This window comes from Peribacillus cavernae, from assembly GCF_003989135.1.
Taxonomy (GTDB): domain Bacteria; phylum Bacillota; class Bacilli; order Bacillales; family DSM-1321; genus Peribacillus; species Peribacillus cavernae.
In genome coordinates, this window is record NZ_RYZZ01000017.1 from 115,343 (window position 1) to 201,159 (window position 85,817).

87 protein-coding genes, 1 other RNA gene and 7 pseudogenes (1 of these 95 cut by a window edge) are annotated in these 85,817 nt (G+C 41.8%); 25 read left to right on the plus strand and 70 right to left on the minus strand.

Annotated features, from left to right (window positions below; all coding sequences use genetic code 11):
* A protein-coding gene (locus ELQ35_RS13345) for an IclR family transcriptional regulator (RefSeq protein WP_126865322.1) crosses the window boundary here: on the minus strand, window positions 1-541 show its 5' portion. 227 nt of this gene lie to the left of the window's left edge; 541 of the gene's 768 nt are visible here — the first part of the coding sequence; it begins with the start codon at window positions 539-541; its stop codon lies beyond the left edge, outside the window.
* 252 nt (window positions 542-793) lie between these two features.
* Between ELQ35_RS13345 and ELQ35_RS13350 the strand changes: the two genes are divergently transcribed.
* On the plus strand, window positions 794-2,815 hold the full coding sequence (locus tag ELQ35_RS13350; RefSeq protein WP_126865323.1) for a metallophosphoesterase family protein: 2,022 nt from the start codon (window positions 794-796) through the stop codon (window positions 2,813-2,815).
* A gap of 106 nt (window positions 2,816-2,921) precedes the next feature.
* Here the strand turns inward: ELQ35_RS13350 and ELQ35_RS13355 are convergent, their stop codons facing one another.
* The 18 genes and pseudogenes from ELQ35_RS13355 to ELQ35_RS13435 all read right to left on the minus strand — a co-directional run bounded on the left by ELQ35_RS13355 (window position 2,922) and on the right by ELQ35_RS13435 (window position 24,454).
* Entirely contained in the window at window positions 2,922-3,914 is a 993-nt protein-coding gene (locus ELQ35_RS13355) for a zinc-binding dehydrogenase (protein ID WP_126865324.1), read from the minus strand.
* Window positions 3,915-4,133: 219 nt separating this feature from the next.
* Window positions 4,134-6,521, minus strand: coding sequence for a M14 family zinc carboxypeptidase (locus ELQ35_RS13360; protein ID WP_126865325.1), 2,388 nt, complete (start codon window positions 6,519-6,521; stop codon window positions 4,134-4,136).
* Between the two features lie 578 nt (window positions 6,522-7,099).
* Window positions 7,100-9,274: a SpoIID/LytB domain-containing protein gene (locus tag ELQ35_RS13365; protein ID WP_126865326.1), complete on the minus strand. Its 2,175-nt coding sequence runs from the start codon at window positions 9,272-9,274 to the stop codon at window positions 7,100-7,102.
* 545 nt (window positions 9,275-9,819) lie between these two features.
* Window positions 9,820-11,208: an FAD-binding oxidoreductase gene (locus ELQ35_RS13370; RefSeq protein ID WP_126865327.1), complete on the minus strand. Its 1,389-nt coding sequence runs from the start codon at window positions 11,206-11,208 to the stop codon at window positions 9,820-9,822.
* Window positions 11,209-11,333: 125 nt separating this feature from the next.
* Window positions 11,334-11,606 (minus strand): annotated as a pseudogene (locus ELQ35_RS13375) (carboxyl transferase domain-containing protein); the annotation flags it as partial.
* A 25-nt stretch (window positions 11,607-11,631) separates the two neighbouring features.
* Window positions 11,632-11,925 (minus strand): hypothetical protein, encoded by a 294-nt coding sequence (locus tag ELQ35_RS13380; RefSeq protein ID WP_126865328.1) that lies wholly within the window; start codon window positions 11,923-11,925, stop codon window positions 11,632-11,634.
* Window positions 11,926-12,089: 164 nt separating this feature from the next.
* Window positions 12,090-12,482, minus strand: coding sequence for an AMP-binding protein (locus ELQ35_RS22855; RefSeq protein WP_246026070.1), 393 nt, complete (start codon window positions 12,480-12,482; stop codon window positions 12,090-12,092).
* A gap of 210 nt (window positions 12,483-12,692) precedes the next feature.
* The gene (locus ELQ35_RS13390; RefSeq protein ID WP_126865329.1) at window positions 12,693-13,691 is read right to left on the minus strand and encodes an NAD(P)H-dependent flavin oxidoreductase; all 999 of its coding nucleotides are present in this window, start codon (window positions 13,689-13,691) and stop codon (window positions 12,693-12,695) included.
* Between the two features lie 121 nt (window positions 13,692-13,812).
* A complete protein-coding gene (locus ELQ35_RS13395; RefSeq protein ID WP_126865330.1) occupies window positions 13,813-14,019 on the minus strand; it encodes a YqaE/Pmp3 family membrane protein in 207 nt (68 codons plus the stop codon).
* Between the two features lie 265 nt (window positions 14,020-14,284).
* Window positions 14,285-15,028: a Cof-type HAD-IIB family hydrolase gene (locus ELQ35_RS13400; protein ID WP_126865331.1), complete on the minus strand. Its 744-nt coding sequence runs from the start codon at window positions 15,026-15,028 to the stop codon at window positions 14,285-14,287.
* 81 nt (window positions 15,029-15,109) lie between these two features.
* Window positions 15,110-16,240: a glycerate kinase gene (locus tag ELQ35_RS13405; protein ID WP_126865332.1), complete on the minus strand. Its 1,131-nt coding sequence runs from the start codon at window positions 16,238-16,240 to the stop codon at window positions 15,110-15,112.
* A gap of 191 nt (window positions 16,241-16,431) precedes the next feature.
* Window positions 16,432-16,992: a helical membrane plugin domain-containing protein gene (locus tag ELQ35_RS13410; protein WP_126865333.1), complete on the minus strand. Its 561-nt coding sequence runs from the start codon at window positions 16,990-16,992 to the stop codon at window positions 16,432-16,434.
* Window positions 16,985-19,945 (minus strand): formate dehydrogenase subunit alpha, encoded by a 2,961-nt coding sequence (gene fdhF / locus ELQ35_RS13415; protein WP_281278125.1) that lies wholly within the window; start codon window positions 19,943-19,945, stop codon window positions 16,985-16,987. Before fdhF ends, ELQ35_RS13410 begins: the two co-directional genes overlap by 8 nt.
* A 105-nt stretch (window positions 19,946-20,050) precedes the next feature.
* Window positions 20,051-20,200: pseudogene (locus ELQ35_RS23755) on the minus strand (zinc ribbon domain-containing protein); the annotation flags it as partial.
* Window positions 20,201-20,203: 3 nt separating this feature from the next.
* On the minus strand, window positions 20,204-21,469 hold the full coding sequence (locus ELQ35_RS13420) for a LysM peptidoglycan-binding domain-containing protein (protein ID WP_126865335.1): 1,266 nt from the start codon (window positions 21,467-21,469) through the stop codon (window positions 20,204-20,206).
* Window positions 21,470-21,566: 97 nt separating this feature from the next.
* Window positions 21,567-22,316: a (S)-benzoin forming benzil reductase gene (locus ELQ35_RS13425; protein WP_126865336.1), complete on the minus strand. Its 750-nt coding sequence runs from the start codon at window positions 22,314-22,316 to the stop codon at window positions 21,567-21,569.
* A 77-nt stretch (window positions 22,317-22,393) separates the two neighbouring features.
* Window positions 22,394-23,878 (minus strand): D-alanyl-D-alanine carboxypeptidase/D-alanyl-D-alanine endopeptidase, encoded by a 1,485-nt coding sequence (dacB, locus tag ELQ35_RS13430; RefSeq protein ID WP_246026071.1) that lies wholly within the window; start codon window positions 23,876-23,878, stop codon window positions 22,394-22,396.
* A gap of 213 nt (window positions 23,879-24,091) precedes the next feature.
* Window positions 24,092-24,454, minus strand: a complete 363-nt coding sequence (locus ELQ35_RS13435) for a winged helix-turn-helix transcriptional regulator (RefSeq protein ID WP_126865337.1) — start codon at window positions 24,452-24,454, stop codon at window positions 24,092-24,094.
* Window positions 24,455-24,693: 239 nt separating this feature from the next.
* Between ELQ35_RS13435 and hxlA the strand changes: the two genes are divergently transcribed.
* Entirely contained in the window at window positions 24,694-25,326 is a 633-nt protein-coding gene (gene hxlA / locus ELQ35_RS13440; protein WP_126865338.1) for a 3-hexulose-6-phosphate synthase, read from the plus strand.
* 7 nt (window positions 25,327-25,333) lie between these two features.
* Window positions 25,334-25,891: a 6-phospho-3-hexuloisomerase gene (gene hxlB, locus ELQ35_RS13445; RefSeq protein ID WP_126865339.1), complete on the plus strand. Its 558-nt coding sequence runs from the start codon at window positions 25,334-25,336 to the stop codon at window positions 25,889-25,891.
* Between the two features lie 144 nt (window positions 25,892-26,035).
* Here the strand turns inward: hxlB and ELQ35_RS13450 are convergent, their stop codons facing one another.
* From ELQ35_RS13450 to ELQ35_RS23470, 9 genes are all read right to left on the minus strand, one after another.
* A complete protein-coding gene (locus ELQ35_RS13450) occupies window positions 26,036-26,896 on the minus strand; it encodes a DUF421 domain-containing protein (protein WP_126865340.1) in 861 nt (286 codons plus the stop codon).
* Window positions 26,897-26,927: 31 nt separating this feature from the next.
* Window positions 26,928-27,134, minus strand: a complete 207-nt coding sequence (locus tag ELQ35_RS13455; protein ID WP_126865341.1) for a DUF1657 domain-containing protein — start codon at window positions 27,132-27,134, stop codon at window positions 26,928-26,930.
* Window positions 27,135-27,154: 20 nt separating this feature from the next.
* A complete protein-coding gene (spoVAD, locus tag ELQ35_RS13460) occupies window positions 27,155-28,165 on the minus strand; it encodes a stage V sporulation protein AD (RefSeq protein ID WP_126865342.1) in 1,011 nt (336 codons plus the stop codon).
* Window positions 28,165-28,644, minus strand: coding sequence for a stage V sporulation protein AC (gene spoVAC / locus ELQ35_RS13465; RefSeq protein ID WP_126865343.1), 480 nt, complete (start codon window positions 28,642-28,644; stop codon window positions 28,165-28,167). Before spoVAC ends, spoVAD begins: the two co-directional genes overlap by 1 nt.
* 101 nt (window positions 28,645-28,745) lie before the next feature.
* On the minus strand, window positions 28,746-28,952 hold the full coding sequence (locus tag ELQ35_RS13470; RefSeq protein ID WP_126865344.1) for a DUF1657 domain-containing protein: 207 nt from the start codon (window positions 28,950-28,952) through the stop codon (window positions 28,746-28,748).
* A 169-nt stretch (window positions 28,953-29,121) separates the two neighbouring features.
* Complete coding sequence (locus tag ELQ35_RS13475; RefSeq protein ID WP_126865345.1) at window positions 29,122-29,274, minus strand: YpzG family protein; 153 nt, start codon at window positions 29,272-29,274, stop codon at window positions 29,122-29,124.
* Window positions 29,275-29,487: 213 nt separating this feature from the next.
* Window positions 29,488-30,099, minus strand: a complete 612-nt coding sequence (locus ELQ35_RS13480) for a flavin reductase family protein (protein WP_126865346.1) — start codon at window positions 30,097-30,099, stop codon at window positions 29,488-29,490.
* A gap of 16 nt (window positions 30,100-30,115) precedes the next feature.
* Entirely contained in the window at window positions 30,116-30,721 is a 606-nt protein-coding gene (locus ELQ35_RS13485; RefSeq protein WP_126865347.1) for an alpha/beta hydrolase, read from the minus strand.
* A 9-nt stretch (window positions 30,722-30,730) separates the two neighbouring features.
* Window positions 30,731-30,856 carry a hypothetical protein gene (locus ELQ35_RS23470; RefSeq protein WP_281278126.1) on the minus strand — a complete coding sequence of 42 codons (126 nt, stop codon included), beginning with the start codon at window positions 30,854-30,856 and terminating at the stop codon, window positions 30,731-30,733.
* A 78-nt stretch (window positions 30,857-30,934) separates the two neighbouring features.
* Here ELQ35_RS23470 and ELQ35_RS23140 point away from each other — a divergent pair.
* Window positions 30,935-31,129, plus strand: a pseudogene (locus tag ELQ35_RS23140) (nitroreductase family protein); the annotation flags it as partial.
* 140 nt (window positions 31,130-31,269) lie between these two features.
* On the opposite strand, the gene ELQ35_RS13495 reads toward ELQ35_RS23140, so the two are convergent.
* Window positions 31,270-31,587 (minus strand): antibiotic biosynthesis monooxygenase family protein, encoded by a 318-nt coding sequence (locus ELQ35_RS13495; protein ID WP_126865348.1) that lies wholly within the window; start codon window positions 31,585-31,587, stop codon window positions 31,270-31,272.
* A gap of 145 nt (window positions 31,588-31,732) precedes the next feature.
* On the opposite strand from ELQ35_RS13495, the gene ELQ35_RS13500 reads away from it, so the two are divergent.
* Window positions 31,733-32,185 (plus strand): OsmC family protein, encoded by a 453-nt coding sequence (locus ELQ35_RS13500; protein WP_126865349.1) that lies wholly within the window; start codon window positions 31,733-31,735, stop codon window positions 32,183-32,185.
* 141 nt (window positions 32,186-32,326) lie between these two features.
* On the opposite strand, the gene ELQ35_RS13505 is transcribed toward ELQ35_RS13500, so the two are convergent.
* The gene (locus tag ELQ35_RS13505; protein WP_126865350.1) at window positions 32,327-32,569 is read right to left on the minus strand and encodes a YkuS family protein; all 243 of its coding nucleotides are present in this window, start codon (window positions 32,567-32,569) and stop codon (window positions 32,327-32,329) included.
* Window positions 32,570-32,667: 98 nt separating this feature from the next.
* Here ELQ35_RS13505 and ELQ35_RS13510 point away from each other — a divergent pair, with 98 nt between their 5' ends.
* Entirely contained in the window at window positions 32,668-32,808 is a 141-nt protein-coding gene (locus ELQ35_RS13510) for a YuzL family protein (protein WP_126865351.1), read from the plus strand.
* A gap of 50 nt (window positions 32,809-32,858) precedes the next feature.
* On the opposite strand, the gene ELQ35_RS22635 is transcribed toward ELQ35_RS13510, so the two are convergent.
* On the minus strand, window positions 32,859-33,020 hold the full coding sequence (locus ELQ35_RS22635) for a hypothetical protein (RefSeq protein WP_185861768.1): 162 nt from the start codon (window positions 33,018-33,020) through the stop codon (window positions 32,859-32,861).
* A gap of 120 nt (window positions 33,021-33,140) precedes the next feature.
* Between ELQ35_RS22635 and ELQ35_RS13515 the strand changes: the two genes are divergently transcribed.
* On the plus strand, window positions 33,141-33,344 hold the full coding sequence (locus ELQ35_RS13515) for a hypothetical protein (RefSeq protein ID WP_126865352.1): 204 nt from the start codon (window positions 33,141-33,143) through the stop codon (window positions 33,342-33,344).
* Between the two features lie 350 nt (window positions 33,345-33,694).
* Here ELQ35_RS13515 and ELQ35_RS13520 read toward each other — a convergent pair whose 3' ends face one another.
* Together ELQ35_RS13520 and ELQ35_RS13525 are read right to left on the minus strand one after the other, a co-directional pair.
* On the minus strand, window positions 33,695-33,979 hold the full coding sequence (locus tag ELQ35_RS13520; RefSeq protein WP_126865353.1) for a hypothetical protein: 285 nt from the start codon (window positions 33,977-33,979) through the stop codon (window positions 33,695-33,697).
* A gap of 142 nt (window positions 33,980-34,121) precedes the next feature.
* Window positions 34,122-34,757 carry an FMN-dependent NADH-azoreductase gene (locus ELQ35_RS13525; RefSeq protein ID WP_126865354.1) on the minus strand — a complete coding sequence of 212 codons (636 nt, stop codon included), beginning with the start codon at window positions 34,755-34,757 and terminating at the stop codon, window positions 34,122-34,124.
* Window positions 34,758-35,101: 344 nt separating this feature from the next.
* On the opposite strand from ELQ35_RS13525, the gene ELQ35_RS13530 reads away from it, so the two are divergent.
* Window positions 35,102-35,413, plus strand: a complete 312-nt coding sequence (locus ELQ35_RS13530; protein WP_126865355.1) for a winged helix-turn-helix transcriptional regulator — start codon at window positions 35,102-35,104, stop codon at window positions 35,411-35,413.
* Between the two features lie 56 nt (window positions 35,414-35,469).
* Here ELQ35_RS13530 and ELQ35_RS13535 read toward each other — a convergent pair whose 3' ends face one another.
* Window positions 35,470-36,270, minus strand: a complete 801-nt coding sequence (locus ELQ35_RS13535; RefSeq protein ID WP_126865356.1) for a DUF2935 domain-containing protein — start codon at window positions 36,268-36,270, stop codon at window positions 35,470-35,472.
* Window positions 36,271-36,438: 168 nt separating this feature from the next.
* Here ELQ35_RS13535 and ELQ35_RS13540 point away from each other — a divergent pair, with 168 nt between their 5' ends.
* On the plus strand, window positions 36,439-37,359 hold the full coding sequence (locus tag ELQ35_RS13540; protein WP_126865357.1) for an NAD(P)/FAD-dependent oxidoreductase: 921 nt from the start codon (window positions 36,439-36,441) through the stop codon (window positions 37,357-37,359).
* A gap of 38 nt (window positions 37,360-37,397) precedes the next feature.
* Here ELQ35_RS13540 and ELQ35_RS13545 read toward each other — a convergent pair whose 3' ends face one another.
* Window positions 37,398-37,544 (minus strand): lmo0937 family membrane protein, encoded by a 147-nt coding sequence (locus ELQ35_RS13545; RefSeq protein WP_126865358.1) that lies wholly within the window; start codon window positions 37,542-37,544, stop codon window positions 37,398-37,400.
* 335 nt (window positions 37,545-37,879) lie between these two features.
* Window positions 37,880-38,611 carry a YqjF family protein gene (locus tag ELQ35_RS13550; protein WP_185861769.1) on the minus strand — a complete coding sequence of 244 codons (732 nt, stop codon included), beginning with the start codon at window positions 38,609-38,611 and terminating at the stop codon, window positions 37,880-37,882.
* A gap of 146 nt (window positions 38,612-38,757) precedes the next feature.
* On the opposite strand from ELQ35_RS13550, the gene ELQ35_RS13555 reads away from it, so the two are divergent.
* Window positions 38,758-39,102: a DUF2680 domain-containing protein gene (locus ELQ35_RS13555; protein ID WP_126865360.1), complete on the plus strand. Its 345-nt coding sequence runs from the start codon at window positions 38,758-38,760 to the stop codon at window positions 39,100-39,102.
* Window positions 39,103-39,510: 408 nt separating this feature from the next.
* On the opposite strand, the gene ELQ35_RS13560 is transcribed toward ELQ35_RS13555, so the two are convergent.
* The 12 genes from ELQ35_RS13560 to ELQ35_RS13615 form a co-directional block, all read right to left on the minus strand.
* On the minus strand, window positions 39,511-39,717 hold the full coding sequence (locus ELQ35_RS13560) for a YozQ family protein (protein WP_126865361.1): 207 nt from the start codon (window positions 39,715-39,717) through the stop codon (window positions 39,511-39,513).
* 8 nt (window positions 39,718-39,725) lie between these two features.
* Entirely contained in the window at window positions 39,726-40,571 is an 846-nt protein-coding gene (locus ELQ35_RS13565) for an MBL fold metallo-hydrolase (protein ID WP_126865362.1), read from the minus strand.
* A 164-nt stretch (window positions 40,572-40,735) separates the two neighbouring features.
* The gene (locus ELQ35_RS13570; RefSeq protein ID WP_126865363.1) at window positions 40,736-41,716 is read right to left on the minus strand and encodes an ABC transporter permease; all 981 of its coding nucleotides are present in this window, start codon (window positions 41,714-41,716) and stop codon (window positions 40,736-40,738) included.
* The gene (locus ELQ35_RS13575; RefSeq protein ID WP_126865364.1) at window positions 41,709-42,623 is read right to left on the minus strand and encodes an ABC transporter ATP-binding protein; all 915 of its coding nucleotides are present in this window, start codon (window positions 42,621-42,623) and stop codon (window positions 41,709-41,711) included. Before ELQ35_RS13575 ends, ELQ35_RS13570 begins: the two co-directional genes overlap by 8 nt.
* Complete coding sequence (locus ELQ35_RS13580; protein WP_126865365.1) at window positions 42,620-43,423, minus strand: SGNH/GDSL hydrolase family protein; 804 nt, start codon at window positions 43,421-43,423, stop codon at window positions 42,620-42,622. Before ELQ35_RS13580 ends, ELQ35_RS13575 begins: the two co-directional genes overlap by 4 nt.
* A gap of 144 nt (window positions 43,424-43,567) precedes the next feature.
* Window positions 43,568-43,760, minus strand: a non-coding RNA gene (ssrS, locus tag ELQ35_RS13585) — 6S RNA.
* A gap of 590 nt (window positions 43,761-44,350) precedes the next feature.
* The gene (locus tag ELQ35_RS13595) at window positions 44,351-45,520 is read right to left on the minus strand and encodes an MFS transporter (RefSeq protein ID WP_126865367.1); all 1,170 of its coding nucleotides are present in this window, start codon (window positions 45,518-45,520) and stop codon (window positions 44,351-44,353) included.
* Window positions 45,521-45,655: 135 nt separating this feature from the next.
* Window positions 45,656-45,850 carry a hypothetical protein gene (locus ELQ35_RS13600; protein ID WP_126865368.1) on the minus strand — a complete coding sequence of 65 codons (195 nt, stop codon included), beginning with the start codon at window positions 45,848-45,850 and terminating at the stop codon, window positions 45,656-45,658.
* A 161-nt stretch (window positions 45,851-46,011) separates the two neighbouring features.
* Window positions 46,012-47,595 carry an ATP-dependent DNA helicase gene (locus ELQ35_RS13605; protein ID WP_307364227.1) on the minus strand — a complete coding sequence of 528 codons (1,584 nt, stop codon included), beginning with the start codon at window positions 47,593-47,595 and terminating at the stop codon, window positions 46,012-46,014.
* Between the two features lie 38 nt (window positions 47,596-47,633).
* Window positions 47,634-48,293 carry a hypothetical protein gene (locus ELQ35_RS23555; protein ID WP_307364230.1) on the minus strand — a complete coding sequence of 220 codons (660 nt, stop codon included), beginning with the start codon at window positions 48,291-48,293 and terminating at the stop codon, window positions 47,634-47,636.
* A gap of 126 nt (window positions 48,294-48,419) precedes the next feature.
* Window positions 48,420-48,614: a cold-shock protein gene (locus tag ELQ35_RS13610; protein WP_126865369.1), complete on the minus strand. Its 195-nt coding sequence runs from the start codon at window positions 48,612-48,614 to the stop codon at window positions 48,420-48,422.
* 712 nt (window positions 48,615-49,326) lie between these two features.
* Window positions 49,327-49,533 carry a cold-inducible protein YdjO-related protein gene (locus tag ELQ35_RS13615; protein WP_126865370.1) on the minus strand — a complete coding sequence of 69 codons (207 nt, stop codon included), beginning with the start codon at window positions 49,531-49,533 and terminating at the stop codon, window positions 49,327-49,329.
* 353 nt (window positions 49,534-49,886) lie between these two features.
* Between ELQ35_RS13615 and ELQ35_RS13620 the strand changes: the two genes are divergently transcribed.
* Window positions 49,887-52,055 (plus strand): MMPL family transporter, encoded by a 2,169-nt coding sequence (locus ELQ35_RS13620; protein ID WP_126865371.1) that lies wholly within the window; start codon window positions 49,887-49,889, stop codon window positions 52,053-52,055.
* 27 nt (window positions 52,056-52,082) lie between these two features.
* Here the strand turns inward: ELQ35_RS13620 and ELQ35_RS13625 are convergent, their stop codons facing one another.
* The gene (locus tag ELQ35_RS13625) at window positions 52,083-52,931 is read right to left on the minus strand and encodes a LysM peptidoglycan-binding and 3D domain-containing protein (RefSeq protein ID WP_126865406.1); all 849 of its coding nucleotides are present in this window, start codon (window positions 52,929-52,931) and stop codon (window positions 52,083-52,085) included.
* Between the two features lie 356 nt (window positions 52,932-53,287).
* On the opposite strand from ELQ35_RS13625, the gene ELQ35_RS13630 reads away from it, so the two are divergent.
* Genes ELQ35_RS13630 through ELQ35_RS13640 form a run of 3 tightly spaced genes read left to right on the plus strand, consistent with a single transcriptional unit; the run spans window position 53,288 to window position 54,376 of the window.
* Window positions 53,288-53,524 (plus strand): spore coat associated protein CotJA, encoded by a 237-nt coding sequence (locus ELQ35_RS13630; protein ID WP_126865372.1) that lies wholly within the window; start codon window positions 53,288-53,290, stop codon window positions 53,522-53,524.
* A 1-nt stretch (window position 53,525) separates the two neighbouring features.
* Window positions 53,526-53,792 carry a spore coat protein CotJB gene (gene cotJB / locus ELQ35_RS13635; protein ID WP_126865373.1) on the plus strand — a complete coding sequence of 89 codons (267 nt, stop codon included), beginning with the start codon at window positions 53,526-53,528 and terminating at the stop codon, window positions 53,790-53,792.
* Window positions 53,793-53,806: 14 nt separating this feature from the next.
* Window positions 53,807-54,376 (plus strand): manganese catalase family protein, encoded by a 570-nt coding sequence (locus ELQ35_RS13640; protein ID WP_126865374.1) that lies wholly within the window; start codon window positions 53,807-53,809, stop codon window positions 54,374-54,376.
* Window positions 54,377-54,426: 50 nt separating this feature from the next.
* Here ELQ35_RS13640 and ELQ35_RS13645 read toward each other — a convergent pair whose 3' ends face one another.
* The 4 genes from ELQ35_RS13645 to ELQ35_RS13660 all read right to left on the minus strand — a co-directional run bounded on the left by ELQ35_RS13645 (window position 54,427) and on the right by ELQ35_RS13660 (window position 57,515).
* Window positions 54,427-55,293: a CvfB family protein gene (locus ELQ35_RS13645; protein WP_126865375.1), complete on the minus strand. Its 867-nt coding sequence runs from the start codon at window positions 55,291-55,293 to the stop codon at window positions 54,427-54,429.
* 175 nt (window positions 55,294-55,468) lie between these two features.
* Entirely contained in the window at window positions 55,469-56,539 is a 1,071-nt protein-coding gene (locus ELQ35_RS13650) for an NAD(P)H-dependent flavin oxidoreductase (protein ID WP_126865376.1), read from the minus strand.
* Between the two features lie 254 nt (window positions 56,540-56,793).
* Window positions 56,794-57,216: a hypothetical protein gene (locus ELQ35_RS13655; protein WP_126865377.1), complete on the minus strand. Its 423-nt coding sequence runs from the start codon at window positions 57,214-57,216 to the stop codon at window positions 56,794-56,796.
* Between the two features lie 104 nt (window positions 57,217-57,320).
* Entirely contained in the window at window positions 57,321-57,515 is a 195-nt protein-coding gene (locus tag ELQ35_RS13660; protein ID WP_126865378.1) for a hypothetical protein, read from the minus strand.
* Window positions 57,516-57,714: 199 nt separating this feature from the next.
* Between ELQ35_RS13660 and ELQ35_RS13665 the strand changes: the two genes are divergently transcribed.
* Window positions 57,715-58,227 (plus strand): GNAT family N-acetyltransferase, encoded by a 513-nt coding sequence (locus ELQ35_RS13665; protein WP_246026072.1) that lies wholly within the window; start codon window positions 57,715-57,717, stop codon window positions 58,225-58,227.
* An 87-nt stretch (window positions 58,228-58,314) separates the two neighbouring features.
* On the opposite strand, the gene helD is transcribed toward ELQ35_RS13665, so the two are convergent.
* The gene (gene helD / locus ELQ35_RS13670) at window positions 58,315-60,567 is read right to left on the minus strand and encodes an RNA polymerase recycling motor HelD (protein ID WP_126865379.1); all 2,253 of its coding nucleotides are present in this window, start codon (window positions 60,565-60,567) and stop codon (window positions 58,315-58,317) included.
* Window positions 60,568-60,974: 407 nt separating this feature from the next.
* Between helD and ELQ35_RS13675 the strand changes: the two genes are divergently transcribed.
* From ELQ35_RS13675 to ELQ35_RS13685, 3 genes and pseudogenes are all read left to right on the plus strand, one after another.
* Window positions 60,975-62,594, plus strand: a complete 1,620-nt coding sequence (locus tag ELQ35_RS13675) for an ABC-F family ATP-binding cassette domain-containing protein (RefSeq protein ID WP_126865380.1) — start codon at window positions 60,975-60,977, stop codon at window positions 62,592-62,594.
* A gap of 10 nt (window positions 62,595-62,604) precedes the next feature.
* A pseudogene (locus ELQ35_RS13680) lies at window positions 62,605-62,841 on the plus strand (AI-2E family transporter); the annotation flags it as partial.
* A gap of 179 nt (window positions 62,842-63,020) precedes the next feature.
* The gene (locus tag ELQ35_RS13685; RefSeq protein WP_126865381.1) at window positions 63,021-63,275 is read left to right on the plus strand and encodes a hypothetical protein; all 255 of its coding nucleotides are present in this window, start codon (window positions 63,021-63,023) and stop codon (window positions 63,273-63,275) included.
* Between the two features lie 112 nt (window positions 63,276-63,387).
* Here the strand turns inward: ELQ35_RS13685 and ELQ35_RS13690 are convergent, their stop codons facing one another.
* From ELQ35_RS13690 to ELQ35_RS13700, 3 genes are all read right to left on the minus strand, one after another.
* On the minus strand, window positions 63,388-63,684 hold the full coding sequence (locus tag ELQ35_RS13690) for a hypothetical protein (RefSeq protein WP_221884973.1): 297 nt from the start codon (window positions 63,682-63,684) through the stop codon (window positions 63,388-63,390).
* Between the two features lie 221 nt (window positions 63,685-63,905).
* On the minus strand, window positions 63,906-64,691 hold the full coding sequence (locus ELQ35_RS13695) for a glucose-1-dehydrogenase (protein ID WP_126865382.1): 786 nt from the start codon (window positions 64,689-64,691) through the stop codon (window positions 63,906-63,908).
* A 13-nt stretch (window positions 64,692-64,704) separates the two neighbouring features.
* The gene (locus ELQ35_RS13700) at window positions 64,705-65,559 is read right to left on the minus strand and encodes a GRP family sugar transporter (protein WP_126865409.1); all 855 of its coding nucleotides are present in this window, start codon (window positions 65,557-65,559) and stop codon (window positions 64,705-64,707) included.
* Between the two features lie 247 nt (window positions 65,560-65,806).
* Here ELQ35_RS13700 and ELQ35_RS13705 point away from each other — a divergent pair, with 247 nt between their 5' ends.
* Window positions 65,807-66,373 (plus strand): biotin transporter BioY, encoded by a 567-nt coding sequence (locus tag ELQ35_RS13705; RefSeq protein ID WP_126865383.1) that lies wholly within the window; start codon window positions 65,807-65,809, stop codon window positions 66,371-66,373.
* Window positions 66,374-66,682: 309 nt separating this feature from the next.
* Here the strand turns inward: ELQ35_RS13705 and trhA are convergent, their stop codons facing one another.
* From trhA to ELQ35_RS13735, 6 genes are all read right to left on the minus strand, one after another.
* Complete coding sequence (trhA, locus tag ELQ35_RS13710; protein ID WP_126865384.1) at window positions 66,683-67,330, minus strand: PAQR family membrane homeostasis protein TrhA; 648 nt, start codon at window positions 67,328-67,330, stop codon at window positions 66,683-66,685.
* 402 nt (window positions 67,331-67,732) lie between these two features.
* On the minus strand, window positions 67,733-68,335 hold the full coding sequence (locus tag ELQ35_RS13715) for a cell wall hydrolase (protein ID WP_126865385.1): 603 nt from the start codon (window positions 68,333-68,335) through the stop codon (window positions 67,733-67,735).
* Between the two features lie 142 nt (window positions 68,336-68,477).
* A complete protein-coding gene (locus tag ELQ35_RS13720; RefSeq protein WP_126865386.1) occupies window positions 68,478-69,710 on the minus strand; it encodes an MDR family MFS transporter in 1,233 nt (410 codons plus the stop codon).
* A 444-nt stretch (window positions 69,711-70,154) separates the two neighbouring features.
* Window positions 70,155-70,769: a GNAT family N-acetyltransferase gene (locus ELQ35_RS13725; protein ID WP_126865387.1), complete on the minus strand. Its 615-nt coding sequence runs from the start codon at window positions 70,767-70,769 to the stop codon at window positions 70,155-70,157.
* Between the two features lie 13 nt (window positions 70,770-70,782).
* On the minus strand, window positions 70,783-70,986 hold the full coding sequence (locus ELQ35_RS13730; RefSeq protein ID WP_126865388.1) for a DUF5316 family protein: 204 nt from the start codon (window positions 70,984-70,986) through the stop codon (window positions 70,783-70,785).
* Between the two features lie 141 nt (window positions 70,987-71,127).
* A complete protein-coding gene (locus tag ELQ35_RS13735) occupies window positions 71,128-71,529 on the minus strand; it encodes a secondary thiamine-phosphate synthase enzyme YjbQ (RefSeq protein ID WP_126865389.1) in 402 nt (133 codons plus the stop codon).
* Window positions 71,530-71,911: 382 nt separating this feature from the next.
* Between ELQ35_RS13735 and ELQ35_RS13740 the strand changes: the two genes are divergently transcribed.
* Complete coding sequence (locus ELQ35_RS13740; RefSeq protein ID WP_246026073.1) at window positions 71,912-72,340, plus strand: hypothetical protein; 429 nt, start codon at window positions 71,912-71,914, stop codon at window positions 72,338-72,340.
* A 427-nt stretch (window positions 72,341-72,767) separates the two neighbouring features.
* Here the strand turns inward: ELQ35_RS13740 and ELQ35_RS13745 are convergent, their stop codons facing one another.
* From ELQ35_RS13745 to ELQ35_RS22640, 5 genes and pseudogenes are all read right to left on the minus strand, one after another.
* Window positions 72,768-73,856: a class II aldolase/adducin family protein gene (locus ELQ35_RS13745; RefSeq protein ID WP_126865390.1), complete on the minus strand. Its 1,089-nt coding sequence runs from the start codon at window positions 73,854-73,856 to the stop codon at window positions 72,768-72,770.
* Window positions 73,857-74,239: 383 nt separating this feature from the next.
* Window positions 74,240-75,511 (minus strand): annotated as a pseudogene (locus ELQ35_RS13755) (IS110 family RNA-guided transposase).
* A 145-nt stretch (window positions 75,512-75,656) separates the two neighbouring features.
* Entirely contained in the window at window positions 75,657-76,880 is a 1,224-nt protein-coding gene (locus tag ELQ35_RS13760) for a zinc-dependent alcohol dehydrogenase (protein ID WP_126865392.1), read from the minus strand.
* A gap of 304 nt (window positions 76,881-77,184) precedes the next feature.
* Window positions 77,185-78,003 carry a prolipoprotein diacylglyceryl transferase gene (gene lgt, locus ELQ35_RS13765; RefSeq protein ID WP_126865393.1) on the minus strand — a complete coding sequence of 273 codons (819 nt, stop codon included), beginning with the start codon at window positions 78,001-78,003 and terminating at the stop codon, window positions 77,185-77,187.
* Window positions 78,004-78,064: 61 nt separating this feature from the next.
* Complete coding sequence (locus tag ELQ35_RS22640) at window positions 78,065-78,211, minus strand: hypothetical protein (RefSeq protein ID WP_185861772.1); 147 nt, start codon at window positions 78,209-78,211, stop codon at window positions 78,065-78,067.
* A 145-nt stretch (window positions 78,212-78,356) separates the two neighbouring features.
* Here ELQ35_RS22640 and ELQ35_RS13770 point away from each other — a divergent pair, with 145 nt between their 5' ends.
* The 4 genes and pseudogenes from ELQ35_RS13770 to ELQ35_RS23760 all read left to right on the plus strand — a co-directional run.
* A complete protein-coding gene (locus ELQ35_RS13770; protein WP_126865394.1) occupies window positions 78,357-79,256 on the plus strand; it encodes a YegS/Rv2252/BmrU family lipid kinase in 900 nt (299 codons plus the stop codon).
* A gap of 186 nt (window positions 79,257-79,442) precedes the next feature.
* Window positions 79,443-80,330, plus strand: coding sequence for a diacylglycerol/lipid kinase family protein (locus ELQ35_RS13775; RefSeq protein ID WP_126865395.1), 888 nt, complete (start codon window positions 79,443-79,445; stop codon window positions 80,328-80,330).
* A 198-nt stretch (window positions 80,331-80,528) separates the two neighbouring features.
* Entirely contained in the window at window positions 80,529-81,023 is a 495-nt protein-coding gene (locus ELQ35_RS13780; protein WP_126865396.1) for a DUF948 domain-containing protein, read from the plus strand.
* Window positions 81,024-81,199: 176 nt separating this feature from the next.
* Window positions 81,200-81,299, plus strand: a pseudogene (locus ELQ35_RS23760) (DUF6044 family protein); the annotation flags it as partial.
* Window positions 81,300-82,231: 932 nt separating this feature from the next.
* Here ELQ35_RS23760 and ELQ35_RS13785 read toward each other — a convergent pair.
* Together ELQ35_RS13785 and ELQ35_RS13795 are read right to left on the minus strand one after the other, a co-directional pair.
* Complete coding sequence (locus ELQ35_RS13785) at window positions 82,232-82,882, minus strand: DUF2238 domain-containing protein (RefSeq protein ID WP_126865397.1); 651 nt, start codon at window positions 82,880-82,882, stop codon at window positions 82,232-82,234.
* A gap of 452 nt (window positions 82,883-83,334) precedes the next feature.
* Window positions 83,335-84,518, minus strand: a pseudogene (locus ELQ35_RS13795) (BadF/BadG/BcrA/BcrD ATPase family protein); the annotation flags it as partial.
* 362 nt (window positions 84,519-84,880) lie between these two features.
* Between ELQ35_RS13795 and ELQ35_RS13800 the strand changes: the two are divergent.
* The gene (locus tag ELQ35_RS13800) at window positions 84,881-85,510 is read left to right on the plus strand and encodes a GDSL-type esterase/lipase family protein (RefSeq protein WP_126865398.1); all 630 of its coding nucleotides are present in this window, start codon (window positions 84,881-84,883) and stop codon (window positions 85,508-85,510) included.
* Window positions 85,511-85,817 lie beyond the last annotated feature (307 nt).

Sequence of the window (85,817 nt, forward strand, 5' to 3'; positions counted from 1 at the left end):
TATCCAAATGCGTTAACAACTTGTCCGGATCAGTAATTGTATTTTTTGTGAATTTTGGCATGCCTTTTCTCTGCAAAATCTGTTTGACTTTTGTCTCATCCATGCCGGCTAGTAAAACCTTTCCCACACCTGTACAATGCATCATAGCCCTGAATCCTATGGATGAAGATATTCTAATTCTCTGGTTACCTTCAAATTTATCAATATAAACCACTTCATCATTCTCCATAATACATAAATGGATCACTTCATTTGTTTCGTCACGCAACTGTTCCAAATAAGGGCGTGCAATGCTGCGTAAATCAATATTTTCCAGAATAGAAGAGGCCAAATTCACAATATACATCCCCAATTTATACCTGGTCGTCTCTTTATCTTGAATCACAAGATTATATTTTTGTAGAGTTGATAAAATACGGTGTACGGTCGTTTTGGGCAACTCTACTTTTTGATGTATTTCGGTTATGCCAAGCCCTTTCGGTTCTTTTGATAATATTTTTAAAATAGCAATCGTCCGCTCAACGGATTGAACAGTACTCACGTTAACCCCTCCATGCTTTCATGCCAAGATTTTAAATAAAACATTTACCAGTAAGAGACTATCTTAACTTAAAGTATAAACAACTTGAAGGAAATAAATCAATCTAGGTAAATAATGATTATTTGAGAGATTTGCAAAAAACCGAAAAGGGGGCTTCCCTATATGGGAAAGAATATGTCAATGGAAAAATAAGCACACTCTGTTGCCTGCCTGAATAAGATAACCATCATGTAAATTGGGCGGTGGTAGACCATGAAATTACCAGTCGTTTTGGCAGGACCCTTCCTGCGCCGGACAGAATTCGACCGTGTTTATGTTTGGATCGCATGCAGCGAGGAGTATGAAATCTCAGCTGAACTATACCAAATTAATAAGAATGCTGCCTTTGCCTATGATCCAGAACAGATAAAGACGTCTGTAAAAACGGTTCGGCTTGGGGAAAAGCTGTTTATCAGTATAGTAAAGCTAGAGCCTATCAGCGAATCGTTTCCAATTGATCAGCTGCTTGGTTATAATATTCGCTTCACGAGAAACCGGATTTCTTTTGACTTAGGGAGCCTCGGAGTGTTATCACCTGGGGTTCCAGATTCTATCGTATATGGGAATTTAAAATATCCAACGTTTTATATTTCAGAACGGCCTGAAAGCAAGCTTTTTTACGGCTCCTGCCGCAAGCTTCACGGCACGGGCGGGGATTCGCTTGCGGGGGCCGACATCCTGCTTGAAAAAAGTTTTCTCGACCTGGATGAAAGGCCGGAAGCCTTGTTCCTCATGGGTGATCAAATTTATGCCGATGATGCCGCCGGTCCGTTGATGCCGTTTCTGATGAAATTGGGGGAAACGGTGACAGGGCGGAAAGAGGATTTGGCAAAGGTGGAACCAGGGCTCTCCAAGGAACGTTACAAACCATCACTTGATAAGATATATGGCAGGAAAAAGGTGGCAGCTGAGCTTTGTAAATTTTCATCGCGGAAAGCAGCTAATCACCTATTAAGGTTTGGTGAGTATGCGGCCATGTATCTGCTGTCCTTCAACCCGGAGCTTTGGAAGCTTGCAGAGAACGAACATGGTATTAAATCTTTTGAGGAAGAGCATGAAGAGAATGCAATTTGCATAGCCGAGGAAGAGAAAATGGATGATGTGAGGCTTGCCTATCACAAACAGCTTAAGGACATAAAGCGGTTTGCCGCTTCTTTACCGCGCGTACGGCGGCTGCTTGCAAACATCCCCTCTTATATGATTTTCGATGACCATGACATTACTGATGATTGGAATTTCTCGTACGAATGGCGCGAGAATGTCTGGAATGCACCATTGGGGAGGCATGTAATTGCCAATGGACTTTCCGCTTATTGGGCCTTCCAGGGCTGGGGAAACAATCCTGATTCATTCGATGATGATTTCAGTGGCGCAATTGGAGCTCATTTGAACTCCCTATCCGGTAAAAAAAATATCTCCCGCAACTGGGAGAAGAAGATGTGGAACTTTAACAACTGGCATTTTACCGTGCCCACTTATCCGACAGCTGTGTTCCTCGATACGCGCACACAGCGTGCCTATCGATCAGGTGACGGAAAATTGGTCGATCAAGGACCTCAGCTAATCAATGAGCTAGGCTGGCTGCAGACCAGGTATTCATTAATCCAAAGCGGCTGGGAAGCAGGGGACCCTCTTATTGTAGTGTCTCCCGCACCGTTGTATGGAATCGGCAAGTTTGAATCGATGATTAGAAAGGCAGCAAACCCTTTAAAGCTGACCGGATTTCCAGCTGGTACTGCTTTGGATATGGAATCTTGGCGCTATAATGGCAGGGGATTCGAAAGTTTCCATGAATGGGTGATGGATACTGACCCGGAATATTGTCTGATCTTATCGGGAGACTCCCATTTTGCCTTCTCGCTTAAAGCAGATGTTTCTTATCTGAATGGTGATAAAAAGACGCTTTATCAATTTACAAGCAGCCCGATGAAAAACAAAAGTTTTACCGACGTGTCCAGCCAGCTGCTAAAGACCATGCTGCATATGCATTCGCTGAAGAATACCCGCAAAAAAGGCAATCGCGATAAAAAAAATACCTTTCATATCGAGCTGGATTATGATTTTGCTCACGAAACCGTCGCCAAGGAAACCATCCACTATAATTCCCTTCAAAACGGGCCGATTATTGAAGCCGAGAACAATCTTGGCCTGCTGTCGGTATTGCCCGGCAAAATCGACAATGCGCTAGTGACACCTAACGGGGAAAAAAGTCTTTATTTACCGTTTCCAGACTAATAAAATCACTAAAAATGAGCCGGACTGAAATCAGCCCGGCTCTACTATTTCTATGTCATATTAAATGATGAGCCAGGCCGTTGTATTATTTTTCGACCGCCGGAATTTATCTAATATGAAATCCAATTTTGCCTAACTGAGCAGCTTTTTCCATCCGTTCGAATGCTTGCTCAAATTGACTTAGTGGATACATATGATCCATAATTGGTCTAATTTGATGCTTTTCGATAAACTGTACCATTTCTCTGTGTTCTTCAGTACTCCCCATTGTTGAACCAAGAAGATTAAACTGCCCGTAGAAAAAGTTCCGGATATTAAGTTGAACGACATCGCCCGCAGAAGCGCCAAACGTAACCATTGTTCCCCCAAGACGCAGCTGATCGAGCGACTTATTGAATGTTGCAGCTCCCACGCTTTCAATGACGAGATCCATCTTTTCTCCGCCAAGTGCTTCATGCCAATCTCCATTGCTATCGATTGCTTTATCAGCACCAAGCTCTACTGCTTTCCTACATTTCTCCTCTGAGCGCGAAGTCACATACACTGTTGCCCCTGATGCTTTTGCGAATTGCAATAAGAACGTCGCTACCCCGCTCCCAATTCCCGGGATAAGCACCTTCATACCAGATTGTACCTGACCTCTGGTGAACAAAGCACGATAAGCCGTAAGAGCAGCCAGTGATAGTACACCTGCTTCTTCCCAGGTAAGATACTGAGGTTTCTGGACCACATTTTCAGCTGGAATAACAACATGTTCCGCAAAGGTGCCATGAAAAGGAAGACCAAGAATTTCGAAACCTTGCGGAGGTGCATCACTTTTTTCCTTCCAGCCAAGCCCGGGATTAATCAACACTTCATCTCCCACCTGGATATCCGACACCCCATCACCAACCGCATCTATAACGCCGGCCCCGTCTGAACCGATGATTAACGGCGGGTCAGTCGGTTTATGTCGCTGAAGGGTATAAATATCGCGATGATTTAAGCCCGCTGTTTTTAGCTTTACCCTTACTTCTCCTGCATTTGGCTCTAGCTCAGCAATTTCACGGTAAGAGAGCCCTTTCGTACCAGTCTTTTCTTCATGTACAAGTGCCTTCATACAACCACTCCTTCTTATGTAATCTTCTATAAAAACTACCTTACACTCATGATACTTGAAAATCCTTAATAAAAAAACAACTATAGTTTCTATTAACAAACGGTTTGGTGATTCCACAAGTTTTCAAAGAAAAAAGACCGCTTAACGGCCTTTTCCTTGTTTTTCTGAGTCAGTATGCACCTTGGATTGACCCGTGCTGTACACCATTCTATGTTCCTGTCAATCTTCAAAAATAGCATTTGAAAGCAGACGGAAGAGATAGTCCGTATGATCACGGAATCCAGGCTCGAGGCCAATCATCGTGACATCCTTATCTTTTTCCTCAACGATCACAGGCTTACCTTGCGCTTCTCCTTTACCGATCCAGTGGCCGGCGACAAGGAAGTCCGCTGTATTTATAAAGCTTGCAGAAATGTCATCGTTTGCCGTATCGGAATACCATACAGGACTGAATACAAATCCAACATCCCCGTTTTTATAGCCAGCTGTTACTCCTGACCCTTTATAATCCATCTTTACTATTCCATTACTAGGGTCATCTTCGGAACCATTAATTTTGTCATCAGTAAGTTCAAGTGTGCTGGTTGCATGGGAAGCCCCTGCCCCAACCGCGATATATTTACCATCTTTATCATTTACGAAGCTGGCTACTTTCGTGATAAAGGCTTTACGTTGGGCATTATTCTGGAATCCAAATTCTTTATTGGCATTGCTTAGTTCATCTGGCTGAGAAATAAGATTTTCTGTACCGCTATACACAAAGACATCGAAACGATTGATTCCTTGTTCAGCAACTTCGACAGGCGTTATTTCAGTCACATCAAAGCCAAGTCTCTTTAAAGCAAGCTTGGTGCCTGAGTGCGATTGCTGTTTCCACATTCCTCCATCCTTTAAGATGGCTACTTTTATTTTGGAAAGTGAAACCGCGTTAGCCGGGATGGGCTGTGTTGCTACTTGCAATCCTGAATCTCTCACTGCTGCAGAAACCTTTCCTTCCTGTCCGGTAGCATAAAAGTTCCCCTTTGAATCGCGTTTTACATGAACACCTTGCTGGAGCAGTGTATTAACAAGCTTGACTGCTTTAACCGAACTGTTCGGAATTAGATAAGGTCCTTTCCCAGAAACAGCCCCATGATTTTTGACTTCTTTTACGTTTTCAGTCTTTATGTCAAGCGCACTTTTCACCGCTGTCGCTTCAAAACCCCATAACTCCGGCAAGCTCCATGCCGAAATATCATACATGGCCGGTGTGTCGTCTGATATATCCTCGCCATCCCAAAGCATGGTGTTAGCGAGTCCGGCCTTTGCCTGATTCATCATGACGACGTACGTTCCTTTAGGGTAGGATTTGCCTTCTGCGACAAATGCTTTAGAGCTTTGGACAACATCAATGTCATTTTTTATGAAATGATTTACCGCTTTTTCTGTTACAGTCGGGTCCTTCTGATCAACTGGTAAAACATATGCTTTTGGGAAGAACCCTTCATTATGGAATGGATGGTCAAAATTGATCCCTCGTTTAAAGACTTCGATTTGATCAGTGATCATTCCCTGTTTGTTGTCGGTGGCAAACTGCAGTGCACCCATTATCGCATCATATTGCCAGCGTACCCCGTCTAAATCGTTCGTAGGGGCCTCGAGTGTGTGTCCGTATGCACCATGGTACATGGCATACATCGGTGTAAAGATCGGCGGATAATCATCCCAGCCGAAGGAATCGTCTCGCTGCGGCACGTAAGCCCCCTCCATGCTTTGATACAGTTTTCCGTTGTATTTATTTTTATTTTTCATAATTTCAGATTCCATTGCCTCCGCTTGCTTATAGGCCCATTTATTATATAAATCATATTCATAATTAGGGTTATGCGGCGGGGTACATGGCTCGATCAATCCCTGTTTATTTGGAGCATAGTTTTTTACATATCCGTGAGTATCGAGGAAAACCATTGGATTCCATTCTTTAATTAGTTCGACCGTTTCCTGTGTCTCAGGCTGAGATTGGGTAATGAAATCACGGTTTAAATCAATGCCTTGACCATTGAATCGAGTCGCGTTTATTCTTCCATCCGGGTTTTGAACCACATTAAAAATCAGAATGTTGCTATCGAGAATATTTTTTGTTACTTCATCATTCTGCGTGGCGAAACGCTCGATTAGTTGAAGCACGGCATCGCTTCCGACAAATTCGGTTCCGTGAATCGAGCCATTAATCATGATAGGCACTTTAAAGTCAGGGTTGTTTTTAATCCAGTCCTGCGCTTTCTGAGGGTTTTTAAACATCTGTTTTCTTAAGGCTTTATTCTTGCCGAACTTGCTGTGATTGGAGGGATCAGCAATCGTTACTGCATAAAGAGGATTTCCATCGGCAGATTTTCCTCTTACTTCTACCTTTACCCGATTTGATAGTTTATCAATTTCCTGGAGTTTTGCTCCGATTTTTGAAAACTTCATAAAATCATAGTTTTCACTGTTAAATTTACTGCCATCTTGTTCTTCGTATACGTTTACATTCGTCCACTTTGGGGATTCAGCCAGGGTGGTTGTCCATGGAAGGGCCGTGAACAAACTAACTGCAATCAGCCCTGATAATGCTTTCCTTTTCTGCATAAACGCTCCTCCAGTATCAGACTACTCAAAATACTAAAATACTTTCTATATAAGTTGAGATTAAGAATTGCATCTAACACAAATCGGTCAATACTTGGAATTAAAAGAGACGACAAAACTAGAAAAAAAGATGCGAAAACGATAAAAGTGACGCCAAAACAGAAAAAAAGACGACAAAAATTGAAAGTGACGCCAAAATGAGAAAAGAGACGACAAAACTAGAAAAAAAGACGCGAAAACAAGAAAAGTGACGCCAAAACTTTAACCGAAATAGGAACTGGTTATTTCAACTTATATAGTACTTTGATTTTAATACAGTATTTTAATAGGAACAATCAAGCTAAATAACTATACGAGAGATAAATGTTTAAGGTTAAAAGCGGGTCTAAAGTAATAAATATCCAGATCCATCATTTTAAGCTTTTATACGTTTACTTAGCTATTCGAAAAAAATCATCCGGGCTTATCGAAGACAATTTTTATTTAAGAAGCAGCTTTTCCATTTACATGAAATATAAATTAAACAAACAGGCTGTCGAGATAACCTCGACAGCCTGAAACCGTCCAAAAGCGGCCTTTTATCGTACGTTCGTAAGGTAATTCGCGTGAACATAACCTATGCCCTTACCATATTGGATTTTATACCAGCTGCTGCTCTTTGTCAGAACTGTGACGACCTGGTTTTTCTTCAAGGAACCCACTACTCTCCCTGAGGTCGATGGTGTGGAACGAATATTTAACGTTGTCGCAATTACAGTTCCTTTTACCACCTTTACTGCTGGTTTTGGCTTAGCCAATGTGTAGGCAACTTTGGCAGTACGTTTGTTATTGCTTGCATCCATGGCAGTTATTTCGAATGTGTATTTTCCATTGACAGCTTTCGAAGTATTCCAGGAGGCCCAGCGGATCCCCTTGTCTTTTTTTGCGTTATTCTCAAGAGTAGCTACTGTTTTCCCTTTTGAATCTTTCACAAAGATGGTAACTTTTGATGCTTCATTGAGCTGATACTTTAGCGATACTGTGTCTTTCGTGATAGAGGCTGCCGTGTTATTTATGACGGGAGCCGTTGTGTCTTTTGGTGCCGGTTTTGCTAAAGTGAATGGAACGGATGCTGAGCTTTTGTTATGGCTGCTGTCCTCGGCTGTCAACCCGAATGTATACTTTCCGTTGATCACCCTGGATACATTCCATACAGCTGATTGGGATCCTGCCTGCTTATCAGCGCCATTGACAAGGGTAGTTATGACTCTTCCATTTTGATCATTGACTTGTACAGTCACCTTCGAGTTTTCATTGATGGCAAAGCTCAGCTTAACCTGGTTCGTTTTTGAATCATAAGATGTCTTCGTTTCTTTGATTGTTGGTGCTGTTGCATCCATCGCCGGTGATGGCGTTGGTATCGGTGTCGGTGTTGGTGCAGGTATCACCGGTGCCGGTGTCGGCTCAACCGGTACTGGTTGCTCAGGTGCTAACTGGTAAGCTGTTTCAAGGGCAGTATTTTCATAATAGAATGCGAGAATCTCTTTATACGTTTTGCCGGATTTCGCCGAATTATTCGCACCATATTGACTTAAACCTACGCCGTGGCCGTATCCCTTTCCTGAAACAGTAAGCGTATCAGAAGCAGCAGAAACCGGATCGACTAAATAACTTTTCATTACGCTCGCGCCAATAATTTCCCTTAACGAAGCAGCACTGATGTCTCTTGTTTCAAGACTATGTGGTACTGCTTCTCCCTGTTCTTTTGTTAAAAATTCAATTGTTATGCTGAATTTTTTCACCCTGCCGCCAGAACCGACTTCTTTAAGAGAGAGTTCAGGAACTGCAGTAATCTTGATTTCTTTATCTGTGTAAGCCATTTCATTGGCCTGTATCCAGGTTTTTAATTTTTCCATCGTTTGCTCAGCTTCCATTGTGGAAGCCCACCATGTGTCCGCTTTCGCCATATCTAATTTAGATGTATCGATTTGTTTCTTTTTGATGCTAAAATTCCATACGGTTTTTGGATCATTACTATCATTTTTAATTTGTAAATAGTCAAGCTGTTTGGTATCCCATGCATTCGTGTTTGACTCCGTTTTCCCTCCATTGCTCGACGAGAAGACAGCCCCGGAGCCGATTGATCTACCGCCATACGTTAGGATTTGGCCTTCGGTGGCTTCTACAGCCCTTGTAGAATTATCATGCCAGGAGTAACCCCAGTAAACTTGTTTATATTGTGTGTCATCTGGAGTACCGTTACTATAGCTCAGTGCATAGGTCCGTGCCGCAACCGCCTGAGTCTTCAGTGCTTCCTGATTCCATAAAGCTGGCATTTCAGCCGGTACAACCCCTTTTAAATAGTCTTCAAGATTAATAGAGTTGATCGGACGTACATATTTTTGATCTTCAATGATAAATTCAAAACTTCCTAAGTATGGGCGATTATTGATGGAAAGCGGGCCCTTCCCTTTCTCAGGCTCCACTTGAATCTCAGGGGCTTTACCTACTTCAGTTGCCCCTTTTAGAACGACCATATCACCGCTGCTGACCTTCAGCGTGTACGTCTGATTTGCCTCCAGTGTTAAACCGGGCAGATTCGTTGTATACGAGACTTCTGGTTTGACGGTAATCTCCGATTTGTTGCCAAGGTAGTTTTTTAGTTTCACCCGGATTACCGGCTCAGCCGCAGCTTTTGCCTGTATCTCAGGAAGCACCGACACGATTAGGACAAGTACTACAGCCAACAACATATGTATCTGTAATCGTTTCAAAATAGACCCCTCTCCTTTTTAACAACTTATAAAAATAATAGTAACCTAGACAAATTTATACATCAATAGACAATTTAAACTATCCTGCTATTTTCTATGAAACTGAGCATAATTTGGAGTGATAATTTAAAGTGAATTTAACATTCCATTTTTTTATCTGGAAAAAGTACCTATTTATTGTTCGAAATTTGCACTTTTCCCATACTATTATCATAGGATTCAAAATGGCTTTTGAAGAAGGGGTGATGAATTTGATAACTTTCAAACGTAACGAACTGTTGAAACTAAACAATATGTATGTTTCATACTTTGCTCAAAATCACTTGGAGTACTTATTTATAGCCCTTGAAAATAGTGAGGGATACAAAAGAGGTGAACTAATCATAATTGCTGCTGATAATATCAGTCTCGTTCAGATCGAACCAGTTTCGCATAACTCCATCTTCAGCAGAAACAAAAAATCGTTCTCTAAATGATATTTGCCCTTTTTTACAGGTGTGCCAAAAAAAGGTCATTCTCTCGATACCAAGAGTATGACCTTTTTTTTAGACCGAAGCCTCGATCTCTTTATTGATGAAAATCTTTCCAGGATTCAGGATATTATCAGGATCGAGTGTAGCCTTTATTGCTTTCATGACTTGTAATGAGCTGGACTTTTCCATTTCCAAATATGGAATTTTACCCATCCCTACTCCATGTTCTCCGGTGCAGGTACCCCTATGTTGCAGGGCATAGCTGATGATTTCATCATTCATCTTATGAAACCTTTCCATTTCATCGGGGTCGTTCGGGTTTACTCCGAATACAGCGTGGAAATTTCCATCCCCGACGTGTCCCAATAGAGCTGCATCAATATTGTACTTTTCAATCACCCCTCTGGAGTAGCTAATTCCTTTAGAAAGCTCTGAAATCGGTACACAAACGTCGGTGGATACGAGCAGTTGATTGGGCTTTTGGTTGACTATCGCGATGGCAGCCGAATGCCGTGCATCCCAAAGCTCTGCTCTTCTCAGCGAATCGCGCTCGTATTCAAAGTCCCGGGAGCCGGCTTCCGCCATTAATTGTTCGATGAACGTAATCCCGGTTTCCACTTCTTCTTTGCTGCCGCTGTACTCAAGAAAAAGTGTAGGCATCTCCTTATAGGCAGTTCCCTTGTAATGATTGACGGCTTCGATCGTTTTTGCATCGACCAGTTCAATTTTTCCGATTCTGACACCCGCTTGGAGGACCATCTCGGCAGCGGCACCAGCTGTGACAACATCGCTGAAATAGGCTTTGGCCGCAATCGTTTCCTCTGGTACCCCTGACAGTTTCAGGGTAATCTCAGTGAATATTCCCAGAGTTCCCTCGGATCCAACAAACAGTTCAGTTAGATTGTATCCCGCCGAGGATTTTATGGTTTCTCCACCGGCCGAAATAACATCACCATTTGCGAGAACCGCCCGTAATCCCAAAACGTTACGCTTCATGGTACCGTATGCAACTGCATTGGTTCCGCTGGCGTTTGTTGCAGACATACCACCGATCGTTGCATCAGCACCCGGATCAACCGGAAAAAACAATCCATGTTTTTTTAAATACAAATTCAATTGCTTTCTTGTAACACCTGGCTGGACTTTCACTAAAAAATCCTCTGGTTGAACCGATACGACGCTGTTCATCAGCGTAAAATCCAAGCTGATTCCACGGTTCAGCGGGATTACATGTCCCTCAAGACTGCTCCCTGCCCCGAAAGGAACGATGGCAATCTTGTTTACTGAAGCGTATTTAACAATCTCAACCACTTCATCTTCCGTAATCGGAAAAACGACGATATCGGGAAGCTTGCCTGCGTGATACGTCAATCCTTTGCTATGCTGCTCCCGTACTGTCTCATTAATAGTGACTCTGTCCGCATCACCGATGATGGCCAATAAATCATTATAGATCATAATTACACCCCTTAGGTTATTTGGAAACTAGTTTACTAGTAATAGCAAACATATAGCTTAATAATAACCTATCATTCATAAAATGTGCAGAATCATCTGACTATAAAATTTTGTTTTTCGAAACAGCCCTCAGTTGGCTTTATCGCTGGTCGTTCCTCGGAGTTCTGCGGCATATAAGCAAAAAACCGTTTCAGCTGTTCGATGCATTCGTCCTCAGTCGCACCGTCTTTATCTATCTGGCCGGTATGCTTATTATGCACATCTACTCCTCCAAGTTCCTCAGGCGAAATTTTCTGGCCGTTTGTAAGCTCCAGCATTCTTGGTCCTGCAATTGCCATACATGTTCCCTGAAGCTGGGATACGAAATCTGATGATACCGCTTTCCAAGTCCGTCCTCCGAAGCCAAAAGCTCCCTTTAATGGAGGATCATTCTACAATTCTCCTAGCTGGAGAAGAGGTTTTCGCAATTGTCATTTCAAAAGTTTCTTCTGAAAACCAAAGGGATGGTTCCCTTTTTAGTTGTTGAAAATGCCAAGCATGACCTATTTCATGTGCAAGTATTCTAGCATTATCTGAAGGCACAAAATTAGTAAATAAGCGAGAGAAAGTGTCTTCATCCGGGTAATGAAGAGCCATAATCGGTAAAAAGCGAGAGAAAGTGCTTTCATCGGGGTAATGAAGACCCATGATCAAAAAATAAGTTTGAGAAAAGGCCTTCATAGGGATCCTGGGAGGATCGATAAGGGTGTAGTACCCTTTGACGGTTTTTTCATAAGATGGACACTTCGGTGTGGATGGACGATTGGAAGATGGGTTACAATTTTTTATTCATTGGCATTGAGGGAGAACAAACGTGAGCAACCATGTCATTGCAAGTGGCCATACTACCGACATTGACCGAGCCTGCGAACAGTATACTTGTATGCCGCCATATGATCCTTAGCCCAGGCAATAATATCGCTTGCTGTACTAGCTGCTGTTTTGAACAACGCGCTGCCGTAAGTCAGCATCGCGCCTTTTGGGCGTCCTGTCGTGCCGGATGTAAAGACCATTAAGCCAACATCTTTCCATAAGTCGATGTCCGCTTGTTGCTCATATGGAGTATAGTTTTCGATGATTGTATAAAAGTCATCTGCAGAAGGAAAGGTTCGTTTAGGGTATGAGAATTCTTCGCTGAGCGGAAAAACGGGCGTAAAGGGTAGATAATCTTGATAATTGGCGGTAACTACAATTGCGGTTGACTTGCTTTTTGTGATCGCCTTCCGGCTTCCTGGCACCGTTATTCTCGAGGTATTGGTACAGAGTCTTTTCCCCTTGAAGATAGGTCAATATTTCAGGCAAGCCAGCTGGCCAGTATGGACGTACTATTTCGACCATAAAAACATTCCTCCTTGTCAATGGACATTCTAACCGGTTGGTATTTTTGGAATAAAACCAGCTGGTTATCCAGATTCAGAGATAACCAGCTGTAAAGCGATTTCAATACATTATTTACTAACAGCTGATTTCAGCTTTTCAGTCTGGACATTCAACTTGCTGATTGCTTCATTATATTCCTTCTCCAGCTCATCGATAATGCCAGCAGCTGAATCAATAGCAGTAATCGCTCCAACGCCATGTCCGGCTGACCAGATATGTTTCCAGGCCTTGGCGTTATTGTCCCTTCGCATGCTGTCGAATTCGACCTTGTCCTTCTTCTCCAATTGTGTGGGATCTAAACCGTTCTTCACAATACTTGGGATAAGCATATTCGCATTTATCCCTGAAAATGCATTTGTAAGAATGATGTCCTCCTGCGAGGCATCGACAAGCATTTGGCGGTATTCATCGTTTGCCAGACTTTCTTTGGCCACGATAAAGCGTGTGCCCATATAAGCAAGATCAGCACCAGCAGCCTGCGCAGCTAAAATGCTTTTCCCTGTTGAAATTGCTCCGGCAAGGATGATGATTCCATCCCAGAAGGTTCGTACACTGTCAACAAAAGCAAAGCCGTTCAAATTACCTGCATGTCCTCCCGCCCCTGACGCAACAAGGATCAAACCATCTACTCCAGTTTCAGCCGCCTTCTTTGCGAATTTCACGTCGCTGACATCAGAAAATACGAGTCCGCCATAGCTATGTACGATATCAACCACAGCTCTTGGGCTGCCCAGTGATGTAATAACCAGTTGCGGTTGGTGTTTTTTCACCAATTCTAGCTCTTCCTGCAATCTGCTGTAAGAGCTGTGAACAACCATATTCATCGACCAGGGTGCAATTTTGCGCTCGGGCTCTTTCTCTCTTGCGGCGCCTAGATTCTCATTCAACTGCCCCATCCATTGATCAAGTACCTCGATTGGACGTGCATTAGGCGCTGGGAATGAACCAATCACTCCATTCAAACAGACAGCTTCTACCAGCTCCGGTCCCGATATCAGAAACATCGGTGCAGAAATCGCCGGCAGCCTTAACTGGTTCCACCATTTTTCGGGAATTATCTTACTCATATAATATACCTCACTTTTCCACTGAATTTTCAGAAATGAATATCCATTCAATCATACAATTGGAAAGACAATTGTTCAAGTTTCCGATATATAAAAAAGACACCCAAGGAGTGCCTTTCATTTATTCTATTCGGTTTGACTTCGAAACCAGATCAGCCTGCTTTTTCATCCGTTTATCAGCTTTCTTATCATGTACGACCAGGATTGCATGAATTAATCCTGGGACATAAAAAATTAATGTTAGAATTAAATTTAAAACGGCTTGAAACGGTCTCCCAACCAGCAAAACGGCTAAAGGTGGAAAAATTATTGCAATTAAATACATCATGACTAACAATCACTCTCCTAAAAAGCTTCCAAGGATCAAGTTTCTTTACGTATCCTTTTCCTTTATATACCCTCACAATAGATCTTTTACACTTAAAAGAGCTCCATTTTCTATTTTAGTGTTCTTAGGCAGATTTAATCACCCTCTAGTCGCTTATTATCGCGAATTTGTGATTTTTTATCTAATGGTTACTTTTGCACAGTTCGACGAGAGACAGAAAATGAAAAAAAACCGTTATGTTTCTAACGGCTCATTTCAAATATAATTAGTTCTGTTCAAGGACCCATTTATGAATCGCCTTGCCAACTCCATCGTTGCGATTTGTATCAGTCACCCAATCAGCTGTCTCTTTCACGATATCCTGGGCATTGCCCATAGCCACTCCCAAGCCCGATTCTTTGATCATCGCAATGTCATTCAAGCTGTCGCCAACGGCCATAACGTTCTCCATCTTGATGCCAAGGAAGCCGCATACCTTTTCAATCGCCTTCGCTTTGTTGATTCCTACCGCATTCGCTTCAATATTCGTCGGGCTGGAATTGCTGATTTCCAGTCCTCCATTTTCCTTCAGCAGTGTTAGTATCTCTTCCCTGATAGTATCGTCTTCAATATCAAACCCAAACTTCAGCCACTCATATGATGGTATATCTTCCGGCATCTCGCCGCGCCAGACTTGATCGCTGCTGGTCGCCCAGAAGCTGGTTTTATGTTTCTGGCTCAAATCCCACATCCATTGGATAAGCTCAACCTGGACGATATTTCTTTCAACCAGCTCCCCATTATTGTCGTATATCTCGCTGCCGTTAACTGTAACCAGGTAAGAAGACAATTCAAGGGATCTGCCGATTTCACTGCAGGATGCGTAGGCACGGCCCGTACTCAGCAACACTTTGACTCCTTTTTGTTCAGCCTCTTTAATCGCTGTCCTGTTTCCGTCAGATACCTTACCTTCTTCGTTCAATAAAGTGCCATCCATATCGAGGGCGATTAATTTTATTTCCTTTTCCATCAGTCTGCCTGCCTTTCATACGTTGTCCATAATTATAATGTAACAAAAATAAGGCTGAAAGGGAAAACTGATGCCCTACAGTTAATTCAACTTAAGCAATGAGCCAATATTGGCAGCAAGTCTTTCAATATATTCACTTGCATGTTCAAATGCGTCTTCCAATGTTACTACGCCAGGGACGATAGAGAAAACGGCATCTATGCCATGCTCTCTTACAACTTCGCTGTCGCTGGCGGCATTTCCGGCAATCGCAATGACCGGAATGCCAAATTGCTTAGCGGTTTTCGCTACACCAATCGGAGTTTTGCCATAAATCGTCTGGCTGTCGATTTTTCCTTCCCCGGTAATGACAATATCAGCGTCTTTGACAATATCGGCAAGCCCTGTCGCTTCGATTACTATATCCACGCCGCTTTTCAGTTCAGCCGGAAGAAATGCGAGCAGCCCTCCCCCCAGGCCACCTGCAGCTCCAGCTCCTGGAATGTTTGCAATTGCTTTGTTAAGGTCTCTTTCAATAACCTCTGCATAGTGTCCCAGATTTTCATCAAGAATCTTTACCTTTTCGGGAGTAGCACCCTTTTGTGGTCCAAAAATGGCTGAGGCCCCGTGAGGCCCGGTCAATGGATTTTCAACATCGCAGGCAACCTCGATTTTTATTTCTTTCAGTCTCGGATCCAGTTCTGTTATATCAATGGTATCTAACTGGCTAAGCGCACCGCCGCCTTCTGGTATCTCGTTCCCGCTCACATCCAGCAGCCTTGCTCCAAGTGCCATGGCCATTCCTGCTCCGCCATCGTTCGTAGCACTGCCGCCAATGCCGATGATAATATGCTCTGCTTTTTCTTCAAGCGCGGCAAGAATCAACTCACCCGTACCCCTTGTTGAAGTCAAAAGAGGATCTCTTTGTCCTTTCGGTACAAGATGTAATCCCGAAGCAGCCGCCATCTCAATTACAGCGGTCCTCCCATTGCCAAGTACGCCAAAAAAGGACTCGACTTGATTTCCTAACGGGCCTGTCACTGTTTTTTCGATGACCTTTCCATCAGTAGCGTCTACCAGTGATTGAACCGTTCCTTCCCCGCCGTCAGCCATCGGTACCTTTACAATATCGGCATTAGGAAAAATGCCTCTGAAACCTCTTTCAGCAGCGTTTGCTACCTCCATTGCGGTCAGGCTCTCTTTAAACGAATCCGGTGCTATTACGATTTTCATACTCTCCACTCCCCACCCAAGATTAACAAAATAGTTCGTAAACATGAAAGATAAGCATATTCTCCCTATCAAAATACTACCATATAATTTTAATTGATTTATACTTTTTCAGGTCATCGCTTATGCAGAAAGCAAAAACATCCGAACCAGCTGCCAAGAGGCTTCTGGTTCGGATGTTTGGAATACAGCTATTAATCTCTCTCGTGCATCCCGTGTTTTTCACGCGGTATTTGCTGCTGGAGCTGTTGCTCAGGAAGCTGGGTATTCCGTTCAAGTCCCTCGGTATCCTGGCCCATTCCCTTAAGGAAATTTAATAACAATGAGAGGGATCGGTTTAATTCAGGATCCTTTAAGGATCTGGCAAGGTCAAAGTAGCCGATTTTTTCATCTGTTTCTTTCGTTTCCGCTACTCTTGCGATGCCAGAGTTTACTTTTAAGATAAATGGTTCGAGCTGTTTAACATTCAGCGTACCGAGCGTCCCGGCCATCAGCAGCAGGTTCTTCAGCATGTTGGCAGTTTCGGGTGTATCGGCTGTTTTTATCAGGATGTTAAGCACCTTATCGCCCTGCCCGAATAAGCTGCTCAACAGGGAAAGTACCCCACGGTCGTGCATATGCTTCATGACCTGCAAAGATTCGAGAATCGCGTCTTTATTCTCAAGCAGCGCATTTTCGACTTCGCGTAAGTCCTTTTCCCGTTTATCTTCTTCGGTTATCTCGATTCTTTGAATCTGCTTGATCGCTTTAGCCATGCTGTTTCTGCTCCTTCCTTACCGCGTCACCAGGGAAAATATAATCCTTTCGTGCCCATTTTCTTTCGACTTCTACTCCCATCTGCGGCTGTGGATTACCATTACGATGATTGATATTGCGCAGCGGACTGACCCCATCGTATTTCAGGATTTCCATTTTCGCCGTCGTTTCTTTATAGGCAGGTGTGTCGGTATCTTTATCGGAGAAACTGCTTGTCAGCAGGTTGATGGCTGCTTCTCCTGAATCGTTCATTGGAAGGTAGACTTCATTTGCCTGGACACGGTCGGTAATCAAACACTTGACTTTGACATTCCCATAAGGTGAAGTCAGTCTTACCAGCGTTCCATCCTTAATTCCTCTATCACTGGCCAGCTCAGGGGATACTTCCAGCCAAACCTCAGGAGTTTTCATAGAAATCCCTTTTGATTTATACGTCAGATTTCCTTCATGGAAATGCTCGAGCAGACGTCCGTTATTAACGTGGATATCATATTCATCGCCGAAGTTGATTGGCTCGGACCATTGTACCGGGAAGAGATTTGCCTTCCCGTCCGGGAACGGGAATGTTCCGTCCGCAAACAGCAATGGCGAATCAGTTCCGTCAGCCGTAACCGGCCACTGAAGTGAATTGTATCCTTCAAGCTTTTCATAGGTCACACCGGCATATATCGGTGAAAGCATCGCTGCTTCCTCCATAATGTCTGCCGGATGATTATACCTCCATCCAGCACCCAGGCGGTTGGCAATCTCCAGGATAATCTGCCAGTCTGGCTTCGAATCGCCAAGCGGTTCAAATACTTGATACAAGCGCTGGATACGGCGCTCCGTATTTGTAAAGGTGCCTTCTTTTTCAAAACTAGGACTTGCCGGTAAAACAACATCCGCATACTCGGCAGTACGTGAGAAAAAAAGATCCTGTACCACAAAGAAATCAAGCTTTTCATAGGCTGCATGAACGTGATTGATGTTGGAATCGACAAGGCCCATTTCTTCGCCTTTGACATACATGGCTTTCAGGATTCCAGAATGGATTCCTTCGATCATTTCGTGATTATTCATGCCTGGCTTCTCAGGGATTTTCACGCCCCAGCCTTTTTCATACTTGGCACGCACATTGTCATCAGCGACTTTTTCATACCCTGGAAGGCGGTCAGGCATAGAGCCAAAATCGCTTGCGCCCTGTACGTTGTTATGGCCGCGCAACGGGTAGGAACCAGCCCCAGGCTTACAGTAGTTTCCAGTAACTAGCAGAAGGTTGGAGATAGCCGTACTCGTATCGCTGCCTCCAATATGCTGGGTCACTCCCATTGCCCATAGCCCAGCGACCGTTTTCGCTTCATGAATCATTTCTGCAATCTTAATGATGCTTTCTTTCGGAATGCCTGTCGCTTCTTCTGCATATTCGATGGTGAATGACTCAAGACTTTTTTTATAGTCCTCAAATCCATTAACGCGCTCCCGGATGAATTTCTCATCAGTCCAGCCGCTGTCAATGATATATTTGGTTACCGCTGACAGCCACACCATGTCTGAACCCGCACGGGGATGTACGAATAAATCAGCGCGTTCAGCCATTTCGTGCTTTCTGATATCGGCAACGATGAGCTTTTGCCCTTTCAGTTTATGAGATCGTTTCACACGGGTCGATAAAACCGGATGTGATTCGGAGGTGTTGGAACCGACAATCAACACAAGTTGCGCTTTTTCTATATCCGTAATTGAACCAGAATCGCCGCCATAGCCCACCGTACGGAACAAGCCAACTGTTGCCGGGGATTGGCAATAGCGTGAGCAGTTATCGATGTTATTCGTGCCAATCACTCCGCGGGCAAGCTTTTGCATAAGATAGGACTCTTCGTTTGTACACTTGGAAGAAGAAATAAAAGCCAATGATTCAGGACCATGTTGTTCTTTGGTTTCAGTAAACTTGTTTGCTATTAATGTCAAGGCCTCTTCCCATTCTGCCTCACGGAAGGAATCACCTTCACGGATCAATGGCTTTGTCAGGCGTTCCTCACTGTTTACAAAATCCCAGCCGAATTTCCCTTTTACACAAGTGGAGATGCCGTTTGCCGGTGCCTCCGCCTGCGGTTCAACCTTGAGGATTTTTCGATCCTTTGTCCAGACATCGAAGCTGCAGCCGACACCGCAATATGTGCATACGGTTTTTGTTTTTTTAATTCGTTCGTCACGCATCGCCGATTCTATATCAGAGATTGCCAGTATGGAACCATAGCCTGTTTCCACACCTTTTGTGATTTCAATCATCGGCCGCAGTGTCTTTTTGGCTATGTTCGTTAAGAATCCAGCTTCTCCAACCATTCCTTTTTCCATCATCGCATTACACGGACAAACCGTGGAGCAATGACCGCAGGATACGCAGGAAGATTCATTGATCGGCACATCTTTGTCCCAGATTACGCGCGGTCTCTGGCGCTCCCAGTCAATTGTCAGCGTTTCTGTCACCTGGACATCCTGGCAAGCTTCCACACACCGGCCGCAAAGAATGCATTGATCAGGATCGTAACGGTAAAAAGGATGCGAATTATCTTCTTCGTATGGTTTATGGTCAAACGGAATACTTTGATGATTCACCTTCATCTCTTTAACGGTGTTATGTATCTCGCACCCTCCGTTGTTGTAGTCACAAACTGTACAGTACAATTCGTGATTTGACAAAATTTTGTCCATGCCAATAATCTGAGCTTTTTTGACTTCCTGTGAAAGTGTATTGATTACATCTCCGTCTTCTATATACGTTGAGCACGATCTCACAAGCTCTCCGTTCACACTGACAATGCATGTATCACATGTCTCAATCGGCCCAAGACTCGGATGAAAACAAACGCTCGGAATCTCGATGGAGCTATCTGAGAGCAGTTGAAGCACTGTCTGGCTGCCCGTGGTCTCCATCTCCACGCCATTTACGTTAATTTGTAGACCTTCTTCCAATAAAACCACCCCTTTCCCAATAATTAGTATATATTCTATCAGTTTCATTACCCTGCATACAAAAATATAAACATATCTTCCTTTCGAGATTAAACATGTCCATTCTCTAATAGAAAGGTTTTTCACTGCCTTGTTTTTCTTTTCACAACTGGAACATAGTTGCGAACTAGGAAAATGAGAACCTACTACAACTAGTTTTTTCCCGTACCATTTACACTTGTATTCTAGCATTCTACGGAACTCATACCAGGACACTTCTCACTTTTCTACTATTATATGATCTTTCATGTACTCCCAGTTTTGTGGAAAATCCAGGCCGAGCTGCCAGAATGTCGTTCCCAGTAAATTGTAGGCATCAACAAGTTGATATTTTCTTATAAAACTTCTAATATCCTCAAACCAGACAACATGCTGCACTCGTTCCTGCCAGTATTGATAGGTTGGCGAAGCGGCACTCTGATCATATGTAATGACACTGCCTCTTGAAATGGCCTGACTTTGTGCCTGTAACACCGAAAGCGCCCTTGTTTGGTTGCCCGGCAGTGTCCAATCGTACCCGTATAGCGGAAAGCCGGCCTGGATTTTTCTGGGATTGATAGTAGCCGTTGCGTATCGAAGAACTTCTTCCATCCATCCAATCGGTGAAACAGGGTTTGGCGGTCCTGTCGGATATCCATAATCAATCGTCATCACCGCCACGAGATCGGCCGCGTTTCCGATTGCCCGATAGTCATGTCCACCGACGATCCGGTTCGTTGGATTATCCTCCGTTTTAGCATGGACGTTAACATGGAGGATGAGCGTTCCCAAAGCAGTTTTTAATTCACGCAGGAAACCGGCAAAGTCATTTCGTCTTGACGGAGGGATAAATTCAAAATCGATGCATGCGCCTCCGTACCCCTTCTGCCTGACAATAGTGGTGATACTGCTCACAAGATTGCTTCGATACCTATCATTCGCGAGCACTCCTCCAACCAGGTCAGTACTGAATTCCTCATTGCTGAAATTCCGGATCATCAATAATGGATTGACATTCAGTTGTTTGCTGCGTGAAAGAAGCGGTTGATCATCACCTGCAGCATATGCATTTCCTTCTTCCTTAAACGAATAAGCGGTTATTGCCAAATAGGTTAGACGCGCAGCTTGTTGCTTCAAGTTGGTAATAACAGCTCCTCCGCTTGCAGGAAAGCTGAATGCCAGGGTTTCTACATGTAATTTGTCGGGAGACGGAATGACAACCTTACGTCCAGCTGTTAACATGTCGGGACGCAATCCACTGTTTGCAGAAAGAATTCGCTCTACCGTTGTATGATATCTTTGGGCGATATTCCACAGGGTATCTCCATCCTTTAAAATATATAACCGGTCCGTACTTCTTTCATTCGGAATATATAAAGCAAGACCTGGAATTAACGGAGCTGCTGAAGGAAGCCCATTTACCCTGGCCAATTCTGCGGCGCTTACTCCAAAGGAACTTGCAATGGCCGATAATGTGTCCCCGGCTCTAACAACACGGACAGGCATTTATACCCCACCTTTAAATAAATTCTTAATTTCGTATTCCCTGCTAAGAGCATATGGAAGTACAGGTGAAATATATGTCTGTCCTGACTATTAAATGTTAGATAAGCTCTTTGATATCATAGAACTTCCCGTTTTCAAGCTGATCCCCTTCAAGTAACCTGAATAATTTTTCTGCCACAAGCTGGGGGGACCTTAGTGTTCCTTTGTCCTTATAGGATTGGAACAGTTCCGCATCCGCAAAGTCCTTTTCATCTGCCATACGGATATTTGCCTGCATGCCTGTGTCCATGATCCCGGGAGAAAATGAAATAATTTTGACTGGATTTTCTTCTTTTTGCTGCTCAAGACCGGCTACCCGGGTGAACATTTCAAGCCCTGCCTTTGTACTGCAGTAGGCAGACCAGCCGTGAATCGGCCGCAGGGCTGCTCCTGAAGAAATATTGACAACGGTTTTTTTTCCTGTAAAATCCTTTGTCTTATCAATAAATGAGTTTGTCAGTATGACTGGCGCCAGGTAATTCAGCTTCATGCTGAGTTCCAATTTCCCCTGTTCCAGCTGCCCGGCTGGTTTAATTGGTTCAACAACTCCTGCATTGTTGATGAGATATAGTTCATCCGAATTACCGATTTCAGAAAAAACCCTCTCGATAACAGCAGGAAGCTGTTCCATTATACTAAGGTCAGCGGAAATACTGGTTACCTGTGCACCCTGCAATTTTGCTCTTTCGATCAGCGCAACATTAGTGGATCGAGCCACTAAAATGCAATGGTTTCCTTCCTGGAAGCATTGTACCGAAACAGCTTCCCCCAGCCCCTTTGAAGCTCCAGTAATCATGTAAGTTTTCATCTGTGTACACTCCATCCATGAATAGTCCTTCATTCACTTTTAATAGTAGAAGGATAACGCATCTTTTGCAATGATAGTTATTGCTGGTTCGACAAGAGCACGGCCATCTCATCTTCAATCTTTTTTACCGCGGTATCATCGAGGACATTATTTAATAGAACCGAAAAAATATACTTCTTCCCGCTTTTCCCGATAACATAGCCTGAAAGGGAACTAACCGTCGATATTGAACCTGTCTTTGCTATCACATTCCCTGCCGCAGCCGTATTTTTCATCCGATTTCTTAATGTTCCACCCACCATTCTTTCACTGATTCCAGAAACAGGAAGGGCGTTTACGTAAACCGGAAACCAATCTTTCGTTTGAATCGTGAAAAGAAGCTTGGAAAGTTGATTGGCAGGGATTAGATTGACATGTGAGATCCCTGAGCCATCACGCAATACTATAGTGTCCATATTTACTCCGAATGATTTAGCATTTGTCTCTACTACCTCAAGTCCCTTCTCCCAGCTGCCTTCTCCTTTCTCCTTTTTCCCCATTTCCTTGACCAGTGTTTCTGCATGGCCGTTGTTGCTCATCTTCATGAAAGGTACAAGCAGCTCTGATAGGGGCATGGATTCGTGGGAGACGACGAGATTCGCCTTTTCCGGCGTTTTCCCTTGCAATATACGTCCTGCCAGTTTAATCCCCTGTTCCTCCAGTGATTTCTTAAATAAATCAAGCGCGTATTCCGCAGGTTCCCATACAGCAACCCAGCTTTTCACTTTGCTTCCATTGAGCGGTATCGTTCCTTCGACGATAACTGAATTAGTCCCATGCTCACGCTTAATCGAGATATCTTTTTTGCCGCCTGCTTCAACTGTTTTTACCTTATTGATGATTTTCAGATAGTCCGTTGCCGGAGATAGCGACAGCGCAGCCTTTTGCCCAGCTTCTTGTCCGGGGCCGACTTCCACAATTACCGTACCGGCATCGTAATCTTCATTAGGTGAGGCCGTTAGAGCTGACACCTGGGCTCCATAATATTCGGTTTCATCTGTCCAAGGTAAATCAGGGGAGTATCGTTCATCGTCATACCAGGAATCATCGCCGATCAAATTGCCGACAATCATTTTTACGCCCCTATTTTTCAATACTAAGGCCATTTCGTCAAAATCTTCCTCCAAAAGAGTCGGATCACCTTTTCCCTTTAAATAAACATTCCCTTTCAGGATTTTGGCTTTCACTTTCCCATCTGTAAGCACTTCCGTATTAAATTTGTAGGTTTTACCCAATGTGTCAAGAGCCGCTGCTGCAGTCAGCAGTTTCATGTTTGAAGCAGGCCGCAAGCGGATATCTCCATTCTGCTCAAAGAGGATTTCCCCTGTAGCCGCTGACCTTACACTGACTCCTGCTACGGCACCGTCCAGCAATGGATTATCAAGGATTCGGGTTAGCTGCTGGCCAAGTTCAGTTCCTGCACTCGCTGCCGATTTCACAGGTGTGCCAGCGTTAATATACGGAATAAATGCCAACATCAAAACCACAAGCACAATCAAGCTTTTTTTTATCTTCCTGTTCAAGTCCTCACTCCACCTTTCTCTTTGGCTTTCTATGATAAATTCCGTGAGAATATGTATGATTCCTTTTATTCCCTTTAGGTAATAAGTAGCTTTTCTATAGATAGAGTTAGCAGTGCGGAGGATTTTAAGACAGAAACCTTAAATAAAGTGGATAAGAACGAAAAACCGAACCATTGATAAACAATGGATCGGTTTTCCCGTTTATTTATAATCTTATTTGGAAGCTTCTTTTCCTTCTTGATCGCCCATGGCCGTTTCCATATAATTTTTTCCCCATTGATACATCGAATCAAGAATCGGCATCAAACTCATTCCTTGTTCAGTTAGAGAATACTCCACTTTTGGAGGAACAACGGGATAGACTTCACGGTGAACAATAAGGTCTTCCTCCAGCTCACGCAGCTGGTTCACGAGCATTCGCTGGGTGATGCCCGGCATGAGAGCCTTAAGTTCGCCAAATCGCTTGGTCCCCTCTTTGCCCAAATGCCATAAAATGAGCATTTTCCACTTTCCGCCAATGACAGCAAGCGTTAATTCTTTTTCACAATTAAATGTTTTTTCCTGGATACGTGACATTCGTCTCACCTCCATATTTATTATAAACCATAGTATACTTTTATGCACTATGTAAAAGTAAAGTGCGTACTTTTACTTTTAGAGCATACATAGTACACTATGTCTGTGCCAGTAAATAAAACCTGCAATATCATTTTTATTCGTGCAAGCACTGTGAGCAGATAGGGCATATTACCATTGTTGCCTTGTTAGGAAACAAAGGCTTCTATTATCGATAAACTTTTAAGGAGTGAATATTCATGGAACTACAGTTAGCGTTAGACTTAGTAGACATCCCGGAAGCATTGAAACTGGTGAAAGAAGTTGAGGAACACATAGATGTCGTCGAAATCGGTACACCGGTTGTTATCAATGAAGGCCTTAGAGCCGTAAAGGAAATGAAAGAAGCATTCCCTGGTTTAAAAGTATTGGCAGACTTAAAGATCATGGATGCGGCAGGTTATGAAGTCATGAAGGCATCTGAGGCAGGAGCAGATATCATCACGATACTGGGAACCGCTGAAGATATGTCCATCAAGGGTGCAGTCGAAGAAGCACAAAAACAAGGCAAAAAAATCCTCGTTGACATGATCGCGGTGAAGGATATCAAAGCACGCGCTAAAGAACTTGATGAATTGGGCGTAGACTACATCTGTGTTCACACCGGTTACGATTTGCAGGCAGTCGGGCAAAATTCATTTGAAGACCTTATGACGATTAAACGCGTTGTTAAAAACGCCAAAACGGCGGTTGCAGGCGGTATTAAATTAGACACGCTGCCGGAAGTCATTAAAGCACAGCCTGACCTTGTCATCGTAGGCGGGGGTATTACCGGTCAAGATGATAAAAAAGCAACAGCAGCCGAAATGCAACGATTGATTAAGCAAGGGTAAGACAGACATGCAGACTACGCAGTATTTAGCTGAAATCATGAAGGAGTTAAATCGCACAATAGATGCAATAGCTGATGAAGAAGCTGAGAAATTGGTAAGCGGGATTCTTGAGTCAAAGAAAATCTTTGTCGCAGGTGCAGGCAGATCCGGATTTATGGCCAAGTCGTTTGTAATGCGAATGGTACACATGGGGTTAGATGCCTATGTTATTGGAGAAACCGTTACCCCTCATTTTGAAAAAGAAGATCTCTTAATCATCGGGTCCGGTTCAGGCGAAACCAAAAGCTTGGTTTCCATCGCTGAAAAAGCAAAAGTTTTAGAGGGAACCGTAGCAATCGCAACGATTTTTCCCCAATCCACAATTGGAAAGTTAGCCGACTTTACAATTAAGCTGCCTGGCTCGCCCAAGGACCGATCAGAAGACGATTACACAACAATACAGCCGATGGGATCATTATTTGAACAAACTCTCTTATTATTTTATGATGCTGTCATCTTGCGGTTCATGGAGAAAAAGGGCTTGAACTCCGAAACGATGTTTGGCAGACATGCCAATTTGGAGTAGAATGCAAAGCGTGCCTTTTTCAGTGGAACGTATGCGTTATGCATCCCTTTACATGGAAGCTAAACACCAGTTCCCATTGAATAAGTATATCTTACCACTGAACAGCAAACAAAAGACCGTCATTCGTTGGCGGTCTTTTGTTCGTCAGCTTTTTAATATGTAGCTCACTTTATCAATCGCTTTTTGTAATTTTTCACTATTTCTCACATATAACTGCTTAGCCTCTTCATTCTCTGTTCCAAGTGCAAACAACTCTAAATCCGCCTGGCATTTTTTCATAGTTGCCAGAACCAACGGCCTTTCTTGAGGAGAGGGTACTTCAAGTTTATCATCATAAAGATCAACTGTTAGTTCTCCATACGAATTTACCTGTCCAAGAAAGACATTCTCAATCGTGACACCTAATTTCCCTAATTCGGTTTTTAGCCAATTTCGATTTTGTCCAATCGTGGAAAGCGGCTCATCCATTATTTTGCCATCCATGATAACTGTTTGCGTTTCTTTAATAGATGGAACGGCCAGGTCCAAATCCTTTGCAGTCAAAGGTTGATTTTCCTTCTTTAACATGACGCTTAGGTCACCGGTCGTCTCCATTACGGCAAATTCCACATCCGCCACAGTATAGACATCCTTTCTGCGCAGCAATTCCAGCAGCTCATCGGTAGTGTATTTTTCTTTTTTCAAATTGTCTTCCATCACTTTTCCGTCTTTAATGAATACTGTTCCATGGCCTTCGACAAAGTCACGAAAAGCTTTGCTTTTCATGGAAATTAATCCTGCAATAAAAGGCGCTAAAGCAAAGGTGAGGATCGAAAGCACTCCATTCAGCATGCTGGTTTCAACTTTTGTCGCAACTTCCGCCCCTACACTGCCAATGGTAATCCCGGTTACATATTCAAAAAAGGAAAGCTGGGATATTTGTTTTTTGCCAAGCCATTTGGTGATTAAAAAAAGAACAACCAAAAAAAAGAGGGACCGTAAAATGATATCTAACCAATCTGGCACTGTTGCACCTCCTTACTCAGTTTTTTCAAAGTTAAAAGCCTTTGTATTGGGGTTCTTCCATCTCCAATTCGCCGACCCGTATTTTTAAATCTGTCACTACCTCATGTATGATCATCATCGTTTCGTGCAACGTGCGTTTTGATTCATCATCCTGGGTCCGTATCGCTAAACTGGATAAACCCGTTTCGATTCCCTTGATGCTTGTTAGGCATTGCTTAACTTCCGATACAACAGTCATCTCTATTCTCCTTATCCGAGCTATTGAGCTCCATATTCAATTGAAACCGCATGCGCGATACAAGGTATTGTTTCATTTTGCTGAAAGGACAATGGCGACAATAAAGCACCTGTTGCCACAACTAAAATCCGCTTCAATTCACCTTTTTTCATTCTATTTAACAAATGACCGTAAACAACTGTTGCTGAACACCCCGGTCCACTGGCTCCTGCCAGTACTGGCTGGCCCTCCCGGTAAATCATCAACCCGCAGTCCTGAAATCTTTCCTCTTCTATAGGGAGTCCATGTTTTTCAAATAAATCAAGGGCTATTTCACGGCCGATTTTACCAAGGTCACCCGTAACGATTAAATCATAATAAGAAGGGTCAAGATTCCGTTCACGGAAATGCGCCTGAATCGTATCGGCTGCTGCCGGTGCCATCGCTCCTCCCATATTAAACGGATCGGCCATTCCCATATCAATCACTCGGCCAATCGTGGCAGACGTAACACAAGGGCCAACACCAGAATCACTTACAACGGCAACTCCAGCACCCGTTACCGTCCATTGCGACGTGGGGGGTTTCTGGGAACCGTATTCCGTGGGATAGCGAAACTGTTTCTCGACTGCTGCGTTATGGCTGGCAGCACCGGTTAACAAATACTTGGCGCCTTTGGTGTTAACAAGATAAGCACCAAGAGCTAGCCCTTCCATCGAGGTCGAACAGGCGCCAAATAAACCGAGATAAGGAGCTCCCAACGTTCTGCTCGCAAAACTTGTCGGTGTCATTTGGTTAATAAGGTCGCCGCCAAGGAAAAATTGAATTTGCTCCTTTTGCAGACCCGCTTTCTCCATCGCTCTCTGATTCGCTTCTTCCAAAAGGATCTTATGTGCTTTTTCGTAAGTATCCTGCCCCAACCATAAATCGGAATGAAGCAAATCAAAATCATCAGCCAAATTCCCTTTTGCTTCAAATGGCCCGCCAACTGTCCCGGTGGAAATGATGACTGGTTTATTTTCAAAGACCCACGTACGATGTCCTGTTAACATCACAAGCCACCCCATTGAATAAGAATCGTTTTGATTGTTGCCACTACGAAAGCGGAAAAAACGCCGAACACAATGACCGAACCAGCCAATTTAAAAATATTACCGCCAACACCTAAAACCAATCCTTCGCTTCGATGTTCAATCGCAGCTGATATGACCGCATTTCCGAAACCAGTAACAGGAACTGCAGAGCCAGCTCCGGCAAATTGGGCAATTCGATCATAGACCCCTAGGCCTGTAAGCAGCATCGTAATAAAAATTAAAGTGCCGCTTGTAGGGTTTCCCGCCGTCTTTTCTGTAAAATCAAAAAAATACATATAAAAAACTGAAATGGCCTGTCCGATTAAACAAATAAGGCCACCTATGATAAAAGCTCTTATACAATTCATAAAAATAGGTCTTTTTATTTCCCGTTGTATTTGAAGCTGTTGATATTCCTGTTGAACCGGTGTTAATTGCTTCTTTTGACTATTTGCCATCTCTGTTTACCTACTTTCGTGAAGGCTTTCACAGCCAGAATGCTTTTTGCTTCGGTGAAAGTGTAAAAAAAGGTTGGCATTTAACCAACCTTTTTTTATTGTTATTGTTGTCTGTATTGCGGTTCTTCATCTTCAATTTGCTGAACGCGCGGCGCGAAGCTGTCAACAATTGCCTGGGTTTGTTTAGCAGCATCTTCATACAATTGCTTAGCTTGTTCGTTATCAGTGCCAAGTGCAAATGTTTCGAAGCTTGCCTGTGCGCTTTTCAATCCTGCGAAAGTTTGTTTAACATCGGAAATCACTGTCATGTTTGATTTCTCCTTTTGGTTGTTATTGAATTACAGTTATAGAATAACGACTTTCGAGGTTTTTTATACGTTTCGAAACGATCCAGTTCCTGTAAAAACTGTTATAAAGGCCCCTCTTGTCCTCAAAAAAAAGACGCCGAAGCGTCTTTTTCTTTTCGTTCAGGCATCCTTACCAGTGGTGTGCCTTCGCGTTGCTTTTTAAGATGATGTTCTTTTGTGAGATTTGTGTATGCCCATTCACCTGTGATTTCATTCGCTTAGGTCTGGTCCAATTATGGTGAAAAAGCTCAGAGTGCGGATCCAAATGATCTTTGTAACTCATCCAATCACCTCATTGTAGGATACTTTTTGATACCCTTTTCGGAATATCAAATATAGCATTTGTTAAATGGAGTGAAGTTACTCTGTTGTTTATTTCCTGTTTGGGTAATGCTGATTTCTTTCGTTGAATTTTATCGCAATTTGTCGCTTTTCACCGATTACCCGGGTAATTTCCTTTCCCATCCGTTTGTAGATGGAGAAGCTTTTGTATGAATTACCGGGGGCGTTTTAATGAAAATGTCTCGCCTAATTTTGCATAATTGTTGCCTGCGAGCCGACTGATCGGTTTTAGACCATTAGCGTCAATTTTCCCATCATTGTAAATCGTCGGTTCGATATGGTAAGTGACCACTCTGCCAATCAATAAATCGCAAGCAGGTTTTGTATCTGTACCGCCGAGCTGAAGTGTATCTTCTACTATACATTCAAACCTTACTTTTGCTTCTTTTATTCCTGGAACGGCAATTGAACTGCTTTCTGCAGGAGTCAACGTTGACAACGGGAGCTCACTCTCATCATACGGCAGCTCTGCTGCCGTTTTATTAGCCTCTTCGACAATGTTCTCGTCTGTTATGTGAACGACAAACTCTCCTTTTTCCACCGCGTTTCTGGCCGTATCCTTTTGTATTCCGTTCCTTCTCTGGATGGACAGTGAGACCATCGGTGGATTGGCGCTGATAATATTGAAATAGCTAAAGGGAGCAACGTTCACTGTGCCGCTCTCTGAAACCGTTGTGACCAGCGCAACAGGTCTCGGAATAATGCTCCCCGTCAGGATCTTATAGTTTTCACGTTCGGTCATTTTCTCAGAATCGAATGAAAGCATATATAAAACCCTCTTCCTAAAAATTCTTTTCGAACCATGCCGCAGCAGATACTGCTTCCGTCTGTGTCAACTGATGGCCGAATCGCTCCCAATGGAGCTCAACAGCGGCACCAGCATTTATTAACAATGTACTGAGATCTTCTGTTTCCTGCGGTGTACAGATAGGGTCGTTGGCACCTGCCCCGATGAATACCGGAAGCCCGTTTAAATCAGGGATCTCCATTCCCCGCCTTGGAACCATTGGATGATGAAGGATCGCGCCTTTTAGTGAATTTTTGTAATGAAAGAGAAGGCTGCTCGCAATGTTGGCTCCGTTTGAATACCCAACGGCAACGACTTCAGACCTGTTAAACCGATATTGTTGCGAAGCACTATCCACGAATTCATAAAGCTCCTTCGTACGGAAAATCAGGTCTTCTTCATCGAAAACTCCTTCAGCCAATCTGCGGAAAAACCGTGGCATTCCGTTCTCAAGTACGTTTCCACGTACACTTAAGATTGAAGAGTCCGGAGATATCATTTCTCCCAGCCCCAGCAAATCTTCCTCTGTCCCGCCGGTACCGTGAAGAAGCAGGAGCACGGGTGCCTCCTCATTGCTTCCCTGTTTAAAGATATGTTTCATCGCTGCTTCTCATCCTCCTTTAACACCCTTGCTTGCTTCAGCCGGTAGCAGCGTTGCCTCCAGATGAGTGCGTCTCAAAAGTTGTGTGCTGCCCATTTCTTCAGCTAATTCATCATTTGTGAAACCTTTTTTCATTCTATGCTCTCCTTTTATAGAGTTACTTTCCAGTATGGAGCGGCTTCAACTTAGTCTCTATCGTTAAACGTTTTTTAGACCGCTCTTGAAAATGAGGGATTTGGAGCCAGTCTCCAGCATTACAATCCGCTTATCGACGAGGCTGTTCAGCGAGAGTGGGATATCCCCGGCACATGGAAACTACTTGCCCAAATGCCCTTTGGTAAACCAACCGCAGAGCCTGGAGAAAAGAAATTTAGTCGACTCGAGGACCGTGTGAAGTTTTATCATTAGAAAAGCGCAAGCGCCTTGTTCAAAGGAACGTCGACGTCAGCGCATACAAGTCCGACCAGCATAAGACGAGCAGCTGTATGGGGAGCGGTTTTCTCCCCATCAGATGATTGGCTTATAGGAGGCCCCTCTTTTCAATTTACTTATTCTTCTACCACTTCAAAAGAACGGAGTGTTTTCTTGATTTTATAAGGCGTCTGAACGCTTTCCTTACGCTTTATATTCATTTCCTTATGTTCCTCTACATGTTCATCCCTTGCAATCCATGCTTTAAAATCAGCTTGGCTTTCCCATTTAGACACAGTCACATATTCCACCGTTTCGCTATGTTCTTTCTGCCAGCGTTCCACTGATATGATCCCTTTTGCTGCTTCTAATTCCTTTTTATCTTTCTTCCCTTTTTCTAATAAAATTTCTTCATACTCTTTTTCGATTTCAAAACTTGCGTTCATTACAAACATGTATATCTCCTCGATTCTTTGATAACGATTATCATTATTATTTATAATTTTACCGTTGTTCAATCAAAAAGAAAAGCATCATATCTCACTTTTTTGCGAAATTGTTTTACAATAGTAATAAATATAAGAGGGAGGCGCCTTACGAATGGCAGAACATCATTTTCATTTAACCGCTAACTGGCCGGGCCTAAGAAATGACGTCGGGGAAATCCAGGCGGGAAATTTACAAACTAAGATTTCGATTCCACCTGAAATGGACGGACCCGGAATCGGAACCAATCCGGATGAAATGCTTTTAGGGGCCGCTGCTACCTGTTACATCATTACACTCGCTGCAATGATGGAACGAAGCAAACTGGAGAAGAAAAGTTTGACGATGGAATCGGAAGGAATTGTTGATGTAACAAACGGAGTGATTACCTATAAAAAAATCATTCATCGACCGAAAATCGTCCTGTATCATTCGGCAACCAAAAAAGATTACAATCTTGCACAGCGGCTTGCCGAAAAAGCCGAGCAATTTTGTATGATTTCACGCGCGGTTAAAGGAAATGTGGAAATAGAACTGGAAACTGATATTCAAATTGCAGCTGAATAATATGAAACAGATTTTGCCCCATCCAAAATGCTTTTGTTGCTAATCTAAGATATATGGGATTATTGGTGTTACATTCATCCCGTTTTTTTAACCAAACATAAAAAAAGACTAAAGAAGCTATACTCTTTAGTCTTTCTCTTATTATTGAATTTTGTTTTCCACCTGTTGGCAGACTTCGTCAGCCGATAATCCGTTTGCTTCGATCACCGATCCCTGAATGGAAGTGTCCTGCATTCCCATTACATTGGAATCAACGCCTGAAATCACACAGCAATCGCATCCCTGTGTATCAGATTCTTGTTTTAATTCAACCACATCGTACCCTTTTTCACGTAAAGCCTGCTGAATATTGCTAAGGGATTGTTCTACACCAATTTTCGTCATGCTCTAACACCTCCTCCATCCTTTAAAATGTCCCACTGCAGACAAACCTATGTATACAATCCGCTCAAATAGAGAAAGTAAGGGTGGAGGTGAAATCCATGAGTCATAGTCATAGGCGAAAAAAGGACCCTACTACCATTGGATTAGGTTCATCCCAGGTAGAAGGACAGGGCACAACCAATCAGGAAACAGGAACAATGAAGGTTTCATCCACAAAAAAGAAACAAAAAAGAGACTGATACAAGCCTTCCCTTTTAAGATTTTTCTGTCTTAAAAGGGAATTTTTCATCTATAAGTTTTGCCTTCTTACCTCATTTTCCGTCTTTATATGGCTGGCTTCTTCCTGGGAGACACCTTTAATGCTCATTTCCGACGCTTGTTCACTTCCAGGTGCTATGTCACTTGATTTCAGATTGTTATTAGGGGCTGCCTGTTCATTCCATTTCTTCATATACTACCTCCTCGAAAATCTTTACTTCCTTACTATCCCACTGATAGCCTGCATTCATCCAAAAATGGGGATACATATTTTTGGCTGCCGGTTACAAGATAACTTTGAGGAGGTGCTGATATGGAACCCAAACAACCAGGAAATAAAAGCATGTCCGACTTTAATGAGCTTAGTGACCGGGTCATCGCCGAACCATCGGAAAGCCCAAAACTGGTAATAAAAACAAATTTTGATGAAGAAAATGCAAAAAATGAAAACCCATATTACCCGCAAAGTGAGCAAGAAGAAACAAATACCTTACTTCGCGACTATTTTGACGAATAGAAAAAGGCCTCCCTTTTGGAAGGCCTTCCGCTTTTCGTGTTGCCAGCTCCACCGTCTAGCCCCTCGAGTCATAAGCCAACTGCCTAGAAGGAAAAAACGCCTTCTTTTGGGAGTTGTCTTATGCTTGTCGGACTTGCACAGATGTGCTAATGTCGACATTCGCCACAGGACGTGGCGGTTATTAGTCGACGTTCCCTTTGCGCTTACGCTTTAGTGTTAAAAGTATTTCTATTTCAAATAATAGGACGATAATGTAATTACCATATATAATTTTATACCTCTAAGGACCCCTTCACTAAAACAACTCCAAAAAAACCGCTTAGGAAGCAATCCCAGGCGGTTGATTGTTGTTAGCGCTGCTGCTCGTTTTGATTATAATAATTGACACTGAACATAGCTCCTTCATCGACCATTCGGTTATCACCGATATCATAAGGATCCGGGTGGCCAGCCTTTTCGAGAAGCGGCATTTCAGCTGCCAACTTTTGCTTTGACCACACCTTCATTGTTCTAGCTTTCATCCTCTGTAAGGTATCCATGGCCTTTTGCCGATTATTTCTGGTGGACAAATATGAGACACCGGCAACTCCGAATCCCAGCAACACATATGGGCTTAAATTTCTTGCATTTGCCATTATGATCATCTCCCCTTTGTCTTTATATGTATATACCCAGTTAAAGCGCAACCAAACCTGAAATATTGTTTATTACGATTTTGATTAGGTGGACAAAAATAAAACACGAGACGCTGCGCATCCCGTGTTTTAACAGTGATTATTAGAAAGTTTTCGCTAATTCTTTAGCCCTTGCGACTCCATCCAGTTTAATTTCTTCGGCACGGTCAGGGAACTGATTATGCCCTTCGATGAACAATCCTTCTAATGAAGGAACACCAAAGAAGTCCATGATGATTTTAATATATCTGTGGCCCATTTCGATTTCAGACATGGGCGCTTCTGAATAAATTCCTCCGCGTGCCTGGATGTGCAAGGCTTTTTTGTCTGTAAGCAAGCCCACAGAACCTTGTTCTGTATATTTGAACGTTTTTCCTGCTTGTCCAACAGAATCCAAATAAGCTTTCATAACGGGCGGGAAGGAGAAGTTCCACATTGGTGTAACAAAAACATATTTATCTGCAGCAACAAATTGCTCACTGAGTTCATTTAAACGGCTTACTTTTTCTTGTTCTTCTTTTGATAATTGATCAAATTGCGAACCGGAACGAAGCTTTCCCCAGCCGCTGAAGATATCGGCATCCAATTGCGGAATGTTTGTTTTATATAAATCCACGTGGATGATTTCATCCATCGGATTGGCCTCCCTGTATGAATCAACGAACGCCTTTCCAGCAGCCATGCTGAAGGATTGTGTGTCGTCATGTGGATGCGCTGTGATGTACAATACTGTTGCCATAAAAAATGTTACCTGCCTTTTCTATTTTTGATTTATCAAGATGCTTGACCTGCAATGAACTCAGGGTATCTATAAGCGAAAAGTGAACGATCGTAAACACATATGGGCATCTCTAAAATAAATCTGCCCATGTATTATTTTTTGACAAATATCATTTTTTACAAATGGAAGTAATTTCCTCTTAAAGATGAGATGCCAAAAAATAAGGATGTTACCTCAATCACTTACTTTATATTAGTTAGTTTAATATTGTATTAACATATCGTCAAGTAATTAAATTTGGAAAGGTAAATATGTTACGAATTACTAATTATAGGGTATACTATAGATATGAGGTGATAAGCATGACTAAAACAACGATTTGTCCCTACTTTGAAAAAGGGATGCAAATATTAAGCAAACGTTGGACAGGCCTGATTGTCAGCCAGATGCTAAACGGCCCTCAGCGCTTTTGCAACATCGAATCCTCCTTTCCCATCAGCGGGAGAATCCTCTCTGAACGGTTAAAGGATTTGGAGCAAGAAGGGATTGTTAAGCGGGAAGTATATCCCGAAACTCCTGTACGGATCGAATATTCCCTGACTGAAAAAGGAATTGCCCTCGCACCGGTTATTAAGGAAATACAGAACTGGAGTACGGAATGGATGGAAATTTAGATTTTTTTCATATTAAAAGGAGGCCCGAATCATCTTAAGCCTCCTTTTTTCTTTATTTATTTTTCAATCCTTCTTTTAGCAGGATTGCAGTCGGGCGGCTCGGTTTGAGTGGATTCGGCAACCTTCATTAAATAATAACATTCTTCCCGCAGCATGTGATCAGCCATCAACGCAGAAAAAGTACCCAATGCTTGCTCTGAAAGTTCCATCTCTTCAAGTTCCTCTAAAAAAATCCTAAACAGCCTTATTTCTAGTTTTACATCCTTGTTCATCTTTTCCAAAGCAGGAAACTTATGAAGGTTCGTTCTTAAATAACCAGTCAATTCTACTGCTCTCAAGTAAAAATCCTCGAATTTCTTCATGAACGCTGCCGATTTACATTTTAAATCTTTTTCAACACTGTCCATCTTATCATTAATCGTACCTGCATGGCCCGCAGCATCCACAAGCCATAAGAGATGGTGATGCAGTTCATGGAAAACAGGTGGTTTCTCGCCTTTCTCTAGAAAGCAGATAATCGTTACGTATTCTTCCAACTCATTTACCATATGGCTGATGAAGGTTGGTGACATCTGCATCTTAATGCCACCGGTAAGTATTTTTCTTAGCAATGACAATTTAAACTCCCGAAAACTCATCACCAGCTCTTTTACATTCCGAGTAAAAGGTATCAACTGGTTTTCTGTAAGACTTGGCAGCCCATTCAATAATGAGTCGAAATTTTCTTTAAAATACTCCGCCTTTTTTATATCCTCCACTTCTGAAGCAACAAGTGTTTCTAAAATAAATCTTGAATGGTCACCAAGAACCTGGAGCCAAAAACTATGCTCAAACAAAGCATCCCGCTCGAATGTCATGAAACCCCTCCCTTTCCTCTCTTTATATATTCTAGGAAAAGCTTTTTTAGAATGGTAAATCTTTTGTCACAAATTGTTTATTATGGTTTGTTAGTGGTATATTTTAAAAAAGGATGTTGAACACTATTGTTATTTCGAGATAATTTTTAGCAAGAAGGCGGTGATAAAATGGACAAAAAAGATAGCATCATAATCGGCGGAGGCATTGCCGGGTTGCAGGCTTCGATACAGTTAGGAAGATACAACCATAACGTATTAGTGGTCGATTCCAACCAAGGAAGGTCGACGATTTGTAAATGCTTTCACAACATATTGGGATGGCCTAACGGGATAAGCGGTGAAGAGTTGAGGCGGCTTGGGAAACTGCATGCCGAAAAGTACGGAGTTGCATTTGAAAACGATAAGGTAATCAACTTAGAAAAACGAGACGAAATCTTTGTACTAAAAACCGAAAAAAACGCTGAATACAAATCAAAAACGATCTTCCTCGCAACCGGCCTTGTCGATAATCTTCCAGACATCGATAATCTCTATCAGTGTCTCGGCAAAAGCATTTATGTATGCCCGGATTGTGACGGCTACGAAACAACCGCTAAAAAAACAGTTGTATTAGGAACCGGGAATGCGGGGGCAAACATGGCAGTCACACTGACTTACTGGTCGGATGATATTGTGTTTGTCAATCATGATCAATCCACCATCGATCATAAAGCGTCTGATGCTTTAGAAGAGCATAATATCCAGGTAATAAATGAGCCTGTTACAAAAATCCTCCTCGACGAGGACGAAAACCTTACCGGCATTCTGCTCGGCAGTGGAACAATTGTTGAGGCTGAACGAGGATTTACGGGCTTTAGAGGAAACAAAATGAATTATGAGCTGGCGGAACAAGCAGGGGTTACCTTAAATGAGAAAAAACACGTCCTCGTAAACCCTCGTACAAAAGAAACAAATGTGGAAGGTATTTGGGCAGGCGGAGATTTAATCGCTCATTCAGAGCAAACGACAATCGCGATGGGGGACGGCTCACAGGCAGCCATCTGGATTCATAAAAGGCTGATGGGAGAAGGCCCTCCAGAAGAAGAGTAAAAGGAAGCCATCTTCGGCTTCCTTTTTGACTTGCTTAACTATCCTCTTGTCCTGCCTCGTATTACTTTAACCACAATCATAATGACTGCAATGATCAGAAGAATATGAATAAAACCGGCAGCTATTTTGAAAACTAATCCTAATATCCAGAGAACAATAAGAATACCGACAATTGTCCAAAGCATAAAGTTTCACCCTTTCCTAGTTAACTTCTTCTATAAGTTGTAAGATACCCCTCTTGGAAGATATAAAACAAAAAACAATGAGGTATGGAACCGAGAAGTACTGTTCTTATACCCTGAATGATAGATATTACAATTATCGCCAGTTCCTTTCAGTCATCGCTCATAAAACTTCTGTAATGGCTCCTAAATTTGAATAATCGATCATAAATTTCTGTAATAGCTCTGAAATCTGCATGATGGCTCATAAGTATCAAAGTGAACTACTATGTGGGTGAAAATTATAGTAAGTATTACAATAATTGGGATAGTTTGCGGACAACGCTCATAAAACACAATTATACCTCTTTCAACGGATAGATAAAGAATCTCCTCCTCCTCGAATAGTGGAGCAATGGCGGCTTCCCGATAAACTCTCCCGGTATAAAAGGAACCAGTGTATTGGTGGAGATAACGGCTTCTGCTCGATTTACCTTCCATTTATCGTGATGGATATCCCCTCTCAAGATTTGGCCTCCCCTGAAGGAATACATGCAATACCGTTCCAAGAGCCAGTGGTCAATCGAGCCTTCCTGAGGTTCAAATAATATATGGCCTGGTTGGTAAGCAACGTTCAGTTTTTTGGCTGTATGAATTCGCTGACTGGCATAATGAAACGTTTCTTCGTGTTTTTCAAAAGACATGTTTGCATGTTTATAGGGGAGTCCAGTCACAGTCCTGGCTCCCGTAACAACCAACGGATGGTTCGCGTCGAGGCTGAAAAAATAAATGCCAGGTATCCCTTGATAGACAACATATGTGCGAACGTTCAGCTCCAAATATGAATTCATATAGGGAACAGGTGGAATCCCTCTTGCCCTCATATTTGTAATTCTAAGAGGAATCATGCTTATCCATGCCTTATTTTCAAAGATATCCAGTTCCAGTTCGGTTGGTATATAGCTTTTTATTATGTCCGTTGATACCGGATAATGCATAAACAGCAAGTCCCGCCATACCTGCGTCATCAGCCAGGGAGAAGGTTGAAGCGGGTATGGACGGTGTTCAATTTCTTTTAATTCCTGATACATGGGATCCATCCTCTCACAATGTAGTTACCGCCTACTATATGAAATGTCCGACCATAAGACAGGCAAAATAATAATAATTTTCTTAGCTGCATATTTCTTCAGTTTTGACAAAAAATATAATAAAATATGAAAGGAGAACAGATCATATGAAAAAACATATCCTATTTATCTTCTCAGCCGTTGCGCTAATATTCGGTGCAAGTATTAGCCCTGCTTTAGCTGTAGGAAGTCAACCCCCTTCACAGGAGAAAAAAGTACAGCTCAGCGAAAATCAAAAAGCTGAATTGAAAGAAATACATAAAGACATTTTGGCAAAAAAGAAAGAATTGATCCAAAAATATGTCGAATTTGGAATGATCTCAAAGGAAATGGGAGACAGAATGATCCAACGCTATGAGCATCACTATAAAATGGTTGAACAAAATGGCTTCAAAATGCATCACCACCGTTTTCACCATAAACGTCAATTCAATGAAAAGCAGCCAGACTGATCGCAGTCTGGCTTTTTTGAGGAATGTATATGAATTCCTGCTCAATTAAATACTATTGAAAAACTTTTATCATCATTCAAACCACTTTTATCACATATACTGGCTTTTTTGTAAAAGTTGTTATTGTGTGCCTGTGAGTATACACTACCAAAAGTTGATTAAGAATATATCTTTTTCTTCCTCACAATTCCTAAACAATTTTTCCAATTTAAAATCACCTCCAAAAAAGTGAAGTTAAAATTATAATAACAGATTGCTAACAAGGAGATTGGATAAGCCAAAACGAAACAAGATGCTTTACAGTATTAGAAAACGTTTTATCTAGTTTCAATATAAAAAAAGGAATGGTCAGCAAGCCTCGGCCCCTGCCATTCTCCTATATCGTATATTATTTTCCGCAATTTCTTGCTACTTATTTTCATCCCGCTTTTGGTATTGTTCTTTATCGAGCACTTGCTGATCGATCGTTCCTGAGTAGTAATCGTCGCTTATTTGCTCATGCGTTTCGGCCAAGCCGGATGAGACTTGATCATCCTTCTTGTAATCGTCAAAATCGAAGTTTCTGCCGGCTACTTTATTCGCACTTTCCTGTTGTTGTTTTTTCTCGTTATCCATATTGTTTATCACCCCTGTTGAACGTATTTCCCGTAATCGGGCTTGGCAATTGTATCGAATTCGCGGGCAAGCATGGTTAAATTGTCAGCCAATTCCCGGCCGGACATCGGCAATCCGTGGCCGGTAACTGCCACAGATGGCTTAAGGTCTGCGAGCTTTTCTACCGAGGTTTTTGCGGCCTTCCAGTCTGTTGTTAAGTATCTTGGCGGCCCGCTGATTTCTTTTTCCTGTGTGATAACTTTGTAAAGTGATTCCTGTTTTACGGTTACGAATGCATCTCCTGCAATTAACGCACGATCGGATTCACGGAACAAAGAGACCTGACCTTCTGAATGCCCTGGTGTATGGATCCATTTCCAGTCGGGAAGTTCAGGTACTGATCCATCTGCAGGCAATGTGCGCACATGTGTCCCTAAATCGATTCCTTCATTCGGGAACAACCCCGACATCTTGGCAACCATTCCGCCTTCAACAGTGGAGTCGGGCTGCGGATAATTCTTTTTCCCTGTTAGATATGGCATTTCGAGCTCATGGGCATATACTGGCACATTCCAGTGTTCCACCAGTTCAACCAAAGCACCAACATGGTCAAAATGGCCATGCGTGAGAATAATTGCTTTCGGCGGCACACTCTCACCGTATAATTTCCGGGCTGTGCCGATAATTTCGTCTGCTGACCGGGGCATTCCCGCGTCAACCAGCACCCAATCTGAAGATTTAGCCGGGTCTCCGATATAACAGATATTTACTATTTGAATGGGTAAACAATAAATATCACTTGTAACAGACTGTACATCCCCACTTGTGACAGAAGTTACGGGAATAAATTTCTGGCTTAAATTATGATCATCCATTTTGTCATCCTCCTTTAACAGACTACCTTGTTAGTATTGTTATTCACTGTTGGAATTATGATACATAATGGTGATATCATTCCCACTATTCTTCTCCTTACCCTGAAAATCGGCTTGATATATTAAGGCAAAAAAAAACTGCCCGTTTGAGGACAGATCAGATGTTAATATACATCTTGCTTTGTGAAAACAACGAAGGATACCACTAGTGCAGCAGCCCACCAAACGAATAAAACAGTCATCGAAGAAAGCAAGGTCATTCCTTCTATTGGAGGAGCCACACCATTTAAATAGTTCGTCAGCTTAAGGTTGACCATAAATAAATATTTCGCGGATTCCCAAGAAGAAACCATATTGCTGAGAATAGCTCCTGAAATCAAAGCAGCGAGCGTCACTCCCATACCCGCAGCTGTACTCCTGATCAAGACAGACAACATGAAGGCAAGGGTCCCGACGACAACTGCGACGAACCAGACCAGTCCAAAATCCATCAAAAGAAACTTCCACTGCGCTAGCAGCCTAACCTGGCTTGTATCGAGGTTTCCGCCCTCTACGGTAAAACCAGTAATCACCGGGGTATTTAACCCCTTGTATCCAAAAACGATACCGGAAAGAAGATAGGCCAGCACCCCGACCATCGCGATAATAGCCGAAATGGCAAGCAGCAAAGTTATGTACTTGCTAAGCAGAATTCTCCATCTTTTTACAGGTCTTGTTAACAAGAGCTTAATCGAGCCCAAGCTGTGCTCTGAGGAAACCAGATCACTGGCAATGATCATTACCAAAAGCGGGATAAATAAATCGCTCGAGTTTTCGACGAACATGCGCACAAATGAAGGGGCGCCGGGTTCGGTCGGATTAATGTTGTGATCGAGATAATATTGCTGCTGCTTCAGGCTTACTTGAAGCTGTTCGCGCCAATCATCAGACATTCTGCTTGATCCTAACCGATTTTGAATATCGATGATCTGCTGCTGGAGGGATGCTCTCCAATCTGTTGTTCCAAGCTTCTCCCGCTGCTCTTCGACTTGTTTATATTGGGCATAGGTAAACAGCAATACCAGAACGGCAACGATGATTCCGACTACCTGAATTCGTTTTCTGGCAAGGAGCTTCATCATCTCATTCTGAATCAAATTAGCCAATCCCTTCACCTCCCCCAGTTAACTCAAGGAATAGATCCTCAAGGGCAGGCAATCGGCGGTTCATTTCCAATACCTGGGTTCCTTGCGTGATTAACTCCCTATTCCAGATAGCGGCCTGCTTCTCTTCATAAGGGGTGACAAGGTAACCATCGTCTGTTTCAACCACCTCTGTATAGCGTCTTAAGATTTCTTTTCCCTTTTGGATTGGCTCGATTCTCCAGATGATTTTTTCCTGTTTATTCAGTAAATTGGCCACCATATCGACCTGAATGATTTCACCTTTTGAAATGATCGCAACACGGTCGCAGAGCAGTTGGATTTCGCTTAATAAATGGCTCGATACAAGAACGCTCAGTCCTTCCTGCTCCGCAAGGGCCCGGATGAATTGCCTCATCTCGCGGATACCCGCAGGATCCAGGCCATTGGTCGGCTCGTCGAGGATCAATACCTTCGGCCTGTTTAACAGGGCTTGGGCAATTCCCAGCCTTTGCCGCATTCCAAGAGAATATGTTTTTACTCTGTCGTGGATTCGTGCTTGCATTCCAACAAGAGAAACAACTTCGGCAATTCGGTGCTCATCCACTTCAGGAAGCATCCGTGCGAAATGCAGTAAATTGTCATAACCGGATAAGAAAGGATATAGCTCTGGATTTTCAACAATACAGCCCATATATTGCATGGCCTTTGTAAAATCATTTTTCACATCATAACCGCAAATCTCAATTGAACCGGATGTAGGTTTTATCAAACCGACAAGCATGCGGATGGTGGTTGTTTTTCCGGCACCATTCGGACCGAGGAAGCCAAATACTTCCCCTTCCTGCAATTCAAAGTTCAAGCCTTTAATGATTTCTTTACCTTTAATCATTTTCCTTAAATTGGAGACTGAAAGAGTGACCGTACTCATTGCTGCTTCTCCTCCCATTTAATCAAAGGGGCTACACGCTCTGCAATAAGCTGATACCCTTGCTTATTCGGATGAAAATTATCTGTATATAAATAATCGTTTACTGATAACTGAAAGATATCGAAGGTCGGTACGAAAACGGTTTTCGGGAAGGCTGCACTCACTCTCTCACTCTGATCATTCCATTCCCTGACTACCTTACTTGTGTCACTGCCATTTTCCAGTTCGATAAATGGGTTGTACAGGCCAAGATAGAAAATTGTCGCATTGCGGTTTGCTTTGCGGATGTCTGTGAGGATGGAAGTGAGATTGTTGATAAATTCAGCCTGGATTTTCCCAATGGAATTTGGATCAAAGTCCATTAATGTTTGTCCGCCTTGAAATAAATCATTGCCGCCGATCGTTATTAAGATCGTGTCCGCTGAAGCAAGCTGGCGCTGTACCTCATTCTGCTTAACCTGTTTCTGTAATTCAGTTGAAGTCTGGCCATTTATCCCCAGATTATGGAGTGTCACTCTATTTTTAAACCGTTTTTTAATATCATCTGTTACCAATCCTACATATCCTTTTCCTGTTTCATCGCCTGTACCTCTTGTCAGCGAATCGCCCAACGCGACAATCGTCAATTCCTGCTTATCCTTTTTTTGCATCGGCTTTGCGGCTTTGCTCTCGATGCCGCCCATTGAATTTCCACTGTAATAATCCTGAATCGCCCATCCAAAACCGGAAAGCCACAGTACGCCAAGGATTACAGACAGAATGGTAACGATTTTTACTGTATTTCTTCGCAGAATGATCATCCTTTCAACAATTTCTCATACACACATTAAAACATAATTGACTTTAAAATGAAAAATTTGTTACCCGAAAATGGAAACTTCAAAGGAATTGTCCAGGAAACACAAAAAATCAGCCCTAAAATGAGGCTGATTTGAATTACAAATATGTAAGCCGCGCTTGCCGTAGCTTCGTTAAGAAAGTTTTAAACCACCACTCCTCAAAGTGGGTGTTTGCAGAAACGATCCTGTATATCCTCTATCAGTGATAAAGGCCCGCCATTCCGGTTTCAATATAAAACTCCCTATTACAGTTTAAAGGTTAAAACTTAATTATGCATTACGTACAACGCAGCTTATATTGTTATATTACATGAAACGGCAGCAGGTTGCAAGCAGAATATATTTCCTATGCTTCCTTGCACCCTTACGCTTCTTCCGCTGTTCTTGAACGCTTTTCCATTAGCTTTTTCACTTTTTCAGTTGGTGCCCAGCAATTAAACTGGTAGGTCGTATGAGTATCAAAACCAAGGCGGGAACAAAAGTATCTTATCTTGCCCTCTCTTTTCTCTACCTGAAAATGGATGCAGGTTGCACAGCAATGGTACTCCATATAACCATTCCTTCCATAAAGTGCTTAAAACCAGCTTCTTGCTTCCTACGCAATGTTTTCTTCTTTATTGGCGCCTTTCTTTGTTCCTTTGTCAGCCAGTTTGACTTAGTGTGTTGCTAGCAAGTGGCCCAGGAAAATTGTGCCTTATGTTAAAGATCGCACTGGGTATTACCGTCAGCGAGAAAATTCTCATCCTGCTTATTGTATTTAAATTATACATTATTTTCAAACAATATCAACAATTACATTTTTTCTTTATGCATGCATTCTACATAGGAAGAAATATTCCTGATTATCGCGTATTATAGATGGTATATATAAGAAAGGAAAAAGAAATGTTATGGAAAACTTCTTGCACGTTCCATTTTAATCAGCCAAATTGTCAAAATCACTCCTATAGACGATAAGGCCGCAAAAAAAAGATAAACGCTATAAATATTCCTCTGTTCCATAATAATCCCGCCCATAAAGGTACTGAACCAGTTTCCAAGGCCGTTGCCGATTGCAGAATATACTGTGACTGCGGTAACCGTTATTTGCGCCGGAACGATATGCCGTATATATTGCAGCCCGGCCGGAATGAACAGCCCTAATGAAAAACCTTGGATGACGGAGGTTGCGTAAACAATCCCAAGGCCTGGTTCTGTAAAATATAAAATCCACCTTACTAGAGAGGCTATACTGGCAATCAACGTTATCTGCAAAAGACCCAATTTTCTGATCCAGCTTTCTGCAACCCTCATGAACGGTATTTCAGATAGCACTGCCAGCAAAAAAGCTATGCCTATTCCTGTATAGGTGCCACCCCTCGCTTCAACGAACAATCCAAAGTAGACATTATTTGCAAGATTGGGTCCGAAGATCAGGAATGTCACTGCAAGAAAAATTAAAAATCGTTTAATGGTAAACAGGTTCTTAATGCCATGTGTAATCCTCGATCTCACAGACCGGCTTTCTTGTGGCAGGCATAAGGCAAGCACAGCCGCTGCCGCTAAACCGATGAAGAACGCATAAAAAATCACTCCTGGTCCAATTCTGGTCTCGGATAACTGTCCCATTACAAAAACGGCGATCCCAAATCCAAGTGAACCAAACAAGCGGATGTTCCCATAATTTGCTTTTACCTTGCTTGCATATTGCAAAGAGATACTGTCTGAAACAGGAATGATCGCACTCTGAAAAACCGCAAGCAAAACCGCGATTCCGACCAGCATATAATATTGATGAAGAAACAAATAACCTAAAGCAACAATCCCTGCCATCAACGTGGTAACCGAAAGGATCTTGGCAGGCTTCCTCGTCCAGTCGCAAACCATTCCCCACAACGGCTGAAACACAATCATGATTACCGGCCCGGCTGACATAATCGTTCCAATTTGATAACCGTTTAACTTCTCAACTTCACTTAAATAGACACTTAATAACGGGGTCAGGCTCCCCATAGCAAAAAAGGAAAATAAATAAAATCCTTGTAACTTAAAAAGATTGATTTTGATATGTTTATCCAAAACTGTGTATCCCCCACGTTGTTAATCTATGTAAAAATTAGCACATTATCGGCTAAAAAGCTATGTTAATATAAATACAACCAGAATGTTACAAGAAAAGAGGCTGGACCTTTTGAGCCCAACCTCTTTCTCTTATTATTGTCCTTCTTCTTCAGTGCCTTCTTCCGTACCCTCTTCTTCGGTTCCTTCTTCAGTACCTTCTTCTGTATTTTCAGTTTCTTCCGTGTTTGTATCTTCTGTCTCAGGATCTTCGTTGGTGCAACCTGTGGCAACACCTACTAACATGAAAGCTGCCATTAATGCCAAAAGCCATTGTTTAAGATCTTTCATTTCCTTTTGCCTCCTTTGATTGTTCCAAATTGGATTACAAGACTATCATACAAGTTTTCAAGCAAAATAGAATATGATTTTCCAATTCTTAACCATTGTTTACCTTATCTTTATATGTGCTTAATCATTTTTAGAAAATTCAAAGTTTACTCTACTTTGCGTCATATAATTGTAAAGTTTCTCCAATTTTCAGGAAGCATGGCTTGATATTTCTTGTTTAAAAACCGGTCATCCGTCAAGACGATAAGGCCATGGTCCTCTTCCGACCGGATAAGCCTGCCGCCTGACTGGAGCACCTTATTCATTCCAGGATAGACATAGGCATAATCAAAACCATTTTTACCTTGCCGCACGAAATACTCCTTGATAATATCCCTTTCAAAACCAATCTGAGGCATTCCGACACCGACCACGATTACACCGTTTAGACGATCTCCTTTTAAGTCAATTCCTTCTGAAAAAATTCCTCCCATTACCGCGAAGCCAACAAAGACAGAATCATTCTCCCGCTTGAATGCCGCTAAAAAAGCATCTCTTTCTTCATCAGTCATAGCCGGAGTTTGAATGATCGTTTGGAACTTACTATCCAGAAGAATATCCTCATATATCATATTCATGTACTGATAGGATGGAAAAAAGACAAGATAGTTTCCCTTTCTGCCCGACAGAAGGGAGCGGATCATTGCGATAATCTCATTTTTCGAGGATTCCCGGTCGCGAAAACGTGTGGAAATCTGCTTAATATAGACCTCGGTTTGTTCGGGTGAGAATGGCGATGCAATCGAAATCGAATAGTCATTCTCCTCCCCTCCCAGCATATCAACGTAATAGGAAAGCGGGTTTAGCGTTGCGGAAAAATGGATACGGGAACGAAACCCTTTTGCTATTTTTGTTAGCAAGTGTGAAGGATCGAGACAGAAGATTTTTATAAGTACTTCATTCCGGCTGATTTCTGTATAGACGGTGAACCTTTCATCATATAAATCAGCTATTCGGGTGAAATTCTGTGCAGCAAAATAGGCTTCCAGCAATTCTTGATCACTCTCGCCGCTCTGTGACAGCAGATATTCTTCAGTTGAATCTGTAAACTGTTTTAAAAGTCCAATCAACTCTCTCGGCACATCGGTAAATCGATTAGCTTTTTCGGATTCACACCGCTTTTTCAAATCAATAAAATACTGATTCAGCTTTTTGGAAAGTGTAAATATTTCATTATCTCTGTCTTTGTAGGTTCTTTTCAGTTGCAGGTAGACTGATTTTACCAGCTCTGCTGAAAACATGCTCCTTGCCCGCTCCACTAGATTGTGTGCTTCATCTACAAGCAAGACGGTCCTTCTCTTTTGTTCCTCCATAAGACGTTTCAAAGAAACCCTTGGATCGAAAACATAATTATAGTCGCAAATGATTGCATCACTGATAGAAGCAAGATCTAAAGAATATTCAAACGGGCATAGCCTGTGTTTTCTGGCATACCGTTCGATCGTCTCTCTATCGATAATATTTTCATTGCTCAGCACATCCAGGACTGCCCCGTTCACCCTGTCGTAATAGCCATCGGAGTATTCACATTGCTCTTTTGCGCATATCGTGTTTTCCTGAAAGCATATTTTCTCTTTAGCTGTAATCGTTACCGTCTTTATCGCTATCCCGTTTTCAACCAATAAGGAAAAAGTATCTTCCGCTGCTTTTCTGGTGGTTGTTCGCGCCGTCAGATAAAATATTTTTGTGAGTAATCCTTCTGCCATTGCTTTAATCGCAGGATAGATCGTGGATACTGTCTTTCCTATTCCGGTAGGAGCGCTTGCAAATAAACCTTTTTCCTCCTGGATCTTTTAAGTACAGCACCGGCCAGTTTTCTTTGTCCCTTGCGGTAACCGTCGAATGGAAATGTGGCATTCCCAATACTCTCATTTCTCTTGGCAATATGCTGCAACTGCCATTTGGCAAATGGGTAATATCCCTCCACCATTTGATGGATGAATTGCCGCAACTCTTCTACGGTATATATTTGTTGAAATCTTTTGATTTGCTCTGCTTCCACTTGGACGTATGTCAGCTGGATATTGATTTCCGGCAATCCGTGACCAATAGCATACATATAGGCATAACACTTTGCTTGTGCCCAGTGTACCGGGTGGCTGTTTTCTGTGACGTGCACCAAATCTCCCGATGTCGATTTAATTTCATCGATAGTGACTGCGCTGTCAGAAAACAACAGACCGTCACATCTGCCTTCGATATCGAATTCGATTTCCCGGCAAGCTATTCTCGTATGTAGATAAATCTCTTTTTGATCATTTTTTGCATATTGTGCCTGGATTTTTTGATGGGCTTTTGTACCTTCTATCATCGATGTATTCGTCCGAAAACGCAAATCAATGCTGCCGCTCCGGTGCACATATTCAACTAAAGTCCTGACTGAAATCCCGTATTCACCAATCATGACATCACCTGTTCATTCGTATATACTTAAATCCGACAATTCAGGTATCAATCGTCAGAAAAGTATATATACTTTTTAAGATAGAAAAAGACTGGCCCACACTCTGAGCCAGCCTCTGCATTTTTTTTATTTCATTCTTGGATTATTAATGGCCTGGAGCATTTTCGTTGCTTCCTTCATTTCGCTTTTGCAAAGCGGGCAAGTTGGCCGGTCACTGAACGTAAAATTATCGCGAACCCACCCGTTACATGTATCGGAAGTACACTCCCATACTTTTGTCTCTTCAGGTGGAATTTCTTCAGTATTATTACGTCTATACAATGCATCTCACTCCTTTGATTTGTTTGAATATGATACTTCTAAACAATCCTTCTCTTTAATGAAGCAAGATAAAGAAAAAACAGCCTAATAATAATAATAATCGATCACCTCTCATTATATCACAAATTCGAAAAAAAAGATTAAACAGGCTATCTCCCTGCAAAAGGAGATAGCCTGTTAGAGCTTTAACAGGTATTCACGGAGGCCGATTTGCCTAATCGGCATGCCTTTACCCATTAAAGACTCAGAGAGTAATTTCAGTGCCAAACCTAAAACAATGAAAGCCCTTCCTCTCTCCCATCCGTACGGCTCCTAGACCGCGCCAGTGAGAATCAGGTTTCGGCTTGCACATGTTTATTAAAGGGAACTGTAAGTCAAAGCTGATTCGGAGCAGATCATTCCAAATAGTAGAAGTAGTTAAAGTAGAAGAATAACAAGCATGAGGTAAGAGCATGTCTATTTATGTGACTACCTTTATTCTAAATTACATTATGACGTTCATTCTTTTTTTAAAAAACCATCTGTTTTATGTTACTTTAATAAAAATGTACGTGTTAAATTACCCTCACTGTTCACCAGAACAACATCTAACTGGACAACAGAATCTTAAGTATAGCAGATCTGTCCCAATAAATCAATATCGCATTTTCTAAGAATAAACTTTCCGTTTAAAGAAAATGAAAAGCCACTATAGAAGTGGCACATTCACTAGTTAACGAAACGTATTATATTCGTGCTGGATTTTCGGCAATTCTCTGATTTCTTCGATTAAACTCCCGCCGCACATCGGACAAGAATCGTTATCCGCTGCAAACTCTTTTCTCATCCAGCCATTGCAGGTTTCTGCTTCACAAGCGTAGACAATCGTGTCTTCCACAATCACTACCGGTTCCTCTGAATTCTTTTTGCCAAAGTACATGAGTGACCTCCTTTTAGGGATATGTAAGAAAAGAATTTCTCAGGTTCGTCCCGCTATCTAACTACAGTGCCAGCCCCTCAGGTAAGCATTCCTTAATGCATACGGTTGTCGATTTCCACATGACATGGCCAGTTTTTTTGGCCGAGGTTGCTTATCATCCAGCTCTCAAGACCTCTAGATATCAGGGCGCTTCCACTTTTCTTAGTATACGCAAGTTCGTCGTGGAATATTTATGTAAATCTTATCGATAAGCTCAGTTTCGCCTAATCATTAACTAGTTAGCTGTTTCATTATAGGTTTTTTGCCCTTATACTAAGGATATAAATGGAAGTGAAACAAAAGGAGCCTTGATCATGACTTTTTTCTCAAATGGTGTTATGCGGTTCTATAAATTTTTCTTGATTGTCTGGTCTATCGCAGCAATTGGGCTAGGAGTATTTGCTATCCAGCTTCCTTCAATTCTGGGTGGTGACGGTTTTGAAGTGGATGGGGAATATAACAGAGTCGAAAAGGAATTGAACAAAACGTTTCATATTCCTGAATCAACCATACAGGTTACTTTTGAAAAGAGAACCGGTGAAAATAGCCAGTCGTTTAACAATAGGATTAACAACACACTTGCTGATATCGAGAGCTTGCATGTAACGGCCGGCATTCAGTCCCCTTTGAAAGATAAGTCTTTGCGTACTAATGATTTCGCTTATGCCGTACTGTCTTTTGACTCCGGGGTAGATAATATGGAAAGCGAAATGAAAGCAATCAGAAGGATTACTGATCGTGACCAGCAAGTGAAATTAACAGGCATACCGGTTGTTTCCCAGGATATTAACAAAGCCAGCCAGGATGATTTAAAACGAGCCGAGTTGATCGGGATTCCGGTGGCAATCGTCATTCTGCTTCTCGCATTTGGCAGCGTTGCCGCTTCTATAGTGCCAATTGCTGTAGGTGCGGTTACCGTCATTGCCTCTTTTGGTATTCTTTCACTAATTGGCGATCGTATGGACTTGTCCATTTTCCTGTTGAATATTGTCCCAATGATTGGGCTTGCCTTAAGCATTGATTTCTCACTTTTGTTTATTAACCGCTATCGTGAAGAGTTGAAAAGATCGGGACAAGCAGAAGCGATCCACACCACGATACTGACCGCTGGACGTTCGATTCTGTTCTCTGCCCTGTGTGTGTTCATCGGTCTTGCAGCGATGCTCGTGATCAAAGTTGAGATCTTTCAAACTGTCGCCATCGGCGGTATGGTTGTAGTCGGAATTGCGGTCTTTTCATCCCTTACCCTGCTGCCATCCTTACTAATGATCATGGGGAAAAATATTAATAGATGGAGGATAATTAAAACGAAAGACACGAACGGCAGCGGCTGGAGGGAATTTGCCTTTGCAGTAATGAAGCACCCTGTCTTGATTTCAAGTGTTTCTTTCGTTGTCCTGCTTCTGGCCATCATCCCTGTAAAAGATATGAACCTGGTAATCCCGAAAGCAGATTCCCTTCCTGACAGCTATGAATCAAGACAGGCCCATGAACAGATCCAGAAAACCTTCAACAACAAAAATGAAAGCATCGTCTATGTGATTGCCGAAAGACCGGGAAGTTGGCTGGATGAGGAAGGTTTGCGAGAAATGAATCATCTGACCGCCACGTTACAAAAAGATAAAATTGTTCAGTCCATTGAGACGATTTATAGCCTTGCGGGAATGGATTCGCCAGAAAAGTTGGCTGCAGCTTTGAAAAACCCAAAAACGAAAGAGACTTTACAGCCCGCCATCGAACGTTATATCCAGGGCGATAAACTGCTTCTTCCAGTTACCCTTTCAGCCAGGGATACATCTGACGTCAGTCAGTCCTGGATCAGAAAATGGACGGAAAAGGAGTGGGATTACAGGTTATCGTTTGGCGGCAGCACTAAATTCAATCAGGAAATTTTCGATGAAATTTACGATAAAATTCCACTTGTGCTGGCGATTATCCTTATATCGACCTTTATCATACTGACACTGGCGTTCAGATCACTCGTCATTCCCCTTAAAGCGATATTAATGAATATTGTCAGCTTGAGTGCTGCCTTTGGCGTTCTGGTCTGGATTTTTCAATACGGACACTTCGGTCTGGAGGAAACAGATATCACGTTAATTATTCCAGTACTTGTCTTTAGCCTTGTTTTCGGGTTAAGCATGGATTATGAGGTGTTCCTGATTTCACGCATCCAGGAAATATATCTAGAAAGCGGCAATAACGACCTGGCGACCGCTGAAGGACTTGCATCAACGAGTAAAATCATCACCTCTGCCGCATTGATCATGATTGTTATCACGGGGGCATTTGCGTTTACCGGGGTAATGCCTGTCAAGCAAATTGGAGTGGGAATTGCGATTGCTATCTTCATTGATGCAACGATCATTCGATTATTGCTTGTGCCATCTCTGATGAAACTTTTAGGTGATTGGAACTGGTGGCTGCCGTTCGCAGGCAAAAACAGAATGTCTTCCAGGTCTAGAAAAGTAAATAAGGGCTGACTACGCAGTCAGCCCCTTCATCCGAGATTATTTCAAAACTTTTACACTCACTTGTTTTGCTCCCCAATTAATCGCATCACTTTTATTTTGGAAGTAGAGGTCAATTTTGTTCCCTTTAATAGCGCCGCCTGTATCAGCAGCTGTGGCATAGCCATAGCCTTCCACATATACTTTAGAGCCCAAAGGAATCACATTTGGATCCACGGCAATTACTTTTGCATCCGGATTTGCTTTCAAATCGACTCCCGTAGCGGTCACCCCGCTGCAGCCTTCGCAATATGCTGTATAGCCGGTAGCTCTTGCAGTTAACTCTTTGGAAGCCTCTCCTTGTGTATCAGCGGAAGCATTGTTGCTTGAAACTGGTTCTGCCTTAGGTGCTGGCTTGGCTGGTTCGCTTTGTTGTGCCGGTTTGGCTGCTTCGCTTTTCGGGGCAGCCGGTGCTTTTGCCGTTTGAGGGGCAGCTGCTTTTTGGACAGGTGCAGATACTTTTTCGGCTTCGGCAGGAGCTGAAGTATTGTTTTGTCCTGTAAGTATAAAGAGCTGTCTGCCCGGATAGATGATGTCTGAATTTAGTTTATTCCATGTTTTAAGGTTATCCACTGTTACACCATATTTGTTGGCGATTTTCCAAAGAGTGTCGCCTGATTTGATCGTATGATATTCGTCTCTCGAAATCTTAAGTACATCGTCCGGATGAATCGTATGAGAAGCCAGGTTATTCCAGGACTTTAATTCTTCAACGGAAACTTCGTATTTTTTTGATAGTTCCCATAGCGTGTCCCCATCTTTTACTTTCACATCCTGAGCGGATGCTTGTACTCCGAATCCACTTGTGATTGCAGCCGCTGCTGCAAAAGTCAAAATTGATTTTTTGATCTTCATAAATAGTTACCTCCTAGTAGCTTAGTTCAAAAGCTAACGTGACCTATGATAGCACAGATATTTTTCAAACAAAGGTCAACGAGGTAATAGTCTGATGACAAAGATAACAGGTAGATAACAAGTTATTACAGAGTGTAAGAAAAGTAATTTTGTCATATTTTCTAAAAACTTTTTAATAGTAAATCTTATCTCCTAAACTTGAGATCTGCTAATTTTCGAATATGGTTGCTATTTTACGGGTTTGGTTGCTAAATTTTTGCTTGGCTGCCAGGAGTGGGAATCACGTCATATATTCCCGTTTTCTGAATACCTTTTAAGTGGCATTGATTATTGGGAAAGGAGGAAATGATTTGCATACTGAACATACACATCACTTTACACCAATAAAATCATATCGGCCGTTTCACAGCCCTTGTGATCCCTGCCCACCGATTGGAAGGAAGTATTATCGGACTCCGCCTAATTTATACATGAATTTTCAGCCGCCAAATCTAGAACAATTCTCGCCTCATGAGGCATTGATGAAGGGTACATTATGGAAAGCATTATACGATTATTACGAAAATCCATATGAAAGGAAGTCTTAACTTGGCTAAACATATTGATGATGAATATTATCAATCTCTGGAACAGATTCAGGCTGCGGATTTCGTTCTGGTCGAACTCACGCTTTACCTCGATACTCACCCGGATGATCAGAGCGCGCTGCAGCAATTCAACCAATATTCGGATTACTCAAGGCAGTTAAAAAAGGTTTTTGAAGAGAAATATGGCCCTTTATTGCAATTTGGAGTAAGCAATGATCCGGGGCCCCGCTGGGATTGGGGCCGCGCTCCATGGCCGTGGCAGGTATAAGGAGGGTATAGCAAATGTGGGTTTACGAGAAAAAATTACAATATCCTGTAAAAGTCAGTCAATGCAATCCTGCCCTGGCCAAGTTTTTGCTTGAACAGTACGGCGGGGCCGACGGTGAGTTGGCGGCAGCACTCCGGTACTTAAACCAGCGGTATACAATTCCGAATAAGGTTATCGGTTTATTGAACGATATTGGTACTGAAGAACTCGCTCATTTGGAAATGATTGCAACTATGGTATTTAAACTGACAAAGGATGCAACTCCGGAGCAGCTTAGGGATGCGGGTCTTGCAGACCATTATGCCAACCATGACCATGCCCTTTACTATGAAAATGCGGCCGGTGTGCCGTGGACCGCTACCTATATCCAAGCAAAAGGCGATCCGATCGCTGATTTATATGAGGATATAGCTGCTGAAGAAAAGGCGCGGGCTACTTACCAGTGGCTGATTGATATTTCCGACGATCCGGATATCAATGATTCACTCAGGTTTTTAAGGGAACGGGAAATTGTCCATTCCTTGAGGTTCCATGAAGCTGTTGAAATTTTAAAAGATGACCGAGGTAAGAAACAGTTTTTTTAAGTCTTACATGCAAGAAGCAGCAGAACGAGTTCTGCTGCTTCTTAGTGTCGTTATTTCCGGTCGGAAGAATAAGTCCAACCCTCTTCCTGATATACTTTTTCTTCCTTCATCAGTTTGCCGAGCGCTCTTTTAAAAGCACCTTTGCTCAATCCAAAGTGGAATTGGATATCCTCCGGCGTACTTTTATCGCTGTAAGGCATTACTCCGCCCCTGTTTACTAAATAATTGTAAATAACCTGGGAGTCGTCTGCCATTTTCTCCTGTTTAAATGGAAGCAGGGAAACATTCAGGCTTCCGTCCTCCTTGATGTCAATAACCCTTCCTTCGACGTACTCTCCAAGCCGCGGCTCCTCTTTGCGTTGCGTTTCATGGATAAAACAGCGATATCCTTCTGTGGACATCATAAATGAACCTACTTTTAAGAGACGATATACATGTCCCTCGACCGATTTATTTCTCCTTGCTTTTTCCGGAGCCTGTACAGCAATCTCCTGAATGATATCTTCCGTTGCAAGTTTGCCAAACAGACGGCCATAGCGGTCCGTTTTCAAAGAGATGTAAAGCTTGTCGCCAACTGCAGGCCAAAGGTGTTTCAGGCTTGGCAAGTCATCGACCGAAACAAGAATATCCTTGGAAATCCCAATATTCGCAAACACACCGAGGTCGCTTTTTACGTTGACTACCTCGGCCCAGCCATATATACCTGCTTGAATGTCCGGGATTGTCATTGTTGCCGAGATCCGGCCCTGTTTATCGTGGTATAAAAAGACATGGACCGTGTTGCCAATTTCAATTTCTTCTTCCAATTCGTTATTGTGAAGCAGGACGTCTTCACTTCCGTCCGTCAGGAAAAAACCAAAATCCGCCTCTCGTTCCACTTCTAATTCAACAACCGTACCGGCTTGTATTTTTGTCATAATTCTTTATATCCTCCTACCTGCGATCCGAGCTATTCAATATTTTATCCAATAAGAGAATTCCCAACAAATTAGAATTTATCATTTTTCCCTTTGGATGTATAGCAGGTAAAAATCAGATAGATTCAGTGAGCCATATGTTAAAAGTTCTGCATATAGGAGGCCTATCGTCATCTCAATACCGAAGGAGTTGCTCCGCTTCTTCGATAATCGACTGGATCAAACGGCCCGCAGAAGCGTCTTTTCTTAAAAGCCTAGTTGCCTGGCCTGCCCATAAAGACATAAATTCGGGATTGTTTTGTTTGGCCGCTTCCTTTCGGATATCGCTTGTCATTGAATTTTGTGTCGGAAAAGCGGCCGGCGAAACGCCTCTTTCGTCAAAATATTGCACAAATCGATTTTTGATTCCCCTGGCTGGGCGTCCCGAAAACACCTTGGTAACCACGGTACTTTCTTCGGTACTTTTCAAAAGTGCCTCTTTAAAAACTCGGTGTGCCCCTGACTCGATCGCCGGCAAAAAAGCCGTACCCATTTGTATGCCTGAAGCACCGAGGGCAAGCGCTGCGACGAGTCCGCGTCCGTCCATGATCCCACCTGCCGCAACGACAGGCAGCGAGACGGCATCAACCACTTGCGGCACAAGGGAAAACGTTCCAATGTTTGCTCCATTTTGATGAGTATCAAGGTGAAATGTGCCTCTGTGGCCGCCTGCATCACTGCCCTGTGCGATGATTATGTCTGCACCGCTTTTCTCAGCAAGCTTTGCTTCATCCACTGTCGTTACCATGGCCGTGATTTTCATATTATGCTGTTTTGCAACTTCCGTTTTATCGGGTGGCAGCACACCAAATGCCGTACTGATGACTGGAACCTTTTCCTCTATTAGAACTTGAAACTGCTGGTTAAAAAGGTCCTTTGTTTCGACACGTTTCCCGCTTCTTTCGATTCCTAATTCATTTCGGAGTTCGTCGAGGACCTGTTGCGATTCATCCGCACCTTCAAAAGAATCCTTCATATCTGTACAAAAAAGATTCACCGCGAAAGGTTTGGCTGTCCTTTCCTTTGTCTCTCTTATCGCTTGCCTGATTGCATCTGGCGTCATATAGGAGGCACCAAATGAGCCTAATCCTCCTGCCTCCGAAACGCTGACGACAAGGTCCACAGTTGTCGGCCCTCCCGCCATTCCCGCCTGGATGATTGGATGTGTGATCTGCAGCTTGTCACACAGATCTGTTTGTAGCTTCATAACTGTCCCCCCAGTTAAAATTAGCAAATATTTTCTGGAAACAAAGTATGTAACATTTTCTTCAATGTCCCCATTATACCCTTATTTTACCTTAAAGAAGAGCTGCAGCAATATTATTTATTTCACAGTTTTGAACATTATCCTAATAAAAAGTTTGGTTGAATTCCAGCATTTTTGCGATATGTAAATGATTCTGGTCCTATACCACCATAAAAAACCGGCCCCTCATGCAGGAGGCTGGTTCTGTTTTAAACTTATTCTTCCACTTTGACTTTTGCGATTCCAAAGCTTTCAAAATGCTGGTGGTATTGCTCTTCCAATTCCATAAGCCGTTCAAGATATTCCTCTTCACTATAGTGATAGCTTTGATTTTCTTTATCGATGTCTTTTCGGGCCATATAATAAACGAATTTATCCCAAAACACCATGTCTTCATACGAGTCAAGGACCTGGAAAATTTCATTTTGCAGCACGGGAGCGGGTTCCAATAAATTTTGCTCGCTGTTATGGATGATATGGCCGAATTGAAAATCTTCAGCATGGGCCAAGATTGCTTGTTCCAACTCCCGATAGTCGTTATTGGGAGAATCTGGGTTCTCTGAATCCACGACCCACATGCCATATTCCATCAACTTTACTAAGCGTTCATATTGCTGCTTCGAGATATCAATTTTCATGCAAATCTCCCTTATCCAAGATGATTTATATCACTATTACTTTACCTCATTTCATAATGGGATGGCAAAATAAAAACGGCTGGACTCTCCAGCCGTCTCTACTCTTATTCACCCAGCTCCGTGACACTGAAATAAGCCGCTTTTTCCGTATCCACTACATAATGCGCGTTTCCTTTGACCAGATTATAATAGCGGTGCTTTTGAATATTGCTGATCATTTGAGTGGTATCTTCTTCCCCTTCCACCTCATGTGATAATTCTTTTTCCCCGTTAAAATAAAATGCTACTTTCAATTTCATCTGTTTCTACATCCTTTCACCATAAACGAAGTATTTGAGCAATCGCTGCTCTATTCTCATAGCCTTTACTTGCCTGTCATAAACATACAGGAGAAAATTAATAGCTGCCAAATGTTTCTTTTGTACTCCAAGTAAAATCATGGTGAACAATTAATTGAAAGTAAGGTAAAATATAGTAGTGAGTAAAGGAGGTAAAAACGTGAACATACGAATCGCTTCTGCAGCAGATATACAGGGGATTGCCCATGTACATGTAGACAGCTGGAAATCTACATATAAAGGAATCATCTCTAATGAATATTTGGCAAGCCTGGACACAGAAAAAAGGGCCGAGAGTTGGGAAAAGATTCTCAACAACGGAAAAAGTATTACTTATGTAGCTGAGAGTGAAACAGGTGAAATTGTCGGTTTTGCCAGCGGCGGCCAGGAACAGACGGGTGACCCCATATATATGGGTGAAGTATACGCCATTTATATTTTAGAGAGCCATCAAAGAAAGGGGCTTGGCAAAAAGCTTATAAAGCCGGTAATCGCCGAGTTAATCAACAGAAAATTTCCGAACCTTGTTATTTGGGCCTTAGAAGAAAACGGGTGCCGCAGCTTCTATGAATCTTTAGGCGGAAAAATTGTCAATAAAAAGCCAATTTTAATTTCCGGTTCCTCTTTAATCGAGGTTGCATATGGTTGGGATAATATACAAGAGGCATTATAAATTGAATGGTTGAGCTACCGTGATACAAATGGAGCTAAAATAGGAATAGGCTGACCCTGGTTCAGGATCAGCCCTTTCTCGTTACGATTAAATAATGAGGAAATCTTCCTTTTTTCTGCCAAAGAAATAGAGCCTATGCAGCGGACGGGTCATTGTCACGTATAGCAACTTCACGTCCAGCTCCCTTTCCTGCTCATAGACTTCTTCAAGAGAGATGGCGAAAACGACATCAAACTCAAGGCCCTTCGCTAAATAAGAAGGAACGATTACGATCGAATCCTTTGGAATCGAGGCCTGTTCTTTCAACAGCGTGACCGAAAGTCCCGCTGTACGTAATTGCTCATCTGCTTTTTTACAGTCCGCCATTGTTTTCCCGATCACAGCAAACGTTTGAAAACCCTCATTTTCCAAACGTGCAGTGAGTGTTTTAATTTCCTTCGCCCATTTATTTTTTGAGGCTTCAATAAACTGGGGTTTTTCGCCATGCCGGACAACTGGTTCTACATGAGGGAGCGTAAAGGGAAGCAGCTTCAATAGTTTGTTCGCCTCATTCATGATTTCTACGGTTGTCCGGTAACTTTTTTGCAACTCGGAATAAGTGGCGCGTGGAAATACTTTTTGATGCACTTCTTCCCAGCTTTCCAGTCCCCGATATGAGTGGATTCCCTGAGCAAGGTCACCGACCAGGGTAAACATATCGGTATCCATCGCCGTCTTTAACGCTAGCAGCTGCATAAAGCTATAATCCTGTGCTTCGTCGATGACAATGTTTTTCGCTTTCTTTTCTTTGTCCACACCAAAAAGCAGCGCAAATAGATACAGGAGCGGGCCCATATCTTCGAGTTCGTATTTTTTGCTGTTAAACAGACGGTTTGAATAATCGCATATAAGTGCCGCTTCTTCTTCTGTTATCGCACCATTACCGTAATCCGCAAGCCTTTCGGTATCGTCAAAAAGCTCCTGATAATAGTCGAATGCATTTTTCCGTTCCAAGTTTTTTATATAATCCTTTGCTGCATTCCTAATCGCTTTTTTTACCTGATCGGTTCGTTCCGCTTTTTTATCAAGGCATTTCGTTACATACTCCTTGCGGATTGCTGGATCTATATCTTTATAGAGTGCTTTGTCAATTTTTGCATCATAATATTCCGCCACTTTGCCAAGCATATGTCTTTTATTGGCCTTCACATGGTTTTGAAGGACATTGCGGAGCTTCTCAACTCTGCTATATAACGGCAAATACCAGTATTCTTCCTGGAGGAGCATAATGAATTTCTTCTTCGAGTAGACACGGTATTTATCGACATAGAAATCCTCTTTCGGGTAAAACCGTTTGTAAATATCCTTTACATATTGGTCTAAAATGGTTTTGAATTTAGAAGATCCTTTAAAGCCGGAAACCCATATATCATCGCGGGTGGACTCATCCTGATTTTCCAGGATGCGGACAAGTTTATCATCATCTGAAAGCTTTATCGGTTTGCCAACAGCGTGTTGAACATATTCTGCAAAAGTGAACTGTTTTGCCTTTTCGACACCAAGTTCAGGCAGTGCTTCGGATATATAATCGATGAATAGCCGGCTTGGGGCGAGAATCATCAGGTCGCGCGGATCGAACAGTTCTTTGTATCGATAGATAAAATAAGAGATCCTGTGCAGCGCAATTGTTGTTTTTCCGCTTCCGGCAGCCCCCTGGACAATGATCGGCTTGCTCAAGTCGGCGCGGATGATTCGGTTTTGTTCTTCCTGGATCGTGGATACAATTTCCGCCAGCCGGTTGCTGGAGCTCTTGGAGAGGGATTCTTGAAGTAATTCATCTGTTGTCGTAAGGTCGATATCACGGACTTCCTTGAGAGAGCCGTTTTCAATCATAAGCTGCCGTTTTAAAGTGATGGTACCGCTGAACGATTCTCCTTCCGCCGCGTACTCTACTTCTCCCAGACGGCCTTCGTAGTATAGATTCGCAATCGGTGATCTCCAATCCACAATGATTTGCTCCTGGCTTTCTCTCTGGTATAGCGACGTTTTTCCAAAGTAAAGAATTTCGGGATCTTCGCCGTTTTTACGTTCAAAATCAACTCGTGCAAAATATGGTTTATGTCTGGCCTTGCGCAGACTTTCCAGTTCGGATCTGGACATTTCAAAAAAGCCGGCGTTCGTTAATAGCTCCGAATAGCCGCCCGATTCGAGCCAATCGGCATCCCCGAATGCTTCCTGGATATTTTTACGAAATTGGTCCTTGCTCGTTTCCGAAGTTTTGATTACGACATCCATGTACTTTTTCGTAAATTCCAAACGCTGAATTTCTTGTTCAAACTCAGGATGGTGCTCCGCTGTCATAGTACTCTCCTTTCCAATTCAAAAACTATGGAGAAAACAATCTTTGCTAGCGTAGCGATGAAATGGAAATTTATATTATCAGAAAAGTCCGCAGATTGCAATCAGATTAGAACGTATTTTCCATAGTGACGATGTACATTGTCCTTTTGAGCTTTCGTTTTAGTACCTTGTTGATAAATTGTTCACTCAACACGTAAATTCTTATGGTAGGATGATTTATTCTGGCGAGGTTATTCCTGAAATATAAAACCCCTTAAGGTTGCTGATTTCTGATAAAAATCCACAAAACTTGTATTTACCTATCAGCGATTTTTTTGCTTTTTTCCAGAATCAAAAGAAACCATTTTCCAGTCTGCCCGTTTCCATGATATACTTTTAAGGATATTGTCTAGGAGGAATGCTAGTAAATGATTACAGTTCATAATGTTGGCTTACGCTATGGTGACCGTAAGCTGTTTGATGATGTAAATATTAAATTCACGCCTGGAAATTGTTACGGATTGATAGGTGCGAACGGAGCCGGAAAATCAACGTTTCTGAAAATCCTTTCCGGTGAAATTGAGGCCCAGACAGGCGACGTGCATATGGGTTCCGGTGAGCGCCTTGCAATCCTGAAACAAAACCACTTTGAATACGAAGAGCATGAAGTATTGACAGTCGTGATCATGGGACATGAAAAATTATTCCAGGTCATGCAAGAAAAAGACGCCATCTACATGAAAGCTGATTTCACTGATGAAGACGGAATGAAAGCGGCCGAGCTTGAAGGAGAATTCGCGGAAATGAACGGATGGGAAGCCGAGTCAGAGGCTGCGATTTTATTAAAAGGGCTTGGCGTTGAAGAAGAGCTTCATCATAAAAAAATGTCCGAACTGAACGGCGGCGACAAAGTAAAGGTACTGCTTGCACAGGTATTGTTCGGGAAACCGGATGTCCTGCTTCTTGATGAGCCGACGAATCATCTTGACCTGAAAGCAATCCAGTGGCTTGAGGAGTTTTTGATCAACTTTGAAAATACCGTGATTGTCGTATCGCATGACCGTCATTTCCTGAATAAGGTATGCACCCATATCGCTGATTTGGATTTTGGCAAAATCAAAGTCTACGTGGGTAACTATGACTTCTGGTATGAATCCAGCCAATTAGCGACTAAATTAGCGCAGGATGCCAACAAAAAGAAGGAAGAAAAAATCAAGGATCTGCAAAGCTTCATTGCCCGGTTCAGTGCCAATGCTTCCAAGTCAAAGCAGGCAACTTCCCGGAAGAAGCTGCTTGATAAGATTTCATTGGATGATATCCAGCCTTCTTCCCGCCGTTATCCATATGTTCATTTTACCCCTGAGCGCGAAATCGGAAATGATTTGCTGCGTGTTGAGGGACTGTCTAAAACAATCGACGGGGAAAAAGTGCTTGATAATGTCAGCTTCATCATGAATAAAGATGACAAGATCGCACTTGTAGGCCGGGACGAAATCGCCAAAACGACCTTATTCAAAATTTTAGCGGGTGAAATCGAGCCTGACGAAGGATCTTTTAAGTGGGGTGTAACAACTTCACAGGCATATTTCCCAAAGGATAACACCGAATTCTTTGATGGCCGCGATTTAACACTTGTCGACTGGCTACGGCAATATTCTCCTAATGACCAAAGTGAAAGCTTCTTACGCGGTTTTCTTGGTAGAATGCTTTTCTCTGGCGAAGAAGTACTAAAGAAAGCCAGTGTTTTATCCGGAGGGGAAAAAGTTCGCTGCATGCTTTCCAAAATGATGCTCAGCGGCTCCAATGTATTGATGCTTGACGAGCCTACGAACCACCTTGACCTGGAATCAATCACTGCCTTGAACAATGGGCTGATCAGCTTCAAGGGTTCAATGATTTTCTCATCCCATGACCATCAGTTCATTCAAACAATCGCTACCCGGGTAGTTGAGATCACGCCAAACGGGACAGTCGATAAATCCGTGACATACGATGAGTATTTGGAAAATGGTGAACTCCAAAAGCAAGTAGCTGCTATGTATAACTAAGAACTGAAGCGTATTAGTGGTACTGATTGTCCAACAGATTGAAAGCAATCTTATTTCTCCCCAAGTTATGGGAAGAAAACTGGACGTTCGCCCACTGACCATCATCCTGTTATTGATGGTAGCCGGAAGCCTGGCCGGAGTCGTCGGTCTGCTTTTGGCAGTGCCGACGTATGCAGTTTCCAAGGCAATCGTCCTTAATACGTATCGTTTTATCAAGCTTAGAAAATACGACACCTTTTCCGCATAATGAATCCCGCCAGGAGACTGTCCCCTTCTGGCGGGATTTTTCACCTTATTCTTTTCTTTTCATATAGTAGTAGTAGTATTTTTTAAACTCAAGTTGACATAATATAATTATTTATAACTTATACGTTTTATAATATGTCATTCGTTGGAATACTACATGGAAAAGGAGGAGGAATGAATGTGGATTCTAAAGTCATAAAAGACATTTTTGAGACAAGCGGTTATGAGTTTTTATATGAAAAATTTAAATATCAATTTTATGTATCCGGTTTGTTCGATACCGTTAAAAACGGCACGGTTATCGAGTGTTTTTTGGACAAGTATAACTTTGAAAAAGAAAATCGAATCCTTTTTGATGATTTTGTCTTCCATTTTAAAATTTTTCATAATCTTTATGTAAAAAACAAGCTTATTAGAAATAGCTTCTTTCATTAAATATTGTGTTTCAATACCCTGGTGGCTTGTCCGTGGCGCAGTCAGATTATTGGATTGGAATTGAACCTATGAAATAACCGGGCAGCAACCTGCCCGGTATAACAATTATATTTTACCAGTAATTTGGGTATCCTCCATAGCCATAACCAGGATAACCGCCATAGCCATAACCAGGATAACCACCATAGCCATAGCCAGGATAGCCGCCATAGCCATAGCCAGGATAGCCGCCATAGCCATAACCGCCAAGTGCAGGTCCTATTAATGCCCCGGCTGCAAGACCTCCTATTAATCCTCCTACAAAAGGTCCTCCAAATCCATAACCGAATGGTCTGCGGCGCCGGCCATATCCGAATGGGCGTCTCATATCATTAGGATTAATATTATGCGAATAAAATCCTTGATTCATATTACTCCTCCTCAATTTACCTATTTATTCTATCTCTTTATACAGATATGTTGAGCAGTGCAAATGTGCATAGGCAATAATCACAGTAAAAAGGAAATTACATGATCTCCCCGCATCTTTTTTTCCGCCAATGCATTAACTATTCGTTTGTTCAATGGGTGTTTGGGGAGTACATAAAATGGCTAAAAAAAACAAGGGAGCTGGTTACTCCCTTGTTTTGATCAACCCTTTCCGGCCTGAAACCCAGGATATTTGGTCATACCTCCATCAGCATAAAGCGTCAATCCCGTCACATAACTGGATTCAGAAGAGGCAAGCCAGGCGGCACAAGCTGCTATCTCTTCCGGCTTACCGATATAACCCATCGGAATCAAAGCCTCTACTTCTTTTTTCGCAATAGGATCCGCAAATTTTTCTGCATTAATTGGAGTATCGATGGCCCCGGGCGAAATGTTATTCACGCGAATCCCTTTCGGTGCAAATTCAAGGGCCAGGGTTTCAGTCAACATCTTAACACCGCCTTTACTGGCAGCATAGTGCGCAAAATGCGGCCATGGAATCCGGTCATGGACGGAAGACATATTAATGACACTGCCCTTACTGTTATTTTCAAGCATATAGGCAATTGCTTCCCTGCTTCCTAAGAAAATACCCGTTAGATTGACATCAATTACCTTATTCCAATCCTCTAGTGTCAGCCTTTCGCTCGGGACTTCATTTTCAATGCCGGCATTATTGACCATAATATCAAGCCTTCCGAATGTTTCGACAGCAAAGGAAATAAGTTTTTTTACATCTTCTTCCTTTGATACATCCCCCTGCATCGCCGCTGCATCCCCTCCTGCAGCTTTTATGTTATCGATGATTTCCTGATAGTCACTGTTATCGGAATGATAGTTGATCACGACTTTTGCTTTTTCGCGGCCAAACCTTTCCGCCATCGCTTTTCCTAAGCCTTTCGCTGCACCTGTTATCACTACTACCTTGTTTTCTAAATCCTGATACATATCTTAAGCCTCCTTAATTTTTCGTCATGCCCAGTAAAACGCCGCCTGTAATGACAAGCACGCAGCCGATAATAATAAAGATTAGTTGTTTTTTCGACTTCTTTTCCCCAAGCAGGAAAACCCCGCCAAGCGTTGATATGACAATACCCATTTGTGAAAAAGAAAAGCCGACAGCCACACCAACCTTTGGGTTTGCCAGAAGCAGACCGATATTTCCAATCGCCCACATAATCCCTGTCAGTATGTTCCGGATCGCATACTTGGAAAATGGGTTATGCCGCACCGACAGAATAAGTGCCCCACCAAGCATACCGATGGATTGAGGCAGTATGGCCGCCCACCCTTCTATCTCGAACCATCTGACAATCACGACATATCCGAGAAAACCAAGTGAAGAAATAACCAGTACTAGTAACCCTTTTTTAAGATTCTCATCTTTATTGCTTGCTTCCTTTTTACTAATACCCGTTAATATTACACCGGCAATAATACAAATAAGTGCCGTTACACCGAGAATGACAGTCGTTTTATTGGTCCATTCCTTAAAAACAACGACACCAAACAAAGTCGTACCCAAAAGCTGCATGCCTGTCGAAATGGGAACAGTTTTCGAAACACCCATATATTTTACACTATTTAATTGATAAAGCTGTCCAACCGCCCAGGAAACCCCTGAAATAATTCCGACTGTCCACACGACTGTGCTCATGTCAGGCATTTTGATAAAAAACATAAATACAGAAAAGATCAGTGCGCCAAGTGTAATGCCTAATGTCTGGCTATACGCATTTCCGCCAAGCTTGACACTGACCAATACGATGCTTCCCCACGCCACAGCCGGAAGCAGTGCATAAAAAATTCCTTCCATCATGTATCCTTCTTCCTAGATGCTTACTTATTGTGCAGCCAGCAGGAGCTGATTATGATGTAACAGTTAACAAGCCATCATGCTTTCTTCCTTTATTCCCTTCTTTTTATTAGTTAAAAACATAAATAAGTATTTCGAAGATTGGCATTTCACTACTGTCATTTTCAATTGACATTATGCTGCCCAAAATCGTAAAATGTATTTGTGTCAACCATACTATACCCAAAGTTGACAAGGGAGGGTCAAGATGCCATATAATCGCCAAAGGCTAAAAATGATGATCATTACCGCTTTATTTGCTGCGATAATCGGGATATTGGCACAGGTTACAATTCCGCTTCCGCTAGTCCCAATTACCGGACAAACACTGGCCATTGGTTTGGCAGCTACCATTTTGGGCTCCCGTTATGGGACATTCTCGGTGATATTATATCTGATTATCGGAGCTGCAGGGATTCCGGTATTCGCCGAAATGTCAGGCGGCATCTCAAAGATTTTCGGTCCGACCGGCGGATATTTAATCGGTTTCATTCCGACCGCTTACTTTACAGGCCTTATTCTCGAAAAGACAAGATTTAAAGTTCCTCATGCGATTATCGCCAATATCGTTGGAATGCTCATTGCACTCACATTCGGTACAATCTGGTTGAAATATTCAGCTTCTCTGACATGGACTGCCGCAATAGCAGGGGGAGCTGCTCCGTTCCTTTTGGTAGGCGTTATTAAAGCAGCGATTGCCGGCTGGGTAGGCATCCTGGTGCGCAACCGCCTTGAAGCATCCAAAATGCTTCCGCAGGAGAAGGTATCGGTTTGATAAGCTACAGAAAAAAACCGGAACTGACTTACAAGAGACAGTTCCGGTTTTTCTATGAATCGTTATTAAAAAATAATTTTCAAAGTCTCCGATTTTCTTTAAGCTCGCAACAGCAACTTGAAAGACTGATGCACCTTCATCTAGAATTTCCTTGCTGAAAACCACTTCCACTGCTTTTTCCATGAGTCATCTCCCGCCTTTGCTAGAATGCCATTACTGATATTGCCATAATATCATCTTCCAAAGGAAAAAATTACAAAAATTAAAAATTAAAAATCCTTCTCTCGGTGAGAAGAATTTTTAAGATGATTAATGAATCGGGAGGACGTACAACAACACGGCAAAAAAGTGCGCAGCCGAGCCGCCAAGCACGAACAAATGCCAAACGCCATGATGGAATGGAAAACCGCGCCAAACGTAAAATACCGCACCGAACGTATATAACAATCCGCCGACAATAAGCAGCTGCATACCTGCGGCCGGAAGTGTCGCAGCCAGCGGATTCCAGGCAATCACGATCAACCAGCCCATCGCAATATAGAGAATCGTCGAAAGATAGAGGAACTTTTTCACAAAAAATGCTTTGAAAACAACCCCTACAAGGGCCACTCCCCATACAATGCCCAAAAGCGTCCAGCCGAGGGCGCCATTAATTACAAGCAACATAAACGGCGTATATGTTCCTGCAATAAAAAAGTAAATCGCCGAATGATCAAAGATCTCAAAAATATCTTTTGCCTTTCCAGGCGGAAAGCTGTGGACGAGCGTGGATGCAGTATAAAGTACCAGCATGCTGATTCCATAAATCGTGGCTGCCGCAACATGCCATGACGAACCTTGCCGGGCGGAAATTAAGATCAGGAAAACGAGTGCAGCTATACTTAATAAAACACCGATGCCATGGGTGATGGCATTTACTAGTTCTTCCTTCTTCGTATAAACGTGAGTATCTGCCATAGTTTCATCTCCTGTACTGTAGTGTGCGTTCTCGTCCAGAAACTCTGTAACTTGTTTGAACTGAAGTTAAGTTGAATTAGTTTGTTTGGTTGAATTCCCCGGCTGTTTGGTTGAATTCATCTCGAAATTGGTTGAATTCATCTCCAGATTCGTTGAATTCACCCTTACGAATGGAGAGTAAAATCATTTTAGAAGTACAATTGTTGTGGAATAATTATTACATTGTACCATAGATGATTTGTTTAAAGTTTAATATCATTATACGCTCAAGTTCATTTAATTGCATTCCACTTGCCCCATTTTCCAAAATGATTTAGTGTATGGGTATGCTTAATTTTTTGATAGTGAGTCTATCAAAAAAACCGATCATTCGGATTGGTCTCTCCGGCGATCGGTTTTTTTCTATTCTAACGCGAAATGGTGCTTGCCTATGACTCTATTGATCTTCAGCTGTCTCATCCATTTGCTCTTTGAAATACTCGGATTATAGAAATATAGTTCTTTGTAGGTATAGCCCTCGATGGCAATCGCCTCGTTTACTGCCCGTATTGCATCTTCTCCGGCAGGCTTTTTAATGCTGCCATCCGCAACCGGAGAAAATTGATTTTCCTGATAGATTACCTTAGATACCGTATCAGGAAATTCTTCACTTTGGATCCGATTCAACACAACTGCTGCCACGGCCACTTTACCCCGGTATGGCTCCCCTTTTGCCTCTGCATGGACAAGCCTTGCAAGCAATTCTTTATCCGAATCACTCATCGCTTTTGGAATCACAAGCTTATCCCCTGGTTCCACCACATTGTTATCATTATGATTGGCTTTTTTTAACTCCTGAATAGGAACGCCATATAATTTCGCAATGTACCAAATGGATTCACCTTGCTTCACAACGTGCTTATTTCCGCTTGCTGAAGCCTTTACTTCATGATCATTATAATAAATTAATCCAAGTGTAATTATACAAAGAGCCAGTATGAACGAGAATATCACCTTAAAGTCCATGCATTAACCTCCTTTGTAAGCTCCTGACTAGGATAACAAACATCCTCCAAGATTTCAGTGCTTAATATTTCCCATGGAAGGTAAGGAAGTTATTGCAATGGATAGGATCTCCACCATTGGAAGTCTGAACTTAAATCGCTAATCAGTTCTGGAAGTTTTTTGACAATCTATTATGAGTCATTTGTCTTTTTTTCAGCTGAAAATAAACAAGCAGGAACAATGGGACGCCAAAAATCGCGGCTACACTAAGCATGCCAAATAAATAGAATGGCTGCCCTGTCCCAAAATGGCCGAGCAGGACACCGCCTAACCAGGGACCGGCCACACCGCCAAAGCCGCTAAAGCCCATCGCTCCAAAATAAGTCCCCTTCATTGCCGGATCGGCTAACTCGTCTATGAATACATCCGTCATCGAAAACATGAGCACCTCCCCGATTGTGAACAATAACATGATCAGAATCAAAGCAGGAACCGTTTTGGCAAATGCAAATCCCAAAAGCGCGAGGGAGACGACCAAATTTCCCGTTGCAATCGAAAGAACCGATGGAAATCTTTTGCTGAGTGTAACAATCGGATATTGCAAACACACCACCAATATAGCGTTCAACGCCAATAAATACGAAAAAACAGCCACTCCATTTTCAAAGGAATCTGATGACGAGAAAAATTGCGGCAGCGTTGAATTAAATTGAGAATAACCAACGATTGATAGGATCATCGCAAACAAAGCCAGTGTAAAGATTTTATCCTTTTTAATAACACCGACTGCATCCCTCCATTCAATCCGGTTTTCAGCCACACTTTCAACACGGTAACTTCTTAAGGAAATCACGAGGGAAAGTCCGTATGCTGCATAAATGATCCCTGCTATAAAGAAAGTAGTTGTCGAGTTGGCTGAACCCAATTTCAAACCAAGCAATGGCCCGAATGTTACCCCAACATTGATGGCCGTATAGCGTAAATTAAATATCAGCAGCCTGTTCCTTGGTTCGGTAATATCTGAGAGCAAAGCCCTGGAAGCAGGCTCGAAAAGGGCTCTGCATAAGCCGTTCAATGAGTTCATTACAAAGAAAGCAATAATCGTTTTTGAAAAGCCATATCCGGCAAATACAGCTGCCCACAAAAAAATCGACAAAATCAAAATTCTTTTCCTGCCAAAATGGTCGGATAAATAACCGCCAAGAAAACTTCCCAACACCCCGACAAGGGAGCTTACAGCAACGACCGCCCCTGTCATCGCAGGAGACACACCAAGCGACTTCGTTAAATAAATCGCCAAAAACGGCATGCTCATCGAAGTCGCCATCCTGCCAAACACCGTGCCGATAATAATATTCCACCCGATTGGACCGACATCCCTAATAATCTTTCCCATAGATCAAACCTTCTTTTCAACGAGGAGTATGTATTTTCGCAATATGTATTGTTTTCTGATTTTAGTCCTTTGTGTTACCTTCGTCAATAGAATCTTGATGACGGGTCTGATAGTAAACAACCTTTTTTGTACGGAACAAATACACCTACTGACTTCACTTGAAAAATTATAAATAAAGAAGTTAGGATACTAATAATAACCATTGTAAAGAAAATCATTTCTTGAGAAACTAATTAATCATTTATTTAAACCTTAGTTTCAAATAAATAAATAGTAGATTTTAAAGGATTAATGGTAGAAGTGGTTGCAACAGCTGGACAAATCCAAAGATATTAAACACCGTTCCAACTTCTTGAACGGTGTTTATATTATTAAGACACTAAAATGCCAGCATTCTGAATTTATGGCTAGTTTGCGTTCGTTAAAATCCGCTACACTATATATTTAGTTGTTTTGGTTCGTATAGCTCACGCCGCGTTGCAATTTTTTGCTTTTTTTCTTTTCTTCCCACTCTTCCCGGATCATTCCCATCCGAATCGAGTCATAGTAATATCCATTATAGTAGCGGCACTTTCGCATCCTCCCTTCCATCAACAATCCAACCTTTTTCCCAGCTGCGATCATCCGTTCATTACCCGACCAGGTCGTCAGTCCGACCCTTTCGATTTCAAGATTGGAAAACAGGTAATCGATATACAATTCAAGCGCTTCTGTACCATAGCCGCCATTCCAAAATTTTGGTTTATAAATCGCAATGCCGATTTCCAGCCAGCGTGTTGCTTCATCTTCCCAGTAAAAGACAATCGAACCGATTATTCTGGAATTGACTTCAATTAATAGCTGGGAATTAACGCCATGTGCATAATCATATGTGACTCTATTCTTTTCCATTTCTTTAAATCTATGAAAATCGAGACGTTCGTACGGAAAATAAGGAGCATCCCATTTTTTCCATTCGGGATTTTCTTCCCCGTACCGTAATTGCCATAGCGGTTTGAAATCCTTCTCTGTTACGTTTCGTAACGTGACCCTTTTCCCCTGTAATAATGTATCCAGCAACGTTTTCTTCCTCCTAATAATAGATCAGCCCCCAGATGGCTAAACACAATAACCCAAGCCCTCCGCTCCACAGTGAAATCTTCGTCCGTAAAAATCGATTTTCCTTCGTTTCGGAATAAAAATTTCCTCTTTGCTGGTCGCCACTGACCCATGCTCCCAAGAAGATTCCCGAAAAAGCAATTAACACAACCCCGGTAATTAAGATGATTTTCGACAACTGAATCCATCTCCCCACCCGTTAATAATTTTTCTTTATTCTAACATATTCGCGAGCATGGCAATAAAACCTTGCAAGGGAGAGATATTTCCTTAAAAAGTTTAGCGCATTGTTTTAACCGGGATTCCCTGCAAATATACCTTATCCTTCAATTAGCTTTACATAAAAGTGTCTTTCACGCGGGCCGTCAAATTCGCAAAAGTATATGCCCTGCCATGTTCCTAGCACCAGGCTACCTTTATGGATAATGACATGCTGTGAGGAACCGACCGTGCTGGCCTTCAGGTGAGCTGCCGTGTTGCCTTCACCATGCAAATCGAGTGTATGGTTCCATGGGTACAGTTCGTCAAATCGGCGAAGCATGTCCCGTTTAACATCAGGATCAGCGTTTTCATTGATGGTCATCCCGGCAGTGGTATGAGGGCAATATACGACAGCTATCCCGCTTTCCAGTCCTGCTTCGGCAATGCATCCTTGAACTTCAGTCGTGACATTCCGCATTTCATCACGCTTTGCGGTCTTTAAAGTAAATTTTTTTATCATGATCCCATCTCCTTACATCGATTCGTCTTAATTATGCAACAGTTACTCTGCTCCCTATATAAAATCAAAACCTGTACAAACCGCCCCATGGAACATGCAGCATTTGTTTGTTATTTCCACGAAAAACGAGTGTATTGATGGAAGCGGATTGTAAACCCCTGTCATCCAATTCTTCATGAATCGTTTTTACCTGATCACTTAAGTGATGTTCATTTAACCTACTATTATTTTTTTATAAATATCCATGAATATATCGTGTCTAATTCTTTTGAATTAATTCGTAAGTGCTGGACTATTTAAAATGTTTATTGGAGCAAGCAAACATACCCGGCATATAATATTGCAGGCAATTTGCCCAAATTCTTTTTCAGGGGGAGTTATTTTGAGACAAAATGAAATATGGCACCCTGTTGCCGACGAGATTTACTACAGCCTGTATGGTGAGCAAATGGTTTGTTCCATGAGCACGCAATTATTTCATATTCCCGAAACGAAAGATTTGAAAGGAAATGCGGATATGCATACGCATCTGATCCCAGCGTCCTATCATCGCGTTACAGCGAGCGGATCCGCTCAAAGATTGATGAATGGAGAGAGTTCGACATCCATACTTGAAACACTAGTTGACTGCATACGAAACGCAGAACAAAGAGACCGAAACGTGAGATCTGGTTTAGATGTCATGAGGAATGCTGCTCCCTCTTCTTACAAATCTTTTGTTGAAAACATCATACGCTGGCAGGATTATACTGAATTGCACTTACAAAATGCGAAACAAATCACGATGCGCATTACAAGCTCTTCCGCGTAACAGGTACAATACTCCATTGTAGCTAAAGCTGAAGGTGTAAATTTCTAAAGCCTCAGACCATTTGCCCTTTATGACAACCATAAACCTGAATAGCGAATAACAAGTGACAAAAATACGAGCAAAACCCTTATTTCAAAAATAGATGAAATAAGGGTTTTTCGCTGCATAAAACGCAAATCATTTTTTGTTCCATTCGTTGTAAGCTTCTTCATAGTCAAATTCAACTAACGCCACGATGAGACGATATATGTTTCCAATGATAACTTTAAAACCTAGAATCATGCCTGTTTGAATAACTCCTTTCATAATAAACGTTATATAACCACCTAAAGAAACGATCGGATAACAATAATGTACTCAAAAGGATTTTTTACTATTCTGCATAACATTTAATATTCTAATGAGAGTGAAAGTAGAGGAATCTTTACTAAGACATCGGAACTTGTGCGATAACCCGGCCCTCAATCCGTTCAAAAATATCATTTAAATCCCGACCTGTAATAGTAAGCCCGTGATTTTTGAGTCCGATAATGGTCCTTGAGGGATTGTCGGCATTCCTTACTAAATCTGCTACAGTTTCAGCTAATTGAAGTGTACCGCATGGATAGTTGGTTTCTGTAGCCTGCACTCCATCCATCCACGCATGTATATGTACAATTGCTCCAACCTTCGGATGTTCCTTATAAATCATCCAATGTTCAATAGCATCAACCGACGCTCTTTTAGGCGAAATACGTGGGGGGACACTTATTTCCATCGCGCTTTTCTGTGAATTAAATCCCTTTATATGCAAAATATCTTGTCCAATCACACGCATATTGGCTTTGTTAACCCCGCTCGCACTCATCCAAAAACTTTTAGCATCGTGTCGGCTGCTTAGATTCCCATAGCTTAAGCCACCTATCCCATATAATTTTTTTAACTGACGCATATCTCGATCTGTTAAATATTTTTCAAGTGGAAACGGCGCAGGCAGTAAATTCATATCATCTAATTTTTTGCCGGATAGGTACATTCTTTTTGTAATTTCGTTACCATTCCATAATTCTTGATCCAAATCATCCATGAAATCATTGTCAATCACTAATTGAGCTGATGCAATCGGTTCCAGTCTTTCATAAATCTTTTGAAAAAAATCCTTCTCCTGTTCATGTTGGTATGTTAATTTGTAGAATCCTTGTTCAGGAGTAATAAAAGAAACAACCGATTTATCTTTGGTATGCGTAATGAAAATTAAATGGTTCGCTATAGACCTTATTATATAAGGATAAGCTGATTCAAAAGTGTTTTCCGTTTCTTGATGGTCTTCTAATATCGATATAACAAAAGTCGCCTGTGCCTTTCTCCGAAATGGACGAGGATTTTCTTTGTCGATCACATTAAATACAAGCCTTATATCATCAACTGGTTCTTTGCAATATTCGTATCCTTCAGTTGAAAATTTTTCCTTTATTCCTTCCGTAAACCATGTAAGAAAAGGACTTTGTTCGGCACCATTTATTATAAAGTTCATTATGTATTCCTCCCTCTATAAATATTGATTTATCAACGGTTTGACCCGTCTTAGGGGTGTCAAAAAAATATTTTTCGACACGCTCACTAACATAATTTTAAAAATAAGTGATTCTCTTACAGTTGGTGGGTACGCTACGCGGTCACTACTGGTTAAATATGGTTGTAGTGATGGAGTAGTATACGATGCACTGTGGATCTCTGCGTCGCTTATGATGACGTACCCTCCCATGTCTCTTGGCATCTGTGTGCCTACATTCCTTTGTTCGGTCTAGTCATAAGGCAGAGACTGGCTAAGCTCCTTTAGGGACTCAAGGTCGAATGGGAAAAATTATGCCGGCTTCTCCGTGTCATCCTGTTGTCTAGTGGATCAAGTGAATGTACGCGTCAGGCAGCCTTTTCGAGCTTGAGAATATCCCGGATCATTCGCTTTGCGTCAAACGCCACATGCTTCGTACTGATTGCGTGCAGTACCTTCAGTAATTTCCCGCATAACACCACGATGGATTGCTTCTTGCGTAATGGATTGTCTGATCGGTTCGTGTAATACTCGTGCAACTGTCGAAACGCTTCATTATGACGGATCATGGGCATCATAACTCGAAAGAGGAGGGCGCGTAATCGCCTTCTTCCACGTTTGGAAATCCGTTTTTGCCCTTTATGCTGGCCGGAGGAATTTTCCCGTAAGGTCAGTCCCGCAAGTTTCAGTAATTGGCGCGGATCCTGATAGTGGGAAAAGCTTCCGATCTCCGATAATAACTCGTCAATCGTTGCATCGCCTAGGCCGGGCACGGTTTTAAGCCATTGGTATTCTATAGATTCCTTGACAAGTTCGGTCAACTGCCGGGTGAGTGACTCCATTTCTTCCTCAAGTTGGCGGTAACGGCGGACAAGTGTGACTATTTCAATACGGGCCATCTGCCGTCCTTCCGTGACGCCAATCGAGGTGCCTGCGAGTTCAATCAGCCTGGCTGCTTTTGGCCTTTGCGGAGCTTTGAGCCCCTCGCTTTTCCGATAAAGCGTCAATACCTCATCGGGCTCTTTCCCTGTGAGATCGCTTGGAAAAGGGGTATGTTCCAAAGCAGCGAGTGCCATTTTTCCGAATGACGGAAATACCTGCACAAACTCTGGGAAATACCGGTCCGTCCAACGGATCAGCTTGTTGCTTACGGAACCTAATTCCTCTACCAGTTTCGACCTCAGGCTGGCACCTACGCGCAGCTTCTACCCCTTTGAGGATCCGTGGATAGCTAAACCTTCCATCCTTCACAAGGCGCGCGATAACCAAGGCATCTTTGGCATCATGCTTTGGCAGATTGTAATCCAGCTCTTTGGATCGCTTGACATGCATAGGATTGGTCATGGCAAGGGGAATGCCCCTGTCGTCCAGGAAATAGGCCAGGTTCAGCCAATAATGCCCTGTCGGCTCGATACCGACGATGACCTCCGTCTTACCGGATTCCTTCATCGCTGTCATGATACGTTGATAAAACCTTTCAAATCCTTCTTTCGATTGTGAAACATTAAAAGCTTTTTGGAGCACCCGCCCTCGTTCATCGACAAAACAGGGGCATAATGCGTGCGTTTTGCAATATCCATTCCAATGACGATTGTTTGATCGGTGACTTGATTTATTTTCTGATTTTGAGTAAAATCCACGATGGAGTCCTCCTTGGTTCTAAGTTAGGGGTCAATTCGCACAGATTTGACACCGCGCATCATACCAAGAGGGCTCTTTTTGTTCAAGTCCCCGAAAAACCTCCTAACAGGAATGCTCCTTACTTGTTTCATTAAGCTCTTGATGTTACGGTTCAAAAACGACTTTTATTGCTGACCGGCTTTGCTTATTTGAAGCAGTGCCAAGAGCATTCCGGTATTCTTCTAGTGGAAATCGGTGAGTAACCAATTGCGACAGATCTACTTTTCCATCACGCATTAATTCAATCGCAATGTCAAACGTCCTTACTCTTTTGCCTTGATACTCCTCCGAGCTATACGCAAAGCTTCCTTTTACATCTAACTCATTGAGCCAGACTGTCGTCCAATCAATGCCATCCATTATTCCTGCCAGTCCTAACAGAACAACTTTTCCACCGTTCTTGGAAAACCGAAGGGCATCATTGATGCTCTGTTTTTTTCCAACACATTCAAAAACAATATCCGCCCCACCCTGTATGACCTCAGGTCCAAAAAGCGGTTTTAATACCTCACCCTTAATAGCTTTTGTTAACTGCTGGACATATGTTTGTTTTCGAAGGAGTATAATATCGTCTGCCCCATAACTGGATGCCAACTCAGCTTGAAAATGGTGTTTCACCAATGCTACAATTCTGCATGGGATTTCCAGTGCTCGTATAGCGGCAATTACAGATAACCCAATCACACCTCCTCCTATGACAAGTACAGTGTCGTTTTCTCTTGGAGGATTTCTTAGCACACTATGTAAAGCGCAGCTAAAAGGCTCTACCATCACACCGTTTAAATCATTCACTTCTTCGGGGAGTTTAAAAACTTGGCTTTTGTGCGCTACCAAACAGGAACTCCAGCCTCCTCCTGTGTCACGACATGTCCCTATTAATAAACCTGGTGACAAGGATCCTTCCGTTTTATGTAAACACAAACTGAAATTGCCTTTAAGGCATTCGGAACAATGATGGTCCAAGCCCCTCGTAACACATGAAAGAATCGGGTCTATTACAACTCGATCTCCAATATTTAAATCAGCAATACCTGATCCTACTTCCCCGATTTCCCCTACAATTTCATGGCCGATTGTGAATGGAAACGAAACAAATGGTGAAGTAGATGGACTATCATTAAGAAAAATAAGATTTAGGTCACTGCCGCAAATGCCCCCATATTTCACCTTTATTTTTACCCAATCTTCATTTGGAAGCTTCGGTTCCGATTGTTCGTAAAATTGCAAACAGGAAAGCCGTGAATGCCAATAAGCAGATGGAATAAACCTTCCAGCCATTTTACTGAAAACATAGCGAGGTATTTTATAATCGAATTGCAAAGCTTTCAATACATATCACCTTGTTTCTTTAATAGTTACAAATTAAGTGCCATCCCCTACATTTTTATTGTGCCATATACATTTCTATTCATGATTTTGTTAAATATGGGAAAAATAAAATCATTTTTCTTGATGATTCCTGAAACTATTGCTCTAAATCTTGATGGTAAAAAACTCAATTAACAACCTCTATAAACAAAATCCCCGACTCCTAAGAAAAGGAGCGGGGATTAGTTTTAAATATGGCAAGGAAATCAACTATATTAAAAACGAATATTATTTTGTGTTCAATCCATAATCAATCCTTATTCTATCACATGCCATTATCTAAATAGCGGATATCGGCATATCCTTTTTTTCGGCGGTACCAGATTATCATCATCGCCACAAAGATTAATACGACGGAAATGACTTGCGCCATCCGCAAATTATCCGTCAGCATTAAGCTATCCGTTCTCATTCCTTCGATAAAAAATCGACCGAACGAGTAGTAGATGATGTATGTCAAAAACAACTCACCGCGCCTTAAATTTGCCCGCCGGAGGGACATCAACAAGATAAATCCGCCAAAATTCCAAAGAGACTCGTACAAAAACGTGGGTTGATAATACGTTCCTTCTATGTACATCTGATTAATGATGAAATCGGGCAAATACAGATTTTCTAGAAATTCTCTTGATACGGGTCCCCCATGAGCTTCCTGATTGATAAAATTCCCCCAACGTCCGATTGCCTGGCCCAGAATTAGGCTTGGTGCCAAAATATCGGTAAGTTTCCAGAAAGAAATGTCTCGTACCTTCGCAAACACTAATATTGTCAATACCGCTCCGGTCAGTACACCATGCATGGCTAGTCCGCCTTCCCAAATAGCAATGATTTTTATGGGATTTTCGGCATAATACTCCCATTGAAAAATCACATAATAAAGACGTGCAGCTATGATTGAAATCGGAAGAGCAAAAAAGACGAGATCAACAAAAGTTTCTTTTGGCAAATCACGACGCTCGCTCTCACTCATGGCTAGCCATAGGCCGATAAGTACGCCGGAAATGATAATAACAGCGTACCAGTAAATTTGTATCGGCCCGATTTGTATCGCAACCCTATCGATCGGTTCTATCGTAGTTTCCATAAAACTCATTCCCGCCTTTTTTGATAATATTGAAATAATACCTCAATCAGCTAATCTTTTATTAATACATTTGAATTTGATCAAACTGAACATCACACATATTATTATTTTCATGACTGTTACCTGCTTCGGTTGCATCATTAACTGCGCTGCTCAATAATAAAGGAAAAATCGATAATTCCAATGTAAGTAAAATTACCTTGATCATTCTGATCACTCCAAAAGCAATATTTATTATTTTTAGAATGACCAGAATTTATACGGTTTATGTATTAATAATTAGAAAAAACTAATTGTATTTGGAAGCAGGAAATAAATAAAAATAGTATTAAATCCAAAAAGGGGTTTTCAGTATGAGTACAATGGACAAACAGGCATTGATGATTTATAACTCGTTTTCAGGAAAAAAGAGTGCCCATAAAGCTTTTCCGATTTTATTAAAAAAACTTGAAGAAATTGGTTACCAACTTACGATCCATCAAACAAAGGAGTTAACAAGTATCGGCAATCCCATTAAAAAAGCATGTCAAGACAGATGGGATGCAATTTTTATTGCAGGTGGTGACGGCACGATAAACCAAACACTACAGTTTCTGGCAGAGGAACCCTTTAGACCAACCGTGGGAGTATTCCCTTTTGGTACAAGTAATGAATTCGCACAATATTTAGGTATGTCGGGCAATGTGTTTCAAGCTCTTTCAGTCATTGAAAATGGCTTTACAAAACCAATTGACATCGGAAAATTTGGAAACCATTACTTTGCCAACATAGCAGCAGCAGGTTGGTTGTCGGATATTACCTATAAAACTTCTCGTTCCCTTAAATCTTCTTTAGGTGAATGGGCCTATGTCCTTTATTTTCTTAAAACATTTTTGTTAACGAAACAATCGGATACAATTTCAATTGATGTGTCTCCCAATAAGGTGATTTCTAACCTTTCTTTATTTTTAATCATGAACGGGAATTCCGTGGGTCCTTTTGAAAGTCTAATCAAGAATTCGACACATAATGATGGGTATTTCCATCTTCTCACCTGTAAAAAAACTAATCGATTACAGTTGCTTTTTTCATTACTTGCAAAAAAGTTCAACCTTACTAAAAATTCTTCAATAATAAATCATACTAAAATAAAATCAGGTTGCTTTATTCTACCAGAAACCATAGCTCTTAATCTCGATGGTGAAAAAGCTCAAGTAAAAAGCCTACAATTTGAAGTTTTGCCTCAGCACCTTCAGGTATTTAGCTTAGGATAAATACCTTTATAATGAACTTAGGAATTAGTACAGCCTTTCAAATGGCACTTATGATGAAGCTGTACTCACTAAGTTGTACATATAAATTTTTAGTTATATAGGTTAAATAAACACCTTATTTAAGCTTGTATATTCACAAGGCTAGAAGGAAATAATTTGTTTTAAAAAGTATGAGTAGGTGAGATTTTGTATTGTTTTATTGTAAATAAAGTATCTGGCAACGGAAGAGCGCTAAAAATTTGGTCTCTTATTGAAAAAATCTTGCAAGAAAAAAACATTCGATATTGTGTTCATTTTACACAGAAATCCAATCACGCTACACAAATCGTTCAGGAATATATAAATAATAAAGAAACGGCTGTAATTATTGCAGTAGGTGGGGATGGGACGGTTCACGAAGCAATTAATGGATTATCCGGTTCGAATATTCCATTAGGAATTATTCCCGCTGGTTCAGGAAATGATTTTTGTAGAGCATTAGGTATTCCACTTAGATTCGATAAAGCTTTAGAACGTATATTAAAAGATGAACGAAAAGTTATCGATATCGGACGTATAAACGATAAATATTATGCCACAGTAGTAGGAATCGGGTTCGACGGACAAGTGGCTCATACAACAAATATCTCAAAGTATAAAAAATTATTAAATTTATTTCGTTTGGGCGGAATCTCATATATTGTCGGTGTATTTAAAGTGTTGTTCTATTATAAACCTACAAATGTTGATTTAAAAGTTGATAAAAAACAACAGAAGATTGCCAATGTATGGCTAATTGCAGTCGCAAATTCACCGTCATATGCCGGAGGTATGTTGATATGCCCTAATGCAATAAATACTGATGGTTTATTCGATATTTGTATTGTTCAAGGAATTTCCAGATGGGAGCTATTACGTATACTTCCAACAGTTTTTAAAGGAAAACATACCTCCCATCCCTCTGTTACTATATTAAAAGCAAGAGAAGTAGAAATTCTTTCAGATTCCCCCATGATTGCTCATGGGGACGGGGAAATCATTGGTCAAACTCCTGTAAAAATTAGTGTAAAGCCAAGATCTCTATATGTACTCTAAAAAGAATAAAAACATCTACTGTATTAACCCATTTTCTTTTTGATTCAAGTGACGCTAACGCACCTCTATTTTGCACCAGTAAGGTAAACCATAAAGTATCGGAAGCCTCTTTAATACGTTTTTAAAAGTGAACGGATATTTAACAAATAACAAATTAGATGGTACAACATGTACTTGAAGTTTTACCGGAGGTGTCTTATGGAAATTATTTTATATTTGAGCGCTGCAGTGGCTGCCATTGCCTTTTTAGTCCTGGTGATTTTCTTATCAAGAACATTAAAATCACTTCAGGTCACTCTAGACAGTGTAGCTCACACTTTAAACGGACTAGAAAAACAAATGCAAGGGGTAACTGTTGAAACGGCCTCACTCCTGCATAAAACGAACGTACTTGCTGAGGATCTGCAAAAGAAATCCGAAAACCTGAATTCAGTGGTCACTGCTGTAAAGGGTGTTGGGTCTTCCATCGAAAGCTTCAATTCTTCCATTCAAAAAGTATCTAATAAAGTGCAAGCAGGGATCGACAATAATCAGGAAAAAATATCCCAAATCGTTCAATGGAGCAATGTGGCTATGGAAATCCGCGACAAATGGAAAGCGCGCAAAAATCAAAGCCTCCCGGCTGTCCAACCGCTAGGGGTAACAACAATTGAGGATGAAACAACAGATAATTTGCCAAAAAAAATTTTTTAAGATCGAGATAATACAAAAAGTTCAAACAATTGTAAGTACCAGTAAGAAAAAATTGCGCGACTTCTGCTTCCATTACGGATCCTGGCAAAAATGCAGCCCAGTTAAAACTGGATAAAACAGAAAAGGCATTTGAAGAAACGGAAAACCGTTACAATTAATAACTAACTTTCCTCTTAATCAGAAGGAAAGGTAAGGTATTTTGCGAAAATGCGCATATCCGTGTACATGATAATTTGGATTCCAATTTGGCCTGGTATAAGGTGCTGAAAGAAAGTAATGAACTTTTTTGGCTCTATTGACCCTAGAGTCCCACAGGTAAGTGATTGAATGCCTAGAAATACAGAGTAATACCACACGTTCTGATATCTTAGTCTGTTATATCATAAAAGGAATTAGAGCATAAAATGTTAAACATAACTCCTGCGTTTAATCGAGTAGGGGGTGACTCCCTCGCCTCACACCACCGTATGTACCGTTCAGTATACGGCGCGGCAGTCCGAATAAGTATCACGGAGAAAGGTGTATCTGCTAATGCAAAAATATCCGCATCAACCTACAAAATATGCTCTTAAACGTTAGAAAATCTCTCTCAAATCTGCGTTCAATCTTATGCTAACGATTTGCTACTCATTGTATAGGCTCTTTATGGAAAGTAAACATGATTACAATATTATGCGAAACATAAAAGGAAACATATCCTGAAGTTAAAGGGTGAATAGGAAGAAATCAGAAGTAGACCGTCCTTGCAGTAGTGTGTTACGTATCGAACGAATTTATGCCCTCTATGTCCTAATTCCTTAACCAGCTGATGGAGAATAATTCTAGAAATATGGGGCTCAGCGGACCCCCTTGAGGAGTTCCCTAGATGCAATTGAGTTACGACCCCCTCTTCATGGCTCATAGCTTGAAGGTATTTTTGGATTAATCCTAGGTTTTGTTTTGACTTGCAACGTCTTTAGCTATTCAACCCTTATATGATGTTCGTATTTTTTTACACCGGAGGTTTACCGCTCGATTTTTCAGATTCCACGTGCCGTGCGTGGATACCCTTGCCCGAAGCCAACTGTTAGTTCTGCCTTCACAACTCGGGACTGACTGAACCCATTGCTGAGCGCACAAGTTAAAACCCTTAAATCAGACGATGAAATAAGGGTTTTTTCTTTTAGCAAAAAAAGTGGCGTTTACGTTTTATATGGGAGTATAAGTTTTTAATTTTTTTTCCCATTACTGTATTTTTTATAAGACAAATTTTTCAACTGCGAATCATGCAGTTTTGAAAAAATGAGGAGCGCAAGTATCGTTCCAACTAAGGCAAGCGACATATCCCATTGTGTATCCCAAATACTGCCTTGTGTTCCTAAAAAGTCTTTAGCCGCTTTACCGCCCTTTGTAATTTTCGAAACTAACCATTCGATAATTTCGTACAAGGCGGCAATTGACAACGAAATGCTTGTCACTATGCCAAATAACCATGAACCTTGGGATAATGGAGTTTTCCTTAATAATATTTCTCTGATGACTATCGCAAACAGACCTTTTATCAAATGTCCGAATCGGTCATAGTGATTCCGATTGAAATTAAAAACATCTTTTACCCAATCAAAGAGAGGAACCCGCGAATATGTGTAATGACCACCGACGAACATAATAATCGCAAGAATAGCAATAATAATATACGAAAGAGTAGTAAGCCGGAACTTATTGTAGATCGCGATCACGATAGTCAATCCCACAACGGCGGGAGCAACCTCCATTGCCCATGTCAAGTATCCGGCTGGCTTAATGACAGACCATATAAAAACTGCTAAAACAACTAATAATATAAAAAAGTGAACTTTTGTATTCTTATCATTAACCATTTTTTTCACCTCTGCAAATTTACATTTAGTATATGAAAATAAGGAAGTTCCATACATTTACTTTAGAACAAATGGTCCTTGCTTTTGGAAAAGGAGAAATTTGATGTTAGTTTAACGGGTGATACATGTATGCCGGAACGGACCAAACAGTAAAGTCTGTTCAAAGGTATATCAATATATAGAAGACACTGAATACGTAAAGGGAGTACAGAAGGAAAACACACATACCTAGCTTATTAACTTTCGACAATTTATTTTATGGCTTTTTATCAATCAACTTTATCATTACTGGCGATGTCAAAAATACCACGTACTTAATCATCATTGCACTAATCCTAGATGCCCTGGATGGACGAGTGGAAATGGTGAAAGTAGTGGTAACAGGAGCAGCAGGTAAAATCGGCCTATGGACCGTAAGGACAATCTTAGAGGCCGGTCATTTGCAAAATAAGTATATGCCGATAAAAACGCTTCGTATCTTGAATTGGATTTCCTTTAGACAGCTGATATTCTTTCAACAGAATCGTGCCATTCGTATCGACTAATACAGCCTTCGATGAGGTAGAACCTCCATCCAGACCAACGACAGCACTAATCGTCTGACCCCGGTTCAAACGCAGCCGGTATAAATTTCGGAATACTGTATTGACGGCGAAATTGCTCCAATTCTTCTATACTTTTCACAAGAGGAGCGCCTGCTTTTTCCCCAAGCTTTGCTTTGCGCCCATGGGTAATAAATGTTTTCAAGTCTTCCAGCCCCTTGTAAACGCCTACTCCCTGGGGTTCATGCAAGCCATACATAACGGCGCCATACGCCGCATAATACTGGGCATTTTCAGGGATAAAAATCAATTCTTCAAGCGGGATGTCTTTCGGGTAATCGTATCCTCGCTGTTCCCATGATTCCGGAATTCGTTTTCACCAACATTGTTGCAGAAAAGGCAAATATGTATTAGGTCCACCTAATAACAGCACCTTATGTCGCAATGTATTCCCGCGGGTCAATACCGAAAGATTCTGCATGACAATGGCATACGCCAGTGAACACATAATTTCAGATGACGGAATACTGCTTTTCACCAGATTTACAATGTCTGTTTCAGCAAATACGCCGCATTTGGCTGCAACATGATGAAGCTTTGAATCATCAAATTCCAGCTTTGCTACTTCCTCTTCCGGCAGTCCAACTTTAATCATGCACTTATCAATCGTGGCACCCGTACCAGAGGCGCATTTGTCATTCATCGACGTAATCGCTTGCTTGTTTCCGGTTTCTTCGTTTTCTTTAAAAATAATGATCTTGGCGTCTTGTCCTCCTAGTTCAATCACACTGCCAACATCCGGGTGAAGTTGTTCTACTGACATCGTAACCGCATTCACTTCTTGAACGAACTTGGCTCCAATATGCTCGGCAATGGGTCCACCCCCAGACCCGGTAATAAACACGCGTATATCTTCCTTCTTCACATCCGGATTAAAAATTCCTGAACCTTTTCAGCCTGTTTCGTATGGTGCCGTTGATAATCTGACCAAAGAATTTCTTTATTTTTGGGGTTACCACTGTAGCCTTGACGGTCGTTGAGCCGACGTCAATCCCTATAAATAAGGAATTTAGGCTTTGAATTCCGTCCTTCACAAAATCACTTCCTCACCATGAAATTACAATTTTTATTATTGCAATTAAGTAAACAATATATTCATAGTGAAAACCCTGCTTCTTTTACTATGATCATTAGTAAAAAAATTGGATCAGAAAATAATGGATTTATTATTAATATTTACAAATGTGGTTATTATCCCCTATCTTGTAAAGGAAACGGAATGCTGTCCCTGAGCTTTACATTTTCATTCATATTTTTGATAAATATGGTATATAAGACATTTTACATATGAAGTATACCAATAACTCCCTTTATTAACGATAATAAAAAAACAAATAATGAACAAAATGTAAAAGTCAATTTGACTCAATTCACTTGCAAACGGAGGATCAAATGGATGGATAAACGAGTTTATTATATTGCCCTGGGAGATTCTCTCACTACAGGAGTAGGAGCTTCTACACATGACCATTCATTTACGGCCAATTTTTTTCAAGTAATAAAACAGACAAAAGAATGCCAGTACATGAATTTTGGTAAATCTGGTCTAAGCAGCGGGGAATTGCTTCAATTTCTTATCGATTCCAAAACCCCCGATTTATTAAAAAGAGCAACTCATATTACGATTACAACAGGAGGAAATGATTTTATCCGAGCTTATCAGAAAAATGTTAAACCCTCAGAATACGTGAGTACGGTGCAGACGTTAAAACAAAATTTGAGGCATATATTACGCAATCTAACTGAAACTAATCTAAACACTCAAATATTCTTGATGGGTCTTTATAATCCAGGGCCTCTGGACCATAAATTATTTAAGTTAGCCAATAAATTGATTCAAAGGATCAACCATTTTTATGAAAAGACCTCAAAACAATTTAGTGTTCATTTTATTAACCCTATGGATACTTTTTTAAACAAACCCAACCTTTTGGCAGATGAAGTTCATCCAAATGATTTAGGCTATATGGTTCTGACCGACTTGTTTCTAAATAAGCAAAGGATTGCATCATTACCTTTAAAATAAACAAAATCCCCGACTCCTGAAAAGGAACGGGGATTAGTTTTAAATATGGAAAGGAGATCTAAATAGCTGGATAAACGAAATTATTTTTTGTTCAATTCTTTATCAATCCCTTATTCTATCACATGCCATTATCTAACCCATCTTCCGCTAATCACCATTTGTCGAAAACCCGTATTGGTAATTGACAATTCGCGACTTATTTTTCTGTGAAATAGCGAAATAATCATAAAAATACACAAGTGCAAATAGAAGTGGCTTTCATCACTATATCTTTCGACAAAGGGTTTCGACAAAAACGATTATCCAG

Bases quoted from the DNA above. Each gene is read 5' to 3' on its own strand.
- ELQ35_RS13605 (WP_307364227.1), bottom strand. From the start codon at position 47,595: ATGGCAGAAGGATTACTCACAAAAATATTTTATCTGACGGCGCGAACA.
- ELQ35_RS13475 (WP_126865345.1), bottom strand. From the start codon at position 29,274: ATGAGTTACAAAGATCATTTGGATCCGCACTCTGAGCTTTTTCACCAT.
- ELQ35_RS13565 (WP_126865362.1), bottom strand. From the start codon at position 40,571: ATGGATGATCATAATTTAAGCCAGAAATTTATTCCCGTAACTTCTGTC.
- ELQ35_RS13545 (WP_126865358.1), bottom strand. From the start codon at position 37,544: ATGCTTTGGACAATTGTCGGTATTCTTATTGTTCTCTGGATATTAGGA.
- ELQ35_RS13380 (WP_126865328.1), bottom strand. From the start codon at position 11,925: ATGAAGGCCTTTTCTCAAACTTATTTTTTGATCATGGGTCTTCATTAC.
- ELQ35_RS13500 (WP_126865349.1), top strand. From the start codon at position 31,733: ATGGCAGAACATCATTTTCATTTAACCGCTAACTGGCCGGGCCTAAGA.
- ELQ35_RS13420 (WP_126865335.1), bottom strand. From the start codon at position 21,469: ATGCCTGTCCGTGTTGTTAGAGCCGGGGACACATTATCGGCCATTGCA.
- ELQ35_RS23470 (WP_281278126.1), bottom strand. From the start codon at position 30,856: ATGAAAAAAGGTTTCACAAATGATGAATTAGCTGAAGAAATGGGCAGC.
- ELQ35_RS13455 (WP_126865341.1), bottom strand. From the start codon at position 27,134: ATGACTGTTGTATCGGAAGTTAAGCAATGCCTAACAAGCATCAAGGGA.
- ELQ35_RS23555 (WP_307364230.1), bottom strand. From the start codon at position 48,293: ATGATTGGTGAATACGGGATTTCAGTCAGGACTTTAGTTGAATATGTG.
- ELQ35_RS13715 (WP_126865385.1), bottom strand. From the start codon at position 68,335: ATGGACTTTAAGGTGATATTCTCGTTCATACTGGCTCTTTGTATAATT.
- ELQ35_RS13650 (WP_126865376.1), bottom strand. From the start codon at position 56,539: ATGAAGCTACAAACAGATCTGTGTGACAAGCTGCAGATCACACATCCA.
- spoVAD (WP_126865342.1), bottom strand. From the start codon at position 28,165: ATGTTAACAGGACATCGTACGTGGGTCTTTGAAAATAAACCAGTCATC.
- ELQ35_RS13525 (WP_126865354.1), bottom strand. From the start codon at position 34,757: ATGGCAACAGTATTGTACATCACAGCGCATCCACATGACGACACACAA.
- spoVAC (WP_126865343.1), bottom strand. From the start codon at position 28,644: ATGGCAAATAGTCAAAAGAAGCAATTAACACCGGTTCAACAGGAATAT.
- ELQ35_RS13720 (WP_126865386.1), bottom strand. From the start codon at position 69,710: ATGGGAAAGATTATTAGGGATGTCGGTCCAATCGGGTGGAATATTATT.
- ELQ35_RS13645 (WP_126865375.1), bottom strand. From the start codon at position 55,293: ATGACAAAAATACAAGCCGGTACGGTTGTTGAATTAGAAGTGGAACGA.
- ELQ35_RS13470 (WP_126865344.1), bottom strand. From the start codon at position 28,952: ATGACAGTGATTTCCGATGTTAAACAAACTTTCGCAGGATTGAAAAGC.
- ELQ35_RS13700 (WP_126865409.1), bottom strand. From the start codon at position 65,559: ATGGAAGGAATTTTTTATGCACTGCTTCCGGCTGTGGCGTGGGGAAGC.
- ELQ35_RS13405 (WP_126865332.1), bottom strand. From the start codon at position 16,240: ATGAAAATCGTAATAGCACCGGATTCGTTTAAAGAGAGCCTGACCGCA.
- ELQ35_RS13695 (WP_126865382.1), bottom strand. From the start codon at position 64,691: ATGTATCAGGATTTAGAAAACAAGGTAGTAGTGATAACAGGTGCAGCG.
- lgt (WP_126865393.1), bottom strand. From the start codon at position 78,003: ATGGAAACTACGATAGAACCGATCGATAGGGTTGCGATACAAATCGGG.
- ELQ35_RS13520 (WP_126865353.1), bottom strand. From the start codon at position 33,979: ATGGCAAATGCAAGAAATTTAAGCCCATATGTGTTGCTGGGATTCGGA.
- ELQ35_RS13615 (WP_126865370.1), bottom strand. From the start codon at position 49,533: ATGTACTTTGGCAAAAAGAATTCAGAGGAACCGGTAGTGATTGTGGAA.
- ELQ35_RS13400 (WP_126865331.1), bottom strand. From the start codon at position 15,028: ATGGAAAAGGAAATAAAATTAATCGCCCTCGATATGGATGGCACTTTA.
- ELQ35_RS13510 (WP_126865351.1), top strand. From the start codon at position 32,668: ATGAGTCATAGTCATAGGCGAAAAAAGGACCCTACTACCATTGGATTA.
- ELQ35_RS13580 (WP_126865365.1), bottom strand. From the start codon at position 43,423: ATGATCATTCTGCGAAGAAATACAGTAAAAATCGTTACCATTCTGTCT.
- ELQ35_RS13640 (WP_126865374.1), top strand. From the start codon at position 53,807: ATGTGGGTTTACGAGAAAAAATTACAATATCCTGTAAAAGTCAGTCAA.
- ELQ35_RS13705 (WP_126865383.1), top strand. From the start codon at position 65,807: ATGCCATATAATCGCCAAAGGCTAAAAATGATGATCATTACCGCTTTA.
- ELQ35_RS13770 (WP_126865394.1), top strand. From the start codon at position 78,357: ATGAGTACAATGGACAAACAGGCATTGATGATTTATAACTCGTTTTCA.
- ELQ35_RS13800 (WP_126865398.1), top strand. From the start codon at position 84,881: ATGGATAAACGAGTTTATTATATTGCCCTGGGAGATTCTCTCACTACA.
- ELQ35_RS13675 (WP_126865380.1), top strand. From the start codon at position 60,975: ATGATTACAGTTCATAATGTTGGCTTACGCTATGGTGACCGTAAGCTG.
- helD (WP_126865379.1), bottom strand. From the start codon at position 60,567: ATGACAGCGGAGCACCATCCTGAGTTTGAACAAGAAATTCAGCGTTTG.
- ELQ35_RS13435 (WP_126865337.1), bottom strand. From the start codon at position 24,454: ATGTCACGTATCCAGGAAAAAACATTTAATTGTGAAAAAGAATTAACG.
- ELQ35_RS13515 (WP_126865352.1), top strand. From the start codon at position 33,141: ATGGAACCCAAACAACCAGGAAATAAAAGCATGTCCGACTTTAATGAG.
- ELQ35_RS13390 (WP_126865329.1), bottom strand. From the start codon at position 13,691: ATGAGTAAGATAATTCCCGAAAAATGGTGGAACCAGTTAAGGCTGCCG.
- ELQ35_RS13425 (WP_126865336.1), bottom strand. From the start codon at position 22,316: ATGAAAACTTACATGATTACTGGAGCTTCAAAGGGGCTGGGGGAAGCT.
- ELQ35_RS13780 (WP_126865396.1), top strand. From the start codon at position 80,529: ATGGAAATTATTTTATATTTGAGCGCTGCAGTGGCTGCCATTGCCTTT.
- trhA (WP_126865384.1), bottom strand. From the start codon at position 67,330: ATGGCAGATACTCACGTTTATACGAAGAAGGAAGAACTAGTAAATGCC.
- ELQ35_RS13350 (WP_126865323.1), top strand. From the start codon at position 794: ATGAAATTACCAGTCGTTTTGGCAGGACCCTTCCTGCGCCGGACAGAA.
- ELQ35_RS13540 (WP_126865357.1), top strand. From the start codon at position 36,439: ATGGACAAAAAAGATAGCATCATAATCGGCGGAGGCATTGCCGGGTTG.
- ELQ35_RS13480 (WP_126865346.1), bottom strand. From the start codon at position 30,099: ATGCTTTCATTCGATTCTGAGAAAATGACCGAACGTGAAAACTATAAG.
- ELQ35_RS13505 (WP_126865350.1), bottom strand. From the start codon at position 32,569: ATGACGAAAATTGGTGTAGAACAATCCCTTAGCAATATTCAGCAGGCT.
- ELQ35_RS13360 (WP_126865325.1), bottom strand. From the start codon at position 6,521: ATGCAGAAAAGGAAAGCATTATCAGGGCTGATTGCAGTTAGTTTGTTC.
- ELQ35_RS13655 (WP_126865377.1), bottom strand. From the start codon at position 57,216: ATGAAAATTGATATCTCGAAGCAGCAATATGAACGCTTAGTAAAGTTG.
- ELQ35_RS13690 (WP_221884973.1), bottom strand. From the start codon at position 63,684: ATGAATCAAGGATTTTATTCGCATAATATTAATCCTAATGATATGAGA.
- ELQ35_RS13575 (WP_126865364.1), bottom strand. From the start codon at position 42,623: ATGAGTACGGTCACTCTTTCAGTCTCCAATTTAAGGAAAATGATTAAA.
- ELQ35_RS13410 (WP_126865333.1), bottom strand. From the start codon at position 16,992: ATGGCTAAAGCGATCAAGCAGATTCAAAGAATCGAGATAACCGAAGAA.
- ELQ35_RS13600 (WP_126865368.1), bottom strand. From the start codon at position 45,850: ATGAAAGATCTTAAACAATGGCTTTTGGCATTAATGGCAGCTTTCATG.
- ELQ35_RS13485 (WP_126865347.1), bottom strand. From the start codon at position 30,721: ATGAAACATATCTTTAAACAGGGAAGCAATGAGGAGGCACCCGTGCTC.
- ELQ35_RS13560 (WP_126865361.1), bottom strand. From the start codon at position 39,717: ATGGATAACGAGAAAAAACAACAACAGGAAAGTGCGAATAAAGTAGCC.
- ELQ35_RS13785 (WP_126865397.1), bottom strand. From the start codon at position 82,882: ATGGTTAATGATAAGAATACAAAAGTTCACTTTTTTATATTATTAGTT.
- ELQ35_RS13550 (WP_185861769.1), bottom strand. From the start codon at position 38,611: ATGTATCAGGAATTAAAAGAAATTGAACACCGTCCATACCCGCTTCAA.
- ELQ35_RS13495 (WP_126865348.1), bottom strand. From the start codon at position 31,587: ATGTTTGTAATGAACGCAAGTTTTGAAATCGAAAAAGAGTATGAAGAA.
- ELQ35_RS13660 (WP_126865378.1), bottom strand. From the start codon at position 57,515: ATGAAATTGAAAGTAGCATTTTATTTTAACGGGGAAAAAGAATTATCA.
- ELQ35_RS13535 (WP_126865356.1), bottom strand. From the start codon at position 36,270: ATGACATTCGAGCGGGATGCTTTGTTTGAGCATAGTTTTTGGCTCCAG.
- ELQ35_RS22635 (WP_185861768.1), bottom strand. From the start codon at position 33,020: ATGAAGAAATGGAATGAACAGGCAGCCCCTAATAACAATCTGAAATCA.
- ELQ35_RS22640 (WP_185861772.1), bottom strand. From the start codon at position 78,211: ATGATCAAGGTAATTTTACTTACATTGGAATTATCGATTTTTCCTTTA.
- ELQ35_RS13355 (WP_126865324.1), bottom strand. From the start codon at position 3,914: ATGAAGGCACTTGTACATGAAGAAAAGACTGGTACGAAAGGGCTCTCT.
- ELQ35_RS13555 (WP_126865360.1), top strand. From the start codon at position 38,758: ATGAAAAAACATATCCTATTTATCTTCTCAGCCGTTGCGCTAATATTC.
- ELQ35_RS13735 (WP_126865389.1), bottom strand. From the start codon at position 71,529: ATGATAAAAAAATTTACTTTAAAGACCGCAAAGCGTGATGAAATGCGG.
- ELQ35_RS13620 (WP_126865371.1), top strand. From the start codon at position 49,887: ATGACTTTTTTCTCAAATGGTGTTATGCGGTTCTATAAATTTTTCTTG.
- ELQ35_RS13530 (WP_126865355.1), top strand. From the start codon at position 35,102: ATGACTAAAACAACGATTTGTCCCTACTTTGAAAAAGGGATGCAAATA.
- hxlA (WP_126865338.1), top strand. From the start codon at position 24,694: ATGGAACTACAGTTAGCGTTAGACTTAGTAGACATCCCGGAAGCATTG.
- hxlB (WP_126865339.1), top strand. From the start codon at position 25,334: ATGCAGACTACGCAGTATTTAGCTGAAATCATGAAGGAGTTAAATCGC.
- ELQ35_RS13395 (WP_126865330.1), bottom strand. From the start codon at position 14,019: ATGATGTATTTAATTGCAATAATTTTTCCACCTTTAGCCGTTTTGCTG.